The following is a 115343-nucleotide window of genomic DNA, read 5'->3' as shown; positions in this document are numbered from 1 at the left end:
TAGCGAATGTAGGAAAAGGAACGATTTATACTTTTTTCAAAAATAAAGAAGAGCTATTTGGTGAAATTATTTCTAATTTAATTACAGAAATGAAGCAAGTTGCAGAAAGTGCAATTCGTTCAGATGTTTCATTTTTTGAAAATGTACATAGAGCATTATATAGCATCTTGGAATTTAGAAAAGAACATCAGCTTATGATTAAATTAATTCAAGAAGAGCGCGATATGGGAACGAAAGAAGTACAAGAAGTTATGCAACAAGTTGATGTGGAAATCGTTTCTGTTATTCAATCGTATTTAAAGATTGCGATTGAAAAAGGTGAAATTAGCAAATGTGATCCAGAAATTACAGCATTTATTATGCTTCGTCTATATGTATCGCTTATTTTTGATTGGGAAAAAAATCATGAACCGCTAGAAAAAGAAAAAATTGCAGAGTTATTTGAACTTTATTTACTAAAAGGATTGTCAAACTAAGATAATCCTTTTAATTTTATAAAAAATGACCAAATGAACAATACGGTCATATTTTTAAGTTAAGGGGGGATATAGAAAAAATATAATCATAATGAGAAAAAGTTGCATAGTAATAAATTCGGGGATAAGGCATATGTATGAACAAGTATAGCCTTTTTGTTTGGGTAAAAATGACTATATGAACATTTTGGTCATTTTATAAAAGGGGGAGAAATTATGAAAGGGAATCAGTTACTTCGGAAAGAGTTCACGGAAATTATAAAAAGTAAAAAAATATTAATTCCAATTATTGCGGTCTTATTCGTACCGATTTTATATGCAGGGATGTTTTTGTGGGCCTTTTGGGATCCGTATAAACAGTTAGATGACTTACCAGTTGCAGTAGTCAATTTAGATAAAGGTGCAGTATTTGATGGGAAACCAATTGAGGTTGGAAAAGGGCTCGTTGATAATTTAAAAGATAATAAAAGTTTTAAATGGGAGTTCGTAAGTGAAAAAGAAGCGAAGAAAGGAATGGAAGGTAGAAAGTATTACATGTTAGTGCGCATTCCAGATGACTTCTCCAGTAACGCTACAACGTTACTAAAAGACAATCCAAAGCCATTAAACTTAGAGTACATTCCAAACGAAAGTTTAAACTTCTTATCTTCACAAATTGGAGGAACAGCCATTGAAAAGATTAAAACTGAAGTATCAAGTACGTTAACGAAAACATATGCAGAGAAAATGTTCGATTCTATTAAAGACGTCTCAAAAGGATTAGCAGATGGATCAGAAGGGGCAAGTAAACTACACGACGGATCAAGTGAATTGCATGATGGTTCAAGTAAAGTGACGGATGGCCTTCATACACTTCAAGGGAAGTCTGGGGAGATGAAGGATGGAGTTCAGAAATTAGCGGATGGATCTAATAAATTAGTAGATGGGTCAGGCAAAGTAACAAACGGTTTAAATGTGCTAAATAGTAAAACAGGTGAAATGCAGGTAGGTATAGGGAAATTAGTAGATGGGTCAGGCAAAGTAACAAATGGTTTAAATACACTAAATAGCAAAACAGGTGAAATGCAGATAGGTATAGGGAAATTAGTAGATGGGTCAGGCAAAGTAACAGATGGTTTACATGCATTAAATAGCAATGCAGGTATTGGGAAACTAGTAGATGGATCAGGTAAAGTAACAGATGGTTTACATGCATTAAATAGCAATGCAGGTATAGGGAAATTAGTAGACGGATCGGGTAAAGTAACAGACGGTTTAAATACGTTAAATAGTAAAACGGGTGAGTTGCGTGATGGATCTGAGAAAGTGACCGGTGGCTTGAACAAATTAGTAAGTAAATCCGGTGAATTAAAAACAGGAACAACGGACCTATCAAATGGTATGGGAAAACTCGTTGAAGGGCAAAGCCAATTAGAGGAAGGTTCTCAAGCGATCCAAAAGGGATTGCAAGAGTTAAATAGTAACGTACAAAAGTCTGCTGCAGGCTTAGAGGAAATGCAGTCGAAAGTTCCTTCTATATTGAATACAGTAAATGAAAAAATAGATGGAGCTGGGGCGAATGTAAATCAGTTAAATGAACTTACACAATCAACAGCAGGAGATGCAAAAAATGCAGCACAAGAGGTAGCGAATTTACAAAAGCAAATTGAAAGTTTACCAAAAGAATATCAAGAGCAGTTACAACCGTTCATAACAAGTGCTGTAAAAAGTACAGCGACAGTTCAGCAAAAGGCTGCCGGAGTAGCAGGTGGAACAAATAAACTAAATGAAGAAGTAAAACAATTAAAGGGCGAAATACATCAAACAACAAATGGGTTGCAAAAAAACTTACCAAATCCAGCAGGGATAAAAACTCTAGCAGGTGGTATTGAGAAACTAACGAGCGCACAAAATGAATTTGTTAGTAAGTTTCATGGATTTGGTGAGGGATTAGATAATGCAAAAATAGGTGCCGATAAATTAAAAGATGGATCAGTTCAATTAATTGATGGAGTAACGCAATTACAAAGTGGCTCTGGAAAAGTGACAGCAGGATTAGGTCAATTATCTGCAGGAGTAAATCAATTAGCAGATGGGTCTGGTCAAGTAACAGGCGGTTTAGGAACATTATCTGTAGGAGTATCCAAATTAGCAGATGGGTCTGGTCAAGTAACAGGCGGTTTAGGGACATTATCTGTAGGTGTAACGAAATTAGCAGATGGCTCAAGCCAAGTAACAGGTGGTTTAGGAACATTATCTGCAGGAGCAAACCAAATGGCAGGTGGCGTAAATCAATTAGCAGATGGTTCAAGCCAAGTAACAGATGGTTTAGGAACATTATCTGTAGGAGCAAACCAAATGGCAGGTGGCGTAAATCAATTAGCAGATGGATCTAATCAAGTAACAACTGGCTTAGGTACTCTAAATGGTGGCCTAAATAAAATGTCAACCGGCTCAACCCAGCTAATCGACGGCGTAAATAAACTAGCAGACGGATCTGGTCAAGTAACAGATGGCCTCGTAAAAGTAAACGATGGTTCAGGTGAACTTGCTGAGAAACTTGGCGAAGGGGCAGAGAAAACTGGTGAAGTGAAAGGAACAGATAAAACGTATGATATGTTTGCAAGTCCTGTAAAAGTGAAGACGGAGAAAATGGCGGAAGTTCCAAACTACGGAACTGGATTTACGCCGTATTTCCTATCACTCGGTTTATTCGTTGGGGCATTACTATTATCAATCGTATATCCATTACGTGATACAGTAGGAGTTCCAAAATCAGGGTTTAGTTGGTTTATTAGTAAGTTCGGTGTTTTACTATCAGTTGGTATTATTCAAGCGATAGTAGCAGATGTTATATTACTGTTCGGATTGGGTGTAGAAGTACAAAGCATTCCATACTTCATACTCTTTAGTATCATTACAAGTTTAGCATTTATCGCATTAATTCAATGTTTAGTAACAGCATTCGGTGATGCAGGCCGTTTTATTGCCATTATCACATTAATTATGCAGCTTACAACGAGTGCCGGAACATTCCCACTAGAATTGATTCCGAAGTTTTTACAATCATTCAATGCTTGGTTACCGATGACATACTCTGTATCAGGATTGAAAGCAGTCGTATCGAGTGGAGACTTTGACTTCATGTGGCAAAACATAGGAATGCTCATGATCTTTATCGTTGTATTATCACTTGGAACGATCGCCTCCTTAACTTTGATGCACAAACGACAATTTAAAAATGTTGCTGAAAATCAATCGGTTGAAGCGTAGATAAAAGCACCTTTTTGGTGCTTTTTTATTTTAATAGAGGGCACATCTTTTCCTTAGTTCATCTATAAATCTTTCTAAAAGCTATAGAAACGAAAGAAAAGGAATTACAACAATTTACAGAGAAACATAGGGTAGAGGAGTTGATATGATGAAAGGCAATCTTACTTATTATTTTATCGTAAATCCGCTAATAATCTTTCTTGTTTATGCCCTTTCACCTATATTGTTTGATAAAGAAGTATATACAAGTATGAAAGATGCATTTGGAATACTTACGTTCTATTATGTGTTAATGGGTGGATATTACTTTATTGATATTTTAAGTGAAAAGATAAAGAAAAAAAGTGATGGAGGATAACAAAATGACTGAAAGTGAAATGAAATTCCGGGATACGACCATTCGTAACTTTTTCGATAAAGAGGATCGTTTAAAATCGATTCCAGGTTAAAAGAAGAAAAAACTAGTATTGTTAGAGCATTTAATTAGCAAGTTAAATGCTGAAAATCAATATACAGAAAAAGAAATTAATACATTTATAAAACAATATCATGATGATTTTTGTACAATTAGACGTGAATTTATTGTACAGGGGTTTATGAATAGAGAGGATAATATGTACTGTATAAACGGGAGAGAAGTTTGGACGAAGTGGGAGGAGTTAAAATAATGAATCAGCGAGGGGATCCCCGCTGATTATAAGCCTGTGCTAGTCTTGCTGTTTCTTTGTAGTAAGTCTATGAACGCTTCAACATTCGAACTTGTAATGTATCCAAGCGTTATATATTCATCTTCATAGTAAAATATTATTTTTTTGTCAAAGATTCTTCTCTTCGTTTCTATGGATAGAATTTTTTCATAATCAAATTCGGCAATGAATGTGTTTTTATATTGGCTAAAAAAGAGAAGTCTTTGATTAGTAGCAAGTAACATGCCAGGATACGGGACTTTATGCGTAATCATATAGCCAGTAAGTGAACATTTTAAAGTAGATAAAATTTTTTCTTCTTTATGTAATAGTTGTTTTGCAGCTGTTAAGATTGGATTCATTGTATACATTCCTTTTATTTTGATATATGAATATTGTATCAAGAGTAAAAAGATTCTCAATATGTAATATTGCATATTGGCCGTTTTATAGTTGTAATATTATTTTTAAAAAGAAAAAGTACGAGGTGATTCAATGATACGGTTAGTAAAAGAGACTGATGCAGAAGCAATTATGAATATTAGAAAAGAAATTATATTATCGGAAACTACTACAAAATTTTTCATAGTATCCCCAAAGAAGTTACCGAATGATATGAATGCAGAAAGAGAAAAGATACGGAAAAGTAATGAGAAAGGTAATCTTTATATCGTGTATGAAGTAGATGGGAAGGTAGTTGGCTTTTTACTTTTCAACCGATATGAACTAGAACGGTTACAACACGCAGGCACAATGGGAATGGGGATTAAAGAGGCGTATTGTAATCAAGGCATAGGCACGAAATTAATTGAATTTCTTATTAGATGGGCGAAAGGGCAGAAAGGTTTAGAAAAAATTTGTTTAGGTGTAGTTTCTGTTAATGATCGGGCAATTAAAGTGTACAAACGTATGGGCTTTGTAGAAGAAGGCAGACAACGAAAGCAAATTAAATATGAAGATGGATCATATGGAGATGACGTATTGATGGGGTTTTATATTGAATAAAGGATATATGGTATTAAGAAAAGGAATGTACATAACGTAAATTTCTAAAAGCAGTATATTGCCCCTGCATTAACAGACTTTTCCCTATGTATAATATTAATATAGTAAAATCATAACAACCGATATTGCAGTTTCCAATAATATACTATATAATCAATTTAAGAAAACGTTTTCATGCAAAGGGGGAGAATTTCGTGTCGACTATAGAGGACGTGGCGAAATTAGCGGGGTTATCAAGGACAACGGTTTCTAGGGTGATTAATAATCATCCATATGTTTCAGATGAGAAGAAAAAAAGGGTTCAATTAGCAATGAAGCATTTAGGCTTCGTTCCTAATTCTGCGGCGAGAAGGCTTCGTAAACAAAAAACGGAAACAATTGCGGTGCTAGTTCCAAGGATTACAAATCCTTTCTTCAGTAGATTTATCGAAGCAATCGAGATTGCTGCTTCTGAACATAAATATAAACTGATTATTTGTCAAACAAGATATTTACCGGAAAAAGAGATGGAGTATTTACAATTATTATCTACGAAACAAGTAGATGGGATTATTCTATGTTCACTAGAAAATCCGTGGGAAGATGTAGAGCCATACTTACAGCACGGTCCAATCGTGTTGTGTAATGAATATATTGAGGAAGCAAATATTCCAACAGTGAAGTTTGATCATGCGCAAGGAGCATACATAGCTGCGAAGCATGTGTTAGATCAAGGATATCGTAATCTTATTTTTTGCCGTGGTAACGAAACCAAAGTCGTTAGCCAGCAGCGAAAAATGGGCTTTTTACGTGCAATAACTGAGAAGAGCCGCCAAGTAGAAGCGATTGACTTTCTTGAAAACGCTTTCTCTTGGGAAGATGGAAAACGAATATTCCATGAAGTATTAAAGGACAAAAAAAATCCTACCGCGATTTTGGCAGGAGGCGATGAGGTAGCAGCTGGAATTATCTCAGAGGCGAAACGCCATAACTGGAGCATTCCAGATGATCTCGCTGTTATCGGTTTTGATAATCAAATATTATCGCAGATTACAGAACCAGGTATTACGACAATTGAACAGCCAATTGATGAAATGGCCCGAAAAGTTGTCGACCTAATGATGGATAAAATTCATACGAAAAATTATCGAAAAAAAGAATTGTATGAGTTTGAACTGGAGCTCTTGGTGAAAGGTTCAACGATGAAGGATAAGATGTTATTAGCCTAGTAGACTATGTCTGCTAGGTTTTTTTCTGTTCACAAACTACTATTCTTCGTGAACGCAATCATCACATTTGTTATGGTATGCTTCGTGCTGCTCATCAATTTCTTTCCCGCAGTGTGCACAAGTTTTCGTCGGTAAATTTCTGAAAAACTCCATTGGTTGATCGATCATGTCAATCCCTCCATTTCCATTTCTTACTATCATTGTATTAGTACAAAAAATAAAAGTCAACAACTGTTTTATAACAAAATTGAAAATTAATGAAAAAGTTTAGGAAATGGATTATAGTTAACAATGTAGGATGTAAGTAAAACATGCATTTCTACTCGGTTTTAGAAAGGATGGATACATATGAAAATGACTGTTGTCGGCTTTTGGGGCGGCTTTCCAGAAGCGGGAGAAGCAACGTCGGGGTATTTGTTTGAACACGATGGTTTTCGTTTACTTGTAGACTGTGGTAGTGGTGTACTAGCACAGCTTCAAAAATATATAACACCATCTCATATAGATGCAGTTGTACTGTCGCACTATCATCACGATCATGTTGCAGACATTGGGGTATTGCAATATGCGAGATTAATTACGAGCGCGACGAAGGGACAACTACCAGAACTACCAATATACGGTCATACGTTTGATGAGAATGGTTTCCATTCTTTAACACATGAACCGCATACGAAAGGAATCGCGTACAATCCAGAAGAAACACTTCAAATTGGACCGTTCTCGATTTCATTCTTAAAAACTGTTCATCCTGTTACATGCTTTGCGATGCGTATTACAGCTGGAGATGATGCTGTAGTATACAGCGCTGATTCAAGTTATATTCCTGAATTCATTCCATTCACAAAAGATGCTGATCTTTTCATTTGTGAGTGTAATATGTATGCACATCAAGAGGCTGCAAAAGCAGGGCATATGAATAGTACAGAAGTAGCAAGTATTGCAAAAGATGCGAATGTAAAAGAACTTTTATTAACGCACTTACCGCATACAGGCAACCCATCTGATTTAGTAACAGAAGCAAAACAAATTTTCAGTGGTCACATTACGCTAGCGCATAGTGGCTACGTATGGAACTCATGAGGTGATACGATGTTATTTATTGATAATAAAGGAATTATAGATCCTAGAATAAACTTAGCGATTGAAGAATATTGTGTGAAAAATTTAGATATTAACGAAACATATTTACTGTTTTACATTAATGAGCCTTCGATTATCATTGGTAAAAACCAAAACACAGTAGAAGAAATTAATGCAGATTACGTAAAAGAAAAAGGTATTCATGTCGTTCGTCGTCTATCAGGCGGAGGCGCAGTATATCATGATTTAGGAAACTTAAACTTCAGTTTTATTACGAAAGATGATGGAGACAGTTTCAGTAACTTCAAAAAATTCACAGAGCCTGTAACGAAAGCGCTTAGTAAATTAGGTGTAAATGCAGAACTAAGTGGTCGTAACGACATTTTAGCTGAAGGTAGAAAAATTTCAGGTAACGCGCAGTTCTCAACGAAAGGTCGTATGTTCAGTCACGGTACGTTACTATTTGATTCTGAAATCGATCACGTCGTATCAGCGTTAAAAGTAAAAATGGATAAGATTCAATCAAAAGGAATTAAGTCAATCCGTAGCCGCGTTGCGAACATTACAGAGTTCCTAAACGAAGAAATGACGACAGAGGAGTTTAGACAACTTCTTCTAGAAACAATTTTCGAAGGAGAAACAGAAATCCCAACGTATGAATTAACAGAAAATGATTGGAAAGAGATCCACAAACTTTCTGAAGAACGTTACCAAAATTGGGATTGGAACTACGGAAAATCACCGAAGTTCAACTTACAACATTCACACCGCTTCCCAGTTGGACAAGTTGATGTTCGTCTTGAAGTGAAAAAAGGAACAGTAACAGAATGTAAAATTTACGGCGACTTCTTCGGTTCACTAGATGTTCATGATATCGAAGAGCGTCTAACAGGCGTTCAGTTCGATAAAGATGCATTCACTGCAGCTTTAGAAGGCGTAGATATCGCACGCTACTTCGGTAACATTACAACAGAAGATTTCTTACATTTATTCTTCTAAAAATGAGGGAGGCTGCCATAAAGGCAGCCTCTTTCTTTTTGTAGTTTTGTCGATATAATTCCATTTACCACAAAATGTATACTTACAGGACATCTGCCTCTTATAAAGGAATATATATATGAAAAGGAGGCGAATCGAAATGAAAAGAGTAATGTACGTTATATTATTGCTCAGCTTCGTCATCGGAATGACAGCGTGTAACAGTGGATTGCCCTCAAGTCGTACAATTTTGTCTATCGGAAAACCGGCTGAGGATAATGTTATATATTTTACGCATACAGATAACAAACGAAAGATACATGATATACAAGACATGTTTCAAAATAAGAAGTGGAAAAGAAATGAAACATTCAGCACTGTTAATAAAAAGCCAGATGTCGTCTTATCAATAGATGAAAACAACAAAGGGTTACCGACGTTATATGTTACGGTGTATTTTCATGAAGATGGAGCGGACGCTCTTAACTTGCACGGCGAGCATACGACGTTAAATAAAGAGGAACTTAATAAACTTAGAGAAAAGATGAATGCATATTATCCTAAAATGATTTCTGGTCTAGTTTCATAAATTACTTGTAAATAAAATCCCCTTATTTTTCCAAAGTAAACTAAGAGAAGGTGAGCTGTCTATATGCAGTTAATAGAATATCACTTGCCACTTTAATTTTCTTTTAATATAATTAATTTAGAATTTTTAAATATTCTAAATTTTATAAAGGTGGGGTTTTTGTGAATCTCGTTCAATCTTTGGCTGAAACGGCAAAAAAGAAGGGGGATAAACCGGCTTATATATTTATGGATCAGTCGGTCTCATATGACCAATTAAACAAAATGGTCACAAGGTTTTCTAGCAATTTAGCAGAAATGGGCATTGGAAAAGGGGACAATGTCGCATTAGTTGTTGGGAACTCACCACATTTTTTGGTCGGTTTATACGGAACAATGAAAGCCGGAGCAACTGTTATTCCAGTTAATCCAATTTATACAGCAGACGAAATGCATTATATTTTACAAAATGGAGATGTAAAAACAATCATCGTACTCGACGTCCTTCTACCTGTTATACAATCTCTTACAACAAGACTTCCTTCATTAGAAAACATCATCATATGCGAAACCTCATCAGATTTTAACCATACAGAAACCGAAAAAATGAAAACGTTTACTAGTTTTGTGGGGACTGGAGATACAACTTACGAAGGTCCTGAACTAGATGAAGAAGATGTAGCGGTTATCCTATACACTTCGGGCACAACTGGAAAACCGAAAGGCGCTATGTTAACACATAAAAATTTATATAGTAATGCGAGCGATGTGGCTTCGTATTTACAATATACGGCTGATGACCGTGTTGTTGCGGCACTGCCTATGTTCCATGTATTCTGTTTAACAGTTGCGGTAAATGCACCGATTGTGAACGGGGCAACGATTTTAATGTTACCGAAATTTAGTCCGAAAGAAGTATTCCGTATTTGTCGCACGTACGAACCAACGATCTTTGCTGGCGTACCGACGATGTACAATTATTTATATTTATTTGAAGAAGCAAGCGCAGAAGATGTGAAGACGCTTCGTCTTTGTATTTCCGGTGGCGCATCGATGCCTGTTGCTCTTCTACAAAACTTTGAAAAACGTTTTAACGTTATTGTTTCAGAAGGATACGGTTTATCAGAAGCCTCACCAGTTACTTGTTTCAATCCGCTAGATCGTCCTCGTAAACCAGGGTCGATTGGCACAAATATTTGGCATGTAGAAAATAAAATTGTAAATGAACTTGGGGAAGAAGTACCTGTCGGCGCAGTCGGTGAATTAATCGTTCGCGGACCTAACGTTATGAAAGGATACTATAATGCACCAGAAGATACAGCTGCGACATTGAAAGACGGCTGGCTATATACAGGTGACTTGGCGAAAATGGATGAAGAAGGTTACTTCTATATCGTTGATCGTAAAAAAGATATCGTCTTAGTTGGCGGTTATAACGTATACCCTCGTGAAGTAGAAGAAGTATTATATACGCACGAATCAGTAGCGGAAGTTGTTGTAATCGGTGTTCCTGATGAAAACTTAGGAGAAGCAGTGCGAGCTTACGTCGTTCTGAAACAAACGAACGTAACAGAAGAAGAACTAATGCATTACTGTACGTTACATTTAGCGAAATATAAAGTGCCGAAAAGCATTGAGTTTTTAATAGAATTACCGAAGAATACGACTGGTAAGTTGTTAAGAAGAGCATTGAGAGAGAAAGCGATGCAAGTGTAAAAATGAGGCAACCATCTTTGAAGGTGGTTGCCTCATTTTTTTGTGCATTGATTAAGCTGTGGTGCCATATATTTAAAGCTTCATATGACCAACAAGGAGGAGATATACATAGAACAGAAGGGATTAACGCTTACGGCGAGTGCAATATCTTATTTGTGAAATTATGGATGAACTCTGAAAATGATAAGAACGGTAATTTTAATCAAAATGGAGTAGTGGACTGTGAATCAATGGCTACGGTGTTAGTAAATACATATAAATTAGAATGGAATGAAAATAGTAAGTTACCAAAAGAATTTGCTGATTTGAAAAATCATTGGGCTCGAAGTATGCCAATATTTTAGTTTAGCAAGAAAATTCAAATTCCAAGTTGACACATATGAATTACAGAATTAAAATGAAAAGAAATCGAATACAATACATTAGAAGCTAATCAGATAAACTGAAGGCGCACAATGTTCACATTTGTGAATATATTGTGTGCCTTTTTCTATTGTATAAACTAAGGGGGCTTAACGATGAAAAAGTGGGGTAAGACAGCGTTTATGAAAAGTACAGGTGTTTTATTATCAGCAGTTGTACTTTTATCAGGGTGTGGTTCGGCAACATCCACTAGTAATTCTGAAGGAAGTGGAGATAAAAAAACAGTTGAGCTTTTAAATGTTTCTTATGATCCAACGAGGGAGTTATATCAAGATTTCAATAAAGATTTTGCGAAGTATTGGAAAGAGAAGCATGGGCAAACAGTAAATGTAAAACAATCACACGGGGGATCTGGAAGTCAAGCGCGCTCTGTTATTGATGGCTTAGAAGCAGACGTTGTTACACTAGCACTTGCTTATGATATTGATGCGATTAGTAAGAAAAAACAATTAGCAGAAGATTGGCAGAAGCGACTTGCGAATAATTCCACTCCATACACGTCAACGATTGTATTTCTTGTTCGAAAAGGAAACCCGAAAGGTATTAAAGACTGGGATGATTTAACGAAAAAAGGTGTGTCTGTCATTACACCAAACCCAAAAACATCAGGCGGGGCACGTTGGAACTATTTAGCGGCGTGGGGATACGCACTGAAAAAATATAATAATAGTGAAGATAAGGCGAAAGAGTTTGTTAGCCAAATTTATAAAAACGTAGAAGTATTAGATTCAGGAGCGCGCGGAGCAACGACAACATTTGTTGAAAAAGGAATTGGTGACGTATTAATCGCATGGGAAAATGAAGCGCTATTATCCCAAAAAGAGCTTGGAAAAGATAAATTTGAAATTGTAACTCCTTCTATTAGTGTACTTGCAGAACCACCAGTAGCGGTTGTAGATAAAGTCGTTGATAAAAAAGGAACGAAAAAAGTAGCAGAAGGGTATCTTGAATATTTGTACTCAGAAAAAGGACAGGAAATTGCGGCAAAAAACTTTTATCGTCCGCGTAATGAAAAAGTAGCAGAAAAATATACATCCCAATTTCCGAAAGTTCAATTATTTACGGTAGATGAACTATTTGGTGGCTGGAAAAAAGCACAAGAGAAACACTTTAATGACGGCGGCGTGTTCGATAAAATTTATCAAAAATAATGCGTACTGCTAAAGGGGGATGAGGTGAAAGAGGATGAGGAAGAAACGTATTTTACCAGGGTTTGGATTATCGCTTGGATTTACAATGTTGTACATGAGCTTATTCGTACTTATACCACTTTCTATCGTATTTATTCAAACTTCACAGTTAGGTTGGAAGAAGTTCGCTGGGGTTATAACGAACGAGCGTGTGTTGCATTCCTATCAAGTTAGTTTTACAACTTCATTTGCAGCTGCTATTGTAAATGCCATTTTCGGTTTATTAATAGCTTGGGTGCTCGTACGCTACAAATTTCCAGGGAAACGACTATTAGATGGACTTATTGATTTACCGTTTGCACTTCCGACAGCTGTAGCTGGTATTACACTTACAACGCTTTATGCGGAAAATGGATGGATTGGGAAAATATTTAGTCTGTTTCATATAAAAGTAGCTTTTACACCACTCGGAATTATCGTTGCGCTTACTTTTATCGGTTTACCATTTGTCGTTCGAATGGTGCAACCAGTGCTGCAAAATATTGATAAAGAAGTAGAAGAGGCGGCTTCGAGTTTAGGTGCATCCCGCTTGCAAATATTTGTGAAAATCATTTTACCAGAGATCTTTCCCGCTCTTCTTGCCGGTTTTTCACTCGCATTTGCAAGAGCATTAGGAGAATACGGATCTGTCGTTTTCATCGCAGGTAATATGCCGATGAAAACAGAAATTGCACCACTGATGATTATGACGAAACTAGAACAATATGATTACGCGGGGGCAACAGCTGTAGCGACCGTGATGCTTATTATTTCTCTCCTTTTCCTTCTTCTTATTAATATGATTCAAAGCTGGAGTAGAAGGCATGAACTAAAAAGTGAATAGGGGGAGAGAAAATGGAACCAACAGTATTAGAAAAGAAAATAGTAAAAAGCGTATCAGCTAAAAAAGAATCTAAGCTTGTACCAGGCATATTAATTACGATTACAGTTTTATTTTTATCTCTCTTTCTATTACTGCCACTCATAACTATTTTTCTAAAAGCCTTTGAAAGAGGGATGGATGTATACTTTGCCGCTATCACTGATCAAGAAGCATTTTCAGCAATTAGGTTAACGCTTCTCGTTGCGTTAATCGTTGTACCGCTGAATACGGTATTCGGAATCGCAGCGGCATGGCTTATTACAAAGTTTCAGTTTAAAGGAAAACAAGTATTACTCTCTCTTATTGAACTGCCGTTTGCTGTGTCACCAGTTATCGCAGGATTAGTATTCGTTTTACTTTTCACACCGAGGGGTGCTCTTGGCGAATGGTTACTTGAACATGGAGTGAAACTCATTTTCTCTGTACCAGGCATTATTATTGCAACAATCTTTGTAACCTTCCCGTTCGTTGCACGTGAATTAATTCCGATTATGCAGGCGCAAGGGAAAAGTGAAGAAGAGGCAGCGTTATCACTTGGCGCAAGTAGCTGGAAAATGTTTTGGCGCGTTACGCTTCCAAATATCAAATGGGGTCTTTTATACGGCATGATTCTATGTAATGCTCGTGCTATCGGTGAGTTTGGAGCCGTTTCTGTCGTATCAGGTCACGTGCGTGGCATTACGAACACGATGCCGCTCCATATTGAAATTTTGTACAATGAATATCAATTTTCAGCAGCATTTGCAGTAGCGACGTTAATGTCATTAATTGCAGTGTTTACACTCGTTATAAAAAACTGGATTGAATGGCGAATGGAAAAACGACAATAAGAGGGGGATTACGGTGAGTATTCAAATTCAAGGTGTATCAAAGCAATATGGTACATTTCAAGCACTAACAGACATTCATTTGGATATTCCAAAAGGCGAACTTGTTGCCTTATTAGGCCCATCAGGTTCTGGGAAAACGACGTTATTACGCATTATTGCAGGATTAGAAGAAGCGGATGGAGGCTCTATTTCATTTGATGGAGAAGATTTAACAGACATTCACGTGAAAAACAGGCAAGTCGGTTTCGTCTTTCAGCACTATGCGCTCTTTAAACATATGAATGTATTTGAGAATGTCGCTTTCGGTTTAAAAGTAAGAAAGAAAAGCTTAAGACCGTCAGCAGAAGCGATAGAAGAAAAGGTAACAGAATTATTAAAGCTCGTAAAAATGGATGGCTTTGCTAAACGTTATCCAGCGCAATTATCTGGTGGACAACGTCAACGTATTGCACTAGCCCGGGCACTTGCAGTCGAACCGAAAATTTTATTACTTGATGAACCGTTCGGTGCACTCGATGCAAAGGTGAGAAAAGAATTACGAAGATGGCTCCGAAAATTACATGACGAATTTCAAATTACGAGCGTATTCGTAACGCATGATCAAGAAGAAGCGTTAGACGTTGCAGACCGCATCGTTGTAATGAATGAAGGCTGTATTGAACAAATGGGAACACCGGAAGAAGTATATGAAAACCCAGCAAGCCCGTTCGTTTACGATTTTTTAGGAAATGTAAATTTATTTCACGGCCGCGTTCATAAAGGAAAGCTAAATGTAGGATCGGTCGAACTAGAAGCACCAGAGCATAAGCACGTTTCCAACGTAGACGGAATAGCCTACGTAAGGCCGCATGACTTATCAATCTCTCGTACGAAACAAAGCATAGATGCAATCCCGGCAAAAGTATCTTATTCTCACGCAGTCGGAAATATCGTATATGTAGAATTAAAACGAGACGGAACAGATGAATATTTAGAAGCAGAAATTACGAAAGAACAGTTCAAGCAGCTGAACATTCAAGCGGGTGATTTCGTATACGTACAGCCGAAAGAAGTGAAAGTGTTTATTCCGGAGGATTTTGTAATTTAAGAGTGTTCACTCTTAAATTACAAAATCTATTAATAAGAAAAGGTCTCCTAAAAGATATTTTAGGAGACCTTTTCTTTGTTTATCGTAATAACTTTTTCTCATATGAAATGTAGTAGGAAGTTTGTATATATAATAGCGAAGCGTGTTCAAACAACTATTTGATACGAGTAGTAATGAAGATATTTCTCTTACTTTCTTAAACACAGTTATTACAATTAGAAGACCCACATTTACGCTATTCCAATGAAACTCAATGTATTAGCTTCATTGGAATACTAGAACAAAAGTGAATGTAAAAGTTTAGTTGAATCATGTTCATATTCTATCGTTAGTAAATAATAATAGATGTGATTATTGTAATATTAAATTATATAACAGAATTAATTATCTGTAATGATATTTTAAAAATTGTTATTAAATTGTCGTATTTTGTGCACAAAATCTTCAAAACTTTAAAACTGTATTTACTTTACTCTTTAGTTTATATAAATTGTGATATGTAACATTATATATGTTAAAAATATTTCAGTGAGGTGAGTTTATGGAAGGTAAGAAACAAAGGAAGTGGTATCAGTATTTAATACAACTTATCGTAGTTGCATTAATTGTTACTTCTATACCACTGAATGGGTTGGCAGAAACGGCACCACCGTTTACACCATCTCCAAATTCAGAACAAAGTCCAGAAATGGAAAAGAAAGAGGAGCAGGAATTACCAGCTCCACATCCGGATCAATTAAAGAAGGATAAGGCTAAAGCACAGGCGAGTCCGACTGAGATTGTAGAAGAAAGAACGGAAACCGAAAAGGTTTTTGATAACAATGATGGTACTTTTACAAAGAGGGTATATACGGAACCGATTCATGCAGAGAAAGATGGAAAGCTAGAAGAGGTTTCACCAAAATTAGTAGAAGCACCAAATGAAAAAATTGTAACGGAAAATACAACATTAGAACCAGAGTTCGAGAAAGCGACACAAGATGGAAAGTACGTTCAATTTAAAGTAAAAGATCATACTATTCAGTATAAACTAATAAGTGCAAATGGTGAAAAAGGTGAAATAAAGCCATCGCCAGTAACCGCAACACATGAAAATAATACAGTATGGTATAAAGGGGTCTTCCCAAATATTGATTTAAAGAGTACGACATTCAATGAAAATGTAAAAGAAGATTTTGTATTACGTGAGTATACAGGACACCACATTTTTACATTTGCATTAGAAACAGATTTAACACCTAGCTTACAGGAAGATGGTTCAATCGACTTCCAAGATGAGAAAAAAGAAAAAGTATTCACATTGCCGAAACCATATATGAATGATTCCAATGTGGATCAGCAATCAGGTGAGGCTGTAACGTCAGATGCGGTTCGCTACAATATTGAGAAGAAAGATGAAAAAACATATACATTAACTGTTACTGCAGACCCGCAGTGGTTACAAGCACCAGAGCGAAAATATCCGGTATATGTAGATCCTTCAATTGAATTGGATAATTTTGAAAATGCTTACGCTTCAAGTGCGTATCCAACTGTCAATTATTCAGGAGGAAAACTTTGGGATTCAGGTCAAAATGCTTATACGTTAAAAGTTGGATATTATGATGGAACATCTGGAACTAATTTTTCATTTATTAAACCAGATGTTTCAAACTTAAAGGGTGCAAAGATTGAAAGTGCAACATTCCATGCCTATGCAGTTTGGCATTATTATGCGAATCAACCAAATGGTGTTTGGTTAGATGAAGTAACAAGTGGATGGAATGTTGGAAGTGTAAACTGGAATAACAAACCAGGTTCTAACAACATTGCACACGCTGATGTGGGCCGCGGAAAATGGGCCCAGTTCAATGTAACGAATACAGTGAAAGCATGGGTAGAAGGCGCGAGACCAAACAATGGCTTTAAGCTACATGCAAATGGTAATGGTCAAAACCATTGGAAGAAATTCATTGCAGCTGAAAATGGAACGAATGCACCATTCTTGGAAGTGAAATATTCCTACGCAAAACCAAATAAGCCAAGAGTACAAGTTTACTCAAATGGCAGTGGGAGTGGTTCTGGTCACTTCAATGTACAATGGGACGCAGTTCCAGGAGCAACAGGTTATAAAGTTGCCATTTTTAATGGATATGACTATGAATATATTCCTGTTGGGAATGTGACAAGCTGGACGACGAAAGATAAAAAGATATTCCCGACGCCAGAAGAAATTGCACAAGGGCGTTACTGGATACATGATGACGGGAAAGGTGCAGAAGCGCCTACTAACCCAGGACAAATATATAAAAATGCTTACGAGTCAGGAGGTCCGTACGGGGATTATAGCGGAAGAAGTAGCTACTGGATTCGTATTGTAGCAGAGTATCCGTTTGGGGATAGTCCACTTTCAGATGAAATAGTTCCATTTATTCCATTAGAACAAGTGAAAAAGCCAGACGGATCGGCCTACATTAATGCGACAGATAAGGAAACAGGATATGTCACATTAAAGTGGGATGCAGTTCCAGCGGCTGCAGGCTATAAAGTTTGGATTTATAACGGAAAAGATTACGAAGCGTTCGATGTAGGAAATAAAACAAATTGGACAACGCAAAATGAGAAAATTTGGCCAACGAAAGATGAAATTGCAAAAGGCCAATATTTACTTCATCATGATAAAAAAGGTGCAGAATTAGCAGTTGATCCATCACCTGTGTATAAAAATTCTGGCGGAATTTATGCTGGCTTTAAAAATTATTGGTTCCGTGTAACAGCGTATAGTAAAGCCGGACATGCTGAAAGTGAAATTTCGCATGAGTTTGTACCTAAATTTGCTCAAGACTTTGGGTTTATAGGGATGTTTGATTACTGGGCATCAGTTCCGGTACTAAATGGCACAGTGAATGCTACAAATGGTAACTTTATCATGAGTGAAAAAGATATTACGTTATCAGGGCGCGGACCGGATGTATCAGTGGAAAGAACGTATAATAGCCAAAGTAAAAAAGTAGGTTTATTTGGTACAGGTTGGTCTAGTGGATTAGAAGAAAGGATTTTGGCTGAAGGAAATGGAAACTTACTATTAATTTCTGCCGATGGCGCAAATATTACTTTTACTAGAACGGGAGATAATACGTATCAAGCCCCTACTGGTATATATTTAGAAATTAAACAAGTATCAGGCGGATATGAAATAAAAGATAAAGACCAAACGGTTACTTTCTATAAATCTGGAGATGCACAAGGTCGTATCCAGTATACAAAAGATAAATATGGAAATACGACGACATATGAGTATGATGGTGAATCACGTTTATCAAAAGTGAAAAATGCTTCTGGCAAAGAGTTAGTCGTACAATATGATGGAAATAATAAAAAAGCAGCAAGAGTAATCGGCCCAGATAGCAAGACGATTACATTTAAATATGATGGAGATTTACTCGTTTCTTCTACAACACCAGAAGGAAAAGTATATAAATACGGATATGATAATGGATTACTAACATCTATTTATGATCCGCAACATACAGATGCCAAACCATATAAAACATCGTATGCATACGAGAATAATAGGTTAGTAAAAGTAACGGACCCATTAGGAAAAGCTACGACATTAGCATATAATACAGATGCGAAAGAAGTTACGTTAACGAATCCTAAAGGACGTAAAACTGTTTATACGTATAACGATGCTGGAAACCCAGTCAAAACAGTTGAAGATTCTGGGCGTCTAAATTTAACAACAACGTATGAATATAATGCAAATAACCTAGTAAAAACAACCACTCCTAAAAATCAAACAGAAACAGCGACCTATGATGGTAATGGAAATGTAACTTCTGTTACTGATGAAATGGGAACTGAGAAGTTTGAGTACAATAAAGATAATGGAATTGTTAAAGCGACAGATAACGAAAATCGTGAAACAACAGTTGCTTATAAAGCAGCGAATACAGAAGTGTCTCAAACTGACCAAGCAGCAAATACATCATCTTTCATGCAGTATGATCAGTTTGGAAATCCAATTGCAACAACTAGAGAGCTGGGAACAGGAGAAAACCTGATTCAAAATCCAAGCTTTGAAATGAACGGTACGGAAAAATGGGTACCAGTAAATGTGAATAATTCCGGATCTATTACAAAAGATGCAACACCGGCACCAGGTGGTCTGGGCGGAGAATCATCACTTAAAATTTCAACAAAAGCAACGAATAATGATTGGGGCTATATTGCTGCAATTCAAGAAGTAACGTTAGAACCAAATACAACGTATACGTTAAGCGGTATGATGAAAACGGATTTAGCCAATGGTGCTGCTTTCTTCAATGTACAGTTATTAAATGAAAACGGTGCTGGTGTAGATGGTGGATGGCATGATACTCGTCACAATAAAGTTCAAGGAACGAGGGATTGGGTTAACCGTCAAGTTACTTTTAAAACAACAGAACAAACGAGAAAAGTAAAAATCTATTTACAAGTAGAAAATGGCGGTTCTGCTACGAGTGGTTCTGTCTGGTTTGATAAGATTCAACTAGAAAAAGGTGAAGTTTCTTCTAGCTTTAACCCAATTGAAAATAGTAGTTTAGAAAATATGGCGGGAAATGGCTGTATGCCAGGTTGGATTCGAGGAGATGGAACAAGCTGTGATCCGAAAGATGTTTCTCAGCAAGAGAGCTTTACGGGACATTCATCTATTGTATTAGAGCGTAGCCAATATGGTGGTTCAGATGTAGGATATGGCAAGCATATCACTATAAATCAGAAAAAAGCAGAACCAATTACGCTAACAGGAATGTCTAAATCAGTAAATGTAGAAAATACTGCACCAGATAAACTCTCTCGAGATTACTCTATTTGGGCAGATGTACATTATCAAGATGGTAGTGGGGAAAATTTCCAAGCGAAATTCCCAAGTGGGACAAATGATTGGAATCGTAGTGCGGTTGTAATCCCTGCCACTAAACCAATTAAACGTATGGAAGTTTATATGCTCTTTAGAAGAGAGAATAAAGGAAAAGTTTGGTTTGATGATATACGCCTATTAGAAGGAAACGCTCTTATTAAAAACGAGTACGACAACGATGGAAATGTTGTTGCCACGTATGATGAAGAAGGACAGAAAAATACATTCGCATACGATGCATCAGGAAATAAAAAGAGCGAGACAGATGAAAAAGGAAATACAAAACTATATGATTATAACAAAGATAATCTATTAACAAAGGTTACATTAAAAAATGGTACTTCTGTAAATTATCGTTATGATCATAATGGAAACACAACAGAGAAATCTGTCATGTTTGGTGGGAAAACACAAACACACAAATATGAATATGATGTAGATAATAAAAATACAGTGTATATCGACGCGTTAAACCGTCGTATTGAAAACACGTACGATGAAAATGCAAACAAGATTAAAACGAAAATGCCAAACGGTTCTATTTTAGAGTCTGTATATGATACAGCAGATCGCGTCGTTGGCGAAAAGCGCAACGGAAAAGATTCATTTACATTTGAACGTGATCAAAATGGACAAGTTACGAAAGTGAAAGATCTTGTCAACGGCGTAGAACGCACGAAAACATACGACAAGGCTGACCGTGTCACAAGTGCAACAGATAGTCGAGGCGGAAAAATTGATTGGGCATACCACGACAAAGCAAACAGTAAGACAGAGAAATTAAAAGAACAAACAGTAACACAAGGTGGATACACAAATAAAGTATCATATGACTACAACACGCTAGATCAAAACATTCGTGTGACAGACGGTTCGCAAACGTATCGATTTGACTATGACGATCAAGGAAATGTTCGTACGTATACAGCCGGAAATGGTTCAGGTTCGACGTTTAACTATGACCATGCGAACAAAATTAAAGACCTAGTAGTAGGTACATCAAACAGTATTCTACTTTCTGAACGATATGAATATGACCAATCAGGTAACCGTACGAAGATTAAGCATGAAGGTGCGGGCGGAAAAGTAACGGAAACAAACTTTGTATATGACCCGATCAACCAACTATTAAATGAAGCATTACCAAACGGAACAACTAAATCATACACATATGATGGATTTGGAAACCGTACAAGTGTGAAAGTTGTAGAGAATGGAAAAGAAACAAAATCTATAGCGGCAACATTCAATGATGGAAATCAGCTTGTCAAATTCGGAAATGAATCATTAACATATGATGCGAATGGCAATCGTACATCTGATGGAAAGTACAAGTATACATGGAATGAAGATGACCAACTTGTAGCTATTACAAAACAAGGTGAAAGCAATGCATTCGCAACGTATAAATACGATGAAAATAATCGTCGTATTGAAAAGAGTGTAAATGGTCAGGTAACACGTTATTTCTATGATGGAGACAGCATTAACCCATTATATGAGACAGATGGTAGTGGAAATGTTCTTCGTCAATATGTATACTCAACAAGTGGCGCGCGTCTAGCGATGAAATCAAAAGGACAAACGTTATACTACCACTACAACCCTCGTGGTGATGTCATTGCGATGACAGATCAAAATAGAGAAGTTGTAGCAACGTATGAATATGATTCATGGGGTAACGTATTAAAGAGCGACGCAAAAGGTATCGCAGCAGATAATCCATTTGGATATGCGGGATACATGTATGATAAAGAGATCGGCATGTATTATCTAATTGCGAGATACTATAATCCGGAGCATGGTGTGTTCTTATCGATAGATCCAGAGCCGGGTGACGAAGATGATCCTGTGACACAAAATGGATATACGTATGTAGATAATAATCCAGTAATGTTAATCGATCCAGATGGTAATATACCTGTTGCTCCACTTGTAGTAGCTGGAGCGAGAATGGCTGCCCCTCATGTAGCTCGCTATGCAGCTAAAAAATTAGGTAAAAAAGGTGGACACTATGTATATAGATATGCTAGAGGTCGAGGTTTTGAAAAGAAAGTATTAAAAGAGCTTGGATTAGCGAAAAATACTAAAAAGGTAATGGGCCGGATTCCTGATAGTTTATCTAAAGGGAGAATTACAGAAATTAAAGATGTCCGAAAGATATCATATTCCAAGCAGTTTAAACAATATGCGAAGTCAGGTAAGCGGATTGATTTGATAGTTTCTAAACATTCTAAAGTTTCCAAGCCGTTAATAAATGCGATTAACAAATCTGGTGGGAAAATAAAAGTACGCTATGGAAAAAATAAATATTATACTTATAGATAATATTTATAAATTTAAAAAATGGAGGTTTTTATGTCTATACAATTAGATATTTATACGAAGGAAGATATTTCTTCGCATGAATATGCAAAATTTTTCTTTGAAGCAATCGAAAAAATGGGATTGAAATTTACAAAAATGGCACAATATGAACCAATTAATAAAGTATTTACAATTGAACAGGCTTTGAAGATGTGGATGCATGAAGAACCAGGTTGCTATGATTTTGAGTTAGATGAGATGATGGGTACAGCCGGTGGAATGCTTGGGAGAGGAAATGGCTTTTGGTTTAATGTAGCGTGGTGGAAAGATTCTAGGGGGAAGAGTATCAATTACTTAACTATATCGTTCACAAAGAAAATTTTTACTAAATACCAAAAAGAAATACTAAGTTTTTTTGAAGGAGCATTGGTTGAGTTTAATGCTATATACGGATATATCAGTGATGAAAAAATGGTAGATAGACAACATATAACAGGAACAATAAAGAATAGAATACCTGGAATATTTGAATATAATTATTTCGGGAAATCATTGGTTGATTTTATAGGGAAGGATAAGCTTCAATCTCTTCCATGGTCTAATTCTTTTCCGCTAAACGAAGGACTACTAACAGTTTTAAATGATAAGAAGGAAGAAGAATTTTTACTGTTAGAACAGCGAACGAAGGAGCTCATTGGATTGAACCTTTTTAATGGGAAATCAAGTGATTATCCAGATGTTTTGAAGGGATAGAAAAAGATTCATGTCTTTTTGAGAACTATTTTTAGAAAGAAGAGCTTATATAAGCTCTTCTTTCTTTGTATATATTAAGGTAGCTTAGTGGTAAAAACATATATGGTGTGTGGGATAATCTTATTAAAAAGTGATGCAAAAAGAATCATGATAGACAAACTTTGTATATGACCCGATTAACCAATTATTAAATGAAGCATTGCCAAACGGAACAAGTAAATCTTACACATATGATGGATTTGGAAACCGTACAAGTGTGAAAGTTGTAGAGAATGGAAAAGAAACAAAATCTATAGCGGCAACATTCAATGATGGAAATCAGCTTGTCAAATTCGGAAATGAATCATTAACATATGATGCGAATGGCAATCGTACATCTGATGGAAAGTACAAGTATACATGGAATGAAGATGACCAACTTGTAGCGATCACAAAACAAGGTGAGAGCAATGCATTCGCAACATACAAATATGATGATGATGATCGTCGTATTGAAAAGAATATAGATGGAAAAGTAACACGTTACTTCTATGATGGAGATAGTATCAACCCATTATATGAGACGGATGGTAGTGGAAAGGTACTCCGCCAATATGTATATTCCGTAAATGGTTTACGCATGGCTATGAAATCGCAAGGACAAACGTTATACTACCACTACAACCCTTGTGGTGATGTCATTGCGATGACAGATCAAAATAGAGAAGTTGTAGCAACGTATGAATATGATTCGTGGGGTAACGTATTAAAGAGCGACACAAAAGGTATCGCAGCAGATAATCCATTTGGATATGCGGGATACATGTATGATAAAGAGATTGGTATGTATTATCTGATTGCGAGATACTATAATCCAGACCATGGTGTGTTCTTATCGGTGGATCCTGATCCGGGCGATGAAGATGATCCGGTTACGATGAATGGGTATACTTATGCGGATAATAATCCGGCGATGATGACGGATCCAGATGGGCATGCTGCTTGGTTAGTTGTTAATGCTGGTTTTGCGCTTTATGATGGATATGGGGCATATAAATCAGGAAAAGGCGCAAAGGGAATTGCTAAAGCGGCTGCCAAAGGTGCAATTGGTGGTGGTAAACTTAAAGTTGCAGGTAAAGTGGCAAAAACAGCTGCTATTTATCTAAGGACAAATAAAGCAACAGGAAAACAATATGTTGGTAGAGCGAAGAATATGCAAAGGTATGAAAAGCGCCAAAAAGAACATGCAAAGAAAAATAATGCCAAATATGATTTTCAGATTTTACTTAGAACGAAACCAGGGCGACAAGCAAGAAGATATGAACAAAAAATGATTAATAAATTCGGCGGCCCGCAAAAATATGGTGGGAAACTGGAAAATGCACGTCATGAAATCGCTAAGAAAAAATGGAAACAATACTATGTTTAATTAGTGAAGGAGTGAATAAATGCAATCAGTATTATTTAATAAATTAAATTACACGTTACAGGTCGGAAAAATTCGTATGTTTATACCGGATTTTAGTTCAAAAGAATATATCCTTTTTGAGGATTTAGCCGGGCTTTTAGATTTAGAGACAAATTATGATGCAATGGTTTTCATACGAAATCAAGTTAAAGAAGCGGGAATAAAAGGTAAAGTCCGTTTTGATTCAGAGAGCGATTGTGTAGAGATATATTCAACAAATGGAAAGACAATGTTACAAGTGGCGATTTTGGTGAATAAGCTTATAGACGAAGAATTTACATTTGAGAATAAAAGAGAGTATGAACAATTCATTGAATCTTGGAAACGACCTAAAAAACAAAAATGGAAAGTTGGGGATGTATTTTCTATCTCTTTACCAAATGAAACATATTTTTTCGGACAAATTGTTGAATTGATGGAAGACGTGTTTCCTCTATGTGTTATATTCGATTTACATTTGAAAACGGTACCTACTAAAGAGGAGATCGATAATGCTAACATTTTAACAGCTTTGATGCTTAATGGAATGGTATTTGACGATTATACTCTTAAGGTTATTTTTGATATGGAAATAATGGGAGAAATAAATGAAAACACTAGGAGAAATCCAGTTCGAAATGTGACTTGGTCTACGTCTCATTTAATAGATTTCTGCATGGAATACAAGTTAGAAAAGAAACAAAAGTTTGTAGAAGAGATATCCGCTAATAGAAATTTTATAATTGAGTATAACTGAGGATAGCAACTTTTATCCGTACTATAAAGCGATTTAAGGGAGATTTATAAATGACAGAAAAAATTCATGAAAGACAAGAAAGAGAAAATCAGGATATAGAAACATTAGCAGCTTTGGAGGATGCAGGATCTAATTTAACGAAAGTGCACTATCTAGAACATTACTTTTTAGTAGATACAATAGAGATTGCAGAGAAAATTGCAGATGTGCTACATGAAAAAGGTTATGATATTTATGAACCATCTGAACAAGTATCAGAAGACGGATTAAGTTTCTATGTATTTATAGTGGGGAAAAATTGTATACCGACAAAAGAAAATGTTTGGGAAGAAACAAAACATATGGCTGAGTTAGCGATTTTATATAGTGGAACATGTACTAGTTATGATGGCTGGGAAACACAAGTAATAGAATAAGTTCGGTGGTAAGGTTTGAAAAAAGCATAAGCAGAACAATGTTTAGGTAATAGCTAGTAATTGTTGAAGTTCAGTGTACATTGAAAAGGCGGAGTCTCTTGGAAGGCTTCGCCTTTGTTTATATAAGATATAAATTAGTCTTATTATTCTACCACTACCGTGCACGTGGTGATGTAGTAGCGATAACAGATCAAAATGGACAAGTGGTAGCAAACTGTGAATATGATGCTTGGGGAAATGTCCTAAAGGGCGACGCAAAAGGAATAGCAGCAGACAATCCATTTGGATATGCGGGATACATGTATGATAAAGAGATTGGCATGTATTATCTAGTTGCGCGTTATTATAATCCAGAGCATGGTGTGTTCTTATCGGTGGATCCTGATCCAGGTGATGAAGAATGGATATACGTATGGTGATGATGGTGGATCCGGATGGACATTGGGCATATCGTCTTTGGGTGACGACACAATTGTGGATTTATGATGACAGAACAGCTTATGCTAACTCTAGGGGAGTAAAAGCGGGAATAAAGGGTTGGGCAGAGAGCTATAGTTTTAATTTTATGGGTGGAGGGAATTTTGTTAGTAAATTGGGATCGTTTATAACGGGAGCATCTAAAGGGTGGAAACAATCTAAAACAAAATGTAAGGTAAAGGCGTCCCAAGTAAAAGTTGGAAATCGAAAAGCGATGCAAAGTGTGCTGAAAAGTGCAGGTAAACAAGCAATAAAGGCTGCTATAGTAAGAGGTAGTAATAAAGCTGTAGGAGTATCATCTAAGGTGATTTTAAATGCTGTTAAAACTGGCGAAAAAGTTATACAAAGTGGCGGTAGAACTAAATCTACTAGTAAACAGGCTGTAGTAGTTTTAAATAAAAAAGGTAAAGTAATTACAACTTTTGCTAAGGGTTCAAAATAAACTGGGAAAGGAGAAGATAAGGTTGTTTAAATTAAATAAAGAGATGCAGATTTTATTGAAACAGACATTAGAATCACAAAATAAACATTTACTATGGTTAAATGTTTATGAAGACTTAAGTATGATAGAAACTGAAAAAATAAATAAATTGAGAGATATTATAGTAGATGAATTAATGGAAAAAGGTTTTGATGAACGAGACAATATAAACGATTTGGGAAGAGCATTAGAAGAGCTAATTGATATCTTAGGAAATTTAATACCTTAGAAAATGTTAAGCTGTATGGCAACGTTTTTAGCAGATGGAAAGTTCCGTTAATTACAGAATGAAAGATTATATAATTTTTAACAATGCGCTTAATACGAGCGTAGCTATGATTAGAGAGTTTTGCATGTGTAGAATAACTCCAAAAATATAAGGATATATTCTGAGGGCGTATAATTATATAGTATATTTATTGATTCGAATCTTTAAAAGGAGAGGAAACATGGAGAAAATAATAGGGATTATTCTGATTATAGGTGGTATGATTCCATTAATTTATGCAATGATACAAATCTATCGGCAATGGAAAGAAAAAGGACCTTCTTTTGCCCTTAAATCAATAATTTTCCTAGCCGTAAGCATTTTGCTAGATACTGCAACAACTATTATATTGTGTATAGTAACAGTATTCATTGGTATTTGTTTAATTATCTACACATAATAAGTTCAAGAAGGCTAACTTATCGATTGTTACTAATTGGAGGGATTGGATGAACTTCATTTTACATGGATCTAAACATACAGTTTTGGCTTCCGTTTTTGACTCATTTGAAGGTAGGGAAAAAGAGTTTAATTGGCTTATAACAGACATGGAGATTGTCGCACATCAGGAAGAGAAACTTATCCGAGATTATCCTAAAATGTCGTATCCAATAGTTTGGATAGCAGGTGAAGATCTTTCAAATCTCGTAAAGAAATATAATCCTCAATTTATTTGGGGCGTACTATCTGCGTTTGATAAGTCTATAAACATTGATATTAATAATTTGCTTGTAGAGCCCTATGCAAATGGAAACGAAGGGCTCTGGGTACCAAGTCCAAATATTCAGCACCCTCAAGCAAAACTTGAAATTGTTTGTTGGGATTCCAGTTTGATGTTGTTATTAAGTAACGATATAAATATTGATGATAAATTTAGAAATTACTTTAAAGAAGCTAGGGATTTAAATGCCTATAATTCGGAATTTTGATTTTAATGGAGACAACATTAATCCGTTATACGAAACAGATATGGAAAAGGGAACGGTATGCGTACTCTACAAGTAGCGTATTATAAGGTGAAAAGCGGATTCTCTGTGAGGAGAATTAGATTATTATTGATTTATAAAAACAAATAGGAATAGATAAACTTAATATTATTAAATGAGAATAGTAGGATGGAATAGGGATAAATATAACTTTGAGAGAAAAGAAGGTGTATTATGGAGTTTACATTCGAAAAGGTTCAACGTATTGAAGATGCAAATATATACCGTGTTAGTAATATAACTGATATTTATGAAACAGATTTATTTGATGATTATAATCGTAATGTTGATAATTTAAGTTTACTTGTTCAAGAGAGGATTAATCAGTTTATTGTACATGTAGATAAATCTGAGGAAAAAAATGTGAAAGAAGAAATAGAGTCTAAAAACATTTCCTACACAGTTTTTGATTCGGGAAGAAGGAACCTTTTCTTTGTTTTTGATTCTATACCAAGGACAGAAGTATCATATATAATCAAGTATTTTTATGGTGTAAGTATAGAAAATACTTTTGCTATTATCAGTTTAGGAAATAGCGTTGGTATTAAACTAGAGGAAATAAATCAAAGTAAATTGATGAAGTGTTTAATGGGAGAATGTGTTGTACCACAAATCGAATTAGTTCCATCATCGGCGTGTGCATTTATTCAATATGATGGTGCGCTTTTAACAATTGCTAGTAATAATTTCGATATTTATGCAACATGAAAATAATAAGAGGTAATTAAATGATTTTTTTAGCGCAAGGAGATACTGGAGATATCCAAAGTTAATTAATATATATATGTCGCACCACTTATATTTTTCAGAAAAGGTAACTTTAAGAATATAGGAGGATAAAAGATACATGGATAAAGAATATGAAGAACTCATAGTTAGGAGTTTTTTTTTAAAAAAATCCAGGATAGAATTATTTTTGAACTAACTTCACCTAAAAAAAGAGTGAAGGCATTAGGGCGTTTGGCGCATAACCATGACACTATCTTAAATTCTATGTATTTTGAATCTATCCCAAAAAATATGGTGTATGCTGAAGGAATATCAACGTAATTAAAAAAATATGGAGCAAAGGATTCTTGTTACGTATCGGTATAATGTTGATAACAAATTAATGGTAGTTTAAGATGCATGGTAATGTTACATATTAGTATGATGTGAATGCAAAACGATTGTTGAATCTTTCTAGTAAAAATAGAATAGCTGCATTAAAAATTTACAATGAACCTTATGCTATAGGAAAAGAAAGAGGGAATTGTTGATGTGGATAGCGTTTCTAGAATTTTTAGAGTTTATTATAGTTTTGAGTTTAAGTCTTATATTAACATTGGTCGTTTTTTTTCAAGAAAATTATCTGTTTGATATTAAAGAAAGTATTAGTAAGAATAGGTTTTTGTTTATTATTCCAATCATACGTATGTCTCTAGGAGTGTGGATATTATATGTTACAGAAACTACTATAATTGCTGTCTCAAAAGTGACTGCAATTCAATTAATTATTTTACTTCTTTTTTGGGCATGCTCGAAGTATGTACAAAAAACTCGTGAAAATTGGCTAATTACTATAGTTGCTTTTGTTGTTTATGGTGTTGGTACATACATGTATATTCAGTTTGCTTTTAGAGGCTATTAATATATCACCAGAAAAGTTAGTGGTTAGAAAGATGCATTTGTTAAATGTTTGTATGAAGGAAGAGCGAATATAGGCTCTTTTTTCTTTATATATAGGATAGGACATGTATCTAATCCTCGTGGGATAAATCAAAATAGAGAACGGGAAGGAATTATATGAACAAAAAAGAATTAAAATTAAAGCTACTGCAAGGTCTAATTGAAGATTTTTCTGCTATTTAATATTTAGAGGTCCTAAATATTTTTAGTTGTGGGGATGTAATTACAATAAGTTTTATAGAAACATTGTGTAGATTAAAGTAGTTCTCTTTTGCAGAAAGTAATGTTGTAGATGATGATTTTAGTGTCTGTAAAGGGATAGAATTTGGTAGCTTTATGGATAAGAGGCATTATTCGCATAAAAATAAGAGTTTTAATGGTATATAGGAGGGGATTATAATGAAATTCCCAAAAGATGAAGATGGACAAGTATTAAATATGTTATACAAGCAAGGGATAGATTTTAATAAAAAACACATAGTAGATTTCTTTATTGCAATTCCTGATCAAGGTAATGGAGAAAAAATAATTGGCAGACTACAAGCGCTGGGCTTAAATTGTGAGTTAGATTATAATGAAGAATTTGAAGATTGGACATGTACTTGTTCTAAAGAAATGTTCTTAATTTATGAGGATATCGTAGAGATGCAAAAGGAATTGAATAAACTGGGTGAAGAGTTTGGTGGATATACAGATGGTTGGGGTGCATTTGTGTAATAGCGAATTTAATTATCGTGATAAAATAAATTAGACGGAGTAAAGAAACTATTTATGGAAAGAAGGGCTTATATAAGTTCTTCTTTCTTTGTATATATTAAGATATCTTAGTGGTAGAAAGGTATATGATATGTGGGCGGGGGGCTACCGGTAAAAGCCCGATTGGTAAGGACTAATTAAAGTTTCACTTTATATAAGTTTTGAGAGAGTAAGATATAAGATATATTGTTTGTAGTGAGATCTTGAATGAAGGGAGCGTGTGATAATTGGCAATGACGGATGAACAATTCGAGAATTATCTTGTTATGTATTATGACAAATTAGAAAGTAAACAGCAAAAATTCATTTCGGATTATAATATCTATAACTTTGATGAGTATTGTTATGATCAAGATCGATGTATATTACAGTTTAAAAAAAATGGTCAAGTGTTACTTGAATTTAGTGTTGTTTTTATAGGGTCTTGGTCTGGAAAGAGTAACAGTTGGATGTGGTCTTGGGCTAATGAGAATGTGGCTGATTATGCAAGAAGTAAGTCTAACTGTTTGAAAGATTTACAAAAGATTACAGGAAGTGAGGTTTTTATAAATCCACTTTTTGAATGCGATCAAGAAATGGCGTATGAGCTAGCAGCCTTTTCCGTTGAATATTTAGATGCAGAAGGAATGTATATGGCACCAGGTGAGAGAAGTGATGTGTTTATGGCTGTTATGTCACCGCATGCATTGTGAGTAGAGCATATGAAAAATATAGATAAGGTAAAATGAATAAGGAGTACAGTTTAATAAATTAATAAAAGGTATCATAGGTCCCCGATGCATGGTGATAAATTTAAAGGAGTGAATTATATTGCTTGAAGTAAAGTTTTACGATTGGAAAAAAAAACGTCCTAAAAAACATTATTTGCTTGTACATGAAATTAGAATTTTTGAGCTAATTTTCTCAAAGAAAGTTAGCGAGTTTGAGATGGGATTAAGAGAGATTGAAAAAGTAACTGTCTTTTGTTTAGCTAACGAAAACACTGATATTTCATATGAAGTGAATAGAGCTTTGGGTGAAATTCGTATATATGTTCCATATGATTTTATGGACTTTTTAGCATTAAATTCAGTTGAAGAGAAATACAAAGAGTTTTGCAAATTAGTACGCCAATATGTTGTCTCTGGACTTGAAGAAAACTCTACTCTTTCATCATCTGTTGTTAAAGGGTATATAGAGGAATCTTTAGATGAAATTGTGAAGCAAAACTATGAAGGAATATTTTTAGTTGGGAAGACACCTAAGAAAAGCCCAAGCCGTAAGAAGATAGCGATACTAAAAGGAATTCATCGTGTTAAAGGTTTCCAGCTACGATGTGAAGTGTATGATGAAAAGGGATTAAAGATTCGAGACCAACTATTGGTGGAAGAGGTAGGGAATGAAATGGTATATTCTAGATTCTTAGGGACATTAAAATGGGAAAGTGAAAATCTAATAGTAGTTCAATCTAAATCCAGTAGTTGGAAAGAAGAAATCTATCTTTAATAACAAGGTTGTATAGTAGAAAGAGGGTTGTAGAGCATAAATGAATTTTTTTCGAAAAAATAAATTAAGTGACATTCAGAAAAAATACTATGAACATTTTGGAGAGCCTAGTCAGATTCTTGAATATACCTGGGGTGAAAGAGGAGCTAAAAGAGTAGAATTAGATAATACCGCTCTAAAAAAAGGAATGCTATACGTTTTAGAATTCCCGAAAAATGAAGATAGGCCAGTATGGACATATGTGACATTAGGGATGTCAGCTGAATATATGACCAATGGTGCTAAAGGAGAATTAATTTGGTTAAATGCAAATCAAAATGAGAAAATAATTGATTTGCTTGCTGGATTGGCACACTATCCATTTATAGATGAAACCTCATTTGATTACGGGGATACAATTTCTAATGCGGATGCTGAATCTAATTTTTCAATGAATGTGCTTTTAGTAAGCCCTGCAGTTATTGAGGCAGGAGAGTCTCCAGAGCTAATGGAGTTTTTTGAAGAAAAAGAGCTTGATTTATTTTGGTTATTGCCTATTCATCAAGAAGAGAAAGAGTATATGTTGGAACAGGGAGATATTAGTGCGCTCTTTGACCTTTGGCTGGAAAAAGAGATTGATACAGAAACTTTCTGTGATCCAAATCGTTTATCTACGGTTTGATAAAAATATTTTAAATAATAATTGTGAGTAAGCATCAAACTTATTAATATTAAGGAAGTTTGATGCTTATTTTTTATGTTTAGAATAAACGAGAGGTTTTTGATATATATGAAAGATATTGTATGTAAAGAATTAATAAGTCTTAAGTCTATTGTTGAAGCCTATCAATTTAAAAAAATGAGTTTGGATTATAAACAAAATGTAATTTTGTTAGTAAAAGACAATCAGAATCAACCTTTTATTATTGATTTAGATAAAAATAATGTGAATATAAATATTTTTAATTTAAATGTAGATATTGATGTCGAATCAGTATTATGTATGCAACGAATCGGCGAGAAATGGTTACTGATATTTCACTATGAAGATGATAATGCGGTTATTTATAATGCGGATGGGAGTGAATATATTAAGTTTTATATTGGAGAAGGGGTTCAAGATTGTCAGGTTGATGTGAACGAAGATATATGGGTTAGTTATTGTGATGAAGGAATTTTTGGAGAGTCTCCAATTGGAGCAAATGGTATAGTTGCTTTTGATTCTACAGGTCAATTGATTTTTGATAGCTATGATCAATATGTAGAACAATATAATATACCGTATATAGATGATTGTTATGCAATGAATGTTATAGATGGAGATGTTTGGCTCTATTATTATTCAGAATTTCCTTTAGTTCAAATGAAAGATAAAAAAATTCATATGTCGTGGAATGAAATACATGTAACTAGGAAAATATGGTCGAAAAGTTTTGCGGTTGCTCAAGGTAAAGTAGTATTCATTACTCAAGATAAAAAATTGGTTGTTTATGATTTAAACAATAATCAAGTGTACGATAGTAATCTTTGTAATGAACTAGGGGAGCAGGTTCAATTTGTTAATTATTATAGCCGCGGATCGGTTATGTATTTTCAAACGGATGATACGCTTTATTATGTTAATTTACTGAATGTATGAGGTGATAAATGTGAATGAACGTCTAAAGAAAATTGCAATGTTAAGAGAAAAGGTAGAGGAAAAGGCTACTAGAGAAAAGTTTTTAATGTTATGTCCGTCTATAAAAGAATTTGAGATTATTAGCGGGAAGAAAATTGCTTCATTAGTAAACTTTTTAATTGATGAAACACCGAATCCTATCAAAGTTATGAGTGAATTAAATGCTGAACAAGTTATCAATGAAATAAAAGAATTTGAACGTGAATTAACTAGTTTATTGTCTAAGAAGATTATTGTATGGTATGCACATGAAAATTGGGACTTTGGTGTGCAATTAGAATTAGAAGATTTCATGTTATATACAAAAGAAGTATTACATTTCATTGGATATGACGATGCTCAAAGAGGATTAATTTATTCTAGCCTTATTGTAGTAGATGAAGCAATGAGAAGTGCTTTTTCTTTTCTAAAGAATGAGTATAATGTCGAGATAGTACTATGGAAAGAAAGCTGAGTGTATTAGAGTGTTTTAAAACAAATTGGATGAATGGTTGAATTTATTATTAGAAGAAGTGGTGCGTGGTTTAGTGTGATAGAAAGAAAAAGAGAGTCTTCAAGGGATATGTATAAGAGAGTAAAGGAGAGAAAATATGTCTTTTTATAAAGAGGAAATAAAAGGGGATAAATTGATTATAAGTGATGAAAGCATTGATATTTTAATGGATGCTTTTCAAGAGATTGAAAAGATATATAATGAAGGGCCTCGCAGATTACCACATATAAATGAGTTAGAGATTATGTTGAAAAATGCATTAGAAATGCAGAGTGATAGTTTTTCTTTAGAGGAACAAGAAGTAGTAGATTGTAAGTTTAAATTAAAGAAACGTCGCAAAAAATCATTTAAGCCAGGGATAGTTTTTGCGATAAATCTTAAAAATATTAATAAGTATGGGTACGGAATGTTAGTGAAAGGACAAAATGTTACGAGGCCATATGATGGGGAAACATATGTAGAATATTTTTCTTTATTTACAGATGAAAAAATACGGATAAGTGAGTTTAAAAACTATTACAAGAATCAAAAAGAAGTATTATTTACGGCGTATACTGCCTGGTCTGGTTGGTTAGATGGTGATTGGAAAATTATTGGTGGATTACCAATGGAATTGTTTGATCCGGGGGAGTATAATCTTCCAGATTTTGTGTTTGAGAATAAGAATCAGGGGACTTATTTTGTGAGCCGAGGGAGAGCAGATGGTCCTTTAATCGATTTTGAAATGGTTAGTGAAGAAGAAGGTAAGAAAATTAAAAATCCTTCAGGGATAGCAGGACAATATGTTATAGAAGATTGGTTGGAAGAGAAATATAGCGTTTTATAAAAAAGAATGTTTTTGTGTTGAAGAGATAGCGGATTTTACTTGTATTTGAAAGGAGTAATAATATGGATATGTATGAGCTAGCTACTGGTGTAGATTCAAAAGAAAAATTAGTAGAATTCCTGTTTTATCTTCAAAAAGATTTTAAAGAAAATAAAGATGAGTGGGAGAATATAACGTTAGAAGATTACTTAGAATCATTGGAAGCATGGCTAAATGATTGTGATGGTGCTTTTCAAAATAAAGGTGAAGAGATGCCTAAAAATATATCATGGAATTTCATAGCGACGGTATTACTCGCGGGAGCTTATTATGAATAAGGAAGACATAAAAAATGGGGTGTCTATATGATTAAACTGGTTAAGCAAGAAAAGGATAAAATGTTGTTTTGGGAAATATGGAAAGAGGCGGAGAAAACTTTAATTGTACATTGTGGCTGTGTTGGTGATACAGGTGAAATGTATGAAATAGAACTGTATCCATTTCAACGTGTTGAAAAAGAAATGAAAGAGTTAGCGGATGAACAGTTGGCGGATGGCTATAAGGTACTCGATGAGGAAGAGCTAATAGAATTTGTTTTGCAATATGATTACACAGAAAATCAGTTGGAAGAAGTATTGGAAAAACGAAACCAAGTTCAAGAGATAATGGATGAAGCGTTAGGGTGGTCTGGAAATGGCCATTGTGATGGTGGAGATATTGGTAGCGGGACGATTAACATATTTAACTTTGTAATTGACGTTGATAAAGCGTTGAAAACAATTCTAAATGAATTAGAAAATCAGCAGTTGTTAGATGGTGTGAAGATTGCCTATGTAAACGATGAGGAAGATTATGTACAGATTTATCCTAGTGAAGGTGAATTTGATTTACTATAAATCTAGTGAGTAGAGGTGCCGAATGTATGTATCAGGAGTAGGTATTTTTGAAGATAATCTATCTGAAGATATAAAGTTTGATTTCCAAGATTTGATTAGTGAAGGCTATAGCTCAGAAGAAGCTACTGAGATGATGGTGAATACATATATTTCATCTTTACGAAAACATGAAGAAAATATTTTTTGGCTAGCGTTGGCTGCAATTCAATGGGAACTAGGAAGATTGAATCCTCAAGTTAAGGAAAAAGCCATTTGTATTATTGAAAGTAAATCAGATTTAAAACGATGGTGGAGAGAACCGGAATTAAAGAAGAAAAGAGAGCTTGTTTTGGAGAAATTAAAAAAGAATTTAGTTTCACCTTTCCCAAAACCGAAAAAGGTAAAAAGAAGAGTAATTCTAAAAACTGAGCTGGAAATTGGAGATGTAATTACGTATCGGTTATTAAGCGGGCAGTACATTATACTAAAAGTCGTGGGTGTGAATGAGTATGCTGGAAATGCATATCCAGTATTGATGTTATGTGACTGGATTGGACGAAATATTCCTGATAAAGATGAAATTCTCACGATGGGAATGAAAGAAGGATTAAATCAATATTTTCAAAAAGGATTTCAGTACATAGAAGTGTTTCCATTAAAGAAAAAGAGTTATCCAAAAGAACGTATTTGCCTTGTATATAAAAATATAGAGGTACCGTCAAAGGATGCATATCCAATTATGTCTTTAGCGTGGGATGAGTTTGATGATGATATTGAAGAATATTATGAATTAAAATAAAAAGCGATAAAACATGAAATGAAAAATGCACCGAAATTATTGAGTGCATTTTTTATAATCTTTATATATTTTGCTGCATTAATTCCAAAATGTGCATCACAATATAACATGTGAAATTTTAAAATACCAGTTAATACCCGATTGATTTAACTAATAAAATAATGAGTAGGGGATGAAGCCCCCCCACTCATTAAAGTTTTACTTTATTTTTTCTCTACTAACTTTTTATTCTTCCAATCTAGTGTAAATGATTTATTAAATGTTTTTTGATCAACGTCTTTTACGTTGTTTCCAACCCAGTTTGCAGTTCCGAATGTGTAGCCTGGACGAAGTTGGTAATCGTCGGCGTGTTTTGTATAAGCGACTTGTAAGTTAGATTGATCTGTATTTTTTTCAGAGATAACAACAGCAATCATACCAGGAGAGAAACCGCTATTTGTTAATGCTGGAAGTTGATCCATCGGTATTAAATTACCTTTTGCATCAGATTCATATAAGTATGTGCGAGAGTACATGAACAGTTGGTTTCCATATAAAGAATGATAGGAGTCACGTGTGTAAATACCCCAGTTTTGATTGTTATATCCGTTAAAGAATACGTTCCATTTTACGTTTTTGTTCGTTTGGTCAATTAAATTTGTTTTATAACTAGTTTGTTTATAGCTTACAGAGTCAGACCAAGTGACTTGACCAGTTGCACCAGCTTCACCGCTAGGGCCATTAGGCGTTACAGAAGCTTTAACAGAGCCACCAAGTTGATAAGATACGCTAGATGTTACAGTCGTTTCTTCTACAGCATTTGTAGGTGCTACGTTAAAGAAACGAGCGCTGTTATCTTGAAGGTTAAATGCAACATCATATTGTGAAGGATAACGTAATGTTGCACTAGCGCCAGGGATTGGGTAGTTATCAATAGGTGCATCACTTATAGTAGGATTTGCTTTTAGAAAACTACCAGTTGTATTAATAACGGCAATCTGTTTATCAGCGCTTGGGTCATCGATAAAAGTTACCTTTAAAGACATTGTCATATTATCAGCTTGATCATTATTAAATGTATTATAGCTCGTATGTGTTTTTGCATTTTGCCCGATATCTGTTACAACTTGCGATGTTGTTTGAGCATAAGCAGCAGGTGTTGAAAGAGTTACAGCGCTACTAGCAAAAACAGCGGATAATGCTAAATATTTTAAGTATGTTTTAGAACGTTTCATACAATTACTTCCTTTTATCTTTGTCGATATATGTCGTATTACATTTATATCGTAACATGAAAATAAAACGGAATGGATGGTTATGCATAATTGCATAGATGAGTTTTGAAGGATAACGATAATAGCATTTTATCAATCCTTATTAAGGAAATTGATGTGATTTTATTTTATCCCGCTATTTGCTGGGCAGTAAGACCCCCACCTCAAAATGCAGCGAAAGCAAAGAAGTTAGGTGGGGGATGAATAAATCCCCACTGATTAAAGTTTCATTTTATATATTCCTCCTAATCAATTCTCCAACTTGCGTCGCAACAAACGCAACATCACTATCAATTTCATCCAACACGTAAGACTCTAAAATGCCCATTACAGCTGTTCCTAAAAATTTTAAGACGATATGTTTATCGATGTTTTTATTTACTGATGTGTCTGTATTTAATTTTTTCTCTATTTCACCCATGATGAAAGTTAGTAATTTTTTTTGAAATGATAAGGTGCTGTTACTTCTAAATAGTGCCGCAAAAAATGGTTTGTGTTCTTTGAAGTATTCAAACCATATGATTGTTCCTTCTATAAATTCTTTGTTTTGCTTCTCGTAGCATATTTCTTTTAATTGGTCTAAATGATCGTCCACAATTTTATCTAATAAATTGTACTTATCTAGATAGTGTAAGTAAAACGTTTTTCTTCCGATGTTTGCTTTTTCGGTAATGTTTTTAACTGTAATTTCATCAAATCCATCTGTAATTAACATTTCTATAAATGCCGATTGAATGGCGTTTTGTGATTTTATAATTCTTCTATCGATTTTCTCCATATCGTGTTCCTCCGTTGTTGATACACATATTTCTTTATGTGTGTATTATCACCCAAATGCGTAAATGTGGTCATTGAAACAAGGTTCTACTCATTTTATTATAAATATACATGTGAGTAATAACTCTCACAAGTGTAAAATTATTAATAAGATAAGGGTGGTTTTATATATGGCAGTTACGAAGGAAAATATAAGATTTTATGCAAGAGGTTTACAAGTTGCAGGTATTTTGAACATTCCTGAAGGTGCTGAGGAAAAGAAACAAAATCCATCGATTGTTTGTGTGCATCCAGGTAGTAGCTGTAAAGATCAAACAGCAGGATTGTATGCCGAGAAGTTAGCGGAACAAGGATATGTCACGCTTGCGTTTGATGCGTCATATCAAGGTGAAAGTGAAGGTACACCGAGATATATTGAAGAGCCAGCTGCGCGAGTTGAGGATATTCGCTCAGCAGTAGATTATTTAACTACTCTTCCTTATATAGATGAAGAACGTATCGGTGTGTTAGGTGTTTGTGCAGGCGGTGGTTATGCGGTAAATGCTGCGATGACAGAGCGCCGCATTAAAGCGGTTGGTACAGTTGTTGGTGCAAATATCGGTCGTTTAAATCGTGAGTCTAACCCGATTGGTGTGTTAGAGGCAATTGGTAAACAACGTACTGCTGAAGCACGCGGAGCAGAGGAAATGATTACAAATTGGATTCCTAAAAATCAGGAAGAGTTAGTAGCAGCGGGTATGACCGATATAGATATTGTAGAAGCAGTTGAGTATTACACAACGCCGCGAGGTCAAAGTTTGAACTCGCCAAATAAGTTAAACTTTACGAGTATGGGATCGGTAATCGGTTTTGATGCGTTCCATTTAGCAGATACGTTATTAACGCAGCCGCTGCAAATTATTGTCGGCAGTAAGCAAGGTGCATTTGGTTCTTATAAAGATGGTCATGAGCTTTATGAGAAAGCAGCTTCAGAGAAAAAGGATTTACTTGTTGTGGAAGATGCGAGTCATTACGATTTATATGACCAACCAGAACCAGTAAAAATTGCAGTTGAAAAATTAACAAGTTTTTATAAAGAGCATTTGTAAAAACAATGTTGATATAAATGGTGCCTATAGTTGTTAGATACAAGTCTAACAACTATAGGTTTTTGCTATGATGAGCGAAGTGCTTAATATTTACGTTATAAGTGCATAACAAGTTATAATAAAAGAAATCAATAAGGAGGCTGGCTGTGAAGAATCTTCGTTATCTCAATATATTTACCATATTAATTATATACACACTACTTATGTTTTACATCGGCTGGAACGGATGGGTTTGGCTTCATGCGGTATTTGGCTGGGAATCTTGGGGATATTATGCTTTTATAGTTGCATTTATTTCATATGCGTACATTCTCGTGCAAGTGTTTAAGTTTTTGCCATTTCTGCGAACGATAGGTTCGATTTGGTTTGCGGTTATACAATATGCGCTTATGCTGTTGCCATTAGCTAATATTATGGTCTTTCTTTTACAGTTTTCAGTAGAGAAAGAAGCGGCAATTATTTGGACAGGAACGGCCGTGTTACTTGCGTTTATCTTTATTTTTGCATACGGAGTATTCAACGCATATAGCCCAGTAGTTAGAAAGTACGAGGTGCACATACCGAAAAAAGTAGAGGGACGTAAAAGTTTACGCATTGCGATGGCTTCTGATATGCATTTCGGTAAACTGTCTGGCGTTTCGCATTTAAAAAGGCTTGTTCGTCATGTAAATGAGATGGAACCTGATATTATTTTACTGCCAGGTGATATTATCGATGATCATCCAGGTGTGTTCATTCAAAAGAATATGGGACCAATCATGAAACAAATGAAAGCACCATTAGGCGTATATGGTGTTTTAGGGAACCATGAATACTATGGTAGAGCGGTTCCAGAGTTTTTACAAGAGATGGATAAGATTGATATTCGTATTCTTTTAGATGAAGTAATTACAATTGAAGATGACTTTTATCTCGTTGGAAGAAGAGATAAAACAGAGCGAGATCGTCAAAGCTTTGAACAATTAATGAGTACGGTAGATAAATCGATGCCTGTTATCGCAATGGATCACCAGCCATTTGAGTTGAAACAAGCAGCAGCGGCAGGTGTAGATTTATTATTATCCGGTCATACGCACCGCGGACAAATGGCGCCCAATCATATTGTAACGAGAAGAATGTACGAGCTAGACTGGGGATACGCACAAAAAGGCGCGTTCCACGCAATTGTTTCTTCTGGATTTGGATTTTGGGGACCACCGCTTAGACTTGGAAGTAGGTCGGAGATTGTGCAGGTAGAAGTTACATTTGAATAGGGGTTATGAAATAGAGAGCTGATGGCTCTCTATTTTTTCAATAAAAACAAATAACAATAAATATTTATGTTGGTGCTAATTTCATAAAAGAGATAAGATTATAAGACTCGATTAAAATAAAGGGGGATTGTAAGTGATCATATCAGATGTACTATACGGAGAATTTGAAGTGGATCAAGTAGTAGAAGAATTAATTTCAAGTAAGTCTATGCAAAGGCTAAAAGGCATTCATCAAAATGGCGCAAGTTACTTAATGAACGAGAAATGGAATGTAACGCGCTTTGATCATTCAGTTGGTGTTATGTTATTAGTTAAAAAACTAGGTGGTTCAGTAAAAGAACAGATTGCTAGTTTACTGCATGACGTATCGCATACTGCTTTTTCCCATGTGATTGATTACGTTTTTGATAATGAAGATGAAAGTTATCATGAAGAGATATTTAGTTCTGTTGTGAAAAACTCAGAAATTCCAGCGATCCTTGCGAAGCATGGTTATAACTATGAAGATATTTTATTAGATGATTCGAAGTGGACATTACTGGAAAGGTCAGCGCCCGAATTATGTGCAGATCGAGTGGATTATACGTTACGAGATATGTATACATACGGATATATTTCTTTAGAAGAGGTTCATAGATTTTTAGAGGATATTATCGCAGTAGAGGGGAAAATGGTCCTTCAAAGTATCGAAATGGCAGAGTGGTTTACAGAAACGTATTACAAAGAAGTAATCGATTTCTTTATGAAACCAATGAATATTTACGGAAATGATATGTTAGTGAAAACGTTAAAGTTAGCTCTTCATAAAAAGGTTATTCATGCAGATGATTTCCTTCTTGAAGATGCTGAGCTTATTTCGAAATTGCAGCAATGTAATGATTCAGAAGTCCATGCTTTATTAAGAAAAGTTCATCCCAATGTAAAAGTAAAAGAAGATAGAGACGATTACGATTTGTATCAGAAAAATAAAGTCCGTCTTATTGATCCTCCGTTACTTCGTGAAGGTGAAGTTATTCCAGCATCTGTTGTGTCAGAAAACATAAGACAGATGAGTGATATTGCTTATGAAAAAGCGGTGAGAGGGATGTATGTGAAAGTGATTTCGAATTAAAAAAGAAGTAGCGCATCGTTTTTAGAGCGCTACTTCTTTTTTATTAATGATCAAACCAATTCCAAATCTCAATATCTCCAAGAGTCGCATAACGTACGTGCGGGGAGTTTTGTAATTTTAATAACTCTTTCGATGGGCCAGTAATAACAATTCCGTATACTTTTACACCGTTGTCCTTTACATATTGATAACGTTTATCTAAGTTTAGTTCTTTCTCAGAAAGCGCTGCTATTTTGCTTACCGTTTTTTTATGGATAGAAAGGACGCGCATCATTTCGGTTACTTTGTCTTCTTGCGTTTTCTGCCCGTCAGTTTCATTATCGAGGAATCTTACATGTTCTGGAAACCCTATAGCTTCTCCGCCATGTAGGATATAGTCATCTACATTTTTTCTTTCTTGTCCTGTATCTAAAGCGTACCATAAAGGAGTTGGAGGGAGTTCTTGTGCCTCGAATGTGCTATATAAAAGCGGTTCTAATTCTTTTAAAGTGTAAGCTTTATCAAAAGAAATTGCTACTTCTGCAACGGTTCCATCATGTACTTTTGCAAGTGTATCCCATACTTTTTTTGATGAATCCTTTAAATAATCACCCTGCTCTGTTTTTGGATGAACAAAGAAGAGTTTTGGTTGATAGAACGGATTCATCCAAGTTCGCTTCGTAACATCTACAGATGATAAGAAGCTTTTTGTTTCTATTGTACCGAGGGGCATTTCTTTTTTACCGACGGTTCGTACTAAATCAAATTGGCTATTCGTACGGAAAAAAGCTTCTACACTTGTTCCGCCTCCCATAACACGGCTATTTGGGATTGTTGCTTCAAGTGCAAGCGAAGGAACCTCTCTAATTTCTTCTAGCCTTTTATCATTATTAGCTTGAAAATAAAAGGCTGATAATACCCCGCCGATTATATAGATAACGATGCAAATTGATAATATAAAACCAAACGTTTGTAAACGATGTTTCCACTTAATTCTCCAAAAAGGAATTTTAAGATTTTTTGGAGGTAACTTTTTCTTAATTGGTTCTGTTTTTGTTAACAGCTCATCTAAGTAAGCTTCACACTCTTCACATGACTCAATATGACTTTCTAACAGTTCTTGTTCATCATGCGTGAGCGTTCCATTTTCATACTTCTTCCATAGTTTTTTAAATTCTGTACAACCCATCCGTATCACTCCTTTATGCTTTTCGTGTCTTTCCGTCCCCTGTGTAATTCAATTTTCACTTTCGCTAATGAGAGACCAGTCATTTCTGCTATTTCCTTATAGGAGAATCCATAGTAATCTCGTAGTAGTAGGACATTTCGTCTTTCGAGCGGAAGAGCGTATAAACTGTCTAACCAACTAGCAATCTCATGTTTTACGAAATATTCATGTTCTGTACTTGGCACGTTTGGTAAATGGAATTCTTCCACTGTAGTTGTTTTATACTTTTTTTCTTTTCGATACCAATCGATAAAGGCATTGTAGGCAATTGTAAATAACCACGGCCTAATTTCTTCTCCTTTATAATAGTCAATATGGACGAGCATTCGGTAAAATGTTTCTTGCATGAGATCTTCCGCATAGTGGGAATCTCCGGTTAGGGAGAGAAGATAGCGAAATAAATCTTGCATATGCTCTGAGTAAATTTCTTCTAATGATTGTTTACGTTTCACTACATTTCCCTCCCTTCATACATAACAACGAAATACATATAAAAAAGTTACAATTTTTTATGGAATTATAGTAAAAAACGTCAAGAATTGGATTGCGTTCTCTTTTATCATAATACATATAAGGCGGGTGAACAGAGATGGAAAGCTATGAAACACAAATTCAAAGGTCAATTGATTATATTGAGGAAGATGTAATGGAAAAACAAACGCTGCGTAATTTAGCGCGGGTTGCAGGTTTTTCTGAGTCTCATTTTCATCGTGTATTTCAGGCGTTAGTAGGTGATACGGTAATGGAGTATGTTCGAAAGAGGAGGTTAGCCCGGGCAGCTTATCAACTTTCTCATACGGATGAAAAAGTTATTGATATCGCGTTTGAACATGGCTTTCAATCTCACGAAACGTTCACGAGAGCCTTTAAAAAATTATTTCAAATGACACCGAGTGAATATCGAAAACAAGAAATCGAAACACCGATGTATTACAGAGTAAATGTAAAGCAAAGAAAATTAAATCCGTATTTAGGAGGCATACAAATGGAATATCGTATTGTAAATAAACCAGAATTTTTAGTGGCGGGTTATGAACTGAAGACGACAAGTAAAGAAGGGAAAAACCATCAAGACATTCCAGCATTTTGGCAAGAATATTTACAAAAAGATCTTGGAACGACGATTCCGAATCGTAAAGATACGAGCCAATGGGTAGAGCTTGGATTATGTACTGATTTTAATTTAGAAACAGGAGACTTCACTTATATTATCGGAATGGAAGTTACAGACTTTGAAAATGTACCAAATGAAATTGCAAAGCGTACTTTCCCGGCAGCAACATATGCAGTATTTACAACGCCGAAAGTTCCTCATGAAGAAATGGTATCGTCTATCCACCAAACTTGGAATGCAGTATTCTCAGAATGGTTTCCGCATTCAGGCTATGAACATTGCGGCGTTACAGAGTTTGAATTATACGATGAGCGTTGCCACGAAGATAAGAGTGAGTTTGCACAAGTAGAGCTTTGGATACCGGTGAAGAAAAAATAATAGGGTAAGAGCGAATCATTGGGAGATGGTTCGCTTTTTTTATAAGTGGATTGTTAAATTTGTATTGTTTTATCTGTAATACATATGAAAATGGTAAAATAAAATAGCAATTAAATATTGCGGGTGGAAGGTTATGCCCTTTCTTCATTTTGTGAAGAAAGGAGGTGTAATCGTATGGAATTTCTTTTGCAAATTTTGTTGGAAATTACAAAAACTATAGCTAGAGAAGGTATAGTTTTTGGATTTAAGAAATTAACGGCAAAAAAGCGCAAAAAGAAGACCACCCGTCTGCCTGCGAAGCGTGGGAAGTCTTCTAAGCGCAAATAAGCTTTAGTTGCAACCTTCCACCTTGCGGTAATTAGTTGCAGTGACGGGGTGTTGGAAGCACCTCGTCTACTTCATTTTATGCAAAACTTAGTTAGTTTATACTTCTATTTATAGTATAACAGTTTAGAAATGTATTTGTTAATAGTTTTATTTTTACTTTTACTTTGTATAGTAGGGAAGTAGGTTAGTATTGTCGGTTTTTGTCGGTAAGTCGATATATCTAGAAAATCGCTGATATAATTCGAGTTGCGCCGATATAATTTCATATACCGATAAAACACCTCAAAAAAACGATCCACATAATTTCAATTACTGTAAAATAATCCCAGAAAAGAAAAAAGACGCCACATAGCGTCTTTCCTACGAACGAAACGGAAATACAAGAATAATCGTCGTTCCTTTTCCGAGTGCACTATCAACGGAAATTGTTCCGTTATGAGCATGAACGAGCTGTTTTGTAATGGCTAGGCCAAGTCCAGTTCCGATGTTGCTTTCTTCTGTGTTTGTTCCGCGGTAATATCGTTCAAATAGAAGTTCTTTCGTTTTTTCATCCATTCCTTTTCCATCATCTGAAATGGAGAGTGTAAAGGAATTAGCGTTTTGTGATAGTTTTACGATGACAGTAGTTGTTTCATTATTATGTTTTACAGCATTTACGAGTAAGTTTTCGATAATACGCTGGAACCATTTTTCTTCAATGAAATATTGAATTTTATTTGAGCTCGGTACGAATTCAATATTTTGATTTTGGAGTGTTGGATTGTTAATAAATTGCAATAACACTTTTTGAACGAACTGATTGATTTCAACGTTTACGTGTTGGGCAGGAAGGCTGTTATTTTTTAATTGATACGTTAAGCTTAAATCATCAATTAATGTTGTCATATATTGAGATTTCTCTTTCATAACACTACCAAATTGCTGAATATCACGATCAGTCCAGTTATATTGATTCGATTCGAGTAATAATGCGTAGCCATATATAGAGCTAAGTGGTGTTTTTAAGTCGTGTGTTAGACCGGTAATCCATTCTTCTCGTGTTTGCTGGAGGACTTGCCTCATCGCATCATTTTTTTTGAGTGTAATAGAAAGGTGTTCTAGTGAACTTGTTACATCTCTAAACAAACGGAATGACCATTTTTCTTTACCAGATCGCCGGAACCTGACGGGTTTTCCTTTTTTACTAATAGGTTCTTCATACTTTCCACCAGCGATATTTTTAAGCCAGCGCATCGCATGTAATAACGGTTTCCCGAATTTATTACCGTACCAAATAGAAAGAATGACTAAATAAACAAATACGATAAGAAGGATTAATCCGCATCCGATGAGAAACTTCTTAGTAAATACATCTTCAATTTCGTCACCTGGATAGTAGTGCTCATTTTTTGCAGTTACAACGAGAAGGTTGCCACTATTTGCATCGTAAAAGCTAGACGTATTTTCTTTATGATTCCACGGTTCTTTTTCATTAAGGGCGATTTGTATTGCTGAAAATGTTTTTTTCTTTCCAGCTGGATAGGCAAAAACCTCTTCGCCATTTTGATTAAATATTTGAAGTGCTGCTTTTTCTTTAGACAGTAACTGTTTTTCTTGATCTGTTAATGTGAACGAATCCATCGTTAAAGAGGAGTGATCCTTTTGAATTGCTGTCAGTAACGCATTGCTTTTTAACATACCACCATAAATAACAAGTACTTTCTTTTCTTCTAATTCAATTTCCCAATATGTAAATTTATAATTACTTTCGATATGATGTTGTATATATGCGACTAAAGATGTCTTCGTATAAGCATTCGGAACATCATTTGGTGTATTAAAGTGGTAGAGGATTTTTCCGTTTTCATCTACAACTTGGAGCCAATCATTTTTCTCCTTTATTAAATCTTGCACTTCAGATTGTAACGAAATATGCCCATCTTCTGAAGAGATGTATCTTGAAATTGTAAAACTATCAGAATCTGGAATATTAGGTTCGTATAAAGTACTAGTAAGAAGAAAAATTAAATAAGTAAAAGCAGCAACTACAGCGATAAGTAATGTAACTAAAACAAAAACGTGTTGCATGATAAATTGAATAATAAGTCGTTTATTAAAATTCATATCGTCACCCTACTTTGTAACGAACTTATAACCAAGCCCGCGAACGGTTTTTATATATTCTGGTTTACTTGGATCATGTTCAATTTTTTCACGTAGTTTTCGAATGTGGACCATAACAGTGTTGTCATCGCCATTATAGGCAGGTGCTCCCCAAACTTTTTCGTATATTTCCTCTTTCGAAAATACGTAGTTCGGATTCTCGCAAAAGAAGAGTAGTAGTTGAAAGAGTTGAGCGGAGCATTCGACAATGTGCCCATCTACTGTTAGTTCTGCAGAGTGCTGATCAATTTCAAATCTTCCAAATGAAATCGAGTGTGATTTTTGTTCGTGTGGTACGGTTTGTTTCATATGTCTCCGAAGCTGTGCTTTCATGCGTGCTACTACTTCTAATGGATTAAATGGTTTCGTAATATAATCATCTGCACCGTATGAAAATCCGGATATTTTATCTAAATCAGATGCTTTTGCTGATAGGAAGAAAATTGGACAATCTGTTTGTTGGCGAATGATTGGACAAATATCAAAACCAGATTGTCCAGGAAGCATTACATCTAAAATAATTAAATCGTAATTGTTTTGCTTAGTTAGAGATAAAGCCATTTCAGCTGATGTTGCAGTTGTAATATGAGAAAAGCCTTCTTTTTCAAGAATGGTAGTTAGTAATTGTAAAATTGCTGTTTCATCATCAACGAGTAAAATATTTGCTTGGTACATAAACATCCCTCCTAATTTTCTCGAATATCATATCATCATTTTGTAACTTATGGAATTTTTAAGGAAATTTTAAGGTTTTCTTTCGCAAAAAATTAAGAATCAAATGATATGATAAAAGTAACATAGGGGAGGAGATGAGTGTGAACCCGTTTCAAGTGATGCGAGCTAGATATTTTTTAATTGTATTTGCACTATTAATTTTAATAGCGAGAAGTAGTGGCGATTTGCTAACAAGTATATTTCATATACAAAATTCTTCTTTTATAAATATCCTTATATTCTATATCCTTCCGATGGTATGGATTTCTTATGAGTATAGAAAGCACCACATTTCATTTTCATTATTTGTTAATAAAAATGAAACATTTAACTTGGTACAAGTTTTATACATTACGGTTATGTTATGCATGTTTAGTTACGGGTATCTTATTTTGTATATGTATAGTTTTGCATGGATTACACCGGACTTTATTATGAACGCCCTGCATGAACCAATTGTAGATAGTACTGGGGGATATGTATCTCAAGTCATTAGGGTCGTATTCATCGCACCAATTATCGGGGAATTTGTTTTTCGCGGATTTTTACTTCAACGTTTTGCAACAAAATGGGGAACGAGCATAGCGACCATCGTTGTAGCAATATTGTTTGCGTTGTTACATGTTGATTTCCTCGGTGCAGCCATATTCAGCATCGTATTGTCAATCGTATATATTCGTACGAAAAGTTTACTCATGCCAATTGCAATACATATGTTAAACAATGCATTTGTAATAGGTGCGTCTTTTCTAATAAGTAGAGAAAAAATTATGAGTTTTGCCGATTTCTCAAGTTATACGACATTCTTTCCTGGACTTATTATTTTTATAACAGGATTAAACTTAGTACTTATCTTTTTATTTGTTAATCGCAAATATTGGAGTAAAGAAGTGCCAGTTATATATGCAGAGCAGAAAAAGAGCTTTTCAGATGTAGTCGGGAGTAAATAAGATGAAGAAGACGGTTGAAAAAATATTAAAAGACATTATAGATTCTACGTCTATTACAGATATGTGTGATAAAAGCGTTTGTCATTGGCTTCAACCTGTAGTAGATACGATTGTGTTTCCAGAGTATTACGTATTTTCTAGTACTCATTTAAAAGAAAATATTATTTCTCTTCTTATTGTGTTCGGGGTTTTACTAATATTTGGTCTAATTGTAGAAGAAATGATGAAGCGCATCTTCAAAAAGAATGAAGAGAAGTATATGTGGATTCATAAAGTATTCGAGAAAGTAATGGTGGCTTTCCTTTTGTTTTATGGTATGAAAACAATCATTTACTTTATAGCTTTGAAACATCATTAATTCGAAATTTGAAAGGGATGTATAAAATTATATGAATGAAACGATATCATCAAATAAGTTTTTTTATTTGATTTTACTTAGTCTAGTGTTAATAACGACAGTGAATGTTATTTTGCGCTGGGAGGAAGCTTACTTTTTCATGTATTTAGCGCTCCATTTGTTGGGGATTTTATGTATAAGTGGTGGAGTCGTTACTGAAAAAAAGAATGAAGAAAGCGTTAACTATATGTGTGTGATCGGTCTTGTTTTACTTTTAGCTGTACAGGGTATTATGAAATATAGTTCTTTCTCTTTACAAGATTTTAGTTTATTAATAGATGTACTTCCTTAAAGAGGCTTTTTATGTTATCTAAAAAGCAAGTAGGGTACGTGCTGGTTTGTAAGTGCGATTCTTATTCCGGATTATGAACCGAAGAAAGTGTTTAAAGATAGGTAAAACTCTTCTTATGTAGAAGAGTTTTTTTATGTAAATAAAAAGATCCAGAGCAATTCACATAATAAGCTTGTTCTAATTTAGCGTGTACGAACTTACAATAATAATAGACAGGCAGCATAGAGGAGGGAATAGCGTGAGGAAGGTTATCGGTTGGTCGCTTTTTTTGTACGTTGGATTTGCGTTACTTATATATTGGTATTTATTTGGATGGAATCATGAACTTATTCCGGACATGTATAAGGGAACGAGTGCAGATCCAGAAACGTTTATGAGTGCTAGAGAGCTTACGCTAAGCCAAGATTATTCGCGCGTGAAAAATTTACTATACTTTTTAGCGACGCCTCTTGAATGGATTATTTTATTATTTGTACTTGTGCTAGGTATTTCAAGAAAGTTTGAGAAATGGTCGAAGGAAACGACTAAAATAAGTGTTTTGCAAGTTGCGATTTATTTCTTTTATTTATCATTATTGACAACAGTGCTTGCCTTACCGATGCAATGGATTGGCCGGAAAGTGTCCGTTGATTACGGCATTTCAACGCAAAGTACACAAAGCTGGATAAAAGATCATGTTATCGGTTTTTGGGAAAGTTATGCGACTATGTTAATCGTAGTTACCGTTCTATTATGGCTTATCCGTAAATTTCCGAAGAGATGGTGGCTAGCAGGATGGGCGCTCTCTGTTCCATTTACAATCTTTTTAACATTCATACAGCCTGTCGTTATTGATCCGCTTTATAACGACTTCTCGACGCTGAAAAATAAAGAATTAGAAACGAAAATTTTAGCGATAGCAGACAAAGCGGACATTCCTGCTAAACACGTATATGAAGTAAATATGTCAGAAAAAACGAATGCATTAAATGCTTACGTAACAGGAATTGGCCCTAACGCCCGTATTGTAATGTGGGATACAACGCTTAAGCAGTTAAAAGATAAAGAGATTTTATTTATAATGGCCCATGAAATGGGGCATTATGTTATGAAACATATATATTTTGGCGTTGCAAGTTATGTATTGCTATCGTTTATAGGTATGTTTTTAATTAGTCGTATTATAAATATGTGTATTCGCAAATGGGGAGATACATTGCAAATTTCAAAAGTGGCATGTTTCTCCATTTTACCTTTATTTTTCTTAATTTCTTCTATACTCTCATTTGCAGTACAACCAGCAACAAACTATGTTTCACGTATAGAAGAAAGAGCGGCAGATCAATATGCTTTAAATATGACGAAGGACGGAAAATCTGGTGTGAAAACTTTTCAATATTTATCAAAAACAAGTTTAAGCCAAGTGAATCCGCCTGCGTTAGTGAAATTTTTCTTATACACGCACCCACCAATTTTTGAAAGAATTCATACGTTTGAACAATATGAGAAACAAAGAAAAAAGGAGTAGCTATTATGGCTACTTTTTTTTATAGAGATATAAGTTTCATATTGGGAATATTTATCATTGCTTTTTATTGCGATTTTGTAAATAATAAGCTATAAAATTCTAAAAATCTATATATAAAGGAATAAAGGTGAAAAAATGTATTTTTTACAAAATTTAAAAGTGAAATATAAATTATTAGCGCTTATTTCATTAGCAGTTTTAGGTATGGTAATTATAAGCAGTGTAGCAATTCATTCTATTAATAAGATTAAGCACGATACAGAGGTTGTAGTAGATGATTATCAATATTCTGCAATTTTATTAGAAGGAATGCTTCGCACACAAAATTCACTAGAATATAACTTATTAGAGTTAATTACGGCATCACAAAATGAAGTGGCAAATAAAGAGGGAATAATTAATAATATTGAAAAGGATCTTAAAAAATATGATTCTTTATTAAAAGAATATGATGATGGTTTTAATTTAAGTAAGCAAGAGGATGAACTGTTTCAGAAGATGAAGAAATCTTTGCCAAGTTATAAAGATACATATAAGAAATTATTTGAAAAGGCGAAGGCAACAAACGAGCCGCAAATGGTAAATGAATTTCAGAAGGAATTAAAACCGAAGGGAATAGAGTTAGCTGGTTATGCAGTGGATTTAGAATCGTATGTTTCAAATTTAGCTGACCAAGTATTTAAAGATTCGCAAAAAATGATTGATCGTTCCGTTATTACCTTTATCATTCTTGTAGTAGTTACTACAATCGTTATATGTATAGTAAGTTATATTATTAGCAAGCTTATAGTTGCTCCTTTACAAACGGTTAGTCGTATGATGGAAAGAGCGAAAGAAGGAGATTTAACTGTACATGGTGATTATACTGCTAAGGATGAATTAGGTGTATTAGTAAGTAATTTTAATGAGATGATTGCAGGGCTAAGAACAAATATGCAAGAAGTAGAGAATAATATTCAGCTTCTATTCCAATATGCAGACGGAGTAGCATCTGCGTCAGAAGTATCTAGTAGTGCAGCCAAAAAAATCACTATGGATATTGAAGAAGTCGCAAATGGTGCAGAGAGTCAAATGCAAGCAATGGAACAAACTGCGGGTGCGATGGAAGAGTTGACACAAGGAATGCAGAGTATAGTCAATACATCATCCTCTGTAAATGAATTATCTGCTCAATCAGCATTAGATGCAGAGAGTGGTAACAAATTAATGAAACAAATGATTCAACAGATGGATACAATCCAAAATTCGGTACATAGCGGTGTGAAACAAGTAGAGACTATGAAAGAACAATCAGAAGAAATTGTTAAAATCATTGATGTTATGCAAGGTATTACCTCCCAGATTAACTTATTAGCATTAAACGCTGCAATTGAGGCTGCACGTGCTGGTGAAAGTGGTAGAGGATTTGCAATTGTGGCAGATGAAGTGCGGAAATTAGCAGAACAATCTAGTGATTCTGCAAAACAAATTGAGAATCTTATTACTCAAGTTATGGGAACAACGAACCATACAGTACATATGATGGGGAAAGTAGATAATGAGGTACAGGCAGGTACACAAGTAGTAATGCATACAGAAAAAGTATTTGGAACAATTACAGAAAAAGTACAGCAAGTATCTGAGCAAATTCAAACGGTATCTATGTCTACAGATGAAATTGCAGCGAGTAGTGAGGAAATCTCGGCTTCTGCAGAAGACATGGCTCAAATTTCTCAAAGATCATCTGACCGAACTGATAGGGTAAAAGAGTCTATTCAACAGCAAGAAAAATCTGTTCAAGAGATTTCGATTTCAATTGAACATATGCATAACGCAGCAGGAAAACTAAAACAAATAGTTGCCCAATTTACTCTTCAAAAGTAGTAGCATATTTGAGTGTTAATAAAGATAAAAAATCATCCTCTTTTAAGAAAAAAGGATGATTTTTTTATCCCGCTATTTGCTGGACAGTAAGACCCCCCACCTCAAAATTCAGCGAAAACGAGTTATCAGTGAAGGGGAATGCTACCTCTGAAATATAAACCATGAATATAGTAGCCTCCACTAGGTATCTCCTTTAGGTGCCAATAAAGGGAAGTTGTAAAGTGAAAAGGAGTTTATAAAGAGATTGTAGAATGTTTTAGTATATAACACCTTAGATGTGACAACTTCCTTTTTGAAAAAGAAAGAAGGGAGTATAAAGCAGAAAGGTAGTGGAAATATTTCTTCTAGAAGATTTACATTTTATCTTACATTCACCAAAAAATAATACTCCTGAAACAATGAAGTTCATTTTATTTGAATGAAATAGGGAGAGAGGACAATGAAGAAAAAAATATTGGGTGTAATGATGATTGCGACAATGGCAGGAGGTATATTTGCAGGGACGAATGTGACGCCTGTAAAAGCGGAAGAGTATCCACAAATGATTGTGTTTGAAGATGTTCCATACGGATTTTGGGCATATGATGCTATTATGGACTTAGCATATCATAAAATTATATTAGGGTATGGAAACGGGAAGTATGGTGTTGGCGATCTTATAACACGTGAACAAGTAGCTGGGACTATTTACAGAACACTTGAGATAAAAGAAGAAGGGCCAGTAGCGAATCCATATAAAGATGTTTCTGATAGTACAACAACTTTTAAAAAGGAAATTTTGGCGTTAACAAAACGTGGTGTTTTTTCAGGGGATGGCCAAGGGAATTTTAGGCCGAAAGCACCAATCTCTAGAGCGGAAATGGCTGTCATTTTAAAACGAGCATTTCATTTTGAAACGAAACAAAAACATACATTTAAAGATATTCCAAAAGGCCACTGGGCAGAAGATGCAATTAGTGCGTTACAATCTAATAATGTTGTGAGAGGAACTGGGAATGACATGTATGAATTAAATCGCCCTGTACCTAGAGAACAATATGCTCAGTTTATTAATAATGCGATTATTAATTATCATTTGAAAGAGGATTGGAAGTAGAGTGAAATATGAAAGCACAAATAGAAATATTTGTGCTTTTTTGTTTGTTTAAAAAAGAATTATTATTCGTATTTATGTATTTTTATGGTTATACACAAGCTTTATAATCAACCCGATGAAAAAGACATGATGTTTAATATGATTCACAAAACCGTCACGAAATGTGTCGAAAAATATATTGTCACTATACCATTTATTCTGTATATTTTTAAAAAAACATATACATATTGGGGAGATAATTTGATGAGCAAAAAATTATTAAAAACAGCTACAGCATTAACAATTATGGGTGGGGTGTTATTCTCAGCAGAGAGTAACAGTGTAAAAGCGGAAAGTGCACCGTTGCAAAAAACAAATACAATTGTATTTAAAGATGTACCAAAAGGGCATTGGGCATATGAGGCAATTCATGAATTAGCGGAACAAGAAATTATTTTGGGATATGGCGATGGAATATTCGGTTTTGGGGATAATGTAACACGTGAGCAAGTTGCAGCTTTAATTTACCGTGTGTTTGATATGGAAGAACAAGATGAATATGAAAACCCATATGGAGATATTGATGAAAATTCAACAAGCTTTATCGAGGAGATATTGGCTTTAACGGAAATGGGAATTTTCCAGGGAGACGAGAATGGAAACTTTAGACCGAAGGCGACGTTAACGCGTGCGGAAATGGCACAAGTTCTTACGAATGCTTTTGACTTACAGGCAAAGGGATCTCATAACTTTAATGATGTTTCAACAAATTCATGGGCAACGAATGCAATTAGTGCAGTACAAACAAATGGTATTACAATGGGAATCGGAGAAGGTAAATTCGGTCCGTCTATGAAGGTAACGAGAGAACAATACGCACAGTTTTTACATAGAGCAATATTGCATGATATGGAACAAGGGCAGTAATAAAGTTTAACTAGTCAAAGTGAAATTTAAAAATAATACAAAAAGGTCGTTGTTGTATAACAGCGGCCTTTTTTGTATGAAATAAAGCGCGAAAGAATGGCGTTTTGAAAAAAAAATGAAATGAATTTTCAAAAAAAACTTCCTTTTCTGAAGATTTGTTATATAATATAAAACATGAAATCAAATCTGTTATAAAACAGTTTAAGAAGGGGATGCTAATATGTCGACGCAAACTTCACGGGTTACACTCGTTGGAGAAATGTTACCAGCGTACAACGAAATATTGACACCTGAGGTGCTTAGTTTTTTGAAGGAACTACATGAGAATTTTAATGAGCGCCGCATAGAACTTTTACAAAAACGTGTAGAAAAACAAAAGAGAATTGATGCAGGGGAGTTTCCGAAGTTTCTAGAAGAAACAAAACACATACGTGAAGCGGATTGGACAATTGCCAAGCTGCCAAAAGACTTAGAGGATCGCCGCGTAGAGATTACTGGACCGGTAGATAGAAAGATGGTCATTAACGCTTTAAATTCAGGAGCGCATCTTTTTATGGCGGATTTTGAAGATTCGAATGCACCAACTTGGGAAAACGCAGTTGAAGGGCAAATCAATTTACGAGATGCAGTAAAGGGAACGATTTCACATGAAAATGATAAAGGGAAAGAATATAGATTAAATGAGAAAACAGCTGTACTCATTGTACGTCCAAGAGGATGGCATTTAGAGGAAAAGCATATGCAAGTTGATGGGAAAAATATGTCGGGTAGTTTAGTAGATTTCGGCTTGTATTTTTTCCATAATGCGAAAGCTCTTTTAGCAAAAGGGAGCGGCCCATACTTTTACTTACCGAAAATGGAAAGTTATTTAGAAGCGAGATTATGGAATGATGTATTCGTATTTGCTCAAAAATATATCGGCATTCCAAACGGAACGATTAAAGCAACTGTGTTACTAGAAACGATTCACGCTTCGTTTGAAATGGATGAAATTTTATATGAGCTAAAAGATCATTCTGCTGGCTTAAATTGCGGAAGATGGGATTATATTTTTAGCTTTTTAAAGAGTTTCCGTAATCATAATAAATTCTTACTACCAGATAGAGCACAAGTCACGATGACGGCGCCATTTATGCGTTCGTATTCTTTGAAAGTAATTCAAACATGTCACCGCCGTAATGCACCAGCAATTGGAGGAATGGCGGCACAAATTCCGATTAAAAATAATCCAGAAGCAAATGAAGCAGCTTTTGAAAAAGTGCGTGCTGATAAGGAACGCGAAGCTTTAGACGGTCATGACGGGACTTGGGTTGCCCACCCTGGACTTGTACCGGTTGCAATGGAAGTGTTTAATCACATTATGAAAACACCAAATCAAATTTTTAGAAAACGTGAAGAAATATGTGTAACAGAAAACGATTTACTAGAGGTACCGGTGGGAACGATTACAGAAGAGGGCCTTCGCATGAATATTAGCGTAGGTATTCAATATATTGCATCTTGGTTAAGCGGACGGGGAGCAGCACCCATTTATAACTTAATGGAAGATGCGGCAACAGCTGAAATTTCAAGAGCACAAGTATGGCAATGGATTCGTCATGAAGGTGGAAAGCTAAATGATGGTCGTAATATTACGCTTGAATTAATGGAAGAGCTAAAAGAAGAAGAATTAGCAAAAATAGAAAGAGAGATTGGTAAGGAAGCCTTTAAGAAAGGGAGATTCCAAGAGGCGACAACGTTGTTTACAGATCTCGTTCGAAATGATGAATTCGTACCATTTTTAACATTACCGGGTTATGAAATTTTATAAAAAATGAAAAGGGGATGGAACAAATGAAAAACGAAAGAATCGAGAAGTTACAAGAAAGCTGGGAATTAGATGAGCGTTGGAAAGGGATCACACGTCCATATTCGGCAGAAGATGTAATTCGCCTGCGCGGGTCAATTGATATTGAACATACGTTAGCGCGTCGCGGTGCTGAGAAGCTTTGGACATCGCTTCATACAGAAGACTATATTAACGCACTTGGCGCATTAACAGGAAACCAAGCGATGCAACAAGTAAAAGCTGGGTTAAAAGCGATTTACTTAAGTGGTTGGCAAGTAGCAGCTGATGCAAACCTTTCTGGACATATGTATCCAGACCAAAGTTTATATCCAGCGAACAGCGTACCTGCTGTAGTAAAACGAATTAATCAAACGCTTCAACGTGCGGATCAAATTCAGCATATGGAAGGAAGCGATGATACAGACTATTTCGTACCGATTGTAGCAGATGCAGAAGCTGGATTTGGTGGGCAATTAAATGTATTCGAACTGATGAAAGGTATGATTGAAGCAGGTGCATCAGGTGTGCATTTTGAAGATCAATTATCTTCAGAGAAAAAATGTGGCCATTTAGGTGGAAAAGTACTACTACCAACGCAAACAGCAGTGCGCAATTTAATTTCTGCACGCCTTGCAGCAGATGTAATGGGAGTGCCGACAATTATCGTTGCAAGAACAGATGCGGATGCAGCTGATTTAATTACGAGCGATATCGATCCTGTTGATAAAGCATTTATTACAGGAGAAAGAACACCAGAAGGATTTTACCGTACAAATGCAGGTCTTGATCAAGCAATTGCGCGCGGTTTAGCGTATGCACCGTATGCAGACCTCGTTTGGTGTGAAACGTCGGAACCAAATTTAGAAGATGCAAAACGATTTGCGGACGCAATTCATAAGGAGCATCCAGGAAAGCTACTTGCATATAACTGCTCACCTTCATTCAACTGGAAACAAAAACTAGATGAAAAAACAATTGCAAGCTTCCAAAAGGAAATCGCATCTTATGGTTACAAGTTCCAATTCGTAACACTTGCTGGATTCCATTCATTAAATTACGGTATGTTTGAACTAGCACGTGGCTATAAAGAGCGCGGCATGGCAGCATACTCTGAACTACAACAAGCAGAATTCGCAGCTGAAAAACACGGCTACTCTGCAACACGTCATCAACGCGAAGTAGGAACAGGTTACTTTGATGAAGTGGCACAAGTGATTACAGGCGGAACTTCATCAACGACAGCGTTAAAAGGATCTACAGAAGAAGCACAGTTTACGAAATAAAAGGAAGGGGCACCTTTTTTGAAAGGTGCCCCTTGTTATTTTCTAAACGATTCGAAAAGAGAGATTGAGTTGTCGGCAAAAAACGATACTTCCTTTTCTTTATTACTAAATCAACTCCACTCAGCCTTATGATCACGAATAAACTTCATATCTTTCTCATAATGCTCTAGATGTCCTTCATCAATCATTCTTTGGAAATTCAAGTCGCCTTCTTGCGCTTTTCGTTTCATATATGTACATAATCCTTCTAATCGAAGCAACACCATTCCTAAGTAATCTTCATCCATATTTTTATCATAGGACTGAACGAACAAATTCATTCTCTCTTTAATGCGATCTGCATGTTGCGATGAGTCATAATGAACAGCTTCACCGGATTCTGTATAATACACTCTACTTAAAGGCACACAAGTATAAAGTGTATAAGCGATATCCCATAGTCTTGGACCAGGAGCAGCAACATCGAAATCAATAATCCCTACTGGCTTCTCATTATTAAAAATAATGTTATATATGGCAAAATCATTGTGACATAAAACCTCAATGTTATTTGGAGTGTGATCCATCGGTTTCCAATCATCTAATAACAGAAAATCACTTACAGCATCATGGTAAAGGCGGAGCATCTTTGCTATTTCTTTTAATACATTATTAGATCGCATATATTCTTTTAAAGGATAATTGCCAGCTTCTCCTTCAATAAAGGATAAAATCTCTCTATCCTTTTCATCTACACCTAAAAACTTTGGAGCATAATGAAATCCTTTGTTTTCTAAATGTTGCAATAACTTATGAATCTTTTCATTGCCTGGCTTTAACTCTCGCCGAACAGTATTTTCAGAACGATATACGCTTGAGACGTTTCCCCCTGTTAGCCTTTCTTCTTTAGCGTAGTTTGACATGTGAAAATTCCCCCTGTGATTAAAAAATCCAATTCCAAATAGTGAATAAACCAACAACGGCAGAAAAGAGAAGGGAAGCAAGCAATGCTAGACAGCAAAAAGGAACTAGCTTATCTTGCCATGTTTCTTTATACTCATAAATTAACTCCTCTGCTACTTTCTTCTGCACTGAAGATAAAGGTTGATCTTTATACAAACCTTTTATATGGTTAGAATCGCCTTTAAACTTTAAAGCACGTGCAATATGATGAGGACTATTTCCCATTGATTTTTCAAATAATAAACATGATTCATGCATAATGTCTGTTTTATCCCGCTATTTGTGGGCAGTAAGACCCCATCTCAAAATTCAGCGAAAGCGAAGAAGTTAGTCGAGGATCAACTGCCCGTAAAAGCCCGATTGGTTCAACTAATAATCAGTGGGGGATGAACAAAACCCCACTGATTAAAGTTTCACTTTATGCTCCTCTAGATACCAGTAACGTCCAGCCATTTCTGGATATTGTAATTTATAATAAATATCTTCGAGTTGTTTTCGAAGATGTAATTCATTTGGGTATGTAAAGATGAGGCCATGCAATCTATCTCTTGCTTTTCCAAGATTATTATTTTCAATATCCTCTTCAATTCTTTTTAATGTTTTCTAGGAATTTTATTGGTCATAAACTCCTCCTTATTTAGAATAGAGATAATTATATTTTATAAGAAATACTAAAAATTAGAAATTCTATTTTCGAAAAAGATTGTACATTTTATTTTAATGTGCTATGATGATGTCAGTTGAATAGTTAAATTAAGCAATCCATATGTTATCAAGTGCTGAAAACGAACGAGAAAAAGTATGTGAGAACTAGTTTATGTTTCGTATTTGATAATGTGTGGATTCTTTTTTTAGACAGGAAGACTAAAAAATTTAAAATTTGTATTTTCTTAGGAGGAAATAATCATGACAGTAACAGGACAAGTAAAATGGTTTAACAACGAAAAAGGCTTCGGTTTCATCGAAGTTCCAGGCGAAAACGACGTATTCGTACACTTCTCTGCAATCGAAACTGAAGGTTTCAAATCTTTAGAAGAAGGCCAAAAAGTTAGCTTCGAAATCGAAGAAGGTAACCGTGGACCTCAAGCTAAAAACGTAATCAAACTATAATTTTATAGTTGATGATAGAAAAAAGGATGGCTAATGCCATCCTTTTTTGTTGTGGAGAAAGTTTTTTCAGAGTCTTGTTTTATATCTAAATCTCTTTTTCTATGTTACAACTGGTGAAAAATTATCTGGAATGCGTATTAGTTTTTGTAGAAGAATTAGTTCAGCAAGGGCATTTACTGCGTATGATAGTAAATAACTATAAATTTGTATTCTCTGTTGAAATGGGGAAATCTTTTCCAGATAGACCTTGAGTAACATCTTTTTTGTTAGTGTTGTTGTTGGAATTTTGTACGTTTTGAGATGATGTTTCTAACAGTTGTTCTTGTTCCTTGCTAGGGGTATTCAGGGCATCTGAGGGGATGCTATTAACCTGCTGGCTTAAGAGATTTTCTTTGTCCATAGTATACAGCTCCTTTTTGGAATTCGATAAAAAGCAATGTAATTATAAATAGCTACTTATATATATTGTGTTTTTGAATGACATTATATACAAAACTTATATTACAAAGTTAACTAATTAACGAATTGTTAGTGATGGATAAAGATGTACAAATTTGAAGTGTTTAATAAAAATTAAAAGCGGGTAACAAGTACCAATACTCTTTCTCATGTTTTATATAAGGACCATATTACAAATCAAAAAAGATGTAGGGAACCTTGGGAGAAAATATAGTTGTTTTTTAGGGAGAAGAATAAATAAAATGATACTACAAATGTAAAAAGGCATTCCATAAAGGAAGGCCTTTTATTGTTCTTGTCCTGATTTTTTCTTCTCACGTTTTTTACATTCTGGACATTTTGATTTACGAAACGGTTTAGCAAAGAATAGCAGAATGAAAAATAAACCGAATATAATACTAGCTGAGTTTTTCACGATAATGACGCTACTATTTTTCATTTGAATCGATGGTTGGATCTCTTTTTCCTCCATAGTGGCCCTCCATATATTGGATTTACATTTTAATTATAGCAAAGTTAATTGTTTTCATGATGTGAAAATAGGAAGGGGTAATAAATATTTATAGGTAGTATAAATGCTGTTTTTATAACTTTAAAATTAAAACATTACTATATCGTGATTTTTTTATTTAACAAATGTTTGATAAATGATAAAAAATTGTAAAAAAGCGGAACTTGTAAGCTATTTCCTTTTCATAGATGCTAAAATTATATATGCAGCTGCTAATATAAATGGAAAAAAGGAGATAATGGAGTATGGAAAGTAAAGTGGAACGCTATGTCGAAAATTATGTTGTAACGAAAAATACGATGGCCTTACTTCCTGTTATTCTAAGTGAAAAGAAAATTGTTACGCGAGTCGTTGAAATGAATGATTCTTTTTTCGTATTTCAAAAACCTCTAGATATTATAGAAAGAAGTTGCCGCAAGCATGGCTCTAGTTTCTTAGGCAGAAAAGAAGGAACGAAAGAGTTAACTCATATTACACATAAAGCACCGATTGCGATTAGTCCAGCAGATCAACTTTATTTTTTCCCTACCTATTCTTACTCTAGAAAAGAGTGTGCTTGGTTGTCTCATTTTTATATTGAAAGTAATAAAGAATTAAAAGATGGAAATCTTATTATTAGATTTATAAATGGCTTTGCTGTGAAATTAGAGATATCAAAAACTAGTTTTGAAAATCAACAAAATCGTACAGCGAAATTACGTACTGAATATGAAGATCGTAGGAAAAAACAAGGGAATCCTTGTTTTAAAGAGGTTGATAAAAAAGAGGAATCAACATTAAGACCCGCTTATGAGAGTGTGTATTTTGTGAAGGAAGGCGAAGTGTGAAAGGATGGGGGAATCCCCATTCTTTTTTGTTTATCCTGTTATTTGTGGGCAGTAAGACCCCCGCCTCAAAATTCAGCGAAAGCAAAGAAGTTAAGCGGGGGATCAACAAAATCCCCACTGATTAAAGTTTCACTTTATCAGTCTTTGTAGGTAAGGCGATATATTAGAAAAACCGAGTTGTAATTGTTATATTTAGAAAATCACCATTGTAATTTCATTTACCGAAAAAATCAAAAAAACAATCTAAATAACAAAACGAATGACACGTCCTGTCGAATATTGATAGATTATCATAGCTAAATAATGAAGGAATTCTTATGAAAGATATGGAAACTTTAATAAATACATCTCCATATGTCGTATCTACCATTTCCTCTTTCATATAAGCAATGATACAGTAGGGATAGTATTTAGAGTAAAGGGGTAAAGTGTAGAATGGATTTTCAGACAATCAAAGAGTATTTTTCACCAGAAAATATGGATCATATTGTTGAGAGTTATAAAGCGTTCGGACCACTTCTTGGTATTGGTTTACCGATGATAGAGGCGTTGATTCCAGCATTACCGCTTATCGTATTTGTACTGGCGAATGCTGTTGCATTTGGCTTTTGGCTCGGTTTTCTTTATTCATGGCTTGGATCAGTAATGGGTGCATTACTTGTCTTTTTCATCATCCGCCATTTTGGTCGCAGTCGTTTCTTTTCGTTTGTAAATAAGCATGAGAGAGTACGAAAAGCAATGGGGTGGATTGAAAGGAAAGGATTCGCACCGATTTTTGTTATATTTTGTTTTCCGTTTACACCGTCAGCGCTCATAAATGTTGTCGCTGGTTTATCCCGAATTAGTGTAAAACAGTTTGGTCTAGCGTTAGCATTCGGAAAACTTGTGATGATTTTTATTTTAACGTATATCGGTCATGATTTAATGTCATTTATTCATAATCCGGTGAAATCAGTTATTGTAGCGATTGGTATTTTTATTTTATGGTATGTCGGTAAGAAAATCGAAGTAAAGTTAGAACTACATTAAGAATAGTCTTCTTTGTAAAGGAAAGCTTCAGTATTAAAGGATAAGGGGAGAAGCAGATGAAGAAAACTTTGAAAAAAGAAGGCATGGAGTGGATACGAACAATTTTAATTGGTGTATTATTAGCTGTATTTTTTCGAACGTTTTTCTTTTCAACGTATGTTGTAGAGGGGAAGTCAATGATGCCGACATTGCAAGATGGCAATATGCTAGTTGTAAATAAGGTGAGTTATCAAGTTGGGGACTTGAACAGATTTGACGTTGTGGTATTTCATGCGAATAAAAAAGAGGACTATGTAAAGCGGATTATCGGTTTACCTGGAGATCATATTGAATATAAGCAGGATAAGTTATATATAAACGGTCAATTTATTGATGAGCCGTATTTAGAGAAGTATAAGAAAGAGATAAACGGAAGGCAACTAACAGGCGACTTTACATTAGAAGAGTTAACGAAAGAAAAACTGGTGCCACCTGGGTTTATTTTTGTAGTAGGTGATAACCGGCTCGGGAGCTGGGATAGTAGACACTTTGGCTTTGTAAAAGCTGATACAGTCGTCGGTAAAGTTGATTTGCGATATTGGCCAATTCAAGAGGTGCAAACGAATTTTTCAAAAGGTTGATATAATAGATAGAAGTATAGAAAAAGGCAAACAACTCAGTTTGTCTTTTTTCGTGTCCTATAATACAATTATAGTAGCAAACTAACGTTCGTTATGTAAGTGAAAGGTGGGGTTACATGTCACTTCGATTTGTGATTGGTAGAGCGGGAAGTGGAAAAAGTACACTTTGTTTACGCGAAGTGCAAGAAGAGTTAAAACAACGCCCGAGAGGGAAAACAATATTATATCTTGTGCCAGAACAGATGACATTCCAGACGCAGCAGGCGTTAATTGGAAGTGAGGATGTAAGAGGTTCTATTCGGGCACAAGTTTTTAGTTTTTCACGATTAGCGTGGAAGGTACTGCAAGAAGTTGGCGGAGCGAGTCGTCTTCATATTGATGAAGCTGGTGTACATATGTTACTCCGTAAAATTGTAGAGTCTCGTAAAGATGGATTATCGGTGTTCCAAAAAGCAGCGGAGCAAAACGGTTTCTTTGAACATCTTGGTAGTATGATTGCAGAGTTTAAACGTTACAATGTAACGCCATCTAACGTATATGAAATGTGGCAACAATTAGATGCGCATAGTAGCAGTGCCGAACAAAAGTTACTAGCGAATAAAGTGTATGATTTACAGCTGTTATACGATGATTTTGAACGTGCTTTAATTGGAAAATATTTAGATTCAGAAGACTACCTGCAATTGCTAGTGGAAAAGCTTCCGCAGTCTGAATATGTAAATGGTGCGGAAATTTATATAGACGGATTTCATTCATTCTCCCCGCAAGAGTTAGAGATTGTAAGACAGCTTATGATTTGCGGAGCGAGAGTTACGATCACGTTAACGATAGATGAAAAAACGTTAGCACAGCCAGTAAATGAACTCGATTTATTTTATGAAACGACGTTAACGTATGAAAAAATAAAACAAGTAGCGCGTGAAGAGAAAATAGAAATTGAAAAAACAATTCCACTTATGGAACAGCCGCGTTTTCATTCTCCGGCATTAGCGCATTTAGAAGCTCATTATGAAGCGCGTCCGAATGAAAAATTTAACGGTGAAGCGAGTGTAACGATTAGTACAGCTGCGAATTTACGAGCGGAGGTAGAAGGTGTTGCTCGTGAAATTCGTAAACTTGTTGCGGATGAAAAATATCGTTACCGAGATATTGCAGTGCTTCTTCGTAATGGGGAAAGTTATTACGATGTGATGCGAACGTTATTTACAGATTACAATATCCCGCACTTCATCGATGAAAAGCGCCCAATGTCACACCACCCATTGGTAGAATGTATTCGTTCTGCACTCGAGATTATTAGTGGGAATTGGCGTTATGATGCGGTGTTCCGCTGCGTGAAAACAGAGCTTTTATATCCATTAGACGTAAGAAAAGAAACGATGCGTGAAGAAATGGATGAATTTGAAAATTACTGTTTAGCGTACGGTGTACAAGGAAAGAGATGGACTGCTGAAGATCCATGGATGTATCGCCGTTATCGTTCTCTTGATGATACGAACGGGATGATTACAGACAGTGAACGTGAAATGGAAGAGAAAATAAATAGGCTACGTGACGTTGTAAGAACACCTGTTATTCGCATGCAAAAAAGGTTAAAGCGTGCAGGAACAGTTATGCAAATGTGTGAAGCAGTTTACTTGTTTTTAGAAGAACTGGATGTTCCGAAAAAACTAGAAGAATTACGTATACGTGCAGAAGAAAGTGGAGATTTCTTATTTGCGACAGATCATGAACAAGTATGGGAAGAAGTAATGAGCCTTCTTGATACATTTGTAGAGATGCTTGGGGAAGAGAAAATGTCTCTTTCTATGTTTACTGACGTTATGTCGACTGGTCTTGAGGCACTTCAATTTGCTAACATTCCGCCGTCATTAGACCAAGTGTTAATTGCTAATATTGATCACTCCAGATTATCTGATGTGAGAGCAACGTTTATTATAGGTGTAAATGAGGGGGTCATTCCAGCAGCACCTATGGATGAAGGTATGCTTTCTGATGAGGAAAGAGAAGTTCTTGGTGCGGCAGGGATTGAATTAGCGCCAACGACGAGACAAACTTTGTTAGAAGAACAGTTCGTTATGTATCAAATGGTAACGAGAGCATCTGAGAAGTTATACATTTCATGCCCGCTTGCAGATGAAGAAGGAAAGACGTTACTTGCGTCTAGCTTTATTAAGAAAATAAAAAGAATGTTCCCTAATGTGAAAGATTCATTTATTACGAATGACGTAAATGATTTATCACGTTCAGAACAAATTTCATATGTAGCAACGCCAGAAGTAACGTTATCTTACGTTATGCAGCAACTACAAACGTGGAAGCGATACGGATTTGAAGGGAATTTAGACTTTTGGTGGGACGTATATAATTTCTACGTAACTTCAGATGAATGGAAACAAAAAAGTAGCCGCGTCTTATCAAGTTTATTCTATCGAAATCGTGCGAAGAAACTAAGTACAGCAGTAAGTAGAGATTTATACGGAGATATAATTAAAGGAAGCGTCTCTCGTATGGAACTATTTAATCGTTGTGCATACGCTCATTTTGCGCAGCACGGTTTATCGCTTAGAGAGCGTGATATTTTCAAGCTTGATGCGCCAGACATCGGCGAATTATTCCATGCGGCATTAAAGAAAATTGCGGACAAGTTATTGCGTGAAAACCGCACTTGGGCGGATTTATCCATAAAAGAGTGTGAGCATCTTTCTGTTTTAGTAATAGAAGAAATTGCGCCGTTATTACAACGACAAATTTTATTAAGTTCAAACCGTCATTTCTATTTAAAACAAAAACTACAACAAATCATTTTCCGTACGTCAATCATTCTTCGTGAACATGCGAAGTCAAGCGGATTCGTACCAGTTGATTTAGAGGTGCCGTTCGGTATGGGAGGTACAGGGTCACTTCCGCCGATGGAATTCTCATTACCAAATGGTGTAAAGATGGAAGTAGTCGGCCGTATTGACCGTGTTGATAAGGCAGAAGATGAAAACGGGACGTTCTTACGTATTATTGATTATAAATCAAGTTCAAAAGCGTTAGATTTAACGGAAGTGTATTACGGATTAGCACTTCAAATGTTAACGTATTTAGATGTTGTTACTTCGAATGCACAGACGTGGATGAAAAAAGGCCACGCAGCATCACCAGCTGGTGTATTGTATTTCCATATTCATAACCCAATCGTTGAGATGAAAGGTGACGCAACGGAAGCTGAAATTGAAAAAGAAATTTTAAAGAAATTTAAAATGAAAGGACTCGTATTAGGAGATGCTGACGTTGTTCGTTTAATGGATAACAAACTTTCAACAGGAAGCTCAGATATTATTTCTGCTGGCCTGAAAAAAGACGGTAGCTTTAGTGCGCGTTCAAGTATTGCAAGTGAGCAAGAGTTTAACGTACTGCAAAAATATGTACACCATACGTTTGAAAATATCGGAAAAGATATTACAGAAGGTGTTATCGATATTGCTCCTTATAAAATGGGGAATAAAGCAGCATGTACGTTCTGTAACTTCAAATCTGTTTGTCAATTTGATGAGTCACTGGAAGATAATCAGTTCCGATCGTTAAAAGATATGAAAGATAGCGAAGCGATGGAGAAAATAAGAGAGGAGGTTGGCGGAGAATGATAGAAAATTGGCCTAAAAAACCAGAAGGTAGTCAATGGACAGATGACCAGTGGAAAGCTGTTGTAGCGAACGGACGTGATATTTTAGTTGCTGCTGCAGCTGGATCAGGAAAAACAGCAGTATTAGTTGAACGTATTATTAAAAAGATTATTAATGAAGAGAACCCAGTCGATGTCGACCGCCTGCTCGTTGTAACATTTACGAATGCAGCAGCGCAAGAGATGAAAAACCGAATCGGGGAAGCGTTAGAAAAGGTATTAATTGATGAACCAGGCTCTCAACACGTAAGAAAGCAGCTGAGCCTATTAAATAAAGCTTCCATTTCAACAATTCACTCATTCTGTTTACAAGTAATTAGAGGATATTACTACATGCTTGATGTTGATCCTCGTTTCCGTATTGCGAATCAAACAGAAAATGAATTGTTAAAAGAAGAAGTGCTAGATGACATATTAGAAGAAGAGTACGGAATCGAAGATAATACAATCTTCTTTGAACTTGTTGATCGTTATACGAGTGACCGTAGTGATGATGACTTGCAACGTATGATTTTAGCGCTTCATACAGAGTCAAGAGCGCATCCAAATCCGGAAAAATGGCTTGATAAATTAGTAGAAGCATATGACGTAGAAGGAAAGACAATTGAAGATTTAGTATATGCTTCTTATTTATTAGAAGATGTGAAATTCCAGCTTGAAACAGCGGAACAGCATATTCGTAAGGCAACTGAACTCGCAATGCTTCCTGACGGTCCAGCGCCTCGCATTGAAACCCTGCAAGCAGATGTAGCATTACTTGGAACGCTATCATCAGCTGCTCGTGAGTCGTGGACAAGTTTGTATGAAGCGATGCAAAACGTATCGTGGCAAACGTTAAAGCGTATTAAGAAAAGTGATTACAATGAAGAGGTTGTAAAACAAGTAGACTCTCTTCGTAATAAAGCGAAAGATGAAGTAAAGAAATTACAGGAAGAGTTATTTAGCCGCAAACCTGAAAGTTTCTTACGAGATTTTCAAGATATGCACCCAGTATTAGAAAAGCTTGTTCAACTTGTAAAAGTATTTACAGAGCGTTTCCAAGCGATGAAGCGAGATAAAGGAATGGTCGATTTCACAGATTTAGAGCATTTCTGTTTACAAATTTTAAGTGAACAAAGTGAAAATGGTGAAATGAATCCGTCAGCAGTGGCGCTCCAATATCGTAATAAATTTGCTGAAGTATTAGTCGATGAATATCAAGACACGAACTTTGTACAGGAATCCATTATTAAATTCGTAACGAAAGATTCTGAGAGTGAAGGAAACTTGTTCATGGTTGGTGACGTAAAGCAGTCGATTTATCGTTTCCGACTAGCCGAGCCAGGACTATTCCTAGGAAAATATAAACGCTTCACACAAGAAGGATTGGGCGGCGGAATGAAGATTGACTTAGCGAAAAACTTCCGTAGTCGTCATGAAGTACTAGCAGGTACGAACTTTATTTTTAAACAAATTATGGGCGAAGAAGTTGGGGAAATTGACTACGATGCTGACGCTGAACTAAAGCTAGGTGCTACCTATCCAGAAGGTGAAGATGTAGCAGCAGAATTATTATGTATTCAGCAAACGGAAGAAGAAGTAATAGACGGTGAAGAAGGTGCAGAAGTCGAAAAAGCACAGCTTGAAGCTCGCCTTATGGCGCAGCGCATTAAAGCGATGGTTGATTCCGGTTATGAAGTGTATGACCGTAAAAATGATAGTATGCGTCCGGTGCAATATCGCGATTTCGTTATTTTACTTCGCTCCATGCCGTGGGCCCCGCAAATTATGGAAGAGTTAAAATTACAAGGAATTCCAGTATACGCTGACCTCGCGACTGGTTATTTTGAAGCGACGGAAGTAAATATTATGATGAACGTATTCCGCGTTATTGATAATCCGATGCAAGATATTCCGCTTGCCGCTGTACTTCGTTCCCCAATCGTTGGATTGAGCGATGAAGAACTTGCAACGCTTCGTGCTCATGGAAAGAAAGGCTCGTTTTATGAAGTAATGAGCTCATTCTTAAAAGGGGCACCGCTTGAAGAGGAGCAAGAACTTCATGATAAATTAGAGTGGTTTTATAACTTACTGCAAGGATGGCGTGAATTCGCCCGTCAACAATCACTTTCTGATTTAATTTGGAAAGTGTACGGTGAGACAGGTTATTACGACTTCGTTGGCGGTTTACCAGCTGGAAAGCAAAGGCAGGCAAACTTACGCGTACTATATGACCGCGCAAGACAATATGAAGCAACATCATTTAGAGGATTATTCCGCTTCTTACGTTTTATTGAACGTATTTTAGAACGCGGTGATGATATGGGTACGGCGAGGGCCCTCGGTGAACAAGAAGACGTTGTTCGCATTATGACGATTCATAAAAGTAAAGGGCTAGAGTTCCCGGTCGTATTTGTAGCTGGACTCGGTCGTCGTTTTAATACACAAGACTTAATGAAACGTTTCTTATTGCATAAAGATTTCGGTTTCGGTTCGCAATTTATCGATCCGCGTAAACGAATTAAATATACAACATTATCACAGCTTGCGATTAAGCGTAAAATGAAAATGGAATTAATTGCGGAAGAAATGCGCGTACTATACGTAGCATTGACGCGTGCGAAAGAGAAGTTAATTTTAATCGGAACAGTTAAGGATGCAAATAAGGAAATGGAAAAATGGCTTGATGCGAGGGAACATAGTGAATGGTTATTACCAGATCACATACGTGCCGGAGCGTCTTGTTATTTAGACTGGATTGCACCTTCATTATATAGACACCGTGATAGTGAAATGCTTCTTGAATTAGGACAAGGAAGTATTCCAGATGAAATTTACGGATATGACACTAGCTGGAAAGTAGAAGTTGTGGACGGTAACACACTACTTGCACCAGAGCCAGTTCAAGAAGAGAAACAAGAATTGTTAGAAGCGCTTCGTGAGAAAAAGGCTGTTCCCCTGCAAAGTGAACGGAAAGAAGAAGTGTACGACAGATTAATGTGGAAGTACGGATATGAGGATGCGACATCTCATCGTGCGAAGCAATCTGTTACAGAAATAAAGAGAAATTATCAATCTGAAGAAGGTAGCGATAACGCCTTTATTAAAAAACTACGTGCACCAATTAAAACACGCCCGCGCTTTATGGAGAAAAAAGGGTTAACGTACGCAGAGCGCGGAACAGCAGTCCATGCCGTTATGCAGCATGTTGATTTGAAGAAGCCGATTACGGTTGAAGTTCTTCAAGAGCAAATTGCTGGAATGGTAAATAAGGAATTATTAACATTCGAGCAGGCGGAAGAAATAGCGATTGAAAAAGTAATTTCATTCTTTGACAGTGACTTAGGTAAAAGGGTATTAGCGGCGAAAAGTGTTGAGCGTGAAGTACCATTTACGATGATGCTTGCAGCAGAAGAAGCATATCAAGATTGGCAAGGGAAGAGTGAAGAAACGATTCTTGTCCAAGGGGTTATCGACTGCATGATTGAAGAGGAAGATGGCATTACGTTAATCGACTTCAAAACAGATACGATTGAAGGGAAATTCCCAGGCGGATTCGAACAAGCGAAACCAATTTTAGAAGATCGATATAAAGTGCAGCTTTCGTTATATGCAAAAGCACTCGAAAAAAGCTTACAACATCCTGTAAAAGAGAAATGTTTATACTTCTTTGATGGGAATCATGTTGTGAATATTGAGGGATAGAGAGCAGGAAGGGGCTATAAAAAATGACAACGTTAAGAACTTGTGAACAGGGACACGAGTACTATAAAAGTAGCGATTGTCCAACTTGCCCAGTCTGTGAGAAAGAGAGAAAACCAAAAGAAGGTTTTCTCTCTCTTCTTTCAGCGCCAGCAAGAAGGGCATTAGAGCACCGTGGAATTCACACTGTAGAAGAACTCTCAAAGTATAGTGAGAAAGAAATTTTAAAACTGCATGGTATGGGACCTGCGTCTTTGCCGAAGCTTAGGAAGGCTTTGGAGGAGAGTGGGTTATCATTTAAATAAAATGAAATAGTGCCTCTTCACTACTTACGTGTTTATACCACTATTTGTGGACAGTGAAGCTCTTGCTTATTAAAATTTCATTTTAATAATTTTGAATTACATAAAAGAAAAAAGTAGGAGAATATCTCCTACTTTTTTTACGCTGTTCCAATCTGATCTTGATCTGCCACATCAGAATCAAATGTATTCGTTGCACTAACACCGTTAAACGTATTCACGACAAACCCAACATTGGAAGCTCCAGATCCGTTATAGGCTTTCGTGTTTTCTTTCGGAGATACGTTATAAAAATCTCCTAAGTTGAAAGAGCCGTTACTGTTTTGCACGACGAGATTTCCTACAACTGAAGGCATACCATCCACCTACTTTACTAAGCTTTTTAATTACTATATGAATTATTGTGCGGAAGGTTCATCCGTAATATATTGGCGGATTTGTATAATACGAGAGTTATTAAAACCATAATCAACATTTCCAATTTGAAAGCAACCAGAATTTAAAAGTGTCCGCAATTCAACGTTATTCACTTCAATAAAAGGGCATTCATTTACAATATTTAATTTTACATCTGTCGTTCGTTTTGGAATTGTAATGTGTTCATCTGTAAAGATTTCAAAAGCATCAAAGCGACCTTCTCCCCGTATATAAAAAGGAATTTCACGGTGGACGGCAATAGCTCTACTTTTTAATTCCATTTGGTTTGCATCTCCAACTTGAAATACGGCAGTAATCCCTAAAGAAATAATAGAAACATTTTGGACAATGGACACATGATGCAACATAATTTTTCAGTCTCCTTAACCTGGAGTAGGAGGGACATCTGTTACTAATGGTACAAACGGACCCTCTGTAACTGTTTCAAATGGTGTATCGAGAATAGAAGATAGAATGAGGAGATTTGCATCTCCAATTAAAAAGAGTGCGGACGACGATACACCGTTCATTTTAATCTGTCCGACTTTTAACTCACGGTTTACAACGTTAAGGTTCATACCTACTTACTCCTTTCGGAAATTTCCCGGTATGTGCTGAATAAAGGAGAGAAAGGCTTTGTCAATATCTTGTTTCATTGCCTGAATAATGATATCTCGTAAATAATCTGGATCTGTTGAAATACCTTCATATGATTGCGCTTGTGATAAATAATAAGGGAGTCGATGCTCCATCTGTTTTTTTATGTCATCCACCATCATTTGTCGATACATTTCATCAAGCGGTGTTCTCTCTTCTTGTTCAAAATGGAGAATACGATTATATGCTTCTTCATCTAAGTATCGATGCATTTCTTGGAGGATACCTTGATAAAAGTCTGGGTTTGTTTCGGTTTCAGGGTTTACCTTCAATGTTTCTGTATCCACTTGAAAATCTTCAATTTGTTGTCCTTTTGCTGAAAATGGGTTTAAACCAATATTTAAAGTACCATTTAAATTTTCGACTTTTAATTGATCGAATTTGTATTCCACTTTTCCTACAGAAGAGGAGGGGCGATTTTTTAATTCGTTAAGCTCTTCTTGGAGTTGGCGCACTTGATCTTCTAAATTTAGGATGGCTGCTTGTTGTGTTTGAAGAGCTTGTTGAAGTTGGTGTAAGTAAGTATATATATCTTGATTCATTTGTGAAACCTCCTTTTCAATAGGGAGGGTAAAAATATTCCTGCTATATATTTATGACAAGGATGTCTTAAGAAGAACTAGTTGATGGTTTGATAGAAATAATTTGTCCTTTTGCCTGTAATGGGCGAAGCGGTTCCGTAAATCCGCCCGTATTTGAAAATTTAGATAGGGCTTTAATACTTCCGGCAGTACCAATTTGGAATACAGAAGAGGTTGTAATGCTATCAATTTTAATACTGTTGATGATGATACTTTGGTTTACATAAAAATTCAATGCAATTGCCTCCTTTAAGTTGAGCCAATTATCGCTTGATCGATTACATCTGAATCGTTGACAGTCGTTGCACTTTGATAATTGTAGACAGAAACATTATCTCCAACGTTGAAAGAGCCGGCCCCGGCGAAAGCACGTGAGTAACTAATAGGCCTAATCGCAAATACATCTCCAATATGAAAAATACCACTTGATCCAATATTGACGATACGAATATGTCCGACCATAGCTGGCATACAAAACACCCTTCGTTTTTAAAATTTTCTTTTCTACTATTGTATGGGCGTTTCCAATAAAATGTGTATTTTTTTGAAATAAAAGAAACACACGCATTATTGCGTGTGTGTTTTGAACGTTTGATTAGGGTGTAAATCCGTATGTACATGACAAATTACATTTAAGAGCCTGTCCAGTTCTTGGCTACAATCCACTGTTTTTTGAGAAGTCATTCCATAGCGTTCAGCAAAATAAATCATTTTTTCACGTTTTTTTTCAATCGCTTGCTCAAACATTGAAATCGGCTCCATCTCTAAATGAAATTTTTAGTATATATGTAGTACATATTATACAAAAACTTCATAAAAAAGAAATGCATTCGCTAAAAAAAGTAAAATTTCTACATTTTATGCCAAATGATAAAGGGGTAACGAATAGGGGATGAGAAGAATATTGTAAAAATTAGCGTGCATGAGAAGGTTTTTTTCTTGCGGATGCGAATACAATTAAAGGGTATGAGTTTTAGGATGGAGAGTGGAAATATTGCGTTTTGTAACGGCGAAGAAAGAAGAAAAGGTATTTGTAGGTATTGTAGATGAAGAAGAAGAAAAGGTATTACACTTAAGAGAAGCGCAAAGACAAAAAGGGGAAAAGGTTACAATCCCTATTACAATGTTAGAGTGTATTGAAAGAGGGACTGAATGCTTTGAGAAAGTATGTGAAATTGTAAATTGGGCAAAAGAGAACGGGGAAGCGGCGTATTATCCGTTAACAGAGGTGAAAATATTAGCGCCGATTCCAAGGCCAAGAAAGAATATTTTGTGCGTTGGAAAAAACTATCGTGAGCATGCGGTAGAAATGGGCGGAGTAGAGTCTATTCCAGAAAATATAATGATCTTTACGAAAGCGCCAACAACAGTTATTGGCATAAATGAGCAAATTAATGGTCACCCTCATGCAACGGACGAACTAGATTATGAAGGAGAATTAGCTATCATTATTGGTAAGCGAGGGAAGCAAATAAAAAAAGAAAAAGCGCTTGAGCATGTTTTTGGTTATACGATTATCAATGATGTAACAGCTCGAGACATTCAAAGAAAACATAAACAGTTTTTCCTTGGGAAAAGCTTCGATACATTTTGTCCGATGGGACCGTATTTAATTCATAAATCGGTGGTTAATGCGCCGAATGCATTACACATTGAAACGGTAGTAAATGGAGAAGTAAGGCAAACTTCTAACACAAATAAAATGATTTTTTCAATAGAAGAAATTATTTCAACGATAAGTAAAGGAATGACTTTAGAACCAGGTGATATTATCGCAACAGGAACGCCGGCTGGTGTCGGAAAAGGTTTTACACCACCGAAGTTTTTACATGCTGGTGATGAAGTGGTCATTACAGTAGAAGGAATTGGTACTTTACGAAATGTAGTGAAATAAAGAAAAGAGCTATCTTGTTAAAAGATAGCTCTTTTTTTATGGCCTTGGGTTATAGAGGTAATCGATAACGGCAAAAGTGTAAAGACCAATGAATGCAAGTGTACAAATGCCAAATAGTATAACCGTAAGTGCGCTTTTTTCTCGTCCAAAACCAATGATAGTAAGAATAACAGCAGTCCAAAATGATGCTTTCAGTAGTGTGAGTGTAGTAGGAGTTGAGTAATGAAGCCATGTTGTGGAAAGTAGGAAACCAAAGAATGTAACTAAAATAAAAGCTGTAGCTAAATAGTTAATATGTTTACCATATCTTAATAGCATGTCGCACCTCCTTTATGATTTTAAAATACAGAAAATTACAATTTTATCTTAATATAAATGAATATAAAAAGAAAGAGGTTGTCCCAACATGTCGGACAACCTCTCTATCATTACGATAATACAGCTTTAATTTTTTGGAATGCCCACTCTAAATCTTCTTCAGAGATTACTAGAGGTGGTGCGATACGAATTACATTTTCGTGTGTTTCTTTACATAATAGACCAGCTGCTTTTAGTTGTTCACAGTAAGGACGAGCTGGCTCGTTTAATTCGATACCGATGAATAAACCTTTACCACGAACTTCAGTGATCATTGGGTTATCAATCTCTTTTAATTGCCCAACTAATTTTTCACCTAATTGAAGAGAACGCTCTGTTAATTTTTCTTCTTCTAACACTTCAAGAGCCGCGATAGAAACAGCACATGCAAGTGGATTACCACCGAATGTAGAACCGTGAGAACCTGGCTCAAATACACCTAAAATGTCGCGGTTTGCTGCTACGCAAGAGATTGGGAACACACCGCCGCCAAGTGCTTTACCAAGTATGTACATGTCAGGAGTTACATTGTCCCAGTCACAAGCAAATACTTTACCAGTACGGCCTAAGCCAGTTTGGATTTCATCTGCTACAAATAAAACGTTTTCTTTTTTACATACTTCAAAAGCTTCTTTTAAGTAACCAGCTGGTGGGATATTAATTCCTGCTTCACCTTGAATTGGCTCTAAAATGAATGCTGCTGTGTTTGGTGTAATTGCCGCTTTTAATGCTTCTAAATCACCGTAAGGAATTACAACGATGCCAGGAAGCATTGGACCGAATCCACGCTTGTACTCTTCATTTGAAGACATAGAAACAGAACCCATTGTACGTCCGTGGAAGTTATCTTCACAAACGATGATTTCAGCACGGTTTGCTTCCACTTTCTTCACATCATAAGCCCAGCGACGAACTGTTTTAATTGCAGTTTCAACAGCTTCAGCACCTGTATTCATTGGAAGTACCATTTCTTTATTAGTTAGTTTCGCAACTTTTTCGTACCAAGGACCTAATTGATCGCTATGGAAAGCACGAGAAGTTAACGTAACACGATTAGCTTGGTCAATTAAAGCGTTAATAATTTTCGGGTGACGATGACCTTGGTTTACTGCAGAATATGCACTTAATAAGTCCATATAGCGGTTTCCTTCAGGATCTTCTACCCAAACACCTTCTGCTTTAGAAATAACGATTGGAAGTGGGTGATAGTTATTTGCTCCGTATGTGTCTGTAAGTTCGATAATATCCTTAGTTTGAATCATGATTGTTCCCCCTTTTGTTATTACAAGAAGTTTGTAAATACTCTAAATATTATATCATTTAAATGTAAAAAAGCGAAACATTTCCTGAAAATAAATGAACATGTTATCATATAGAGTGAAAAAGTGTGAAAAGAGGAGGTAAGGGATACGATGGTACATATGCATATTACAGCATGGGCGTTAGGTTTAATTTTATTCTTCGTTGCGTATTCACTTTATTCAGCAGGAAGAAAAGGGAAAGGTGTACATATGGGGCTTCGCCTAATGTATATCATTATTATTGTGACAGGCTTCATGTTGTACATGAGTATTGTGAAGACAGCAACAGGTAGCATGCACATGTGGTATGGCTTAAAAATGTTAGCTGGTATTTTAGTTATCGGTGGAATGGAAATGGTTCTTGTGAAAATGAGCAAAAACAAACCAACAGGGGCGGTTTGGGGCTTATTTATTGTTGCGCTAGTAGCAGTATTTTACCTTGGGCTGAAATTACCGATTGGCTGGAAAGTATTCTAATAAAAAATAAAGCCACCTTATGATCTCAAAGACTTGGGAGATTATAAGGTGGTTTTTTACTTTATCCCGTAAACATCAGATTGGTGAAGGCTAATAATCAGTGGGCTACCCCACTGATTAAAGTTTCACTTTATGTCGCATCGATATGCAACTCTTCTCCATTTACTTTCGTAAAACGGAACATATTTTTATTTGACGTAGTGTGACGGACGAAATGGTGCTGCAGTGTACAGATCATTTCTTCGTTATCAAACAAAAGAATATTTACTCCTTCGCGTGACTCCTCTTGCGGTAAGAAAGATAAATAATTATGACAATACATGCAATCATATAAAGAGTAGTGAAGTGATTGCAATGATTCGGTTAATAATGTGAAGACAGAGTCAGGTAATTCCTCCAGCCATTCATTATAGCTAAGAAGTAACTTTTTTCGAATACGTATCATTTCACCATTTTGCAAATGGTGTTGCTCGTTGGCGATTTGTAATACATCTTGTTCATAGAAACGGGCTGGTAGCCAATTGTTATTATACAAAATTTCAAACCCATCTTCGGCAATATCTTCTAATAAAAACGCTTCATCATTTTCATCATCAAAGAATACCCACTCATTGTTTATATATTCTACATTACCGACTGTATGAGCACGGGGCTGATTATATAAAATATGTTTACGTTGTATCATACACGATTTCTCCTTTATGAAAAGTAGTTATTCCTGTTATAGGCAGTTCGTGCATTCTTTATAACTAGACACATATAGACATAGGTGGGCATACAATAAAACACGTTTTACTGAGTGAAAATGCTATTCCATATGTGGATAGTAGGTTATCGTCAAGTTTTTCATTTTTTTGATCCGCACTCTTAGGGTGGGGATTACTGCACGTTCAAGAAAAGAAATAAGATGGAAGGATGATTTATATGTGCGGGATTACAGGATGGGTGGATTATAAACGCTCATTAGAAGGAGAAAGAGATGTCGTTACGAAGATGGCTGAGACGTTAGCGAAACGGGGGCCGGATGATAATAAAGTTTGGATTAAAGGAAATGTCGCATTTGGGCATAAGCGGTTAATCGTTGTGGATCCTGAGGGCGGTAAACAGCCGATGACTTGTTTAAAAGGTGAAACGAATTACGCCATTTGCTATAACGGTGAACTTTATAACACAGAAGACATTCGAAAGGAATTATTAAGAAGAGGATATACGTTCAAAGGTCATTCTGATACAGAAGTATTATTAGCTTCTTATATTGAATGGAAAGAAGAATGTGTCGATCATTTAAACGGTATATATGCGTTTGCAGTATGGGACGAACAGAAAGAACAAGTATTTATTGCGAGAGATCGATTAGGTGTAAAGCCACTTTTTTATAAATATGATAGCGGACGCTTACTATTTGGTTCGGAGTTAAAAGCGATATTGTCGCATCCAGATGTGAAGGCGGAAGTAACGTTAGAAGGATTATCAGAAATATTCGGGCTCGGACCGTCAAGAACGCCTGGCCACGGTATTTATGCTGGTATAAAAGAATTGCGTCCAGGTCATGCAATGACATTTTCAAAGAACGGTTTATGTATATGGAGATATTGGAATGTAGAAAGTAAAAAACATGAAGACTCTTTTGAAGAAACAGTAGAGAAAACGCGCTTTTTATTACAAGATGCTATTACAAGACAGCTTGTTTCTGATGTACCACTATGTACTTTTTTATCGGGTGGTGTAGATTCGAGCGCTATTACAGCTATTGCAGCGAAAGAATATGAGAGATCAGGAAAAGGGCAATTACACACGTATTCTATTGATTACGAAGATAATGACAAATACTTTAAAGCGAATGCATTCCAGCCAAATTCAGATGCTCCGTTTATTAATTTAATGACTGAGACATTTCAAACAACCCATCATCGCTGCGTCATTTCGAATGAAAAATTAGCAGAGTATTTAACTGAAGCAGTACTCGTTCGTGATTTGCCTGGTATGGCAGATATCGATTCGTCATTATTATGGTTTTGCCGAGAAATTAAACAAGATTTTGTCGTTGGCTTATCTGGAGAATGTGCAGATGAAATATTTGGTGGATATCCGTGGTTTTATAGAGAAGATGATTTACAATCGAGTGCATTTCCGTGGATGCGTTCTACAGAGGCACGTGAACAACTTCTAAAAAAAGAATGGAGAAATAAATTAAATTTACAACAATATGTACAAAGGCGCTATGAAGAGTCGATTCAAGAAGTTCCTATTTTAGAGGGGGAAAGTCCGCTAGAAGCAAAAAGACGCCAATTATTTTATTTAAATATGGTATGGTTTATGACAACATTATTAGACAGAAAAGACCGCATGAGTATGGGAGCGAGCTTAGAAGTACGTGTTCCATTTGCAGATCATCGTCTTGTCGAATATGCGTGGAATATTCCTTGGGAAATGAAAATGTATAAAAACCGCGAAAAAGGTCTATTACGTAAAGCGTTAGAAGGTGTACTTCCACATGACATCTTATATAGAAAGAAGAGTCCTTATCCGAAAACGCACAATCCGCACTATACAAAAGCAGTAACAGTATGGCTTCAAAATCTATTAACGGATAAAGGTTCAATTTTACACGAACTGTTTGATAAAGAGCAGTTGAGCGGATTGATTCAGTCTGGCGGCAGTGCATTTCAAACACCATGGTTTGGTCAATTGATGACTGGGCCACAGCTTTTAGCTCATTTAGCACAAATTCATGTTTGGTTTAAAGAATATGGGGTAAATATTAAGGAATAAGGGAAAAGCGGCTTACAATTATGTAAGTCGCTTTTTATTAAAGAAATTGTCATATAAAATTCAAAATCACCTTATAAATAATACTTAATTAGAATTATTATTTTGACGTACTTATTATTACTTGTTATAATTGGAAACAAATGTTCTGAAAAAGATTCTCATTTATAAAATTGAGGTGTTAGATAGATGACAAAGAAAAGAATAGGTTTACTCGTAATGGCGTATGGAACACCAGAATCATTAGACGATGTAGAGGCATATTATACACATATCCGTCACGGGCGTACGCCATCAGAAGAAGCGCTTGAAGATTTAATTGGGCGCTATAAAGCGATTGGTGGAATTTCACCGCTTGCAAAAATTACGAAAGAACAGGCGCATAAATTAACAGATTCAATGAATAACATATTTACAGAGTATGAATTTACTTGTTACTTAGGTTTAAAACATATTGCACCATTTATAGAAGATGCTGTAGAAGAAATGAAGCGTGATGGGATCGAGCAAGCGATTAGTATCGTATTAGCGCCGCATTACTCTACATTTAGCATTAAAGCGTATAATGACCGTGCTATTCGTCTTTCAAAAGAAATCGGTGGTCCTGTTATTGAACCAATTGAACAATGGTATGATGAACCGAAATTTATTTCGTATTGGGCAGACCAAATAAAAGAGACGTTTACAGAAATTGATAATAAAGAGAAAGCAGTCGTAATTTTTTCAGCGCATAGTTTGCCGGAAAAAATTATTGCAGCAGGAGACCCTTATGTAGAACAACTAAAGCATACGGCAGATTTAATTGCAGAAGCTGCAAATATTCAAAACTATACAATCGGTTGGCAAAGTGCTGGGAATACTCCAGATCCGTGGATTGGTCCAGATGTGCAAGATTTAACGAAAGATTTATATGAAGAGCATGGGTACGAATCTTTCATATATTGCCCAGTTGGTTTTGTAGCGGAGCATTTAGAAGTTTTATATGACAACGATTATGAATGTAAAGTTGTAACTGATGAATTAAATGCCAAATATTTTAGACCAAATATGCCGAATGCACAATCAGCATTTATCGACTGTTTGGCTGAAATTGTTTCCAAAAAAGTGAAGGAAATAGTTGACAAAGATTTAGTTTTGAATAATAATTAATTTATAATAATTTTAAATAAATAATAATTACTACGAAATAAAGAGGAGGATCCCCCTAGATGAATCCAAATAATCGCTTAACAACAAACCAAGGTGCTCCAGTTGGAGACAACCAAAATTCTCGTACAGCCGGTCGTCGTGGACCAGTATTATTAGAAGACTATCATTTAGTAGAAAAACTTGCGCACTTTGATCGTGAACGTATTCCGGAGCGTGTTGTGCATGCACGTGGTGCAGGTGCTCACGGTGTATTCGTAACGAAAAATAGTATGAAGCAATATACGAAAGCTGCATTTTTACAAAATGAAGGAACTGAAACGCCTGTATTTGTTCGTTTTTCAACGGTTATTCATGGTCAAGGTTCTCCTGAAACAGCACGTGACCCACGTGGGTTCGCTGTTAAATTTTATACAGAAGAAGGAAACTACGATATCGTAGGTAATCATTTACCAGTTTTCTTCATTCGTGATGCAATTAAATTCCCAGATATGGTACATTCCTTAAAACCAGCACCTGATACGAATATTCAAACGCCAGATCGTTATTGGGATTTCATGACGTTAAGTCCAGAATCTACACATATGATGACATGGGTATTTTCTGATTACGGTACACCAGCAAGCTATCGTGAGATGGAAGGTTTCGGCGTCCATTCATTTAAATGGATTAATGAAGAAGGTAAAATTGTTTATATTAAATACCACTGGAAACCACAGCAAGGTGTACGTAACCTAAATGCGAAAGAAGTGCAAGAAGTACAAGGGAAAGACTTCAATCATGCAACTCGTGACTTGTTCGATGCAATCGAAAAAGGAAATCATCCGAAATGGGATTTACACGTACAAGTTATGCAATTAGATGAAATGGATTCTTTAGACTTTGATCCACTAGATCCAACGAAAGTATGGCCAGAAGATCGCTTCCCATTAATGGAAGTAGGGACAATGACGTTAAATCGTAATCCGAAAAACTTCTTTGCAGAAGTAGAACAAGTAGCGTTCTCTCCAAGTGCAACTGTAAATGGTATTGAGCCATCGGAAGATAAATTATTGCAAGGTCGTTTATTCTCTTACCCAGATACACAGCGTTATCGTCTTGGTGCAAATTACTTACAAATTCCTGTAAACTGCCCATACGCAGCTGTTCATAATCAACAACGTGATGGTGCGATGCAAGTGAATCAAAACCCATCTACAATCAACTACGAACCGAGCCGTCAGGCTGAAAATCCGGTTGAAGACCCAGCTTATCGCGATTCAACTATGAAAGTAGAAGGCTATGTATCTCGTGAAAAAATTGACAAACCAAATGACTTCAAACAAGCAGGTGAGCGTTACCGTTCATTCTCTAAAGAAGAGCAAGATAACTTAATTGCAAACTTAACGAATGACTTGAAAGACGTAAATGAACGCACGAAATTATTAGCTGTTTGTAACTTCTTCCGTGCAGATCAAGAATATGGTATGCGTTTAGCGCAGGCATTAAATGTTGATATTACGCAATATGTAGGAAATGCTCCGAAATAAATAGGAAAAGACGACTGTTATGAAACGGTCGTCTTTTTTATGTGTAAAGTTACACGCGGGTATTCTTCAGTTTCGTTATGTCGGAATTTTTTGGTAAATCGATATCTTGAAAGAAACAATCGATATATTTGAAAAATCGTTGATATATCCAAAAAACCGTTAATATATTTCCGGTTATACTAGGTGGGGTATGTTGCCCGGTGCGCAAAAAAGAGATGCAATCTATTAGTAATAGATTGCATCTCTTTTTTAGTTCACTCGCTCAGTATACTCATAAGCTTTCTCCCCATGCATCGAAATATCAAGTCCCATATGCTCCTCGTGCTCATCTACCCGGACAGGGAGGAAGAAGTTGATTGCTTTAATAATGGCATACGTCATTATAATTGTGAACGCATATGTTGCGCCGATCGCTACAAGTTGTTTCAACAGCAGCGAGGCGTTTCCGTAAAATAATCCGTTAGCGCCATCGCCGTTTACGGCAGTAGTTGCAAATAATCCTGTCGCAATACCGCCCCAAGTTCCACCGATGCCGTGACATCCGAATGCATCGAGTGTATCGTCGTATCCGAATTTTGTTTTTAAGAAAAAGACCGCTCCGAAGCATAATACGCCGCCAATTGCTCCGATAAGAAGAGCTGAGAAAGGTGTAACGAACCCGCAAGCTGGTGTAATAGCGACTAGACCGGAAACGGCGCCACAAGCAGCTCCCATCGCAGTCGGTTTTGATTGGAAGAACCACTCTGAAAGCATCCAAGTTAATGCTGAGGCAGCGGCAGCTATATTTGTATTAATAAATGCAGTTAAAGCTACATCATTTAAAGATAATGCGCTTCCGACGTTAAAACCGAACCAGCCAAACCATAATAAGCCTGCGCCTAACATTGTAAATGGTAAATGGTGAGGAGAAGAACCATTTATGTTTTTTCGTTTTCCGAGGAAAATAGCTAATACAAGACCAGCAACTCCGGAAGTGATGTGAACGACGTTTCCGCCAGCGAAGTCTAGTGCACCAAGTTCCCTTAGCCACCCGCCGACGCCCCATACCCAATGAGCGACAGGATTGTAAACAATCGTTGTCCATAAAAGGATAAAAATAAGAAAGGCAGAAAATCGCATTCTTTCAGCAAATGCACCTGAAATTAAAGCTGGAGTTAAAATGGCGAACATGAGTTGAAACATCATGAATAAATTGTGAGGAATAGTAGATGAGTAGTCTGGATTTGGTGCGTAGGTAACTCCGTTTAGACCGAACCAATCAAGTGTACCGATAAGTCCGTGCCAATCTGGTCCGAATGATAAAGAATAGCCGATAACAATCCATTGAATCGAAACGATAGCCATTGCACTATAACTATGCATCGTTGTACTGAGTACATTTTTGCTGCGAACCATACCTCCATAAAAAAGTGCCAATCCTGGTGTCATCAACATGACCATTACTGTCGTCACAAACATAAAAACTGTATCTCCCATATTCATGATTTTCCCTCCTATAATGTTAGAAAAAATAACATTGTTTTGTTATGTTTCATATCATATTCGAAAAGGAATTAAAAATCAACTAAAAATTCAGAAAAATATATATATGATGTTAGAAAATGTAACATAGATTATTTTGTGAGGATTGAAATCGACATATGCGTTTCTCTCGGATAATTGGTATAATATTCTTACAATTAAAAACTTGGGGGATGCGTGTGGGAAAAATACGGACTAGGAAACTATTCATTTGTTTTTGCTTAGCTTTTGTTTTGTTTGTACCAATACATACTTTTGCAGACGAAAAAAGAGAGTGGAAAGATGAAGTTATATACTCCATTATGATTGATCGCTTCAATAATGGAGAACCGAAAAATGACAAACAATTAGAAGTTGGTAATTTAGAAGGGTATCAAGGCGGGGATATAAGAGGAATTATAAAAAGGTTGGATTACATAAAAGAAATGGGTTTTACTACCGTTATGCTTTCGCCGCTTTTTGAAAGTGGAAAGTACGATGGATTAGACGTGCGAAATTTTAAAAAGGTAAATGAACATTTCGGGACAGACAATGATGTGAAAGAACTTGTAAAAGACGCTCATGCAAAAGGAATGAAAGTTGTATTTCAATTTCCGCTTGGAGAAAACGAACAACAGGTAATTGATGCAATGAAATGGTGGATAAAAGAAGTTGATTTAGACGGAAGCTATGTTATACATAGTGAAAAAAAGCCGCGTTCCTTTTGGGATAACGCGCAAAAAGATATGCAAGTGATAAAGAAAGATTTTCGTATTATGACAAAGGAGGATAGCGAATACAACGAAAAAATAGTAGAATCGTTTTCCAAAGCGGATGTATCGGTGAAATCGTTATACGATGTGAGTAAAAAAGAAGGGGAATTTGTTACGTTTTTAGATGATCAAGAAACAAAAAGATATGCGCGTATTGCAAAAGAAAATATGTATTATCCGCCATCACGTTTAAAACTGGCGCTTACTTATTTGTTAACATCACCTGGAATTCCGAATTTTTATTACGGAACTGAAATTGCATTAGATGGAGGAAGTGTACCCGATAATAGACGATTAATGGATTTTAAGTCAGACGAAAAGTTTATGCAGCACATAACAAAACTAGGTGAACTTAGGCAGGCGAGACCGTCTTTACGACGCGGTACGTTTGAGCTTCTGTATGATAAGAGCGGGATGAGCATACTAAAACGAAAATATAAAGATGAAGTAACTTTAGTAGCAATTAATAATACGAAAGAAACACAAAAAGTCTCCTTACCTGCAAGTGCAATTGGTGAAAAACAAGAGTTAAGAGGATTGTTGCAGGATGAAATTATAAGAGAGGAAAACGGAAAATTTTATCTCGTTTTAAAGCGTGAAGAATCAAACGTGTATAAAGTTAACGGAGAAACAGGTGTGAATTGGTTATTTATCTCCTTAATCGTTGGTGTGAATGTATTATTTATTGCGTTTCTAATTGCAGTTAAAAGGAAGCGTAGATGAGATGAGAAATTACTCGCTCTATGTTCATGTCTTCTTATTGTATTTGTAAGTTTGTTCGGCGGGGCAATAGTGTTATTCTGTTGATATGAAATTTCTTAAGAGAAACGATGTGAGAATGAAAACGTCCCTAGTGAGAGGAGGGCCAGGTTAGGAAGAGGATTTTCTTCCTAACCTGTTTTTTGTGTTAGCACCGATAGGGAAGAATCTTTGAAGCAATCAATAATTGCAACTATATTAATTTTACATTACATTAAAAGTTAGAGAATACTCTTATACTAATACAGTGCTAAATAGTAGGTGGGAAAATGGAGTTTTACGATTTGGGTATTACCATTAAAGAGCTTAGAATTAAAAAAAATATATCACAATCCGAATTATGTCATGGAATATGTTCGCAAAGTCAAATTAGCAAAATAGAAAAAGGTGTGATTTATCCATCTAGTATATTGTTATATCAATTATCAGAAAGACTTGGTATTGACCCAAATAATATATTTGCATTAACTCAAAACAAAAAATTAAAATATGTAGAAAATGTAAAATGCGTAATAAAAGATTGCTTAAAGCAAAAACAATACAAAGAACTTTATGAAATAGTGAAAAAAGAGAAAAACGAAAATAACTTCCAATCAACAGAAGATAAACAATTTTTAATATGGCATGAAGCGATTGCTATATTTATGGTGGATAAATCAATAAAAACTGCTTTAGATTTTTTAAATAATGCATTAAAATTAACTGTAACTAATTCTGATTTTTTATCAGAAAGAGAAATAGATATTATGCAGACAATTGCTATATTCCATGGGGAAAATAAAGAATATGAAAAAAGTATTAATATATTAAGAAGGTGTTTAACTAATTTTAATAAGTTAGATTTTCCTAGAGATAAAGAAATTAAATTGAAAATTATTTTTAATTTAGCAAAAATTTTAGGTCATGCAAATCAACATGAAGAGGCAGTAAAATACAATGATATGGGTATCAAACTAGCTATTAATCTAAATACTTTATATTTACTAGGTGAATTATACTATGGAAAAGCTTGGAATTTATTGAAACTTAAACAACCTAATGAAGAAGATGTTGCAAATAACATGAAAAAAGCATTATTTATATTTGAACTAACAGAAAAAGAAAATCTGATAAAAATGGTTAAAGAAAAATATTTTGAAAACCAAACTGAAAAAAGTCACTCATAATTCATTTGGAAATCACTTGAAATATAATAAAACCTACAGGGGAAATCTCTGTAGGTTTTATACTTATAAACTTGCTTCTAAAATATTAGTGCTTAATATAAATTTTTGAATAAGAGTTTACTTAGCGCTTTAGCGTACTTTTTTATTTTGAAGCCTGCATCTTTATTAAAGATGTATGCTTCTTTTTAAATCCATCCGAATATTATTGGTTCAAGTCGGAGGAAGGTACTTTGGGGTGTCTTTTCTTTAGATCTTTATCATTAACTATTTAATGTTTTTTAAATGATTACATGACATATTTTTTTTGTACCAAGCTTTGTTGATACAGTTAGATTTATCCGTTAGTGTATTCGTATTATTAGAACATCCTACAGTATTTAGGGAGAATGTGGCTAATAAAAACCATAATATTAATTTCTTCAAAAAACCACTTCTAACTCTTTTTTAATTAACATTTTTTAGATCCTTACTAATTTTACATTACATTAAAGGTTGGGAAATATTCTTATACTCATAAATTGTTACGTTTTGGCGGGGAGAGGAATTATGAGTTACAGCGATTTTTAAGATGACTTTGGCCCAGGATGTGGTTATTAAGAAAAGTAATTCAAATTGAAGGGGAAACGTCTTAAGGTATATTTTTCTTATTTTCAATAAGGTCTGCTAAATACATGTATAAAACAAATTCTACAATAAGGCCTAGTTTAATCATGCGCTCACTTGTAAAGTATTCGTATGGTTAGACTCTGTTCACTTAGTGATTTTCACCGCATATACCATTTTTCTATGGTTTGTTCTCGGAATATTGTCTCTACAAAACAAAAAACTCCTCTAATTAAGAGGAGTTTTCTTTTTAGCGGTAGTTAATGAACTGTACGTCGATTGGTAAATCAGCGCTACGAACAGCTGCGATTACTGCTTGTAAGTCATCACGGCTTTTCGCTGTAACACGTACTTGATCATCTTGTACTTGTGTTTTTACTTTTAATTTCATTTCTTTAATGATGTTGTTAATTTTTTTAGCGTTATCTTTATCGATACCTTGTTGAAGTGTTGCGCGTTGGCGAACAGTGTTGCCAGTTGCAGCTTCAACTTTTCCGTAATCTAAGTTCTTAATTGGAACGTTACGTTTTACAAGTTTAGAGATAAGAACGTCTTTTACTTGCTCTAATTTAAACTCGTCATCAGAAGTTAAAACAAGTACTTCTTTTTCTAATTTAATATCACTTTTACTTCCTTTAAAGTCATATCGGTTTTGTATTTCTTTTAATGCGATATTAATTGCGTTTGTTACTTCAGGTAATTCTACTTTCGAAACGATGTCAAAAGAACTATCTTTTGCCATAGTTAGCACCTCCAAATAAATTTCTAATCTTGTTATGTACTGTACATACTAAAGTATAGCTGAAAACGAGTCTAGACTTAAGTGTTTTCGTACTTATATTCATGTAACCTCATTTTATTATAGTGAATTTTGGGCAGTTGGACAAATACAGGAAAAATCATGTTATAATTAACTTTTGTTTGGAATGATAAAAAAGATAATTTTATATATATAGAAGGGAATTAAAAAATATGTATTTGCAAATAGGATCGATTGAACAGGTAACTGTTTTACGCGAAACGGAAATCGGATATATGGTTGGGAATGAAGAAGAGGAAATTTTCCTACATAAAAACGAAGTAGCTGGAGAAATTGAAGAAGGCGATACGATTGATGTATTCTTATACCTTGATCACCAAAATCGTATTTCAGCAACAATGAAGGAACCGATTATTACAACTTATGATTGGAACTGGGTAAAGGTTGTAGAAGTTATTCCTAGTTTAGGTGTGTTTGTTGATATTGGTGTGTCAAAAGATATACTAATTCCAGCTGATGAGTTCCCGATTTATATGCCAGTATGGCCAGAAGTAGGCGACGAATTATATTGTACGTTAAAATTAACGAATCGTGATCGTTTAATTGCTCTTCCGGCAAGAGACAGTGATATGCAAGAAATTATCGTAGATGCAACGCCATCTATGCGTAATAAAAACGTAAATGGACGTGTATATCGTTCGCTTCAAGTTGGTTCATTCATACTAACTGATGAGCATTTCCGTGCTTTCTTACACCATACAGAAAGAAAAGAACAAGTTCGCATCGGTCAGCGTGTAACGGGCCGTATTATTGACGTGAAAGATGATGGTACAATTAACATTTCACTTCTTCCTCGTAAAGAAGAAGGAATGGAAGACGATGCTGCAGTAATTTATGCATATATGGAAGAACGAGGCGGAGCAATGCCGTTTTGGGATAAGAGCCATCCAGAAGATATTAAAGAACGCTTTAACATGAGTAAAGCTGCATTTAAGCGTGCACTTGGTAAGTTGATGAAAGAAGAAAAGGTTTACCAAGAAGAAGGTTGGACTTACTTTAAGAAATAAAGTAAATGAAAAAAGAACTATTCTTTCTCTGAATTTTTAAGAGAAGGGATAGTTCTTTTTATTTTTAATAATGTATTCGCTCTATAAGGTAGATATTGTGAAAGAAGTAGGCAGGATGGAAACTAAAGTTATAGAAGAGGTATGTTATAAAGTTTTAAAAATATATGGTTAATTATTATATAGTTTTTTAAGTGAGATTTTGATTGTAGTATTTCTTATGTGATTCATTAAAAAGGCTAAAAGAATATAAGAGATTTATCGCAGTGTTTGTACTGCCTATCCTGCTATTTGCCGGGCAGTAAGATCATCACTGATTAAAGTTTCATTTTATGTATAAAATTGTGATAGCTTTTACACTGTGTTTTGAATTTTTACAACGCTGACAGTATTAAAAATATAAAATAATTAGGATGATTATATGCATATTTGGACACTAACAAATTGGCGGAAATATTATAATCTAGAAGAGAAGAGTCATCGCATGGGACTACGAGTAAAATTCGATAAAGATGTTGATCCTGAAGTGAGAAGAGCTATTAAAGAGTTTTGTAAATGGATACGCCGAGAATATTTTTTTCCAATTAGAGTACCTATTTATGTGAAATCTTCATATAAAATAAAGGCGATGGATGGTGAGTTGACTTTCTTTGAACCATTTAATCGAAATGATGAGCCGTATATTCGTATTTCGACAGGAGATTATTACGATGAGCTAGAGAAAAGAGGGAAAGATGACGCTTTGGGAGGATATTTGTTTACTATTGCGCATGAACTAACGCATTATTTCCAATGGATTAATGATATAAGACTAACGAGAATTGGATATGAGAGGCAGGCTACTACTTATTCAGGATATATTATTGATGAGTATAAAGAAACTAGAGAGCATCCGTGAAATAGAAACTTTATAGATAATTGGAAGTATGATAAGTAGCAATGGGCTTGAATGAATGCCCTAATATTTAGGGGCTATCCGGGATTAGATATCTGAGTTATTAAACAAAAATAAGTGTGAGTAATACGCTTTGACGAAAAGGTGTGTATATGAAATTTTATAACGCAGTATATCTTATAATTTCTTATGATGGTGAGATATTGAAAGAGAGGTACGAAAATGCAAGATAATGTACTGGAACAATTGATAAAGAGTCTCTCGGTATTATCCCTTGAAAAAGAACACGAAATAGCAGCAGTTGATTTACATGATATATATGAGAGCACTGAAAGATTCGAACAATTACTTGAAAATATTATGAACTCACAACAGTCTAAAGAAGACTTAATAGATGCGCTAATTGAAGTGGAGATAGAATTAGATCACATCAATTGGCATTACAAAAGCTTGAAGAAAAAGTTGGGAATATTGATGAAAGATTAAAAAACACAACCTTATGTAAAAAGATAAGGTTGTGCTTTTTTTTAATTTCCTTGCGGAGAAACAAGAGTAAACGTATCTTTCAAATCACTATCATTTATTTTAATATTTGCCTTTTTTAATTCCTCTTGTAACAATTTTTTGCTGAATACAGGATCAGCAGTACGTTCTTCCTCTAAGTTTTTGCGAATAGAGTCTTTCACTTCATCATAAGGCTTTAAAGCTTTTTTATCAGTTAATTTAATAACGTGATAACCGTTTGATGATTTTACGGGATTGCTAATTTGTCCAACATTTAGTTTGTAGGCAGCGGTTTCGAATTCAGGGGCCATTGTACCTGAATTGAAGTATCCAAGGTCTCCACCTTTATCTTTTGATAGCAGATCTTGTGATTCTTGTTTTGCTAATTCTTCAAATGAAGCACCAGCATCTAGTTTACTCTTTATTTCTTTCGCTTCATTTTCGTCACTTACTAAAATGTGACTCGCTTTAATTTCTGGCTTATAATGGTCTTTTACGTCTTTTTCTGTAATGCTTTTCTTAATCGCTTCATTCATAGCAAGTTTGAACTTAATTTGATTTTTGAAATCCTCTTCATCTTTTAAACCATAATTTTCTAATACTTTTTTGAATTGATCTCCATATTGTTTTTTTACTTTTTCTACTTCTTTATTTACCCCTTCATCAGGTACTTTATATTTTTTTGTGATGACGTCTTGTGCCATCATTTCGTATAGCATGTCTTTTCCGTAACGATCTTTCAATTGTTTTTCGAAGTTATCCTTTGTAATGGTGGAGTCTGTTGCTGTAGCGACTGTAGCTGAGCCATTCTTTTGTCCGCAAGCAGATAGCATCAATATACTTATTAGTGCAGTAATAATGAAAATATGTTTCCCTCTCATGCCAACACCTCATCCGAATATGTTATCGCTATTGTAGAATATAGAAGTGAACATGAAGTGAATTTTTAATGTTTTTTCCTTTAAAATGTAAAAAAGTACATCAACATAATTGTTGATGTACGATGGAATCAAAGGTGATCGGTCTTTTTAGAGTATGCACGTTTACCTTGCTGAATATTTTTTTGCTCTTGCTCATTTTTTTGTGTGCGTTTTGCGTTATTATCACGTGCTTTTTTGTCGTTATCACTCGTATGTGGCATATGTATCAACTCCATTTCTAAACGTTGTACGTTTATCATTTCCTTTTTCGTAAAGACTATGTATAGCGGTGCATTTATGAAGGGTAAAGGTGGATTCGAAATGGATTTGAAGTTGAATTATACTGAACTTATAAAGAAGTTAATCGTTGTAATCATCGCAGGTTTATTAAACGCGATTGGGATGAATTTATTTTTAACGCCAGCAAAAGTGTATGCGAGCGGCTTTGCTGGATTGTCTCAATTATTATCACAAATATTAGGTGATTTTTTATCGATTCACATATCTACGGGAGTATTGTTTAGCTTATTTAATATTCCTGTCGTTATTTTAGCGTGGAAAAAGGTTGGAAAGGCCTTCACCTTTTTTAGTTTTCTTTGTGTTATATTTATGACTCTGTTTCTAGAAATCATCCCTGTTAGAGCGGTTTCGAATGATATCATATTAAATGCGATTTTTGGCGGGATTATTTCGGCAATTGGAGTAGGGATTGCTTTAAAGTGGGGTGCTTCTACAGGTGGATTAGATATTATCGCCATGATTTTATCAAAAATAAAAGATAAGCCTGTCGGTACATACTTTTTCTTTTTTAATGCAATTATCATTATCGCTGCTGGCTATGTATATGGATGGGAAAAAGCGTTATATACGCTAGTGACTTTATATGTATCAACGAGAATTATTGATGCAATTCATACTCGTCATGTAAAGATTACAGCATTAATTGTTACGAAGAATGGGGCAGATGTAAGAAAGGCGATTCACTCGCGATTAGTAAGAGGGATTACAACGATACCAGCAACAGGTGCTTATACAAATGAAAATAAAGAAATGTTAATGATGGTTATTACCCGTTATGAGTTATACGAATTAGAGAGGATTATTAAACAAGTGGACCCAGGTGCATTTACAAATATACTGCAAACAGTTGGGGTATTCGGATTGTTTCGGAAAGATTAAAGAGGACCAAAGTTGGTCCTCTTTTTTAATGTAAATTCGTAATGTTTTGCAATTGCTCTTGCATTTCACGGAGCTGAACTTTTTCAGCAGTTGAAGAGTTTGCGTAAGCGGATTGCAAAGCATTTTTTGCTCTATACACGAGATCTTGTTGCTCAGTACCGCTTGAACAAGATACGGCATTTTCAACAGCATCTCTAGCTTGTTGGAATAGTAAGTTCCCCATTTAAACCCCTCCAAAAGAAGAGTTACTTCTTGCTTTTTCTGCCTCAGCTAATGTACCTCTGTACGGGAATCTTGCATCATGCTTCATAACAGCATCGGCTCCTTGTTGGATAAAACGTTTTGATTTGTTCTTTTTACCCATTCGAAAAACCCCCTTTATTTAGCTGAAAACAATCGACGCGATGTCTCATGCGTCTACTTATAGTATGGACATTTGGCAGGAAACTATAAGTAGGGAATTTTTAGATTACAACCCAAGAACCTCTTCTAAATATAAAGCAATACCATCTTCTTCGTTCGTTAACGTCGTATGGTTTGCGAGTGATTTTAATTCAGGGATGGCATTTCCCATTGCGATGCCGTGACCAGCAAATTCAATCATTTCAAAATCATTATCTTCATCACCGAAAGCGATAATGCGCTCTTGTGGAATGTTGTAATGACTAGAAATTTTTTGTAATCCAACTGCTTTATTTAATCCGCTTTTCACAATTTCAATAATCGGCCAAGGTGCGCCCCATTTTCTATGGTCGATTACTTCCGCATGCATATCGGTTAAATGTTGACGAATTGCAGTAGAATGCTCGTCATGTGCGTCAATTAATAAGCAAGTTGGATGATCGTTTAAAATATTTAATAAGTCTCCCGTAAAAATCTTAGGAGAGCCGAATTCGAAAATATGTTTTTTATCTTCATCAATTTCACGAACATACACATCGTCCATTACTTCCGCGTATATATTTTTTACGCCAAAATCAAAGCAAGCTCGGACAATTTCTTGCGCTGTTGCTAGCTCAAGAGGAGAGTGATGTGTTCCCCAGTTTGAATCAAGAGGATGATGTACGTAAGCGCCGTTAAAGTTTACGATAGGTGTGTTAAGATCAAGTTCTTTATAGTAATCATAACTAGCACGGAATGGACGTCCTGTTGAAATAACGACAATATGTCCCTGTTCCTTTGCTTTTGCAATTGTATGTTTCGTTCGAGTGGAAATTATTTTGTTGTCTGTTAATAAAGTGCCGTCTAAGTCTAATGCGATTAAATGTTGTTTGTTCATAATTTCACCTCTTATAATAATTTTTTTGTATCTATCTGTATTTCCGTTTTTAATATGCAGAAATAAGAGGTTAGACTCGGTGAAATCACCATAGATGGAAATTTCACTATATATCCATCTTACGTCTCAAAGTGCTGTGGTGTCTACTATTTATCGTTGGAAATTAAGAAAAGTCAATATCTTTTTAGAAAGTTCAAACAATGTTTCTTTCATTATGTACAAATTGTGAAAAGGGTTACATTGCTCGTGTGATGAGGCATATAATGAACATGTAATCTTCTCGTATATGTTTGACTCTCCTTTGAAACTAGCCTAGAGTAGGTTGGTTTCTTTTTTTTTCTACAAGTAGGAAAGAAATCCCTGCTTACGCTTGTGTCATTCATATATATGTACAAGAATGAGATGTAGTACTGTTTCCTAAACATGACAGAAAAGCTTTCTTTTAAAATGGATATACTAATGAGGCAAGACGTCATGGAAGGAGAATGAAGATGGGACAAAATCGCAGGTTTCGTTCTGGACAAAAAGCGCCGAATGATGGCATTTACGTAGAAATTGGTGAAACGGGAAGTATGGTGAAAGATCCGCAAATGGTGAAATTAACTGCCGGTGAAAAGTTTCCGGATAACACGAATCATAACCGCCAGTGGACATATAAAAGAAAACCGTAACAGAAGCCGCAATCATTATTGCGGCTTTTTTGTCGTTACACATTGTAATTTCATTTACCGTATTTTTTAGCAGTATAATGAATGCTCTCTTTTTCTTTTTCAAATAATAAGTTTGAAAATACATAGGCAAAATTATTGTATAAAAAAGTCAGTTGGCGTATAATCAAATCAAAGGTCAAAGAAAGTCAAACTTTTGGAGGGCTGTAAAGATGGACTTAAATCAAATGACAACAAAAACACAAGAGGCGATTATGAGTGCCCAATCTTTAGCGGTATCTCATCATCACCAAGAGGTGGATACTGTTCATCTATTACTTGCATTATTAGAAGAGCAAGATGGATTAGCAGTACGTATATTTCAAAAAATGAATGTTGATATAGAAGCATTAAAGCAAGGTGCTGAAAGTTTAATTAAAAAGAAACCTTCTGTAACAGGGAGCGGTGCAGAAGTTGGAAAATTGTATGTAACGAGCGCTCTGCAACAACTTCTTGTAAGAGCAGGGAAAGAAGCAGAAAAACTGCAGGATGATTACATTTCAGTAGAACATGTATTGCTTGCTTTTTCTGAAGAAAAAGGCGATATAAATCAATTATTTACAAGATTGCATATTACGAAAGATAACTTATTACAGTCTTTAATGACAGTTCGGGGGAATCAAAGAGTGACGAGTCAAAATCCAGAAGCAACTTATGAAGCGTTAGAAAAATATGGCCGTGATTTAGTGGCGGAAGTGAGAGCAGGGAAAATCGATCCTGTAATCGGCCGTGATAGTGAAATACGACGTGTAATTCGTATTCTTTCACGTAAAACGAAAAACAATCCTGTTTTAATTGGGGAGCCAGGTGTTGGTAAAACAGCAATCGTTGAAGGGCTAGCACAGCGTATCGTGAAAAAGGATGTACCTGAAGGATTGAAAGATAGAACGATTTTTGCGTTAGATATGAGTGCGCTCGTAGCAGGTGCGAAATTCCGTGGTGAGTTCGAAGAGCGTCTGCAAGCTGTATTAAATGAAATTAAAAAGAGTGAAGGACGCATTTTATTATTCATTGATGAACTTCATACAATAGTTGGAGCTGGTAAAACAGAGGGAGCCATGGATGCAGGAAATATGTTAAAACCGATGCTTGCGCGCGGTGAACTGCATTGTATCGGGGCGACGACGCTCGATGAATATCGCAAATATATTGAGAAAGATCCAGCGCTAGAAAGACGTTTCCAACAAGTATTAGCAGAAGAACCAACTGTTGAAGATACAATTTCCATTTTACGTGGATTAAAAGAACGCTTTGAAATTTATCACGGTGTAAATATTCATGACCGTGCGATTGTAGCAGCGTCAGTTTTATCAGATCGATATATTTCAGATCGCTTCTTACCTGATAAAGCAATTGACCTTGTTGATGAAGCGTGTGCAACAATTCGTACAGAAATTGATTCTATGCCAACAGAATTAGATGAAGTAACGCGCCGCATTATGCAGCTGGAAATTGAAGAAGCGGCTCTTGGGAAAGAAACGGATCGTGGTAGCCAAGAGCGTCTAAAAACATTGCAACGTGAATTATCGGATTTAAAAGAAGTTGCAAGTGGCATGAGAGCGAAATGGGAGAAAGAAAAAGAAGACATTCACAAAGTTCGTGACTTACGTGAACATTTAGAACGTTTGCGTCGTGAATTAGAAGAAGCAGAAGGCAATTACGATTTAAATAAAGCAGCCGAACTTCGTCACGGGAAAATTCCCGCAATTGAAAAAGAGTTAAAAGAAGCGGAAGAAATGGGCGCGCATAATAAACAAGAAAATCGTTTATTACGTGAGGAAGTAAGTGAAGAAGAAATTGCAGATATTGTTTCACGCTGGACTGGTATTCCTGTTGCGAAACTCGTGGAAGGTGAACGCGAGAAATTATTACGCTTAGAGCAAATCTTATCAGAGCGTGTCATCGGACAAGAGGAAGCAGTAAGCTTAGTGTCAGACGCAGTTCTTCGTGCTCGCGCTGGTATTAAAGATCCGAACCGCCCGATTGGTTCTTTCATCTTCTTAGGACCAACAGGTGTTGGTAAAACAGAACTTGCAAAAACGTTAGCCCAGTCTTTATTCGATAGTGAAGAGCAAATGATTCGCATTGACATGTCTGAGTATATGGAAAAACACGCCGTGTCTCGCTTAATTGGTGCACCTCCTGGATATGTAGGATATGAAGAAGGCGGTCAATTAACAGAAGCGGTAAGACGTAAACCATATTCCGTTGTTTTATTAGATGAAATTGAAAAAGCACATCCAGAAGTATTCAACATTTTATTACAAATGTTAGATGATGGACGCATTACAGATTCGCAAGGTCGTACAGTGGACTTTAAAAATACAGTTATTATTATGACTTCAAATATTGGATCTGCTCATTTACTAGATGGAGTAGAAGAAGATGGTTCCATTAAGGAGGAATCAAGAGACCTTGTAATGGGGCAATTAAGAGGACATTTCCGCCCTGAATTTTTAAACCGTGTGGATGAAATTATTTTATTCAAACCTCTTACAACGAATGAAATTAAAGGCATTGTTGATAAAATTGTAAAAGAACTACAAGGTCGTCTAGCTGACCGTCACATTACAGTAGAATTAACAGATGCAGCAAAAGAATTTGTTGTGGAAGCCGGTTTCGACCCAATGTACGGAGCTCGTCCATTAAAACGATACGTACAGCGTCAAGTGGAAACGAAATTAGCACGAGAATTGATTGCAGGAACAATTACTGATAATAGTCACGTAGTTGTTGATGTAGAAAATAACGAATTAGTCGTTCATGTGAAATAAAAATAAAAAAGAGTTCGGATAAAATCCGGACTCTTTTTTTAGTGTTGTTCTACTGGCTCGTTTGGAATTGCAGCTGAAATTGCTAGTACTAACACAGCAAGAACAACTGAGAAAATAGACGCTTGGTTAAAGTCGTATGTACCGCCAGTCATAGAGCCGATTACATAGCTCATCATATGTACAAGTAAGAACGACCAAATTAATGCCCAAATGAAACGCATATTTTACACCTCTATTCGTTCAATCTGTCCTTATTGTAACACAATTGAAAAAAGAATATAGAAAAATATTTGTAGATTTTTCAACGCAAATTTGCATTCCGTTCATACATTATAAAAGAGTGGTTTTATATGTTTAGAAAATAAGGCGGGGGAAAAATGAGTATTACGGAACGTTTTTTTTACTTAGAAAAAGAACCATGTGTCATTTATTTACCGGAGAAGCCAAATGGATTTTCTGTTATGCTCCTCGGTGATTATAACTACTTTATTGAGAATGGTACAAGTTTATGGACACAGCATGCGGGTAGATCTTATTTTTTACATGGCCTTATTGAGCAAGGCTACACAGTCTTTTCTTCTAATTTATACGGAAGACATTGGGGAAACGACCAATCTGTTCGTCTAGCGAAACGTTTATATGACGTTGTGTTGAGAAAAGAGACATTGAATGCGAAAATGCACATTATGGCAGATGGTATGGGAGCACTTGTAGCACTCGAAATGATGAACAAATACCCTGAGTGTATACGCTCTGTCATTATGTTAAATCCGTGTTTAGATTTACCAGAATATGTGGAGTTTGAGAAAGAGCATAAGTTTTTTTACAAGAGACTCGTGAAGGAATTAAGTTTGGCGTATGATGCCAAAGAAGAAGAATTAGAATCAAAAATAAATAAGAAATCATTTACGCTTCTTCCATCTTGTGTACCTGTTAAAATTTTCGTATCAACACAAGAAAAAAGAGGAAGAAAACAGCAGTTGCGTAGATATGAGAAAATGAGGCAACTAAATCAATGTGATACTTCTGTCTTGTTCCATCTGCAAGATGTGAAATATAAAATGGTTAGGCAAACGACCGATTTCTTTAAAAAATATGAAGAAGAATTATGAAGCTCCCATATACATAAATGAGGAGCTATTTGTTTCAGAGGGAAAGGGTTGGTGGTATGGAACGCGTGCTAATTGTAGGTGCACTTACGTTTGTAGGTTATCACCTTGTAAATAAAATGATTGCAGAAGAAGTGGAAGTATATGGTCTTGATTTTGATGAATTCGATAGTATGACGAAAATTAATGAAGAGAAGTTATTATTAATTGGGCGAAATGCATTATTTACGTATTATTCGATAAGAGATGAAGATGGATGGAGATCGGTTGAGGAAGAGAGATTCGATACTGTTTACTTTTGCTTATATGAGCCAAATCAGCAAAGTGGATTTCGGAATGAAAGAGTCATATTACAATATTTAAAGCGAATTATAAGAATGTGTGAAGAACAAAAAGTGAAGTTAAATTTAATTTCTTCTATTGAAGTAGGCAGTACAGATGAATCCGAAAATAAGCGACTATTTTTGAAAGTAGAAGAAGGATTGAAAAAAGGGAATTTACAATATAGTGTATTTCGAGTTCCAACATTATATGGACCGTGGCAACCGTCCTTTATGATGTTTCATCAGCTTATTTTATCAGAATTAGGTGAAAAAGAGTGCCGTTGTACGATTGAGGAAAAGGGGAATGATTTACTTTACGTTGAAGATGTATGTGAATACTTATGGGAAAATGGAACGAACGGGGCGCATCTTGGTATATACAATTTACTTAGTGGTAAACAGTCATTATGGGAAAAAGGTATGAATCTTTTACGCGCGGATGATAAAGTAAATAAAAATAATAACGAAGTAAGAGATGAGGCTATCGAGGTAATTTCAATAAAAAGAAATACTCCGTTAGAATACGGTTTAAATAAGCAACTGGCACACATGAAAAAATATAAAGAGTTATACGAAGGGTAGTACGCGTGTTACACTATTGTATGTGAAAGTTTTAATGGAGAGGAAGAGCATAATATGAACGAAAAAAGCATGCAGTTTTTACAAATCGCAATGAAGCATTTACCGGAAGCAAAGGCAATTTTAGATGATAATGGAATTGCACTTGATATGGAGAAGGCACAGCCGGTGTTAGAGTTGTTAATGAAAGTTATGAACGAGGCCTATGAGCTCGGGAAAGCAGATAAAGAATAAAAAGAATAAAAAGCATCTTTTTAAGATGGAAGAGAGGCCCGAACCGTGGATAGAAGCGGTCAGGGCCTTTTTTATTCTTGCCTGGGAGAAAACCAGAGATATGAAGAGGATAAAGGAAAAGTAGTGAGGAGAACTCTCTAGTTTAGAAGGAAAGCAGATAAAGAATAAAAAGCATCTTTTTAGATGAAAGAGAGGATCGAACCGTAAATAGAAGCGGTTTGAGTCTTTTTATATTTGAGAGGTATGTTTCTATTTCTTTTAATGAAAAATAACGTGAATAATGCGTTAGCTTTCTGTTTTATGCGAAATATATTCTAGACAAAAATACATTTATGTTTTAAAATTAGTACCAAGTCATAATAATTGATATAAAACGGAGGGCTGCGATGTGAACGTGGGCATTTTAGGGATCGGAAGATATGTGCCAGAAAAAGTAGTCACAAATCACGATTTAGAGAAAATAATGGAAACATCCGATGAATGGATTCGTACGAGAACGGGAATTGCAGAAAGACGCATTGCCGATGATACAATAGATACTTCATATATGGCCGTAGAGGCTTCTAAAAAAGCACTTGAAGATGCAGGAATTAGCGGAGAGGATATCGATCTTATTTTAGTAGCAACAGTAACACCAGATCGTGCTTTTCCAGCAGTTGCTTGTGTAATTCAAGAAGCAATAGGAGCGAAACATGCAGCTGCAATGGATTTAAGTGCAGCATGTGCTGGTTTTATGTACGGAATGATTACAGCACAGCAATTTATTCAAACAGGAACGTATAAAAATGTATTAGTAGTTGGTAGTGATAAACTATCTAAAATTGTAGACTGGAACGATCGAAATACAGCAGTACTATTTGGAGACGGAGCCGGTGCTGTCGTAATGGGAGCCGTTTCAGAAGGTAAAGGCGTTCTATCTTTTGAATTAGGAGCAGACGGAAGTGGCGGCAAGCACCTTTATCAAGACGAGTATGTTATGATGAATGGCAGAGAAGTGTTTAAATTTGCCGTTCGTCAACTTGGTGATTCTTGTCTTCGCGTTTTAGATAAAGCTGGTCTTACGAAAGAAGATGTGGATTTCTTAGTACCGCATCAAGCAAACATTCGTATTATGGAATCTGCAAGAGAGAGGTTAAATTTACCACAAGAAAAAATGAGTATGACGATTGAGAAGTTCGGTAATACATCAGCTTCTTCAATTCCGATTGCAATGGTAGAGGAATTGCAAAACGGACGTATTCAAGACGGTGATTTAATTATACTTGTTGGTTTTGGCGGCGGATTAACATGGGGAGCAGTCGCTCTTCGTTGGGGTAAATAAGGACTGAGAGAAAAAAAGGAGTGTATTTTGTATGGAAAAAAAGAGGGTCGTAATTACAGGACTAGGAGCTGTTACACCGGTCGGAACAGATGTTGAAACAGCGTGGGAAAACATTAAAAAGGGTGTATCTGGAATCGGGCGACTTACAAGAATTGATCCAGAACTATTTCCAGCAAAAGTAGCAGCGGAAATTAACGACTTTGAAGTCGAGAAATATATTGATAAAAAAGAAGCGCGCCGTATGGATCGCTTTACACAATATGCAGTAGCAGCAGCGAAAATGGCAGTTGCAGATGCAAAGCTTGAAATTACAGAAGAAAACGGACCTCGAATTGGTGTATGGATTGGATCTGGTATTGGCGGTATGGAAACATACGAAGAACAATTTAAGATTTTTACTGAGAAAGGCCCACGCCGCGTGAGCCCATTCTTCGTGCCGATGATGATTCCAGATATGGCAGCAGGTCAAGTATCAATCGCAACAGGAGCAAAAGGAATTAACACTTGTTCTGTAACGGCTTGTGCATCTGGTGCAAACTCAATTGGTGATGCATTTAAAGCAATTCAGCGTGGTGATGCTGATGCAATGATTACAGGCGGAGCAGAAGCACCGCTAACAAGTATGGCATTCGCAGGATTTAGCTCAGCGAAAGCATTAACATTTAATGAAGACCCAGCAACGGCTTGCCGTCCATTTGATAAAAACCGTAGCGGTTTCGTAATGGGTGAAGGTTCAGGTATTCTAATTCTTGAAGAATTAGAGCACGCATTAGCACGCGGTGCTCACATTTACGCGGAAATTGCTGGTTATGGTGCAACTGGAGATGCGTTCCATATTACAATGCCTGCTCCTGGTGGGGAAGGCGGAGTGCGTGCAATGCGTCAAGCTTTAGCTGATGCAGGCCTACAGCCAGAAGATATTGATTACATTAATGCGCACGGTACAAGTACTGATGCGAATGAAAAATATGAAACGATGGCAATTAAAGAAACTTTCGGCGAGCACGCGTATAAAGTAGCGATTAGCTCAACGAAATCAATGACAGGTCACTTATTAGGAGCAGCTGGTGCTGTTGAAGCGATTTTCTCTATTAAATCAATTACAGACGGAGTAATTCCTCCAACAATTAACTATGAGACACCAGATCCAGAATGTGACTTAGATTACGTACCAAATCAAGCGAGACACCAAGAAGTAAATGCAGTATTAAGTAACTCATTAGGATTCGGTGGTCATAACGCAGTGTTAGTATTTAAATCGTATAAATAATCGATGAAATAAGGAGTTTTTTCGCAATCTATTGCGAAAAAACTCCTTATTTATTTTTACGCCTTTTTCTCCTGTAGCATATACATAAGAAAAAGGAGGGATAAAGATGGGGATTGTTGAAACAGCTGAATGGCTACATTTATATTATGGACGGCCAGAAAAACTTTGTGAGAAATTTACGAAGTATATTCCGTTGCCAAAAGAAAGGTTGTATCGCTTTTTAATTTCAAAAGGGATGTATCGCCCGATCATGCGCGGAGAAAAGGAAATTAAAGAATTAGAGGAAAAGGAAATTTGGAAAGAATTGAGCCTGGAGTATGATAAACTGAAAAATTGGTTAAAAGGTCCAGATGTCCCTGTCTTTATTTTATTATCAGATTCCTATAATCGAACTGTACAAGAAGAGTATAACGGTAGGGCTGGATTATCTATGCGTCATGTTATTTTCTTATTCGTATGTGGGCGGAATTCGGTAGAAGAATTAAAAGTGTTATTGGCGCATGAATATCATCACATATGCAGGTTACATCAAATTGAGACGAAAGAAACAGAATATACATTACTTGATACGATGATTATGGAAGGGCTAGCGGAACAAGCAGTAACAGAAAGGTATACAGAAAAAAACAATGCACCGTGGACGGCGTATCTTTCACAAGAAGAGGCTGTTTATTATTGGAAAAATGTTGTACATGAAAGAATAAGTATAAAACGAGGAACAAGGGAACATGACATCTTATTAAATGGCTTTCACTCTTATCCGAAGATGCTTGGCTATGCGCTTGGATTTCATATTGTCAAAGATTGTGTAACTTTGGAAGGAGAAGATACACTTTCTTTATTATCTATAGATGCAAAAGAAATATTGAATAAAGCAAATACATTTCATATATAAAAAAACAGGAATTCTATTTCCTGTTTTTTTAGTATTAATAGAAGAAAAAATAATAATTAGAATATATTTCCTCAAGTGGAATAAAGTTAAGCAAAAATGAACATAATGATTGGTACAAACAGTAGTGAAGTGAGGGGTAGTGAATGTTATATCTACATGATGTATGGGTAAATTGGTTTGAAGGTGAAGAAAATGGGTATAACGTTTGTCATTTTTACGAATGGCGGAAAGATGATACGATTGAGCTATTAGATCAAGTGCCATTATTAAAAGTAGATGCCACATTATATCATTACATCGAGAACGAATTGTTAGAGCTTCCGCAAAAAATGCTGGAAGACGTACATCATAAGGCTTATATTCGTAAAAATCATGAACGTTTGCAGCAAGAGTATTGCTTTGTTGTTACAGATGGAAAAGGAATTATTGCGATTGACACAATTGGTTACAATGTACCAATTCGCAAAAGTAGACTTATACCACGTCAAGAGCAGATGGTATATGAGATGGTAGAAAACGTACAAGCAGAAAAGTATGAGTTCCAAGTAGAAGAAACAGAAAAAGAACATCACATTTTATCACCATCGCCTTTCATTATGAATGGCTTGACTCGTAAAGAAAGACAGCTAAAACAATTATTATTTATGGCGTTAGATCAATTACATACAACGAAAAACACAGCAGAAATTCGCTATTGGTTCACAGAGTGGGATCCATCAGCATATGGAATGGTTCAACATATGGAATTTGAAGATATTTGGGCTAAGCTGTATGATGAAGCGAAAACAGGCTGGTCTGATAAGCACGAACAATTATGCGAGCGTCTCGTAAAAGGGCAGCCATTTTTTGAAAAGTTATGGGAAATGGAAAATGAGCAAAAGGTAAATTAAAAAACCGCCAATTGGCGGTTTTTTAATTTTGTAGAAATCTAGTTCCAGCGGCAAGAATGTTCGGTGGCTTCGCGCCTTCACATTCTAAACGAGCCGCCTCCGCTTTTTGTAGAAATCCAGCTCCGGCAGCAAGCTCTTCGTGTCTAAGAACCTTTCGCATAAGAAGACAAAAAGCGTCTTCTATGCGAAAGAACCTTAGCCAGTCAGAGCTGAACGAGCTGCCTCCGCTTTATATGTAATCTAGCTCCGGCTCCTAACCCTTCGCGTCTAAGAACCTTCCCCACAAGAAGGTAAAAAGCACCTTCTGTGGGAAAGAACCTTAGCCGTCAGGGCTAAGCAGTCGCCTCCGCTTTATATGTTACCTACGTTTTCTGCTTAGTCCCATTGCGTTTTCTACTTTGCGTAGTTGTTTGAATGCAACGCGGTTTGCTTTTTCTGCACCTTTGTCTAGGATTTCGTCTAGTTCTGGTGAGTTGATTAGTTCGTTATATTTGTCTTGGATTGGACGAATTGCTTCTACGACTACTTGCGCTAGGTCGCCTTTGAAGTCGCCGTATCCTTTTCCTTCGTACATTGCTTCGATTTCTTCAACTGTTTTTCCAGAGAATGAAGAGTAGATTGTTAATAAATTAGAGATACCAGGTTTGTTTTCCTTATCAAATTTCACAATACCTTCAGAGTCAGTTACAGCACTCTTAATTTTCTTTTCAATTGTTTTTGCCTCATCAAGCATACTAATCATTGATTTTGGATTCGGATCAGATTTACTCATTTTTTTCGTAGGCTCTGTTAATGACATAACGCGAGCTCCTACTTTTGGAATGCGAATTTCAGGCATTGTGAAGATTTCGCGGTAACGTTTGTTGAAACGCTCTGCTAAGTCACGTGTTAATTCGATATGTTGCTTTTGGTCATCACCAACCGGCACGATTTCAGTGTTGTAAAGTAAAATATCAGCAGCCATTAATGGTGGATACGTAAGTAATCCAGCTGGAACTGAATCTCTACCAGAAGCTTTATCTTTATATTGCGTCATACGTTCTAATTCTCCAACGTAAGCAACAGATTGCATGATCCATCCTAGTTGAGCGTGTGCTGGTACTTCTGATTGTACAAATAAAGTAGCTTTTTCAGGATCGATGCCGCATGCTACATAAAGTGCAGCAAGACTGCGGATGTTTTTACGAAGCCCGACGGGATCTTGAGGTACTGTAATCGCATGTTGGTTTACAATACAGAAATAACAGTCGTGTTCATTTTGAAGCTCTGTAAACTGCTTCATTGCTCCTAAATAGTTTCCAAGTGTAATCGTTCCACTTGGTTGAATACCAGAAAAGATAACTGACATAAGTAATTCCTCCTAAAATAGAATGCGTGATGTGGGGAAGAGAAGGCAAACAAAAAAGCCCATTCATCCCAAAAAACTATAGGGACGAATGGACCGTGGTACCACCCTAATTATTTCACTACTGTGAAATCTCTCTAATCCATAATAACGTTTGGATATAACGCCAAAGCCTACTACTTTCGGTTCGGTTTGGTGCTCAAAAGCCCATTCCATACTGTACAATTACTTGTTCACACCAACCACAAGCTCTCTGAAATTGCCTCAATATGTACTCTTCTTTATCATCGCATACATATAAATTTATTTATTGTTACTTGAGCTCTTTTAATATGAAAGAACTAAAGTTTTATAACAAAATGTTTTGCTGATTATTATATCATATGGGATAGTGTTTGCAAACTACATCAAAATAGTAAAGCTAATGAGTGTCGAGAACAACCCAAGGAAGATACCTGTAATACAAATTGGATATGTCCATTTGAATGAATATGTTTTATAAATACGTTCTTTCTTATCTGTAGGTTCCTCGACTTCTTCAATTAAAGAGTCAATCTTTTTGTTCGTACCAAATACTCTTTGGAATGCGTAAATGGTTACATTGAAAAAACCATTTTGAAATATGTATAAAAAACCGCCGATAAGAATAAAAAACAGTGCAATATAAAACAAAATGTTGACAAAGTTCAACAAAAATTGAGATGAAATGAGGAATGCACCAATACTAGAAGCAATCATCGCTATAAAAATTAGTATACAAGTATGAAAAAAAACTTTATTCAAAATATTCCCCTCCGTCAAAATATTACTAGAATTATTATACTATAAAAGCTATAATAAGTACTAGGATTAATTTTTTGAAAATTATACGCAATTAAAGGTCTGATTTTAAGATGATGGTAGCAATGTTAATGTATCCCTTTACGAAAAATTAAAAATATAAATATTTTATTAAAAATTTTAACAAAAAAACAAAAAACTATATTCACAATTGTTATATTATATGTATAATGAAAATTGTAGAAACTTGGAGATTATTCTTTCAATTCTACTTTTTAACAAGTGAGGGTACAGGAAGTGCAATTAGGGGAGGCAACACAACATGAAGAAAAAGATACCGTTATTACTTGCATCAACTTTAACTGCAAGTATGTTGCTTAGCGCGTGTAGCTACCAAAAAGATGACGCAAAAGCAAAAGGGAAAGAGAACGCTACGAGTAGTAGTAACGGAAAACAGATTCTTAATTTAACAGAGTTATCTGAAATTCCGTCAATGGATGCATCATTGGCATCTGATTCTTCATCTTCTACAGCATTAAATAATACGATGGAAGGTTTATATCGTATTGGCAAAGATCAAAAGAGAATGCCTGGAGTTGCAGAAGATGTCGAAAAGCTAGATGATGGGAAGAAATACATATTTAAATTAAGAAAAGATGCGAAATGGTCGAATGGGGAACCTGTAACAGCTAAAGATTTTGTGTATTCATGGAAAAGAGCAGTAAATCCAGATACAAAAGCAACGTATTCGTACATTATGTTCGATATTAAAAATGCAGAGAAAATTCATAAAAAAGAATTACCTGCTGACCAATTAGGTGTAAAAGCGATTGATGATTATACATTAGAAGTAGAATTAGACAATCCCGTTCCTTACTTTATCGATTTAACAGTTTATCCAGTATTTTACCCACTAAATGAAAACTTTGTAAAAGCACAAGGGGATAAATTTGGTTTAGAGGCAAATACAACATTATATAACGGTCCATTCGTTATGAGTGATTGGAAACATGAACAAAGTTTCCAATTCAAGAAGAATCCTTCATATTGGGATAATAAAACGGTTAAAATCGAAGAAATCAACTTTAATATTGTAAAAAATACAGCAACTGATGTAAATTTATATGAGACAAACGCGATTGATCGAGCGGCTTTAACGTCTGAATTTGTTGATAAGTTTAGAAAAAGCCCAGAGTTCCAAACAAGAAAAGAAGCAGGGGTTGCTTACTTAAGATTTAATCAAAGTAATCAGTACTTAAGTAATAAAAACTTAAGAAAAGCAATTTCAATGTCCTTTGACCGTGATAACATTGCAAAAGTTATTTTAAATAACGGTGCAATTGGAGCTTACGGATTTGTTGGAAAAGATTTCGCTGAAGGTCCGAATAAAAAAGATTTCCGAGCTGAAAATGGAAAGCTAGTTGAAACAAATCCAAAAGAAGCGAAAAAGCTTTGGGAAACAGCGAAGAAAGAGCTTGGAACTGATAAAATCGAACTAGAATTCTTAAACTTTGATAATGAAGATGCTAAAAAAGTTGGGGAATTCTTAAAAGGTGAGATGGAAAAGAACTTACCAGGTTTATCAATTAAAATTAAACAGCAACCATTCGCACAAAAAAATAAATTAGAAGATTCTCAGCAATATGATATTGCGTTTGGTATTTGGGGACCAGATTTCCCAGATCCAATTTCATATTTAGATATGTTTGTTACGAATGGTTCTCAAAATAAAACAGGGTATTCTAATCAGAAATATGATGAGTTAATCCTAAAAGCTAAAACAGATACAAAAGATTTACAAGCTCGCTGGGACAACCTTCTAGAAGTAGAGAAGATGTTAATTAAAGAGGATGCAGTTATCACTCCAATCTTCCAAAAAGGTTCAGCGTATGTAGTAAAAGGTGCCGTAAAAGATATTATCCCTATTAACTATGGTGGTAAATTAACTTACAAATGGGCATCTGTTGAACAAAAATAATCTTTTTTTCCATCGTTTACAAGGGTATATGCCTATGATGGGCATATGCTCTTATTTTAAAAAAATAAAAGTAAGAATATTTTAAACTATCTTATTGCTTTTGAGAAAAACGGGGAGGTGCTTGATATGGGACGTTATGTATTAAAACGTTTCGTGTACATGGCTTTGACATTATTTTTAATTACTACACTGACTTTCTTTTTGATGAAATTACTTCCGGGTTCTCCGCTTAAAAACCAGGAGAAGCTATCACCGGCACAAAAAGAAATCATTCTTGAAAAATACGGATTGAATGATCCGGTACCAGTTCAATACGCACGTTACTTAGGTAACCTAGCAAAAGGTGATTTAGGGGTATCATTCCAATATGATAACCGCCCAGTAACAGACATGATTGTGGATCGTATTGGACCATCAGCCCAATTAGGTTTACAAGCGATTATATTAGGAACATTTATCGGTTTAATTTTAGGTATTGTTGCCGCACTTCGTAATAATACGTGGGTAGATTATAGTGCAACAGTTATTTCGGTACTCGGAATGTCGGTACCATCATTCGTATTCGCCGCATTACTGCAATATTTCGTAGGGGTAAAACTTGGCTGGTTCCCAGTAGCATTCTGGAAAGGACCAGAGTTTACTGTAATGCCTACAATTGCATTATCGATGGGAGTTATCGCAACAATCGCACGTTTCTCTCGTGCAGAATTAATTGAAGTTATGCAAGCCGATTACATTTTAACAGCGAAAGCGAAAGGAATTAGCCAAGGCGTTATTATTGTCAAACATGCACTTCGTAATGCGTTAATTCCAGTTGTAACAATTTTAGGACCAATGGTTGCGGCATTAATTACAGGAACACTTGTTATCGAGCAAATTTATGCTGTACCAGGACTTGGGGAACAATTCGTTAAATCGATTACTTTAAATGACTATACAGTTATTATGGGAACTACGATTTTCTATAGTGCAATCTTCATTTTAGTTATTTTCATTGTCGATATTTTATACGGAATTATTGATCCTCGTATTCGTTTAGCGGGAGGGAAAAAATGATGAAAGATGTACAAAAATTATCTCCAGATTTATTTCAACAAGCCAATCAAAATAATGTTGATAATGAAGTCATTGCCCGTCCAAGCCTAACGTTTTGGCAAGATGTAAGAAGACGTTTATTCCAACATAAAGGTGCGATGCTTGGCCTTGTATTATTAGTTATCATTGCACTATTAGCGATTTTTGGACCGATGGTAAGTAAACACTCGTATAAAGAGCAAGATTTAGGTCGAGCGAAATTACCACCAAAAATTCCAGTTATTGAAAATGTTCATTGGTTACCATTTGACGGTACAGATCAATATGGTGTTGACCAATATGAAAAACGTGATATTAAAGAGTACTTCTGGTTTGGTACAGATGATCTTGGCCGTGACTTATGGACAAGAACATGGGAAGGTACACGCGTATCATTATATATCGCTCTTTTAGCAGCAGCAATTGACTTAGTAATTGGGGTTGCATACGGAGGTATTTCAGCATTCTACGGCGGTAGAGTAGATAACATTATGCAACGTATTATGGAGATTATTAACGGTATTCCATACTTAATCATCGTTATTTTAATGGTAATCATTATGGGATCTGGTATTTGGTCAATTACACTCGCGATGGCGATTACAGGTTGGATAGGGATGTCGCGTATTGTTCGTGGACAAATCTTAAAGTTAAAAAACCAAGAATATGTATTAGCATCTCGTACATTAGGTGCAACAAATACACAATTAATTGTGAAACATTTAATTCCAAACGTAATGGGACCTATTATCGTAATGACAATGTTTACAATTCCATCAGCGGTGTTTGGTGAAGCGTTCTTAAGTTTCATCGGTTTAGGAATTCAGCCGCCATTTGCGTCACTAGGTTCTCTTGTAAATGATGGTTATAAATCTATTCAAACGTATCCGCATATGATGTTCATCCCTGCGGTTGTCATCAGTATATTAATTTTAGCGTTTAACTTAATGGCAGACGGATTACGCGACGCGTTAGATCCAAAAATGCGTAAGTAAAAGAGGGGAGAGGCAAAGATGAAAACATTGTTAGAGGTAAAAGATTTACAAGTCTCCTTTGATACACATGCAGGTGAAGTACAAGCTGTACGCGGCGTTACTTTTGATTTGAAAAAAGGAGAAACATTGGCGATTGTAGGAGAATCTGGTTCAGGGAAATCAGTTACTTCTAAAGCGTTAATGGGATTAATTCCGAATCCTCCTGGACGCATTAAAAATGGTGAAATCGTATTTGAAGGTCGTGACTTAACGAAATTAACAGAAAAAGAAATGCAGCAAGTACGCGGTAAAGATATCGCGATGATTTTCCAAGATCCAATGACATCATTAAACCCAACGATGACAATTGGAAATCAAATTATGGAAGGTCTAATTAAACACCAAGGGATGAGTAAAGCAGATGCACGTAAAGTTGCTTTAGAATTAATTGACCTTGTAGGTATTCCAAATCCAGAAGCTCGTTTAAAACAATATCCTCACCAATTCTCAGGTGGTATGAGACAGCGTGTAGTTATTGCGATGGCGTTAGCTTGTAACCCGAAATTATTAATTGCCGATGAGCCGACAACAGCGCTAGACGTTACGATTCAGGCGCAAATTTTAGAACTTATGAAAGACATTCAGCAAAAAACAGAAGCAGCAATCATTTTCATTACGCATGACTTAGGTGTAGTAGCAAACGTTGCGGACCGAGTGGCAGTTATGTACGCTGGTAAAGTTGTTGAAATTGGAACTGTAGATGAAATTTTCTACAATCCGAAACATCCATATACTTGGGGTTTAATCGCATCTATGCCAAGTTTAGATGGTTCAGAAGAAGAGTTATATGCAATCCCTGGAACGCCTCCAGATTTATTGAAGCCGCCAAAGGGAGATGCTTTTGCACCACGTAACCCACAGGCACTGAAAATTGATTTTGAAATGGACCCACCTTTATTTAAAGTAAGTGATACGCACTATGCGGCAACTTGGTTACTTCACGAGCAAGCTCCAGAAGTAAAACCGCCAGCAGTCGTTGAAAAACGCATTCTTCAAATGAAAGCAGGTGAACAACATGACTAAACAACGTGAGAAATTAATTGAAGTAAAAAATGTAAAGCAGCACTTCGACGTGAGTGGTGGTGTTGTCAAAGCGGTTAATGATATTTCATTTGATATTTACCGCGGAGAAACATTTGGTCTTGTAGGAGAATCAGGTTGTGGTAAATCGACAACTGGAAGAACGATTATTCGTTTATATGATGCAACTGCTGGTGAAGTATTGTTCGATGGTGAAAACGTACATGGTAAGAAATCACGCGCAGAACTGAAGAAATTCAACCGTAAAATGCAAATGATTTTCCAAGATCCATACGCATCATTAAATCCTCGTATGACAGTAGGGGATATTATCGCAGAAGGTATTGATATTCACGGATTAGCGAAAAGTAAAAAAGAGCGCATGGACCGTGTTCATGAACTATTAAACACAGTTGGTTTAAATAAAGAGCACGCAAACCGTTTCCCACACGAATTCTCAGGTGGACAACGTCAGCGTATCGGTATCGCTCGAGCGCTTGCTGTAGACCCAGAATTTATCATTGCCGATGAGCCGATCTCAGCACTTGACGTATCGATTCAGGCGCAAGTTGTAAACTTACTGAAAAAGTTACAAAAAGAAAAAGGTTTAACATACTTATTCATCGCCCATGATTTATCAATGGTAAAATACATTAGTGATCGTATTGGTGTAATGTACCGTGGCCAAATCGTTGAGTTAACAACAAGTGATGAATTATATGCGAATCCAATTCATCCATATACGAAATCACTATTATCAGCGATTCCACTTCCAGATCCAGATTATGAGCGCAATCGTAAACGTATCGTATATGATCCATCACAGCATAATTATGGTAGTGAAGCACCAACAATGCGTGAAATTCGCCCAGGACATTTCGTACTATGTTCGGAAGCGGAGTACAAGAAATATAAAGAGATTTATCAATAAGAAAAAGAGCCATTCTTCTGTTATGGAAGGATGGCTCTTTTTCTACTATATAAAAGAATTGTATACATTTGTCGGTCAGTCGATATATTTAAAGAATCGCCGATATAAATCTCATGTATCATTAGTGATATCCATATGCAAAATTACTGAACTTGAACAGAAACATTCTCCTCTTGTTCTTCAGGTTTAACAAGTGCATAACGCTCCCATGCTCTACTTTTCCAGCGGAAGAACATAATAATGGCACGTGTCCATTCGTCGATGGCGATTGCTAGCCAAATACCAACGAGCCCCATATCTAAATGAAAGGCGAAAAAGTAACCTAGTGGTAAACTCATTAACACCATAGAGAATGCACCGATTAAAACAGGATATTTTGCATCACCAGCTGCACGAAGCGAATTAATGATGACGATGTTCATCGTACGTCCCGTTTCAAGTAGTACACTTAGTAAAAGAACACTTGCGCCTAACCCGATAATGTACGGATTATCTGTAAACAGTCCCATTAATTGTGTACGGAATGTAATAACGAGAGCGACCATACATAAAGTTACACCAATCGCCCATTTTACACTTTTCCACAAGCGTTCGTATGCTTCATCTTTTTCGCCACCACCAACGAGGCGGCCAATAATAATGGCTGTTCCCATACCAATTGCAATAGCGAATAAATAAGTGAACATAGAAATGTTCGTAGCGTATTGTCTAGCCGCTAACGATTCCGTTCCTAAATATGTTGCATAGTATAAGAAGACAATTTGACACGCTTGATACATAACTTGCTCAAAAGCAGATGGAATCCCGATTTTTAAAATTTTCCCGATATATTCTTTTGATAAGGTGAAATAATATTGTAATTTTACACGATATTCCATAACGCGGTATAGTAACCAGAAGAAAACAATAAGCGCTATAAGTCGGCTGACAGCAGAAGAAATGGCAGCCCCTTGTACACCGAGCTCAGGGAAACCAAATTTCCCGAAAATGAGTACATAGTTTCCAGCGATATGAATCATATTCATTCCGAGTGAAATAAACATCGCTTGCTTTGTGAAACCGTGTACACGGATAATTGCGGCTAATGAGTTAATAATAGCTTGTAGGAAGATGGCTCCTCCGACGATAGATAAGTAGTTTTGCGCATACGTTAGTACATCGCCTTGTAAGTTCATTGCGAGCATCATATGTTTCGAAAATAAAAGAAAACCAGCGCTTATAACGAGCCCAACTATTAAATTTAATGTGACGGCTAATGCTGATATTTTAGATGCTTCCATAAAGCGTTTGGAACCGAGGTATTGAGATACGACGATAGCTGCGCCGTTCCCGATGACTTCTAGTACCAAAATAGCGATATGGAGGTATTGATTCGCTGCACCAACCCCAGATACAGCATCGTCTGATAATGCACTTAACATGAAAGTATCAGCGATCCCCATTAACATAAAAAGAAAAACTTCTAGAAAAATAGGCCATGTTAATAAGAATAAACTTAATTTCTCAGTAGGCCCGTTTTTTGCCTGAATTGCTGCCATGTCCGTCCCCTCTTTACCGATATCTATTTTTAGCAAAATGTATCGTAACATACTTTCTTAACCTTTGCACTCATTTTAGCCTACATATTTTTATTATGAAGAGAGTGCTATTTTATGATAAAAACAAAAGGATAATTATACATAAAGTATTATGAGATATAAAATTCATTTTTCTCTGATAATTTAGAAAAGTATAAAAAATATTGTTTTTAACACTTTAGTAAGAATAATCAGCAATATGAAACGTTTACAAAGATTTATTTTTTAACAGGAAATTTTAATGAAATAGAAATATAAATATACAAAAAATATATTTGTGTGTATAATATGAATTATTAGAACATATATATATTTCTTTCTGTTTGAAAATGAAAGGGCTAACATTTTTATGGAGGGTGGAAGTATGAAAAAAAAGATGCCAGTTTTTGTAGTATCAACAGTAGCAATGAGCATGATGTTAGGGGCATGTAGCTACCAAAAAGATGAACCGCAAGCGAACGCAAAAGGGGATAGCGGGAAAAGCGGTGCGAAGCAAGTTATTAATTTAATTGAAACGCAAGAAATTCCAACGATGGATCCAGCGTTATCAGCTGATGCAGTTTCTTCAAGAGTAATGGGTAATACGATGGAAGGCTTATACAGTTTAGGAAAAGATGATAAGCTAGTTCCTGGTGTAGCGAAGGAATTCCAAAAATCAGAAGATGGTAAAAAATATACATTTAAATTACGTGAAGACGCAAAATGGTCAAATGGTGATCCTGTGACGGCAAAAGATTTCGTATACGCATGGCAAAGAGCGATTAACCCAGATACAGCTGCGAAATCAGCGTACATTATGTATGATATAAAAAATGCAGAGAAAATTAATAAAAAAGAGATGAGTCCGGATCAATTAGGGGTAAAGGCGATTGATGATTATACATTAGAAGTGGAATTAGATAATTCAATTCCATACCTTGTAGATTTAATGGTATATCCAATCTTCTATCCTGTGAATGAAAAGTTTGTGAAAGAGCAAGGTACGAAGTTTGGTTTGGAAGCGAATACAACGCTTTATAACGGACCATTTACATTAAGTGATTGGCAACATGAACGTAGCTTTAAAATGACAAAGAGCGCGTCATATTGGGACAATAAAGAAGTGAAGATTGAAGAAGTAAACTTTAATATTGTAAAAGATACATCTACGCCAATTAACTTATATGAAACAAATGCAATTGATCGAGCGTCGTTATTAGCGGAGTTTATTGATAAATATAAAGGAAAACCAGATTTCCAAACAGTAGAAGATACATCTGTATTCTTCCTTCGTTTAAATCAAAAAGATCCAGCTTTAGCAAATAAAAATATTCGTAAAGCAATTTCACTTGCTTTTGACCGTAAGCCATTCGTGGATACATTATTAAATAACGGTTCTAAGCCAGCAACAGGATTAATTCCTGATAACTTCATTAAAGGACCAGATAAAAAAGATTTCCGTGCTGTAAACGGGGATATTGTAAAACCAAACGTGAAAGAAGCGAAGAAATATTGGGAAGCTGGTAAAAAAGAACTTGGTAAAAATGAAATCGAATTAGAATTATTAAATGAAGATGTAGAGTTATCAAAGAAAACTGGTGAATATTTAAAAGGTGAATTAGAAAAGAATTTACCAGGTTTAACAGTAAAAATTAAACAACAACCATTCGCACAAAAACTAAAATTAGAAGATGCGGGC

General features: G+C 35.7%; 115 protein-coding genes, 5 pseudogenes and 1 other annotated feature (2 of these 121 running past the window's edge). Of the genes and pseudogenes, 85 read left to right on the top strand and 35 right to left on the bottom strand.

Features of this window, described 5'->3' with window-relative positions:
- From ACTFR3_RS14395 to ACTFR3_RS14380, 4 genes and pseudogenes are all read left to right on the top strand, one after another.
- Window positions 1–476, top strand: partial view of a TetR/AcrR family transcriptional regulator gene (locus tag ACTFR3_RS14395; protein ID WP_000963381.1) — the 3' portion only. It extends 97 nt beyond the left edge of the window; the window shows 476 of its 573 coding nt (coding positions 98–573); the start codon falls outside the window, past its left edge; its stop codon occupies window positions 474–476.
- Between the two features lie 216 nt (window positions 477–692).
- Window positions 693–3728 (top strand): YhgE/Pip family protein, encoded by a 3036-nt coding sequence (locus tag ACTFR3_RS14390; RefSeq protein ID WP_440044494.1) that lies wholly within the window; start codon window positions 693–695, stop codon window positions 3726–3728.
- 145 nt (window positions 3729–3873) lie between these two features.
- Window positions 3874–4086, top strand: a complete 213-nt coding sequence (locus ACTFR3_RS14385; protein WP_001986098.1) for a hypothetical protein — start codon at window positions 3874–3876, stop codon at window positions 4084–4086.
- Window positions 4087–4090: 4 nt separating this feature from the next.
- A pseudogene (locus ACTFR3_RS14380) lies at window positions 4091–4396 on the top strand (DUF2087 domain-containing protein).
- A gap of 26 nt (window positions 4397–4422) precedes the next feature.
- On the opposite strand, the gene ACTFR3_RS14375 reads toward ACTFR3_RS14380, so the two are convergent.
- A complete protein-coding gene (locus tag ACTFR3_RS14375; protein WP_001068220.1) occupies window positions 4423–4776 on the bottom strand; it encodes a PH domain-containing protein in 354 nt (117 codons plus the stop codon).
- A 133-nt stretch (window positions 4777–4909) separates the two neighbouring features.
- On the opposite strand from ACTFR3_RS14375, the gene ACTFR3_RS14370 reads away from it, so the two are divergent.
- Both ACTFR3_RS14370 and ACTFR3_RS14365 read left to right on the top strand, forming a co-directional pair.
- Window positions 4910–5419, top strand: a complete 510-nt coding sequence (locus ACTFR3_RS14370) for a GNAT family N-acetyltransferase (protein WP_048656899.1) — start codon at window positions 4910–4912, stop codon at window positions 5417–5419.
- 194 nt (window positions 5420–5613) lie between these two features.
- Window positions 5614–6627: a LacI family DNA-binding transcriptional regulator gene (locus ACTFR3_RS14365; protein ID WP_000103715.1), complete on the top strand. Its 1014-nt coding sequence runs from the start codon at window positions 5614–5616 to the stop codon at window positions 6625–6627.
- A gap of 39 nt (window positions 6628–6666) precedes the next feature.
- Here the strand turns inward: ACTFR3_RS14365 and yhfH are convergent, their stop codons facing one another.
- Window positions 6667–6795: a protein YhfH gene (gene yhfH, locus ACTFR3_RS14360; RefSeq protein WP_000567010.1), complete on the bottom strand. Its 129-nt coding sequence runs from the start codon at window positions 6793–6795 to the stop codon at window positions 6667–6669.
- Window positions 6796–6975: 180 nt separating this feature from the next.
- Here yhfH and ACTFR3_RS14355 point away from each other — a divergent pair, with 180 nt between their 5' ends.
- From ACTFR3_RS14355 to ACTFR3_RS14290, 14 genes and pseudogenes are all read left to right on the top strand, one after another.
- On the top strand, window positions 6976–7710 hold the full coding sequence (locus tag ACTFR3_RS14355) for an MBL fold metallo-hydrolase (RefSeq protein ID WP_000784686.1): 735 nt from the start codon (window positions 6976–6978) through the stop codon (window positions 7708–7710).
- Between the two features lie 9 nt (window positions 7711–7719).
- Entirely contained in the window at window positions 7720–8709 is a 990-nt protein-coding gene (locus tag ACTFR3_RS14350; protein ID WP_322356702.1) for a lipoate--protein ligase, read from the top strand.
- Between the two features lie 139 nt (window positions 8710–8848).
- Window positions 8849–9277, top strand: coding sequence for a hypothetical protein (locus ACTFR3_RS14345; protein WP_000832611.1), 429 nt, complete (start codon window positions 8849–8851; stop codon window positions 9275–9277).
- Window positions 9278–9438: 161 nt separating this feature from the next.
- The gene (locus ACTFR3_RS14340; RefSeq protein WP_001055178.1) at window positions 9439–10971 is read left to right on the top strand and encodes a fatty acid--CoA ligase family protein; all 1533 of its coding nucleotides are present in this window, start codon (window positions 9439–9441) and stop codon (window positions 10969–10971) included.
- Window positions 10972–11138: 167 nt separating this feature from the next.
- Entirely contained in the window at window positions 11139–11315 is a 177-nt protein-coding gene (locus tag ACTFR3_RS14335) for a hypothetical protein (RefSeq protein ID WP_048656907.1), read from the top strand.
- Window positions 11316–11489: 174 nt separating this feature from the next.
- Window positions 11490–12545 carry a sulfate ABC transporter substrate-binding protein gene (locus tag ACTFR3_RS14330; protein ID WP_000758703.1) on the top strand — a complete coding sequence of 352 codons (1056 nt, stop codon included), beginning with the start codon at window positions 11490–11492 and terminating at the stop codon, window positions 12543–12545.
- 34 nt (window positions 12546–12579) lie between these two features.
- Entirely contained in the window at window positions 12580–13407 is an 828-nt protein-coding gene (gene cysT / locus ACTFR3_RS14325) for a sulfate ABC transporter permease subunit CysT (protein WP_048656902.1), read from the top strand.
- A gap of 11 nt (window positions 13408–13418) precedes the next feature.
- The gene (cysW, locus tag ACTFR3_RS14320) at window positions 13419–14276 is read left to right on the top strand and encodes a sulfate ABC transporter permease subunit CysW (protein ID WP_048656903.1); all 858 of its coding nucleotides are present in this window, start codon (window positions 13419–13421) and stop codon (window positions 14274–14276) included.
- Window positions 14277–14289: 13 nt separating this feature from the next.
- Window positions 14290–15363, top strand: a complete 1074-nt coding sequence (locus ACTFR3_RS14315) for a sulfate/molybdate ABC transporter ATP-binding protein (protein WP_000027093.1) — start codon at window positions 14290–14292, stop codon at window positions 15361–15363.
- Window positions 15364–15904: 541 nt separating this feature from the next.
- A complete protein-coding gene (locus ACTFR3_RS14310) occupies window positions 15905–22576 on the top strand; it encodes a DNRLRE domain-containing protein (protein ID WP_440044492.1) in 6672 nt (2223 codons plus the stop codon).
- A gap of 30 nt (window positions 22577–22606) precedes the next feature.
- Window positions 22607–23308, top strand: a complete 702-nt coding sequence (locus ACTFR3_RS14305; RefSeq protein WP_322356698.1) for a hypothetical protein — start codon at window positions 22607–22609, stop codon at window positions 23306–23308.
- A gap of 154 nt (window positions 23309–23462) precedes the next feature.
- A pseudogene (locus ACTFR3_RS14300) lies at window positions 23463–24716 on the top strand (RHS repeat domain-containing protein); the annotation flags it as partial.
- 19 nt (window positions 24717–24735) lie between these two features.
- Window positions 24736–25491: an Imm26 family immunity protein gene (locus ACTFR3_RS14295; RefSeq protein ID WP_001192248.1), complete on the top strand. Its 756-nt coding sequence runs from the start codon at window positions 24736–24738 to the stop codon at window positions 25489–25491.
- 50 nt (window positions 25492–25541) lie between these two features.
- Window positions 25542–25907: a ribonuclease E inhibitor RraB gene (locus tag ACTFR3_RS14290; RefSeq protein WP_000136599.1), complete on the top strand. Its 366-nt coding sequence runs from the start codon at window positions 25542–25544 to the stop codon at window positions 25905–25907.
- Between the two features lie 42 nt (window positions 25908–25949).
- On the opposite strand, the pseudogene ACTFR3_RS14285 reads toward ACTFR3_RS14290, so the two are convergent.
- Window positions 25950–26051: pseudogene (locus ACTFR3_RS14285) on the bottom strand (IS6 family transposase); the annotation flags it as partial.
- 59 nt (window positions 26052–26110) lie between these two features.
- Here ACTFR3_RS14285 and ACTFR3_RS14280 point away from each other — a divergent pair.
- From ACTFR3_RS14280 to ACTFR3_RS14200, 17 genes are all read left to right on the top strand, one after another.
- Window positions 26111–26326 carry an RHS repeat-associated core domain-containing protein gene (locus tag ACTFR3_RS14280; protein WP_395940373.1) on the top strand — a complete coding sequence of 72 codons (216 nt, stop codon included), beginning with the start codon at window positions 26111–26113 and terminating at the stop codon, window positions 26324–26326.
- Window positions 26308–26826, top strand: a complete 519-nt coding sequence (locus ACTFR3_RS14275; protein WP_012593162.1) for a hypothetical protein — start codon at window positions 26308–26310, stop codon at window positions 26824–26826. Before ACTFR3_RS14280 ends, ACTFR3_RS14275 begins: the two co-directional genes overlap by 19 nt.
- A gap of 22 nt (window positions 26827–26848) precedes the next feature.
- The gene (locus ACTFR3_RS14270; protein WP_000475564.1) at window positions 26849–27094 is read left to right on the top strand and encodes a hypothetical protein; all 246 of its coding nucleotides are present in this window, start codon (window positions 26849–26851) and stop codon (window positions 27092–27094) included.
- 220 nt (window positions 27095–27314) lie between these two features.
- Entirely contained in the window at window positions 27315–27533 is a 219-nt protein-coding gene (locus ACTFR3_RS14265; RefSeq protein WP_000411162.1) for a hypothetical protein, read from the top strand.
- Between the two features lie 49 nt (window positions 27534–27582).
- Window positions 27583–28062 (top strand): hypothetical protein, encoded by a 480-nt coding sequence (locus tag ACTFR3_RS14260; protein WP_071739486.1) that lies wholly within the window; start codon window positions 27583–27585, stop codon window positions 28060–28062.
- Between the two features lie 231 nt (window positions 28063–28293).
- Window positions 28294–28827: a hypothetical protein gene (locus ACTFR3_RS14255; protein WP_017656756.1), complete on the top strand. Its 534-nt coding sequence runs from the start codon at window positions 28294–28296 to the stop codon at window positions 28825–28827.
- Between the two features lie 550 nt (window positions 28828–29377).
- Window positions 29378–29749, top strand: coding sequence for a hypothetical protein (locus ACTFR3_RS14250; RefSeq protein ID WP_074553938.1), 372 nt, complete (start codon window positions 29378–29380; stop codon window positions 29747–29749).
- A 437-nt stretch (window positions 29750–30186) separates the two neighbouring features.
- Window positions 30187–30504, top strand: coding sequence for a ribonuclease E inhibitor RraB (locus ACTFR3_RS14245; RefSeq protein WP_142408361.1), 318 nt, complete (start codon window positions 30187–30189; stop codon window positions 30502–30504).
- A 266-nt stretch (window positions 30505–30770) separates the two neighbouring features.
- A complete protein-coding gene (locus ACTFR3_RS14240) occupies window positions 30771–31235 on the top strand; it encodes a DUF6882 domain-containing protein (RefSeq protein ID WP_322356697.1) in 465 nt (154 codons plus the stop codon).
- Between the two features lie 118 nt (window positions 31236–31353).
- A complete protein-coding gene (locus ACTFR3_RS14235; RefSeq protein WP_048538000.1) occupies window positions 31354–32028 on the top strand; it encodes a hypothetical protein in 675 nt (224 codons plus the stop codon).
- A 40-nt stretch (window positions 32029–32068) separates the two neighbouring features.
- A complete protein-coding gene (locus ACTFR3_RS14230) occupies window positions 32069–32689 on the top strand; it encodes a suppressor of fused domain protein (protein ID WP_322356696.1) in 621 nt (206 codons plus the stop codon).
- Between the two features lie 108 nt (window positions 32690–32797).
- On the top strand, window positions 32798–33646 hold the full coding sequence (locus tag ACTFR3_RS14225) for a hypothetical protein (protein ID WP_322356695.1): 849 nt from the start codon (window positions 32798–32800) through the stop codon (window positions 33644–33646).
- Window positions 33647–33656: 10 nt separating this feature from the next.
- Window positions 33657–34139 carry a hypothetical protein gene (locus ACTFR3_RS14220; protein WP_001005736.1) on the top strand — a complete coding sequence of 161 codons (483 nt, stop codon included), beginning with the start codon at window positions 33657–33659 and terminating at the stop codon, window positions 34137–34139.
- A gap of 136 nt (window positions 34140–34275) precedes the next feature.
- Window positions 34276–35004 carry an Imm26 family immunity protein gene (locus ACTFR3_RS14215; protein WP_016122082.1) on the top strand — a complete coding sequence of 243 codons (729 nt, stop codon included), beginning with the start codon at window positions 34276–34278 and terminating at the stop codon, window positions 35002–35004.
- A gap of 62 nt (window positions 35005–35066) precedes the next feature.
- Entirely contained in the window at window positions 35067–35321 is a 255-nt protein-coding gene (locus tag ACTFR3_RS14210; protein WP_000367770.1) for a DUF7660 family protein, read from the top strand.
- A gap of 27 nt (window positions 35322–35348) precedes the next feature.
- Window positions 35349–35879 carry a hypothetical protein gene (locus ACTFR3_RS14205; protein ID WP_000594116.1) on the top strand — a complete coding sequence of 177 codons (531 nt, stop codon included), beginning with the start codon at window positions 35349–35351 and terminating at the stop codon, window positions 35877–35879.
- Window positions 35880–35901: 22 nt separating this feature from the next.
- On the top strand, window positions 35902–36657 hold the full coding sequence (locus ACTFR3_RS14200; RefSeq protein ID WP_000289514.1) for a hypothetical protein: 756 nt from the start codon (window positions 35902–35904) through the stop codon (window positions 36655–36657).
- A gap of 203 nt (window positions 36658–36860) precedes the next feature.
- On the opposite strand, the gene cytK2 is transcribed toward ACTFR3_RS14200, so the two are convergent.
- Window positions 36861–37871: a beta-channel forming cytolysin CytK2 gene (cytK2, locus tag ACTFR3_RS14195; protein WP_000830638.1), complete on the bottom strand. Its 1011-nt coding sequence runs from the start codon at window positions 37869–37871 to the stop codon at window positions 36861–36863.
- 271 nt (window positions 37872–38142) lie between these two features.
- Window positions 38143–38688, bottom strand: coding sequence for a TetR/AcrR family transcriptional regulator (locus ACTFR3_RS14190; protein ID WP_000410998.1), 546 nt, complete (start codon window positions 38686–38688; stop codon window positions 38143–38145).
- Between the two features lie 169 nt (window positions 38689–38857).
- Here ACTFR3_RS14190 and ACTFR3_RS14185 point away from each other — a divergent pair, with 169 nt between their 5' ends.
- The 3 genes from ACTFR3_RS14185 to ACTFR3_RS14175 all read left to right on the top strand — a co-directional run bounded on the left by ACTFR3_RS14185 (window position 38858) and on the right by ACTFR3_RS14175 (window position 42139).
- A complete protein-coding gene (locus tag ACTFR3_RS14185) occupies window positions 38858–39775 on the top strand; it encodes an alpha/beta hydrolase (RefSeq protein ID WP_134995118.1) in 918 nt (305 codons plus the stop codon).
- Between the two features lie 146 nt (window positions 39776–39921).
- Window positions 39922–41028, top strand: coding sequence for a metallophosphoesterase (locus ACTFR3_RS14180; protein WP_000793739.1), 1107 nt, complete (start codon window positions 39922–39924; stop codon window positions 41026–41028).
- Window positions 41029–41161: 133 nt separating this feature from the next.
- The gene (locus tag ACTFR3_RS14175) at window positions 41162–42139 is read left to right on the top strand and encodes an HD domain-containing protein (RefSeq protein ID WP_322356694.1); all 978 of its coding nucleotides are present in this window, start codon (window positions 41162–41164) and stop codon (window positions 42137–42139) included.
- A 43-nt stretch (window positions 42140–42182) separates the two neighbouring features.
- On the opposite strand, the gene ACTFR3_RS14170 is transcribed toward ACTFR3_RS14175, so the two are convergent.
- Window positions 42183–43307, bottom strand: a complete 1125-nt coding sequence (locus tag ACTFR3_RS14170; protein WP_000501944.1) for an anti-sigma factor — start codon at window positions 43305–43307, stop codon at window positions 42183–42185.
- A 5-nt stretch (window positions 43308–43312) separates the two neighbouring features.
- Window positions 43313–43798: an RNA polymerase sigma factor gene (locus ACTFR3_RS14165; RefSeq protein ID WP_000824008.1), complete on the bottom strand. Its 486-nt coding sequence runs from the start codon at window positions 43796–43798 to the stop codon at window positions 43313–43315.
- A 137-nt stretch (window positions 43799–43935) separates the two neighbouring features.
- Here ACTFR3_RS14165 and ACTFR3_RS14160 point away from each other — a divergent pair, with 137 nt between their 5' ends.
- Window positions 43936–44838: an AraC family transcriptional regulator gene (locus ACTFR3_RS14160; RefSeq protein ID WP_000446855.1), complete on the top strand. Its 903-nt coding sequence runs from the start codon at window positions 43936–43938 to the stop codon at window positions 44836–44838.
- A gap of 174 nt (window positions 44839–45012) precedes the next feature.
- Entirely contained in the window at window positions 45013–45165 is a 153-nt protein-coding gene (locus tag ACTFR3_RS14155; RefSeq protein WP_000394943.1) for a hypothetical protein, read from the top strand.
- A gap of 360 nt (window positions 45166–45525) precedes the next feature.
- Here ACTFR3_RS14155 and ACTFR3_RS14150 read toward each other — a convergent pair whose 3' ends face one another.
- Both ACTFR3_RS14150 and ACTFR3_RS14145 read right to left on the bottom strand, forming a co-directional pair.
- The gene (locus ACTFR3_RS14150; RefSeq protein ID WP_001010450.1) at window positions 45526–47268 is read right to left on the bottom strand and encodes a sensor histidine kinase; all 1743 of its coding nucleotides are present in this window, start codon (window positions 47266–47268) and stop codon (window positions 45526–45528) included.
- A 9-nt stretch (window positions 47269–47277) separates the two neighbouring features.
- Window positions 47278–47982 carry a response regulator transcription factor gene (locus ACTFR3_RS14145; protein ID WP_000283871.1) on the bottom strand — a complete coding sequence of 235 codons (705 nt, stop codon included), beginning with the start codon at window positions 47980–47982 and terminating at the stop codon, window positions 47278–47280.
- Window positions 47983–48122: 140 nt separating this feature from the next.
- Here ACTFR3_RS14145 and ACTFR3_RS14140 point away from each other — a divergent pair, with 140 nt between their 5' ends.
- The 10 genes and pseudogenes from ACTFR3_RS14140 to aceA all read left to right on the top strand — a co-directional run bounded on the left by ACTFR3_RS14140 (window position 48123) and on the right by aceA (window position 58143).
- Window positions 48123–48971 carry a CPBP family intramembrane glutamic endopeptidase gene (locus tag ACTFR3_RS14140; RefSeq protein WP_001067988.1) on the top strand — a complete coding sequence of 283 codons (849 nt, stop codon included), beginning with the start codon at window positions 48123–48125 and terminating at the stop codon, window positions 48969–48971.
- A 1-nt stretch (window position 48972) separates the two neighbouring features.
- The gene (locus ACTFR3_RS14135; RefSeq protein ID WP_000754338.1) at window positions 48973–49329 is read left to right on the top strand and encodes a hypothetical protein; all 357 of its coding nucleotides are present in this window, start codon (window positions 48973–48975) and stop codon (window positions 49327–49329) included.
- 31 nt (window positions 49330–49360) lie between these two features.
- On the top strand, window positions 49361–49660 hold the full coding sequence (locus ACTFR3_RS14130; RefSeq protein ID WP_001006050.1) for a DUF2101 family protein: 300 nt from the start codon (window positions 49361–49363) through the stop codon (window positions 49658–49660).
- Between the two features lie 238 nt (window positions 49661–49898).
- Window positions 49899–51167, top strand: coding sequence for a M48 family metallopeptidase (locus ACTFR3_RS14125; protein WP_001233316.1), 1269 nt, complete (start codon window positions 49899–49901; stop codon window positions 51165–51167).
- A gap of 135 nt (window positions 51168–51302) precedes the next feature.
- Window positions 51303–52082: pseudogene (locus ACTFR3_RS14120) on the top strand (MCP four helix bundle domain-containing protein); the annotation flags it as partial.
- Window positions 52077–53030, top strand: a complete 954-nt coding sequence (locus ACTFR3_RS14115; protein WP_406790044.1) for a methyl-accepting chemotaxis protein — start codon at window positions 52077–52079, stop codon at window positions 53028–53030. The pseudogene ACTFR3_RS14120 and the gene ACTFR3_RS14115, both read left to right, overlap by 6 nt.
- A 439-nt stretch (window positions 53031–53469) precedes the next feature.
- On the top strand, window positions 53470–54126 hold the full coding sequence (locus tag ACTFR3_RS14110) for an S-layer homology domain-containing protein (RefSeq protein ID WP_000727102.1): 657 nt from the start codon (window positions 53470–53472) through the stop codon (window positions 54124–54126).
- A 138-nt stretch (window positions 54127–54264) separates the two neighbouring features.
- Entirely contained in the window at window positions 54265–55032 is a 768-nt protein-coding gene (locus tag ACTFR3_RS14105) for an S-layer homology domain-containing protein (RefSeq protein WP_130055524.1), read from the top strand.
- A gap of 220 nt (window positions 55033–55252) precedes the next feature.
- Window positions 55253–56842: a malate synthase A gene (gene aceB / locus ACTFR3_RS14100; RefSeq protein WP_000107336.1), complete on the top strand. Its 1590-nt coding sequence runs from the start codon at window positions 55253–55255 to the stop codon at window positions 56840–56842.
- 23 nt (window positions 56843–56865) lie between these two features.
- Entirely contained in the window at window positions 56866–58143 is a 1278-nt protein-coding gene (aceA, locus tag ACTFR3_RS14095) for an isocitrate lyase (RefSeq protein WP_000787346.1), read from the top strand.
- 110 nt (window positions 58144–58253) lie between these two features.
- Here aceA and ACTFR3_RS14090 read toward each other — a convergent pair whose 3' ends face one another.
- A complete protein-coding gene (locus ACTFR3_RS14090; RefSeq protein WP_065211708.1) occupies window positions 58254–59045 on the bottom strand; it encodes a phosphotransferase in 792 nt (263 codons plus the stop codon).
- A 19-nt stretch (window positions 59046–59064) separates the two neighbouring features.
- Window positions 59065–59661, bottom strand: a pseudogene (locus ACTFR3_RS14085) (DUF6584 family protein).
- Between the two features lie 330 nt (window positions 59662–59991).
- Between ACTFR3_RS14085 and cspA the strand changes: the two are divergent.
- Window positions 59992–60195, top strand: coding sequence for an RNA chaperone/antiterminator CspA (gene cspA, locus ACTFR3_RS14080; protein WP_000218989.1), 204 nt, complete (start codon window positions 59992–59994; stop codon window positions 60193–60195).
- A gap of 196 nt (window positions 60196–60391) precedes the next feature.
- On the opposite strand, the gene ACTFR3_RS14075 is transcribed toward cspA, so the two are convergent.
- Together ACTFR3_RS14075 and ACTFR3_RS14070 are read right to left on the bottom strand one after the other, a co-directional pair.
- Window positions 60392–60595 (bottom strand): hypothetical protein, encoded by a 204-nt coding sequence (locus ACTFR3_RS14075; protein WP_000356916.1) that lies wholly within the window; start codon window positions 60593–60595, stop codon window positions 60392–60394.
- Window positions 60596–60940: 345 nt separating this feature from the next.
- Window positions 60941–61126 (bottom strand): hypothetical protein, encoded by a 186-nt coding sequence (locus tag ACTFR3_RS14070; protein ID WP_000391373.1) that lies wholly within the window; start codon window positions 61124–61126, stop codon window positions 60941–60943.
- 284 nt (window positions 61127–61410) lie between these two features.
- On the opposite strand from ACTFR3_RS14070, the gene ACTFR3_RS14065 reads away from it, so the two are divergent.
- The 6 genes from ACTFR3_RS14065 to ACTFR3_RS14040 all read left to right on the top strand — a co-directional run bounded on the left by ACTFR3_RS14065 (window position 61411) and on the right by ACTFR3_RS14040 (window position 71297).
- On the top strand, window positions 61411–61992 hold the full coding sequence (locus tag ACTFR3_RS14065) for a competence protein ComK (RefSeq protein ID WP_000444443.1): 582 nt from the start codon (window positions 61411–61413) through the stop codon (window positions 61990–61992).
- A gap of 435 nt (window positions 61993–62427) precedes the next feature.
- Complete coding sequence (locus ACTFR3_RS14060) at window positions 62428–63021, top strand: TVP38/TMEM64 family protein (protein ID WP_000347517.1); 594 nt, start codon at window positions 62428–62430, stop codon at window positions 63019–63021.
- A 56-nt stretch (window positions 63022–63077) separates the two neighbouring features.
- A complete protein-coding gene (lepB, locus tag ACTFR3_RS14055; protein ID WP_000751919.1) occupies window positions 63078–63641 on the top strand; it encodes a signal peptidase I in 564 nt (187 codons plus the stop codon).
- Window positions 63642–63757: 116 nt separating this feature from the next.
- Entirely contained in the window at window positions 63758–67273 is a 3516-nt protein-coding gene (addB, locus tag ACTFR3_RS14050) for a helicase-exonuclease AddAB subunit AddB (protein WP_000058593.1), read from the top strand.
- Window positions 67270–70995 (top strand): helicase-exonuclease AddAB subunit AddA, encoded by a 3726-nt coding sequence (addA, locus tag ACTFR3_RS14045; protein WP_440044489.1) that lies wholly within the window; start codon window positions 67270–67272, stop codon window positions 70993–70995. Before addB ends, addA begins: the two co-directional genes overlap by 4 nt.
- 23 nt (window positions 70996–71018) lie before the next feature.
- Window positions 71019–71297, top strand: a complete 279-nt coding sequence (locus ACTFR3_RS14040; RefSeq protein WP_098212802.1) for an RNA polymerase alpha subunit C-terminal domain-containing protein — start codon at window positions 71019–71021, stop codon at window positions 71295–71297.
- Between the two features lie 137 nt (window positions 71298–71434).
- Here the strand turns inward: ACTFR3_RS14040 and gerPF are convergent, their stop codons facing one another.
- The 7 genes from gerPF to ACTFR3_RS14005 all read right to left on the bottom strand — a co-directional run bounded on the left by gerPF (window position 71435) and on the right by ACTFR3_RS14005 (window position 73696).
- Window positions 71435–71650 (bottom strand): spore germination protein GerPF, encoded by a 216-nt coding sequence (gerPF, locus tag ACTFR3_RS14035; RefSeq protein WP_001141566.1) that lies wholly within the window; start codon window positions 71648–71650, stop codon window positions 71435–71437.
- 42 nt (window positions 71651–71692) lie between these two features.
- Window positions 71693–72079, bottom strand: coding sequence for a spore germination protein GerPE (locus tag ACTFR3_RS14030; RefSeq protein WP_000902324.1), 387 nt, complete (start codon window positions 72077–72079; stop codon window positions 71693–71695).
- Between the two features lie 15 nt (window positions 72080–72094).
- The gene (gene gerPD / locus ACTFR3_RS14025; protein WP_001052807.1) at window positions 72095–72289 is read right to left on the bottom strand and encodes a spore germination protein GerPD; all 195 of its coding nucleotides are present in this window, start codon (window positions 72287–72289) and stop codon (window positions 72095–72097) included.
- A 6-nt stretch (window positions 72290–72295) separates the two neighbouring features.
- Entirely contained in the window at window positions 72296–72910 is a 615-nt protein-coding gene (gerPC, locus tag ACTFR3_RS14020) for a spore germination protein GerPC (protein WP_001070760.1), read from the bottom strand.
- 67 nt (window positions 72911–72977) lie between these two features.
- Entirely contained in the window at window positions 72978–73184 is a 207-nt protein-coding gene (gene gerPB, locus ACTFR3_RS14015; protein WP_001012508.1) for a spore germination protein GerPB, read from the bottom strand.
- Between the two features lie 14 nt (window positions 73185–73198).
- Entirely contained in the window at window positions 73199–73420 is a 222-nt protein-coding gene (gene gerPA, locus ACTFR3_RS14010; protein WP_001111187.1) for a spore germination protein GerPA, read from the bottom strand.
- Window positions 73421–73516: 96 nt separating this feature from the next.
- A complete protein-coding gene (locus tag ACTFR3_RS14005; RefSeq protein WP_000462841.1) occupies window positions 73517–73696 on the bottom strand; it encodes an aspartyl-phosphate phosphatase Spo0E family protein in 180 nt (59 codons plus the stop codon).
- A 247-nt stretch (window positions 73697–73943) separates the two neighbouring features.
- On the opposite strand from ACTFR3_RS14005, the gene ACTFR3_RS14000 reads away from it, so the two are divergent.
- Complete coding sequence (locus ACTFR3_RS14000) at window positions 73944–74843, top strand: fumarylacetoacetate hydrolase family protein (protein WP_001213071.1); 900 nt, start codon at window positions 73944–73946, stop codon at window positions 74841–74843.
- 36 nt (window positions 74844–74879) lie between these two features.
- Here ACTFR3_RS14000 and ACTFR3_RS13995 read toward each other — a convergent pair whose 3' ends face one another.
- Entirely contained in the window at window positions 74880–75161 is a 282-nt protein-coding gene (locus ACTFR3_RS13995; RefSeq protein WP_000926857.1) for a hypothetical protein, read from the bottom strand.
- Between the two features lie 110 nt (window positions 75162–75271).
- Entirely contained in the window at window positions 75272–76462 is a 1191-nt protein-coding gene (gene rocD / locus ACTFR3_RS13990; RefSeq protein ID WP_000616658.1) for an ornithine aminotransferase, read from the bottom strand.
- A 150-nt stretch (window positions 76463–76612) separates the two neighbouring features.
- On the opposite strand from rocD, the gene ACTFR3_RS13985 reads away from it, so the two are divergent.
- Window positions 76613–76978: a YisL family protein gene (locus ACTFR3_RS13985; protein WP_000233494.1), complete on the top strand. Its 366-nt coding sequence runs from the start codon at window positions 76613–76615 to the stop codon at window positions 76976–76978.
- A 130-nt stretch (window positions 76979–77108) separates the two neighbouring features.
- Here ACTFR3_RS13985 and ACTFR3_RS13980 read toward each other — a convergent pair whose 3' ends face one another.
- Window positions 77109–77663, bottom strand: a complete 555-nt coding sequence (locus tag ACTFR3_RS13980; RefSeq protein WP_000616046.1) for a DUF2777 domain-containing protein — start codon at window positions 77661–77663, stop codon at window positions 77109–77111.
- A 239-nt stretch (window positions 77664–77902) separates the two neighbouring features.
- Here ACTFR3_RS13980 and asnB point away from each other — a divergent pair, with 239 nt between their 5' ends.
- The 3 genes from asnB (at window position 77903) to katB (ending at window position 82422) form a co-directional block, all read left to right on the top strand.
- Window positions 77903–79750, top strand: a complete 1848-nt coding sequence (asnB, locus tag ACTFR3_RS13975; protein ID WP_025687429.1) for an asparagine synthase (glutamine-hydrolyzing) — start codon at window positions 77903–77905, stop codon at window positions 79748–79750.
- A 186-nt stretch (window positions 79751–79936) separates the two neighbouring features.
- Window positions 79937–80896 (top strand): ferrochelatase, encoded by a 960-nt coding sequence (gene hemH / locus ACTFR3_RS13970; RefSeq protein ID WP_078385730.1) that lies wholly within the window; start codon window positions 79937–79939, stop codon window positions 80894–80896.
- Window positions 80897–80955: 59 nt separating this feature from the next.
- Window positions 80956–82422, top strand: a complete 1467-nt coding sequence (gene katB / locus ACTFR3_RS13965; protein ID WP_440044487.1) for a catalase KatB — start codon at window positions 80956–80958, stop codon at window positions 82420–82422.
- Between the two features lie 249 nt (window positions 82423–82671).
- Here the strand turns inward: katB and ACTFR3_RS13960 are convergent, their stop codons facing one another.
- Window positions 82672–83904 (bottom strand): ammonium transporter, encoded by a 1233-nt coding sequence (locus ACTFR3_RS13960; RefSeq protein WP_001055855.1) that lies wholly within the window; start codon window positions 83902–83904, stop codon window positions 82672–82674.
- Between the two features lie 158 nt (window positions 83905–84062).
- Here ACTFR3_RS13960 and ACTFR3_RS13955 point away from each other — a divergent pair, with 158 nt between their 5' ends.
- Together ACTFR3_RS13955 and ACTFR3_RS13950 are read left to right on the top strand one after the other, a co-directional pair.
- A complete protein-coding gene (locus ACTFR3_RS13955; protein WP_440044486.1) occupies window positions 84063–85418 on the top strand; it encodes an alpha-amylase family glycosyl hydrolase in 1356 nt (451 codons plus the stop codon).
- A gap of 305 nt (window positions 85419–85723) precedes the next feature.
- Window positions 85724–86620: a helix-turn-helix domain-containing protein gene (locus ACTFR3_RS13950; protein WP_000397889.1), complete on the top strand. Its 897-nt coding sequence runs from the start codon at window positions 85724–85726 to the stop codon at window positions 86618–86620.
- An 853-nt stretch (window positions 86621–87473) separates the two neighbouring features.
- On the opposite strand, the gene ACTFR3_RS13945 is transcribed toward ACTFR3_RS13950, so the two are convergent.
- Window positions 87474–87965: a YajQ family cyclic di-GMP-binding protein gene (locus ACTFR3_RS13945; RefSeq protein WP_001040149.1), complete on the bottom strand. Its 492-nt coding sequence runs from the start codon at window positions 87963–87965 to the stop codon at window positions 87474–87476.
- A gap of 230 nt (window positions 87966–88195) precedes the next feature.
- Here ACTFR3_RS13945 and ACTFR3_RS13940 point away from each other — a divergent pair, with 230 nt between their 5' ends.
- The 3 genes from ACTFR3_RS13940 (at window position 88196) to ACTFR3_RS13930 (ending at window position 90428) form a co-directional block, all read left to right on the top strand.
- On the top strand, window positions 88196–89050 hold the full coding sequence (locus tag ACTFR3_RS13940) for a CvfB family protein (protein WP_000281260.1): 855 nt from the start codon (window positions 88196–88198) through the stop codon (window positions 89048–89050).
- Window positions 89051–89468: 418 nt separating this feature from the next.
- On the top strand, window positions 89469–89945 hold the full coding sequence (locus ACTFR3_RS13935; RefSeq protein WP_440044485.1) for a hypothetical protein: 477 nt from the start codon (window positions 89469–89471) through the stop codon (window positions 89943–89945).
- A 219-nt stretch (window positions 89946–90164) separates the two neighbouring features.
- A complete protein-coding gene (locus tag ACTFR3_RS13930) occupies window positions 90165–90428 on the top strand; it encodes a hypothetical protein (protein ID WP_440044484.1) in 264 nt (87 codons plus the stop codon).
- A 41-nt stretch (window positions 90429–90469) separates the two neighbouring features.
- Here ACTFR3_RS13930 and prsA read toward each other — a convergent pair whose 3' ends face one another.
- Window positions 90470–91327 (bottom strand): peptidylprolyl isomerase PrsA, encoded by an 858-nt coding sequence (prsA, locus tag ACTFR3_RS13925; protein ID WP_440044482.1) that lies wholly within the window; start codon window positions 91325–91327, stop codon window positions 90470–90472.
- Between the two features lie 128 nt (window positions 91328–91455).
- The gene (locus ACTFR3_RS13920; protein WP_001120851.1) at window positions 91456–91587 is read right to left on the bottom strand and encodes a DUF3941 domain-containing protein; all 132 of its coding nucleotides are present in this window, start codon (window positions 91585–91587) and stop codon (window positions 91456–91458) included.
- Window positions 91588–91687: 100 nt separating this feature from the next.
- Here ACTFR3_RS13920 and ACTFR3_RS13915 point away from each other — a divergent pair, with 100 nt between their 5' ends.
- Entirely contained in the window at window positions 91688–92545 is an 858-nt protein-coding gene (locus tag ACTFR3_RS13915; RefSeq protein ID WP_000364431.1) for a YitT family protein, read from the top strand.
- A gap of 25 nt (window positions 92546–92570) precedes the next feature.
- Here the strand turns inward: ACTFR3_RS13915 and ACTFR3_RS13910 are convergent, their stop codons facing one another.
- The 3 genes from ACTFR3_RS13910 to ACTFR3_RS13900 form a co-directional block, all read right to left on the bottom strand.
- Complete coding sequence (locus tag ACTFR3_RS13910) at window positions 92571–92768, bottom strand: DUF3813 domain-containing protein (RefSeq protein ID WP_000527407.1); 198 nt, start codon at window positions 92766–92768, stop codon at window positions 92571–92573.
- Window positions 92769–92909 carry a hypothetical protein gene (locus ACTFR3_RS13905; RefSeq protein WP_000516816.1) on the bottom strand — a complete coding sequence of 47 codons (141 nt, stop codon included), beginning with the start codon at window positions 92907–92909 and terminating at the stop codon, window positions 92769–92771.
- Window positions 92910–93014: 105 nt separating this feature from the next.
- Window positions 93015–93824, bottom strand: a complete 810-nt coding sequence (locus ACTFR3_RS13900; protein WP_001041232.1) for a Cof-type HAD-IIB family hydrolase — start codon at window positions 93822–93824, stop codon at window positions 93015–93017.
- Window positions 93825–94315: 491 nt separating this feature from the next.
- Here ACTFR3_RS13900 and ACTFR3_RS13895 point away from each other — a divergent pair, with 491 nt between their 5' ends.
- Both ACTFR3_RS13895 and clpB read left to right on the top strand, forming a co-directional pair.
- The gene (locus ACTFR3_RS13895; RefSeq protein ID WP_000531421.1) at window positions 94316–94495 is read left to right on the top strand and encodes a YjzC family protein; all 180 of its coding nucleotides are present in this window, start codon (window positions 94316–94318) and stop codon (window positions 94493–94495) included.
- A 209-nt stretch (window positions 94496–94704) separates the two neighbouring features.
- Window positions 94705–97305: an ATP-dependent chaperone ClpB gene (gene clpB / locus ACTFR3_RS13890; RefSeq protein WP_440044481.1), complete on the top strand. Its 2601-nt coding sequence runs from the start codon at window positions 94705–94707 to the stop codon at window positions 97303–97305.
- Between the two features lie 38 nt (window positions 97306–97343).
- On the opposite strand, the gene ACTFR3_RS13885 is transcribed toward clpB, so the two are convergent.
- Window positions 97344–97526, bottom strand: a complete 183-nt coding sequence (locus ACTFR3_RS13885; RefSeq protein WP_001211116.1) for a YjzD family protein — start codon at window positions 97524–97526, stop codon at window positions 97344–97346.
- A 156-nt stretch (window positions 97527–97682) separates the two neighbouring features.
- Here ACTFR3_RS13885 and ACTFR3_RS13880 point away from each other — a divergent pair, with 156 nt between their 5' ends.
- The 7 genes from ACTFR3_RS13880 (at window position 97683) to ACTFR3_RS13850 (ending at window position 103926) form a co-directional block, all read left to right on the top strand.
- Entirely contained in the window at window positions 97683–98417 is a 735-nt protein-coding gene (locus tag ACTFR3_RS13880; RefSeq protein ID WP_000028712.1) for a hydrolase, read from the top strand.
- 29 nt (window positions 98418–98446) lie between these two features.
- Window positions 98447–99319, top strand: a complete 873-nt coding sequence (locus tag ACTFR3_RS13875) for an NAD-dependent epimerase/dehydratase family protein (protein ID WP_002164601.1) — start codon at window positions 98447–98449, stop codon at window positions 99317–99319.
- Between the two features lie 54 nt (window positions 99320–99373).
- On the top strand, window positions 99374–99550 hold the full coding sequence (locus ACTFR3_RS13870) for a ComZ family protein (RefSeq protein ID WP_001986215.1): 177 nt from the start codon (window positions 99374–99376) through the stop codon (window positions 99548–99550).
- Window positions 99551–99938: 388 nt separating this feature from the next.
- Window positions 99939–100871 (top strand): beta-ketoacyl-ACP synthase III, encoded by a 933-nt coding sequence (gene fabH, locus ACTFR3_RS13865; protein WP_001100547.1) that lies wholly within the window; start codon window positions 99939–99941, stop codon window positions 100869–100871.
- Window positions 100872–100902: 31 nt separating this feature from the next.
- Window positions 100903–102141 carry a beta-ketoacyl-ACP synthase II gene (gene fabF, locus ACTFR3_RS13860; protein WP_000412656.1) on the top strand — a complete coding sequence of 413 codons (1239 nt, stop codon included), beginning with the start codon at window positions 100903–100905 and terminating at the stop codon, window positions 102139–102141.
- A 106-nt stretch (window positions 102142–102247) separates the two neighbouring features.
- Window positions 102248–103036, top strand: coding sequence for a DUF2268 domain-containing protein (locus ACTFR3_RS13855; RefSeq protein WP_000513279.1), 789 nt, complete (start codon window positions 102248–102250; stop codon window positions 103034–103036).
- Between the two features lie 143 nt (window positions 103037–103179).
- The gene (locus ACTFR3_RS13850) at window positions 103180–103926 is read left to right on the top strand and encodes a YjbA family protein (RefSeq protein ID WP_000966127.1); all 747 of its coding nucleotides are present in this window, start codon (window positions 103180–103182) and stop codon (window positions 103924–103926) included.
- 22 nt (window positions 103927–103948) lie between these two features.
- Here ACTFR3_RS13850 and ACTFR3_RS13845 read toward each other — a convergent pair whose 3' ends face one another.
- The 3 genes from ACTFR3_RS13845 to ACTFR3_RS13835 all read right to left on the bottom strand — a co-directional run bounded on the left by ACTFR3_RS13845 (window position 103949) and on the right by ACTFR3_RS13835 (window position 106054).
- A complete protein-coding gene (locus ACTFR3_RS13845) occupies window positions 103949–104086 on the bottom strand; it encodes a hypothetical protein (RefSeq protein ID WP_001233403.1) in 138 nt (45 codons plus the stop codon).
- A 198-nt stretch (window positions 104087–104284) separates the two neighbouring features.
- Window positions 104285–105274: a tryptophan--tRNA ligase gene (trpS, locus tag ACTFR3_RS13840; protein ID WP_440044480.1), complete on the bottom strand. Its 990-nt coding sequence runs from the start codon at window positions 105272–105274 to the stop codon at window positions 104285–104287.
- Between the two features lie 77 nt (window positions 105275–105351).
- Window positions 105352–105568: a binding site (T-box leader), on the bottom strand.
- 105 nt (window positions 105569–105673) lie between these two features.
- The gene (locus tag ACTFR3_RS13835) at window positions 105674–106054 is read right to left on the bottom strand and encodes a DUF3899 domain-containing protein (RefSeq protein WP_001044997.1); all 381 of its coding nucleotides are present in this window, start codon (window positions 106052–106054) and stop codon (window positions 105674–105676) included.
- 319 nt (window positions 106055–106373) lie between these two features.
- On the opposite strand from ACTFR3_RS13835, the gene ACTFR3_RS13830 reads away from it, so the two are divergent.
- From ACTFR3_RS13830 to ACTFR3_RS13810, 5 genes are all read left to right on the top strand, one after another.
- Window positions 106374–108029 carry a peptide ABC transporter substrate-binding protein gene (locus tag ACTFR3_RS13830; RefSeq protein ID WP_000727217.1) on the top strand — a complete coding sequence of 552 codons (1656 nt, stop codon included), beginning with the start codon at window positions 106374–106376 and terminating at the stop codon, window positions 108027–108029.
- A 126-nt stretch (window positions 108030–108155) separates the two neighbouring features.
- Window positions 108156–109085, top strand: coding sequence for an oligopeptide ABC transporter permease (gene opp3b / locus ACTFR3_RS13825; protein ID WP_000534167.1), 930 nt, complete (start codon window positions 108156–108158; stop codon window positions 109083–109085).
- Complete coding sequence (opp3C, locus tag ACTFR3_RS13820) at window positions 109082–110098, top strand: oligopeptide ABC transporter permease (protein WP_000974106.1); 1017 nt, start codon at window positions 109082–109084, stop codon at window positions 110096–110098. Before opp3b ends, opp3C begins: the two co-directional genes overlap by 4 nt.
- 18 nt (window positions 110099–110116) lie before the next feature.
- Window positions 110117–111160: an ABC transporter ATP-binding protein gene (locus ACTFR3_RS13815; RefSeq protein ID WP_000854346.1), complete on the top strand. Its 1044-nt coding sequence runs from the start codon at window positions 110117–110119 to the stop codon at window positions 111158–111160.
- Window positions 111153–112088 carry an ABC transporter ATP-binding protein gene (locus ACTFR3_RS13810; RefSeq protein ID WP_000166348.1) on the top strand — a complete coding sequence of 312 codons (936 nt, stop codon included), beginning with the start codon at window positions 111153–111155 and terminating at the stop codon, window positions 112086–112088. Before ACTFR3_RS13815 ends, ACTFR3_RS13810 begins: the two co-directional genes overlap by 8 nt.
- Before the next feature lie 143 nt (window positions 112089–112231).
- On the opposite strand, the gene ACTFR3_RS13805 is transcribed toward ACTFR3_RS13810, so the two are convergent.
- Window positions 112232–113677 carry an MATE family efflux transporter gene (locus ACTFR3_RS13805; protein WP_002164600.1) on the bottom strand — a complete coding sequence of 482 codons (1446 nt, stop codon included), beginning with the start codon at window positions 113675–113677 and terminating at the stop codon, window positions 112232–112234.
- Between the two features lie 352 nt (window positions 113678–114029).
- Here ACTFR3_RS13805 and ACTFR3_RS13800 point away from each other — a divergent pair, with 352 nt between their 5' ends.
- Window positions 114030–115343 carry the 5' portion of a peptide ABC transporter substrate-binding protein gene (locus tag ACTFR3_RS13800; RefSeq protein WP_000728609.1) on the top strand. The gene runs 333 nt beyond the window's last position, so the window shows 1314 of its 1647 coding nt (coding positions 1–1314); the start codon lies at window positions 114030–114032; its stop codon lies off the right edge, out of view.

The sequence above is a fragment of the Bacillus cereus group sp. MYBK14-1 genome, from assembly GCF_051916885.1.
In the GTDB taxonomy this organism is placed as follows: Bacteria; Bacillota; Bacilli; order Bacillales; family Bacillaceae_G; genus Bacillus_A; species Bacillus_A cereus.
This window is presented reverse-complemented; position numbering and strand designations above follow the sequence as displayed.

Coding starts and splice junctions, on each gene's coding strand:
- ACTFR3_RS14275 (WP_012593162.1), top strand. CDS start 26,308: ATGGATATACGTATGGTGATGATGGTGGATCCGGATGGACATTGGGCA.
- aceB (WP_000107336.1), top strand. CDS start 55,253: ATGTCGACGCAAACTTCACGGGTTACACTCGTTGGAGAAATGTTACCA.
- ACTFR3_RS14185 (WP_134995118.1), top strand. CDS start 38,858: ATGGCAGTTACGAAGGAAAATATAAGATTTTATGCAAGAGGTTTACAA.
- ACTFR3_RS14110 (WP_000727102.1), top strand. CDS start 53,470: ATGAAGAAAAAAATATTGGGTGTAATGATGATTGCGACAATGGCAGGA.
- ACTFR3_RS14345 (WP_000832611.1), top strand. CDS start 8,849: ATGAAAAGAGTAATGTACGTTATATTATTGCTCAGCTTCGTCATCGGA.
- ACTFR3_RS14030 (WP_000902324.1), bottom strand. CDS start 72,079: ATGTTGCATCATGTGTCCATTGTCCAAAATGTTTCTATTATTTCTTTA.
- ACTFR3_RS14390 (WP_440044494.1), top strand. CDS start 693: ATGAAAGGGAATCAGTTACTTCGGAAAGAGTTCACGGAAATTATAAAA.
- gerPD (WP_001052807.1), bottom strand. CDS start 72,289: ATGAACCTTAACGTTGTAAACCGTGAGTTAAAAGTCGGACAGATTAAA.
- ACTFR3_RS14310 (WP_440044492.1), top strand. CDS start 15,905: ATGGAAGGTAAGAAACAAAGGAAGTGGTATCAGTATTTAATACAACTT.
- ACTFR3_RS14225 (WP_322356695.1), top strand. CDS start 32,798: ATGAAAGATATTGTATGTAAAGAATTAATAAGTCTTAAGTCTATTGTT.
- ACTFR3_RS14255 (WP_017656756.1), top strand. CDS start 28,294: ATGGAGTTTACATTCGAAAAGGTTCAACGTATTGAAGATGCAAATATA.
- ACTFR3_RS13880 (WP_000028712.1), top strand. CDS start 97,683: ATGAGTATTACGGAACGTTTTTTTTACTTAGAAAAAGAACCATGTGTC.
- ACTFR3_RS14060 (WP_000347517.1), top strand. CDS start 62,428: ATGGATTTTCAGACAATCAAAGAGTATTTTTCACCAGAAAATATGGAT.
- ACTFR3_RS14375 (WP_001068220.1), bottom strand. CDS start 4,776: ATGAATCCAATCTTAACAGCTGCAAAACAACTATTACATAAAGAAGAA.
- ACTFR3_RS13830 (WP_000727217.1), top strand. CDS start 106,374: ATGAAGAAAAAGATACCGTTATTACTTGCATCAACTTTAACTGCAAGT.
- gerPA (WP_001111187.1), bottom strand. CDS start 73,420: ATGCCAGCTATGGTCGGACATATTCGTATCGTCAATATTGGATCAAGT.
- ACTFR3_RS14295 (WP_001192248.1), top strand. CDS start 24,736: ATGCAATCAGTATTATTTAATAAATTAAATTACACGTTACAGGTCGGA.
- aceA (WP_000787346.1), top strand. CDS start 56,866: ATGAAAAACGAAAGAATCGAGAAGTTACAAGAAAGCTGGGAATTAGAT.
- cysW (WP_048656903.1), top strand. CDS start 13,419: ATGGAACCAACAGTATTAGAAAAGAAAATAGTAAAAAGCGTATCAGCT.
- ACTFR3_RS14115 (WP_406790044.1), top strand. CDS start 52,077: ATGATTGCAGGGCTAAGAACAAATATGCAAGAAGTAGAGAATAATATT.
- ACTFR3_RS13940 (WP_000281260.1), top strand. CDS start 88,196: ATGTATTTGCAAATAGGATCGATTGAACAGGTAACTGTTTTACGCGAA.
- ACTFR3_RS13870 (WP_001986215.1), top strand. CDS start 99,374: ATGAACGAAAAAAGCATGCAGTTTTTACAAATCGCAATGAAGCATTTA.
- ACTFR3_RS14330 (WP_000758703.1), top strand. CDS start 11,490: ATGAAAAAGTGGGGTAAGACAGCGTTTATGAAAAGTACAGGTGTTTTA.
- ACTFR3_RS14290 (WP_000136599.1), top strand. CDS start 25,542: ATGACAGAAAAAATTCATGAAAGACAAGAAAGAGAAAATCAGGATATA.
- ACTFR3_RS14210 (WP_000367770.1), top strand. CDS start 35,067: ATGGATATGTATGAGCTAGCTACTGGTGTAGATTCAAAAGAAAAATTA.
- ACTFR3_RS13810 (WP_000166348.1), top strand. CDS start 111,153: ATGACTAAACAACGTGAGAAATTAATTGAAGTAAAAAATGTAAAGCAG.
- ACTFR3_RS13955 (WP_440044486.1), top strand. CDS start 84,063: ATGCGTTTCTCTCGGATAATTGGTATAATATTCTTACAATTAAAAACT.
- cspA (WP_000218989.1), top strand. CDS start 59,992: ATGACAGTAACAGGACAAGTAAAATGGTTTAACAACGAAAAAGGCTTC.
- gerPF (WP_001141566.1), bottom strand. CDS start 71,650: ATGCCTTCAGTTGTAGGAAATCTCGTCGTGCAAAACAGTAACGGCTCT.
- ACTFR3_RS14215 (WP_016122082.1), top strand. CDS start 34,276: ATGTCTTTTTATAAAGAGGAAATAAAAGGGGATAAATTGATTATAAGT.
- ACTFR3_RS14260 (WP_071739486.1), top strand. CDS start 27,583: ATGAACTTCATTTTACATGGATCTAAACATACAGTTTTGGCTTCCGTT.
- ACTFR3_RS14075 (WP_000356916.1), bottom strand. CDS start 60,595: ATGGACAAAGAAAATCTCTTAAGCCAGCAGGTTAATAGCATCCCCTCA.
- ACTFR3_RS14335 (WP_048656907.1), top strand. CDS start 11,139: ATGAACTCTGAAAATGATAAGAACGGTAATTTTAATCAAAATGGAGTA.
- ACTFR3_RS14090 (WP_065211708.1), bottom strand. CDS start 59,045: ATGTCAAACTACGCTAAAGAAGAAAGGCTAACAGGGGGAAACGTCTCA.
- ACTFR3_RS13805 (WP_002164600.1), bottom strand. CDS start 113,677: ATGTTACGATACATTTTGCTAAAAATAGATATCGGTAAAGAGGGGACG.
- asnB (WP_025687429.1), top strand. CDS start 77,903: ATGTGCGGGATTACAGGATGGGTGGATTATAAACGCTCATTAGAAGGA.
- ACTFR3_RS13895 (WP_000531421.1), top strand. CDS start 94,316: ATGGGACAAAATCGCAGGTTTCGTTCTGGACAAAAAGCGCCGAATGAT.
- cysT (WP_048656902.1), top strand. CDS start 12,580: ATGAGGAAGAAACGTATTTTACCAGGGTTTGGATTATCGCTTGGATTT.
- ACTFR3_RS14040 (WP_098212802.1), top strand. CDS start 71,019: ATGACAACGTTAAGAACTTGTGAACAGGGACACGAGTACTATAAAAGT.
- ACTFR3_RS13855 (WP_000513279.1), top strand. CDS start 102,248: ATGGGGATTGTTGAAACAGCTGAATGGCTACATTTATATTATGGACGG.
- ACTFR3_RS14385 (WP_001986098.1), top strand. CDS start 3,874: ATGATGAAAGGCAATCTTACTTATTATTTTATCGTAAATCCGCTAATA.
- clpB (WP_440044481.1), top strand. CDS start 94,705: ATGGACTTAAATCAAATGACAACAAAAACACAAGAGGCGATTATGAGT.
- ACTFR3_RS13930 (WP_440044484.1), top strand. CDS start 90,165: ATGCAAGATAATGTACTGGAACAATTGATAAAGAGTCTCTCGGTATTA.
- ACTFR3_RS13960 (WP_001055855.1), bottom strand. CDS start 83,904: ATGAATATGGGAGATACAGTTTTTATGTTTGTGACGACAGTAATGGTC.
- hemH (WP_078385730.1), top strand. CDS start 79,937: ATGACAAAGAAAAGAATAGGTTTACTCGTAATGGCGTATGGAACACCA.
- ACTFR3_RS13945 (WP_001040149.1), bottom strand. CDS start 87,965: ATGGCAAAAGATAGTTCTTTTGACATCGTTTCGAAAGTAGAATTACCT.
- rocD (WP_000616658.1), bottom strand. CDS start 76,462: ATGATTCAAACTAAGGATATTATCGAACTTACAGACACATACGGAGCA.
- trpS (WP_440044480.1), bottom strand. CDS start 105,274: ATGTCAGTTATCTTTTCTGGTATTCAACCAAGTGGAACGATTACACTT.
- ACTFR3_RS14245 (WP_142408361.1), top strand. CDS start 30,187: ATGAAATTCCCAAAAGATGAAGATGGACAAGTATTAAATATGTTATAC.
- opp3b (WP_000534167.1), top strand. CDS start 108,156: ATGGGACGTTATGTATTAAAACGTTTCGTGTACATGGCTTTGACATTA.
- lepB (WP_000751919.1), top strand. CDS start 63,078: ATGAAGAAAACTTTGAAAAAAGAAGGCATGGAGTGGATACGAACAATT.
- ACTFR3_RS13910 (WP_000527407.1), bottom strand. CDS start 92,768: ATGGGGAACTTACTATTCCAACAAGCTAGAGATGCTGTTGAAAATGCC.
- ACTFR3_RS14145 (WP_000283871.1), bottom strand. CDS start 47,982: ATGTACCAAGCAAATATTTTACTCGTTGATGATGAAACAGCAATTTTA.
- ACTFR3_RS14065 (WP_000444443.1), top strand. CDS start 61,411: ATGGAAAGTAAAGTGGAACGCTATGTCGAAAATTATGTTGTAACGAAA.
- ACTFR3_RS14200 (WP_000289514.1), top strand. CDS start 35,902: ATGTATGTATCAGGAGTAGGTATTTTTGAAGATAATCTATCTGAAGAT.
- ACTFR3_RS14005 (WP_000462841.1), bottom strand. CDS start 73,696: ATGTTTGAGCAAGCGATTGAAAAAAAACGTGAAAAAATGATTTATTTT.
- ACTFR3_RS13815 (WP_000854346.1), top strand. CDS start 110,117: ATGAAAACATTGTTAGAGGTAAAAGATTTACAAGTCTCCTTTGATACA.
- ACTFR3_RS14160 (WP_000446855.1), top strand. CDS start 43,936: ATGGAAAGCTATGAAACACAAATTCAAAGGTCAATTGATTATATTGAG.
- ACTFR3_RS13900 (WP_001041232.1), bottom strand. CDS start 93,824: ATGAACAAACAACATTTAATCGCATTAGACTTAGACGGCACTTTATTA.
- opp3C (WP_000974106.1), top strand. CDS start 109,082: ATGATGAAAGATGTACAAAAATTATCTCCAGATTTATTTCAACAAGCC.
- ACTFR3_RS14105 (WP_130055524.1), top strand. CDS start 54,265: ATGATTCACAAAACCGTCACGAAATGTGTCGAAAAATATATTGTCACT.
- ACTFR3_RS14130 (WP_001006050.1), top strand. CDS start 49,361: ATGAATGAAACGATATCATCAAATAAGTTTTTTTATTTGATTTTACTT.
- ACTFR3_RS13935 (WP_440044485.1), top strand. CDS start 89,469: ATGCATATTTGGACACTAACAAATTGGCGGAAATATTATAATCTAGAA.
- ACTFR3_RS14205 (WP_000594116.1), top strand. CDS start 35,349: ATGATTAAACTGGTTAAGCAAGAAAAGGATAAAATGTTGTTTTGGGAA.
- ACTFR3_RS13985 (WP_000233494.1), top strand. CDS start 76,613: ATGGTACATATGCATATTACAGCATGGGCGTTAGGTTTAATTTTATTC.
- ACTFR3_RS14155 (WP_000394943.1), top strand. CDS start 45,013: ATGGAATTTCTTTTGCAAATTTTGTTGGAAATTACAAAAACTATAGCT.
- ACTFR3_RS14135 (WP_000754338.1), top strand. CDS start 48,973: ATGAAGAAGACGGTTGAAAAAATATTAAAAGACATTATAGATTCTACG.
- ACTFR3_RS14190 (WP_000410998.1), bottom strand. CDS start 38,688: ATGGAGAAAATCGATAGAAGAATTATAAAATCACAAAACGCCATTCAA.
- ACTFR3_RS13850 (WP_000966127.1), top strand. CDS start 103,180: ATGTTATATCTACATGATGTATGGGTAAATTGGTTTGAAGGTGAAGAA.
- ACTFR3_RS14370 (WP_048656899.1), top strand. CDS start 4,910: ATGATACGGTTAGTAAAAGAGACTGATGCAGAAGCAATTATGAATATT.
- ACTFR3_RS14230 (WP_322356696.1), top strand. CDS start 32,069: ATGAATTTTTTTCGAAAAAATAAATTAAGTGACATTCAGAAAAAATAC.
- addA (WP_440044489.1), top strand. CDS start 67,270: ATGATAGAAAATTGGCCTAAAAAACCAGAAGGTAGTCAATGGACAGAT.
- yhfH (WP_000567010.1), bottom strand. CDS start 6,795: ATGATCGATCAACCAATGGAGTTTTTCAGAAATTTACCGACGAAAACT.
- ACTFR3_RS13995 (WP_000926857.1), bottom strand. CDS start 75,161: ATGCTATTAAGATATGGTAAACATATTAACTATTTAGCTACAGCTTTT.
- ACTFR3_RS14265 (WP_000411162.1), top strand. CDS start 27,315: ATGGAGAAAATAATAGGGATTATTCTGATTATAGGTGGTATGATTCCA.
- ACTFR3_RS13845 (WP_001233403.1), bottom strand. CDS start 104,086: ATGCGAAAGGTTCTTAGACACGAAGAGCTTGCTGCCGGAGCTGGATTT.
- ACTFR3_RS13950 (WP_000397889.1), top strand. CDS start 85,724: ATGGAGTTTTACGATTTGGGTATTACCATTAAAGAGCTTAGAATTAAA.
- ACTFR3_RS14250 (WP_074553938.1), top strand. CDS start 29,378: ATGTGGATAGCGTTTCTAGAATTTTTAGAGTTTATTATAGTTTTGAGT.
- addB (WP_000058593.1), top strand. CDS start 63,758: ATGTCACTTCGATTTGTGATTGGTAGAGCGGGAAGTGGAAAAAGTACA.
- prsA (WP_440044482.1), bottom strand. CDS start 91,327: ATGAGAGGGAAACATATTTTCATTATTACTGCACTAATAAGTATATTG.
- ACTFR3_RS13980 (WP_000616046.1), bottom strand. CDS start 77,663: ATGATACAACGTAAACATATTTTATATAATCAGCCCCGTGCTCATACA.
- ACTFR3_RS13905 (WP_000516816.1), bottom strand. CDS start 92,909: ATGGGTAAAAAGAACAAATCAAAACGTTTTATCCAACAAGGAGCCGAT.
- katB (WP_440044487.1), top strand. CDS start 80,956: ATGAATCCAAATAATCGCTTAACAACAAACCAAGGTGCTCCAGTTGGA.
- ACTFR3_RS14070 (WP_000391373.1), bottom strand. CDS start 61,126: ATGGAGGAAAAAGAGATCCAACCATCGATTCAAATGAAAAATAGTAGC.
- gerPC (WP_001070760.1), bottom strand. CDS start 72,910: ATGAATCAAGATATATATACTTACTTACACCAACTTCAACAAGCTCTT.
- ACTFR3_RS13920 (WP_001120851.1), bottom strand. CDS start 91,587: ATGCCACATACGAGTGATAACGACAAAAAAGCACGTGATAATAACGCA.
- fabF (WP_000412656.1), top strand. CDS start 100,903: ATGGAAAAAAAGAGGGTCGTAATTACAGGACTAGGAGCTGTTACACCG.
- ACTFR3_RS14170 (WP_000501944.1), bottom strand. CDS start 43,307: ATGGGTTGTACAGAATTTAAAAAACTATGGAAGAAGTATGAAAATGGA.
- ACTFR3_RS14150 (WP_001010450.1), bottom strand. CDS start 47,268: ATGAATTTTAATAAACGACTTATTATTCAATTTATCATGCAACACGTT.
- ACTFR3_RS13915 (WP_000364431.1), top strand. CDS start 91,688: ATGGATTTGAAGTTGAATTATACTGAACTTATAAAGAAGTTAATCGTT.
- ACTFR3_RS13885 (WP_001211116.1), bottom strand. CDS start 97,526: ATGCGTTTCATTTGGGCATTAATTTGGTCGTTCTTACTTGTACATATG.
- ACTFR3_RS14355 (WP_000784686.1), top strand. CDS start 6,976: ATGAAAATGACTGTTGTCGGCTTTTGGGGCGGCTTTCCAGAAGCGGGA.
- cytK2 (WP_000830638.1), bottom strand. CDS start 37,871: ATGAAACGTTCTAAAACATACTTAAAATATTTAGCATTATCCGCTGTT.
- ACTFR3_RS14305 (WP_322356698.1), top strand. CDS start 22,607: ATGTCTATACAATTAGATATTTATACGAAGGAAGATATTTCTTCGCAT.
- ACTFR3_RS14350 (WP_322356702.1), top strand. CDS start 7,720: ATGTTATTTATTGATAATAAAGGAATTATAGATCCTAGAATAAACTTA.